A 110,223-nucleotide genomic window follows, 5' to 3' on the forward strand; every position below is an offset into this window, starting at 1 on the left:
CCACATCCGGATTGGCCACATAGGCGTCCTCCGGGGGCTTCTGGCCAGCTCAGGGGTGGAAGGGGCCTCGGCAGCGCCCATCCTCCAGAAACTGGACAAGAAGGAGTATGAGGAGGCATCGGCACGTATGGCCGAGGCCGATATATCCGCCGAGGAGGCGGAGAGGATAATCGAGATCACCAAGACCTCGGGTCCCAGGGATGTATTGGACAAGATCCAGGGGGAGGCCAGGGACCATCTCCTGGAGGTCTTCAAGATATTATCCTACTACGGGTTCAACAATGTGCAGGTGGACCTGGGGGTCGTCCGCGGCCTAGATTACTACACAGGGATGGTGTTCGAGATGGATGCCCCTGTCCTGGGCGCGGAGAAGCAGATATGCGGCGGAGGATCGTATTCCCTGACAGAGCTTTTCGGTGGGGAGAGGACCTTCTCCACGGGTTTCGGGATTGGCTTCGACCGCACGCTCCTGGCGCTGGAGAGGGAGGGCTACCAGGCCCCGTTCCATGTCATTGACGCTTTCGTGATACCGGTAACCCCCTCAATGAAGGAGGAGGCTTTCCAGATAGCGGCCCAGCTGCGGAGGGAAGGTGTACCGACGGAGATCGACCTAATGGGCCGAAGCCTCTCCAAGAACTTCAAGCACGCCGCCTCCCTGAACGCCCGCAAGGTCATAATTGTGGGGGAGAAGGAGCTGGCCCAGGGAGCCGTGGCCATAAGGGACATGTCATCTGGGGATCAGAGGTTGGTCAGGAAGGAAGACCTGAGGTCAGAGTTCCAGTAGATTGAAAAGTGCCCGGGACCGGCGCATGTGGGGATTCGGAGGAAAAACGACTGTTCAGGAGGAGAGTTGAGCAACCGACCCCGGGCACTAAAAATATCTAATATAGCTCTTCTATATAAGTTTTGTTCCTGAGCTGAATTCATCTATCGATATAATCGCTGTATGCCGTTATGCAGATACGACGTCTAGGGTCCGATCTTAGTCTTCTGTCTCTACATCGAAGTAAATTCGCATTAGTGCTCGGTATTCCACGATCCTGTCATCCTTCACCTTGCACTCGGTCTCCACCATCCTTGCCCATCGTATCCCGCGCACGGTCTTTGCGGCCACTTCGATCGCGTTCTGGGCGGCCTCATCAAAGCTCGAGGAGGATATGCCCACGACCTCGATGATTTTCTGAACCATATCCATCACTGAAGAGGTATAGTGACTTATAACACAATTAAGGATTGGGTCGTCCGTGGGGCTGCAGGGACCTCATAACGTCCTGCTCCCGGTTAAGCAGCTCGTCCGCCCGGGCCACCATGGGATGCTCCCTCCGTACGTTCCGGAAGGTGACCTGTCTGAACCTGGCCATACGCTCCCTCAGCTCATTGAGGAACGGCTGCAGGTTGGAGGCCTTGCACCGATATTTTCCGTTGACCTGGCGCACCATGACCTCAGAATCGCTGATGACCTCCACCTCGGTAGCCCCCAGGTCCTCGGCCTCCTTTAGCGCTGCTATCGCCCCGCTGTATTCCGCCTCGTTGTTGGTCATCCTTCCCAGGTAGCGGCCGTATTCCCTGATGACCCTGCCCGCTTCATCAGTGATCACTACCGCGAAGGCAGCGGGTCCGGGATTGCCCCGCGAGCCGCCATCAGTGTAGATGAATAGCTTCATCCTGGACCTCATGCTTTCCCAGGCCGGGGAGCCCTTAAGGTCTCCGTCCACCGGTTCTCATCGTCAACGAGGACGATGCGAGGCTCTATGGGCGCGTCCGCCAGCTCGAAGGCCATGATGATCAAGCGGTCGCCCACACGGACCAGTCTGGCAGCGGCCCCGTTCACGCATATTATGCCCGAGCCCGCCTCTCCGGAGACCACATAGGTCTCGAACCGTGCCCCGTTGTTGACGTCGGAGATGAGAACCTTCTCACCTGGCCATATGTCCGCCTCCTCCAGAAGAGAGCTGTCTATGATAATGCTCCCGATGTAGTCAGGGTCGGCCTGAGTGACCACGGCACGGTGGATCTTACCCCGAAGGAGAACGCGCATGATTGCATTGATGGTCCTTTAGTTGAAGAAACTTTTCCTTGAAGCATAACCAGGCTCGGAGGTTTACCGTGAGAGCATATTAGAGATGTATCTTCCACCATGAAGAAGTTATTTTAGCGATATGTCTATCTGCTCCTGCTCATCGGCCTCACAGGGCCGTTAGCTAGACAAGGGGATAAACATGAGCAAAAAAGCGATAGCAGCAATGTTGGTAGTGGCCGTGCTGGTAGTGGCCAGCGCAGCGGTCGCTATGATATATTTGAACAAGGACAACGCCAGCGATGGCACCACGGGGACCATATCCGTCCTGGACGACCGAGGAAAGGCCGTGAACCTGACGGGAGCACCAGAGAGGATCGTATCCCTGGGTTCCGCATTCACGGAGATTATCTTCGATCTTGATGCCAAGGATAAGGTCGTGGCCGCGGACAAGTCGTCCATGTGGCTAGTGGAGAACACCACAGGCACGGAGAACATCACCAACCTGCAGGGCGTAAGCACTCTGAGCGTGGAGTCGATACTGGCCCTTGACCCTGATCTGGTGGTCATATGGAACTTCGGCATGTATTCCACCTTCATCACCAATATGGAAAGCTCCGGGATCCCCGTGGCCGCTTTCTACCCCAAGAACGTGACCACCATCCTGGAGACCATAGACAAGCTTGGGGAGCTGATAGGTGAGAAGACGAAAGCCCAGGCGATGGTCTCCGATATGAATGCCCGCATCGATGCGGTCCTGGAGAAGACGGCCAATATCTCGGAGAGCGAAAGGCCGAAGGTCTACCTGGAGCTGGCCTCATACGGGGGAACGACGGTGGGGAACGGCACCATGTCCAACGATCTCATCGAGATGGCCGGGGGAGTGAACATCTTCAATAACGGGACCAAGAACTGGGTGGCCTCCACGGAGAGCATCGTGGAGAAGAATCCTGACATCATTGTAATCGAGGATGCCAGCACCAAGAGCAATGACGACCTCAAGGCTAACTTGGGATCGACAGTGGCCGCGGTGTCGGGCGATAAGATCTACCGGATCGACGGTACCACCCTGACCACCAGCCCCAGCGTCGTCGAGGCCCTGGAGAACATGGCCAAGTGGTTCCATCCAACGCTCTTCCAGTAGGGCCTCAAACCTTTTCCGTTTTTACTTTATCTCGATCAGAGGATGGTCTTTAATGCCTAAGGAACATCGGGGTGCGGATGGCTGCTGAGGACATAGCCGAGCTCCAGAGGGCCAAGTACAAGAGATGGTCCCTTATCATCGTATTCATGGTGCTGGCGCTTTTCGCCGCCATCATAATCTGTCTCAGCATCGGTGTGGTGAGCATACCCTTCGACCAGGTCATCTCCATCCTGATGGGCGGGGGAAGCGATAGGGACAGGCACATCATATTCAACCTGCGACTTCCCCGGGTGCTTCTGGGAGTCATCGTGGGCGCATCCCTGGCAGTTGCCGGTGCCACCATGCAGGGTCTGTTCCGGAACCCCATGGCCTCGCCTTCGGTCATCGGCATCTCCGCCGGCGCGGCTTTCGGCGCATCCCTGGCGCTGGTACTAGGAGTGTCCTGGGTCAGTGGGGCTTTCGCCATACCGGCCATGGCCTTCCTCTTCGCATTCATCACGCTGTTCCTCGTGTACGCCGTGTCCCGGGACCGCCGCGGGTATGTGCCCGTGGAGACGTTATTGTTGGCAGGGATCGCCATCGGGGCCCTGTTCAATGCCCTGGTCTCGGCCTTGCAATACTTCGCGGGAGACAAGCTGTCAGGCGTGGTGTTCTGGCTCATGGGCGGTTTGAACAACGCCACCTGGGACCAGATCCTTATTTCCATTCCCGCTGTGATACTGGGCTGCGCGGTCATCATGATGCTCTCCCGGGACCTCAACGCCATCATGGTGGGGGAGGAGCAGGCCGGAAACCTGGGGATAAACGTGAACCAGATACGCATGGTCCTGCTCCTGGCGGCATCCCTGGTCACCGCCATCGCTGTTTCCGTGGCCGGCACCATAGGCTTCGTTGGCCTCATAATCCCTCACGTGTTACGAATACTGGTGGGACCGGACCACCGCGTTCTGCTGCCCGCATCCATCATCGGGGGGGCATTGTTCATGGTCGCCACAGATACTCTGGCCAGGACCATCATCGCGCCGGCGGAGCTGCCGGTAGGGATAATCACCTCGTTACTGGGGGCGCCATTCTTCATCTACCTGCTGATGTCCCGCAAGAAGTCCATGGGGTGGTAGGATGAAGCTCTCAGTACATGGCCTGAGCTTCCGTTATGGGAGCAGCGACGCCATCTCCAACATTGAGCTGGAGGCCAGCGAGGGGGACGTCATCGGGATACTAGGACCCAATGGATCGGGCAAGACGACCCTGCTCAAGTGCCTGAACCGTTCTCTGACGCCCCGGGCGGGGACGGTCATGATCGATGATGTCGACAGCCAGACTCTGACAAGGAAGGAGCTCGCCACTAGGATGGGGACCGTACCCCAGAGCGTGAACATCACCTTCCCGTTCACCGCCTTGGACATCGTGATGATGGGCCGCCTTCCGGAGCTGAAAAGGTTCGAGTCGGAAAGCAGGAGGGACATGGACATCGTGAAGGAGGCCATGGCCATGACCAATACCGTCCAGTTCGCCGACCGGCCCATGGACCAGCTCAGCGGCGGTGAAAGGCAGAGAGTGATCATAGCCAGAGCCTTGGCCCAGAAGCCCAAGGTGCTCCTTCTCGATGAGCCGACCCTGCACCTGGACGTCAATCATCAGCTGGAGATACTGGACCTCATAACGGCCCTTGCCAGGAAGGAGAGGCTCATCGTCATCATCGTCACCCATGACCTGGCGTTGGCCGCGCGCTATTGCACCAAGGTCCTTCTCATGCAGAACGGATGCATCCAGGCGGCGGGAGAGGTCACGGATGTGATGACGACGGAGAACCTGCGGAAGGTCTTCCTCATCGAAGCCTCAGTGTACTTTGACGAGCGAATAGGTGCCTACAGTGTCTCTATATTGCGCTCCACTCGCTCGGATGAGCCCGAAGATCGGTAGTGACGTCCTTCAGGCAGTTATTTAGGCCTTCCTCATTGATATAGGGTCGTTCTCGGATGAGCGGCACCACCAGCTTCCTCTATCACCCCGACTTCCTGCTCTACCAGTTCGGCCCAGGACATCCGTTCCAGCCGGTGCGGGCAATTCACACCTTGGAGACCTTGATGGATGCAGGGATCATCGACGGCGTTGACGCCCATATCGTCGAGCCCGAGGGAGTGGACATGCAGGACCTCAACCGCGTCCATCCCCCGGCATTCGTGGCCCAGGTGGAGAACGCCTGTGCTGAGTACGATCTACTGGACCACGGGGACACGCCCGGAAGCCCCGAGCTCTTCCAAGGGGCACTCATGGCAGTGGGCGCGTCCGTTCGAGGGGCCAGGGGCATCATGGAGGGGGAGTTCGAACACGCCTTCAATCCCGCGGGGGGCCTCCATCATGCCAAACCCACGAGCGCTTCCGGTTTCTGTGTCTTCAACGACCTGGCCGTCACCGTGCAGTACCTTCGCGAGAGGCACGGCGTGGAGCGGGTGGCGGTGATCGACATCGATGGCCATCACGGGGATGGGACCCAGGGCATCTTCTACGGGGAGAAGGTGCTGACCATATCTCTGCACCGCCACGGACATGGATTCTACCCCGGCAGCGGCACAGTAGATGAAAGGGGGGAGGGACAAGGCCAGGGGTTCAACATAAACATCCCCCTGCCCGCAGGCACTGATGACGCTCACTATCTGGATGCCTACAGGACGGTGGTGGTGCCTGCCCTGCGGGCGTATGCCCCGGAGTTCATAATCCATCAGTTCGGGGCCGACGGTCATCGTCAGGACCCGTTGGTGGGCCTGGGGCTGACCACCCGAACCTACGTGAAGGTGGCGGCCATCACACACTCCCTGGCGCACGAGCTGTGCGATGGACGGTACTTAGTAACGGGAGGTGGCGGCTATGATCTCGATGCCACCCGCAGGACATGGTCCCTGATGTTCGCACAAGTATGCGGTGGCAGCGGGACGATGGGAAAGTTGGCCGTTCTTCATGATAGGGAGGTATCGAGAATGAATGACGAGGACGCGGCACTCACCGAGGCTATCACCAAGGAGCAGGAAATGGTGGCCGTGGACATGTTGGAGCGCTCGATGATGAGATAGTAGAAGAAGAGAGCGAATGGCGCCCTGGTCGGGATTTGAACCCGAGTCGAAGCCTCGACAGGGCTTCATGATAGGCCGCTACACTACCAGGGCGTGCTTTTGACCCAAATATGTTAGTCCTATATATGGCTTTTCAAACTCGAGGCCGCGAGGAGCACGGTCCGTCAACACACTGGCCATGTATTCTTAGAAACGGTTTTGCTTAACGACCCGCGCTTGTCGCGTGTGGCGTCTAGGGCCGCTCGCTCTTCTTGAAAAAGATGCGATAAGACGACACTACATTTATGTGACCGACCCTGGTTATCGCTCACGTCGATGACTATGGACGGAAAGTTGAGGGTCAGCGATTACATGGTCAGGGAGGTCGTTTATATCGATCCTGACTACACTGTCGAGCAGGCGAGGCAGAAGCTCATAGCCACGGAGTTCCACGGACTTCCGGTGGCGGAGGACGGGCACATCATTGGTTTCGTAACTGCCAAGGAACTGCTGAGGGCCATCGATCGTCCCCAGGTCAAGGTCCGGGACATAATCAAGGTTGGGACCATCACCGTCTCCCCGGACATGGACATTGATGATGCGTCCAGGGTCCTGTTCCGTTACGGTCTCCGCAACGTGCCCGTGGTGGACGAGAACGGCATCGCCGTGGGCGTCCTCTCCAACATCGACATAATCAGGTCCCACATCGAGAAGGCGACCCCCAACAAGATCAACATGCTCAAGACCTTTCTGGAAAAGAAGCATGGGGTCAACATCACCATCCGCAGAAGGATAATCTCCATAGAGTCCATCAGGCCCACTCAGCACGAGGTGTTCGCCGACGAGCTGAGGGGGAGGCAGTATGAGATAAAGAGGGGTCTGGTGGAGCCCCTCATCGTGGTTCAGAAGAAGGGTTACTACGTTTTGGTGGACGGCCACCACCGCGTCCTGGCGGCCAGGGATATGGGGGTCCGTCAGTTCCAGGCGTTCGTGCTGGAGCCGGACCGGGACATCGACCTGGGCCTGGAGAGGTCGGCCAAAGAGATGGGGATAACTTCGCTGGACGACGTGAAGATCATCCAGGGCTCACACCATCCCCTGGTCCAGGTCTACACCAGGCTGCTGAAGGATGAGGTGCCGATGAGCACCACCCGTCAGTAGTGCCCGTGCCCTTACTTCTGCCTGCGGATGGACTCCAGGACCATGCGCTGTTCGGCCGCTGCCACGTAGTTTATGGTGGTCAACACGGTGTCCGCGTTCAGTGAGATGGAGTCGATGCCCGCCCGTACCAGGAACTCGCAGAACTCCGGGTACACGGACGGTGCCTGACCGCATATGCCCACGGGCACGCCCTTGTTGTGAGCATGCTTGATGAGGTGGGCGATGGCGCGCTTGATGGCGGGGCTCCTCTCGTCGAAGTAGCCCATGCGGCCCAGAATGTCCGAGTCCCGGTCCGCGCCCATGGTCAGCTGCGTCAGGTCGTTGGAACCGATGGAGAAGCCGTCGCAGTGCTCCGCGAACTCCTCGGCCATGAACACGATGACGGGGACCTCGGCCATGAGGTACAGCTTGAAGTCGTTGCCGCGGTACAGGCCGACGTCGTTCATCATCCTCTCGATCTTGACGACCTCATCGACGGTGCGCACGAACGGCAGCATAATCCACACATTGGTCAGCCCCATCTCTTCCCGCGCCTTCTTGATCGCCTTCAGCTCAGCGAGGAAGGCGTCATGGTACGACTCGGAGACGTAGCGGGAGCAGCCGCGCCATCCGATCATGGGGTTCTGTTCCTTCGGTTCGTACCTGGCGCCGCCCTTCATGTCGCGGTACTCGTTGGTCTTGAAGTCGCTGGTGCGCAGGATGATGGGTCTTGGGAAGAACGCCTTAGCGACGGTGGCGATGCCCTGGCTGAGCTTATCGATGAGCTCCCTCTCCCTTCCCTGCTCGATGAGGGCGCAGGGATGCTCTTGGATGTACGAGGTGAACAGGAACTCGATGCGCATGAGACCGACACCCTGGACGGGCAGCTTGGCATACTCCTCGGCCTTCTGCGGCACGCCGACGTTGACCATGATCTTGGTGCCGGTGATCGGGGCCGAAGCGGCCATCGTAGCGACGGGGGCCGAAGCGGGCTTGTCCTCCTTGTCCAGCCCCTCGTAGACCACGCCGGTCTGACCGTGGACGGTAACTTCCATGCCGTTCTTGAGGACCTCGGTAGCATTCTTGGCGCCCACGATGCACGGGATGCCAAGCTCCCTGGCGACGATGGCCGCATGACAGGTCATGCCGCCCTCGTCGGTGATGATGGCCGAAGTTCGGGTCATCGCCGGGACCATGTCCGGGGTGGTCATCTGGGTGACCATGATATCTCCCTGCTTCACCACGTCCAGGCTCATGTCCTCCTGGTAGATACGGACCGGACCACTGGCCTTCCCTGGGCTGGCCCCCAGTCCCTTGACCAGGATCGTCCTCGAGGCCTCGATCTTGTCCTCGGCCTTCACGTTCTTGTCCTTGGACAGGGTGGTGACCGGGCGTGCCTGGACGATGTACATGCTCCCTCCCTCCATGGCCCACTCGATGTCCATGGGGCGGTCGTAGTGCATCTCTATCTGGTTCCCCACCTCCGCGAGGTCCAAGATCTGCTCGTCGGTCATCTTTTGCTTAGTTGCCAGGTCCTGAGGTATGTCCTGCCTCATGCACTCGCCGCTCTCCCCCCGGACCAGTTTCCAGGTCTGGTTGGAAATGCGGCGGTTGAGTATCTTGCGGTGGAATTTGTCCACCACATAGGTGTCGGGGGTGACCTTGCCTCCCACTAGAGCTTCCCCCAACCCATAGCCTGCCTCGATGATGATGTGCGGAAGCTCGGAGTTGGGATCGATGGTGAACATTATCCCGGAGATGTCGGAGTTGACCATGCGCTGGACAACCACGGCCAGCTTGACCTTGTCGTGCTCGAAGTTCTTGGACACACGGTATGCCAGTGCTCGTGGGGTGAACAAGGATGCCCAGCATCTCTTGACGCTCTTCAGAAGAGACTCCGGTCCAGACACGTTGAGATAGGTGTCCTGCTGCCCGGCGAAGGATGCCGTCGGAAGGTCCTCGGCCGTGGCGCTGGAACGGACCGCCACCAGAGGGTACTTACCCTTCCCCAGCTTCTTGTACTCCTCGACAACCGAGGCCTCCAGGTCCTTGGGCACATCCCCTTCCTCGAAGGCCTTGCGGATCTTTCCTGACGCCTCCTGCAGGGCAGCGTCAGAAGATACGTCCAATCCTGATAGGGCCTCGGAGATGATGTCCTTGAGATTGTTTTGCTTCAAGTAATAATCGTAAGACTCGGTGGTGAGCACGAATCCCGGCGGAACTTCGAAGCCCGCGGATGTGAGCTCTCCTAGGTTGGCCGCCTTACCACCTGCGATCGGAATATCGTTCACTCCAAGGTTCTTGATGCTCATTAACCGTTTCATTTTTAGATCCCCGGTCGGTCTCCTGACATAGCATGGAGCATTGGTCACATAATGTCGTTGGTAATAAATTTAATTGAACGGAGGACGGGGCCAGTGTAATATTGCCTCAGTTCTCACTTCTGGCCTCATGTTCAGAGGTAGATCTCGGGCGTTAGCTCGAACCGCTCCTGTACACCATGCTGGCGCAGGCTGGAGATGAGGTTGGAGGTGAGGAGGACGATGTCCACTACCTGGAAGATGGTATCGGGATAGTGCTTCTCGGCGATGAGCTTGAACCGCCGTAGCATCTCCGCGGAGACAAGCTCGTTCGCGAAATTCACACATATGGATATGTGCGCGGCCCCCTCCCTCCTCAGCGCTTCCACGACCATCAGCACAGGTCCCACATCTATACGGTCATCATCCGTCTTCAGCAACAGACCTCTATCGGACCCCACCATCAAGCAAACGTAGTCCGAGCCGGGAACCTCGATCCTTCGCACTTCGCCCCCCCTCGTGGTCAAGGTCCGCATAATATCGTTCCACTCCTCAGGCCAGTCCTTCTTGGCCGGCCGCTCCCGCCTCACCACATCCAGGACCTTCACGAACGTTGCCGGAGGGATCCCGTTCTCCTTTAAGAAGGATAGTTTCCTTAGGCCTGCGATCCCCTCATTGTCCGGTGGTCGATCTTCCCCTTCTGTCGCTGATGGCCGCTGTCGTGACAGCCACTCCTTGGTCGAGGCATTGAGGACCTTCCACTCATCATCGCAAAAGCCCAACAGCTCCTCACCCAGAGGGATGCCATCCACTATGGCCGACCGCAACACCTGGTTCTTTATTGCCCTCATCGTGTTCCAGGATCCCAGGACCAGCCTCTTGCCGTAGGTGGTCTGATAGTGCGTGGCCAGGAGATTTACTATCTCCACCTGCGCGAGCATGGTGCGGTCACCGTTCCCGGCCAGGGTCTTGGCCCACTTAACGCACTCCGCCCCTGAGGCCGCCGAATCGTTCGCAAGTTTCCTCATGTGCGCCTCATGCATCTCCTGAGGTCGCCCCGGGGACGGCTCCATGGTGGCCATGCTTCGCAGCTGCGCCATACGAAGGCGGCATACCAGGTAGTGGCAGGCCATCTGGATCTGAGGGTCTGGTGGCCCCGTGCCCTCCTGCACCCGCATGAGGCCCTCGACCTGATCGGTTATGGACTGGATCTGTTCCACCCTCAGTTCCTGAAGGTAGTGACTCTGGACGATAGGGAAATAATGCTCTTCCAGGAGGGGTCGCATGAACTCCACCATGACACGCCCGACCGCTTCTTTGGAGGCCGGATCGGTGGGTCCCCGGAACACAAGGTTCAACCTCGTGGAGAAGCTAAAGAAGCTCACGGTGGCGGCGTTGACATTGAAACCCTTTGCCCGGTTGAGATCGGCCATGGTGCCTTGGTACCTTTCCATCATCTGGGCGAACTCCCGGGGATCATAGGGTCTCATTCCCTGCCTCTCAACCAGCTTAGCTAGGGATTGGGTCAGGGCGGTGAAGGCCTCGTTAGGCTCCTCCTGGGCCTTCTCCCGGTACTTCAGCCACAGGTAGTTGTGCTCCATATGAAGGCTGGAGCTTCGGTCCTGCCCATCGACGAAATACGAGAGCGTGCGCAGGAACTGGTCATCAATGCTCTTCATCAGGGCTCTCGTCGTGGGACTGCCCGGCTCCTGATTCAGCGCATCGTTGGCCTCTTTGTATAGCAGTCCAAAGGTCCTCTCCTGTTCCGAGCCTGCTGACCCTCCGCTGCCTAGATAATTCCGGGAGAGGCGGCTTGATCCTACGGTCTCCTCTTTATCCCTACCTGCAGCGATGGCCGATCCGCCCGTCGGTCTCCCTTTGCCCCTTCTGCCCCCGTGAAGGCTCATTCCCCCACGTCTCCGGAGGAGGCGGTCGAACAACAAGATGACCACCACCATGATGACAAGGAGCACCAGCAAGTTGACGATGAACTCCTCCGGTCCGAACAGCGAGGCCATTATCCATACACCTGAACTAAGGTCCTCATATAGTAATACAGAGAACCTCTATAAAACGAAAGGTGATGTTATCTCACCTCGATACTGACCCAAAATCCTTGTTTGATCGGCCCTCGATAACGTCCGAATACCCCGTGTTTTTTTCGAAAATCCAACAAAAGAGGGCCTAGATTGGGCTGTTTTTAAGATAAGGTTATATATTTTCAAGAATACACGGAGCCCAGCGAGGGACTAAGTTGAGGACATTGGAGATCAGATGGCACGGCAGGGGTGGCCAAGGGGTCGTCACCGCCAACGAGATCCTGGCCGGCGCCGCTCTGGAAGAGGGCAAGTACATGAAAGCGTTCCCGGAGTTCGGTCCGGAGAGGATGGGTGCACCCATAAGGGCTTTCGCCCGTGTGTCCGATGAGCCGGTCAAGGTTCATAGTCAGGTCTACTTCCCTGACTATGTGGTCGTTCTGGACCCTACCCTCATCGGCAACGTGAACATGTTGGAAGGCATGAGGCCGGATGGCGCTCTCATCGCCAACTATCCTGATGGCAAGGACAACCTGCGCCGGGCCCTGGCCACGGACCTCGACGTTCATGCCGTGAACGCCACCAAGATCGCCATGGAGACCGTGGGTAAGCCGCTTGCCAACACTGCGATGCTGGGAGCGCTCGTGAAGATCTCTAACGTGGTCGACCTGGAGAGCGTCAAGAAGGAGCTCCGCACCAAGCTGGGCGCGAAGCTGCCGGCCAAGGTCGTGGACAAGAACGTCCTCAGCGTCGAACGGGCGTACGAGGAGGTGGACTGATGCCTGCGAAGATTTCCGTGATCATGAAGCCCGGCACTGCCAAGGAATATGAGACCGGCTCGTGGAGGTCCATGCGCCCTGTGATCGACAAGGACAAGTGCATCAACTGTATGCTATGCTGGATGTACTGTCCGGACAACTCCGTCCTGGTCGAGAAAGGGGAGATGAAGGGGTTCAGGTACTCGCACTGCAAGGGCTGCGGCATATGCGCCAACCAGTGTCCCAAGAAAGCTATTACCATGGTCGAGGAGGGAAAGGAATGAAAAGATTGGCAGTCAACGGTGACCAGGCGGTCGCCCTATCATGGAAGCAAATAAACCCGGATGTCTGCGCATCCTATCCCATCACTCCACAGACCATAATTGTGGAGGCGTTCTCCGAATATGTCGCCGACGGAGCGGTCGACACCGAGTACGTGTGCTCGGAATCGGAGCACAGCTCCATGAGCATCTGCATAGGTGCCAGCGCCGCGGGCGGGAGAACGGTCACAGCTACCGCATCAGCAGGCCTGGCATTCATGTGGGAGATGCTGTACATCGCTGCCTCCATGCGCCTTCCGGTGGTCATGACGGTGGCCAACCGGGCACTGTCCGGACCTATCAACATCCACTGCGATCACTCCGACGCCATGGGCGCAAGGGACAGCGGATGGGTGCAACTGTTCGCCGAGAACGTCCAGGAGGCCTATGACAACTCCATAATGTCCTTCCGGATCGCCGAGCACATGGATGTCCGCCTGCCGGTCATGAACTGCCTGGATGGGTTCATCGTCACCCACGCCATCGAGTCCCTGACTCCCATGTCCGATGAGCAGGTCAAGAATTTTGTCGGTGAGTTCAAGGCGGTCCATCCTCTCCTCAACACCAAGGATCCGCATGCCTTCGGTCCCTTCGACATGCCTGAGTACTACTACGAGCACAAGTACCAGCAGGCCATGGCAATGAACAATGTCCTCCCGGTGATCAAAGAGGTCTCTGAGGAGTTCGAAAAGATCACGGGCCGTCATTATGACTTCATCGAGACCTACCGGACCGAGGACGCCGATTACGTGGCCATTGCCATGGGCTCCACCGCCGGCACCATGAAGGCAGTGGTGGACGACCTGAGGAAGGAAGGCCACAAGGTCGGTTGCATCAAGCTACGGGTCTTTCGTCCGTTCCCTTACCAGGACGTGGCCAAGGCCACCGAGGGCAAGAAGGCCGTGGCGGTCATGGACCGGGCCATCAGCTTCGGTGCCAGCGGCCCCCTGTTCGCCGATGTGCGCGCTGCGGAGTTCGAGAACCGCATCCACCCCCGCACCGTGAACTATGTCTACGGCCTCGGCGGGCGCGATGTCGGTGTCGAGGACCTTAAGATCGTGTTCAAGCAACTGGAGTCTGGAAGTGCCAAGACCATCAACTACCTGGGGGTGAAGCAATGATATCGATAAAGGAGATGGCGGACATTCCGGTCAAGCTCACCGAAGGTCACCGCCTGTGCGCAGGCTGCGCCGAACCTATCATCGCTAAGCAGGTCCTTCTGGGGACCGATAAGCCAGTGGTCGTTTCCAATGCCACGGGATGTTTCGAAGTCTCCACCTCTGGCTATCCCTACAACGCATGGAACGTGCCATGGATCCACAGCGCTTTCGAGAACGCGGCGGCCACAATATCCGGCGTCGAGTCAGCGTACCGTGTCCTGAAGCGTAAAGGCAAGATAAAGGACGATATCCGCTTTGTGACCTTTGCCGGCGATGGGGCCACCTATGACATCGGGTTCCAGGCCCTTTCAGGAGCCATAGAGCGGGGCCACCAGTTCCTGTTCGTGTGCTTCAACAATGAGGCCTACATGAACACTGGTATCCAGAGAAGCAGTGCTACCAGCCTGGGTGCGGCCACCACCACCTGTCCTTCCGGTTCCTGTATCCCTGGAAAGAGGGAACTACCCAAGGACATCACCAAGATCATCGCCGCCCACGACATACCATTTGCGGCCCAGGCCTCCCCTCATAACTGGAAGGACCTGATAGAGAAGTCCGCCAAGGGCTTCGAGGCCAACGGTCCGGCCTTCCTGAACGTGATCTCGCCCTGCCCCCGCGGATGGAGGCATGAATCCGCAATGACCATTGAGATCGCCAAGCTAGCGGTGGAGACCTGCATGTGGCCCCTCTATGAGTTCGAGAACGGGAAGTGGAAGCTCACCGGGGAGACCAAGCGCATCGCCGAGGGGACCAAGGAGAAGCGTCCCATACAGGATTGGATCAAGTCCCAGGGACGGTTCAAGCATCTCCTCGATCCCCAGTGGAAAACTGTGGCCGACACGGTCCAGGAGAACGTCGACAAGAAGTGGGAAGAGCTGATGAAGCTGTCCAAACAGTGAGAGCTCCCCTCTCACCCTTTCCTTTATTTTAAATAATATAAATAATAAGATGATTTAAAAATGGGTTAGGAAGAAGGTTATTTCGCCTGCCCCTGCCGGCAGGAAGGTATGGCCTTTTCCTGCAGTTTCTCCAGCACCTCGACTATGTGTGGCAGCTGATCTGCCTTGAAACCCAGCATCATCTCCTCGGGGGCGATGTCCGTGGACCTGCGGCAGCCGTAGCATCCCATGGACAGATTGGGAACGCCCGTGGTGTAAGGAAGGACGGTGGAGTCCACGCAGCTCGCCTGGAACGATGCCGTTTGGATGGTGATCCGGCCGCCCTTATCGTACGTTGATGCCGCCGGCATCAGCCAGTATAGCTGCTCGGGGGTCCCCACGACCACGATGACGTCCGGCTCGTACTTGACCTTGCTGAGGGGGCACACAAGGGTGGCCTCCAAGCTCCCAGGTTCCAGGGATGGCCTAACTTCGATGGTGTGCTTGGCCGCTTCTTCGTTGGCGAACATGCCCAGGGCGAAGTGGAACTGCCCTGAAGCAACCTTTTCAGGCGTAGGCATGAGGCCCAGGGCGGAAGCGCCCACCGGGCAGGCGTGCTTGTTCTGAGGCATGAGCAAGCACTCCCCCTTCCGGGCCTTCATGATCGATTGGCAATGCCGCAGGTTCTTCTCCGGTTCGGGGACCCCTTCCGGCAGGGGCTCTCCCTTCTTAATCAGCTTGATCGCCACCGGTTCGTTCTTCAGGCCCAATATCTCCACCATCTTCTTAGAGCATGCTTCATAGTCGACCATGATTAACACTGTGAAATCCCCATCTCAACTAAATAAACCTTCATGTGTTCCGAGGCACTCTGCGATCCTTCGACTGAGGTTCCGACCTCTTGAAGTGGCCCGTACAGGCAAGCTCGTCGATGCCATTTATTCACAGATCCCCGCATCGCCGGACGGCTTATAATCAGGTGAAAGATTTGAATAGCGAGCTGGGGTTGCTTTTAGCATGACCTCAAATTCCACGAAGGAGGCCACCCAAGGCCTCCAGGAGCAGATGGGCCAGATAGCGCTCTCGGGCGGAGCGTTCAGGTTCGGTTGTGCGGACATACGATCCCTTCATGATCTGCAGGTCGGCGACCCTTCGACACTTGACTACCCTAGCGCGGTCTCCTTCGCCGTGGAGATCCCCCCCGCCGCCGCCATGGCCTCCTTGACGTCTCCCAGCGAGGAGATGAGGGAGGCGTACAAGCAATGCAACAAGAAGCTGAAGCAGATCGGCGCACAGATAGTGGAATCGCTGACGGCGGCAGGATTCCAGGCACGTTTCGTGGACCCGGCCGAAAGGATCGTCCCAGAGAAATTATTGGGCCCCATATCGCACAAGGCCGTGGCATATCTTTCCGGGATCGGCTGGATCGGGAAGAACGGTCTCCTCATAACAGAAGAGCACGGTCCCCGCTTCAGGATGGGCACGGTCCTGACCAACATTTCCATCGTGGAGAACCCTGCACCGCTGGAATGCCAATGCGGGGAGTGCACCCTGTGCATCGACGAATGCCCCACCAAGTCTCTGAGGGGACCTCCGGAGTACCAGTATCACCCTATGGACAGGGAGGAGGTCATCGACTGGGCAAAATGCGGCAGGTATGAGAAGGCACTGATAGGTGACGGTTCCCGCCCGGAGAAGGCGTGTGGCCGATGCATCTCGGTGTGCCCCAAGTCCAAACTGAGCTAGGAGCAATAAAAGAGGGGATCGGGAATCCCCTTCTACAGTTCTTCCTCTTGGTCAAGGAGTTCGTTCCACAGCTCCAGCGTCTCCTTGGCCTCTTCCTCATCCATTTTCTCGATGGCAAAACCAGCATGGACAACGACCCATTCCCCCACGAGCGCTTCCACCAGGGAGACGTTGACCTTTCTGACCACTCCGCCAAAGTCCACATCGGCCTGGTTGCCATCAATGGACGTTACCTTACCGGGTACAGCTAAGCACATGTGAACCTCACGATGACATTATGTTCAGGATCGCCTCGGCCGGTTGGCCGCCGCTCTCCTTAAGGGCCTTTGTTGCCTGCTCCCTGGAGCATCCGGTCTGCCCCATGACCAGCTCAATATCCTCTTCCGGTAGGGATGCCTCCGCGGGTTTGCTGGCGGGCGCGGCAGATCTCGGCGATACAGTGGCCTCCCCTATCACCTGAAAGGTCTTCTGCCCCTGCACTTCCATGACGGTGACGGCAGCTTCCCGGATGACATACTCCTTATCTTGAGTGCGGATTATGACCTCCTCCACTCCCTGGAGATCCTCAGTGGTGATGCCCATCCGCTTCATAGCCTGCTTCATCTGGCGGGGATTAACACCCCTCATCCCTGGCATCATGGTAACGGCTATCTGATTAATCCAAGGTAGTTAAATGTTTTCGGCTTGTGGCATCGGTCAGCGGATGTTTCTTTCTTCCGTGCACCTACACATTTTCGGATCGACGGCGCAGATGTCACTCGCCATTGGACCGATCGACAGTGATTGATAAAAATTGATGATAAGGAACGAGCTGATGCCAGACATGGCAACCCAGGCTGCCACGCTGGCTTGTTCCTTTTTTTGCCTGCAGCTCGACCTTTTTCCTTACAGGTCGTAGTATCTCATGTATTCCGCAGGATGGGGTACACGTTCGATCTCTTCCGCCTCCTTGCGCTTCTTCTTGATCCAGTGAAGCAGCAGCTCCTGAGGGAACACCCCGCCCTTGGTGAGATAGTCGTGATCCTTTTCCAGGGCGTCGAGGGCTTCAGTTAGCGTTCTCGGAAGGCCCTGAATCTTTTCCTTATCCTCCTTGCTCAGGTTGTAGAGGTTGAAATCGAACGGTCCCCAGTAATGGTCGGCCGGATCTATCTTGTTCAATATCCCGTCGAGACCGGCCATGAGAATGGCGGAGTAGGCGAAATACGGATTGCAGGTGGCATCGGGGTTCCTCAACTCGAAGCGCTTGGTCTCGGGTGATTTTGCGTATGCCGGGATCCTGATGACCGCGCTCCGGTTGGCAGTTGCGTACCCGATAGTCACCGGGGCTTCGAAGCCAGGTATCAACCGCTTGTAGGAATTGGTCGAAGGGTTCGTAAGGGCGCAGAGGGAGGCGATATGCTTCAGCAACCCTCCAATGAAGTAATGTGCGGTCTTGCTCAGGCCAGAGTAGCCGTCCGCGTCATAGAAGATGGGCTTGCCCTCCTTCATCAGCAGCATGTGGACATGCATGCCGTTGCCCGCCTCGTTGTAAATGGGCTTGGGCATGAAAGTCGCCGTCTTTCCCTCTGAAGCAGCGCAGTTCTTCACGACATACTTTATGATCATGGTGTTGTCGGCCATTGTGCTCATCTTGCCAAGCTCCACCTCAATTTCCAGCTGGCCCGATCCACCGACCTCGTGATGATGATACTTAACGGGTACGCCCCAATCCTCCAGGAGGATGCACATCTTGCTGCGTAGGTTGAAGGTGATGTCCTTGGGAACATCAATGTGGTAACCTCCCTTCTGGCTCACCTGATAACCATTGTTTTCCGATGTTGCTTTCCCGCTGTTCCATTCTGCCTGCATGGTGTCTGCGCGGCAGCTTATGCAGTGGGACTTTACCTCGTAGGAGACGTTGTCAAAAATGTTGAACTCGAACTCGGGTCCAATGATCATCACATCGGCGATACCCTGTTCTTTCATGTACCTCTCGGCTGCCTTGGCGATGTTGCGTGGGTACTGGTCGAAGGGCTTGTTCTCCTTCCCTATGACCATAACATCTCCGATCATGCTTACGGTGGGGTTCTCGGCGAACGGATCCACGGCCATCGAGGAGATGTCGGGGATGAATACCATGTCGCTCTTCTCCACCGGAGCATAGCCATAGTTTGAACCATCGAAACCGATCCCGAACTGAAAGATCGATTCCTTGAACTTGGAAGCAGGGATCGTAAGATGACGCCATCTGCCGTCCAGATCAATCATCTTGAAGTCGATCATCTTAATATTGTTGGCCTTTATGAATTCCTGCGCTTCTTCGAAGGTCTCGTACATGATAACCGCTTTCGGGCCTCATCATCTCACGTAATAAAAAACTTGTCTTTTTCTAAAAAAACTGACCTTCTATCGATTGTGCATAGCGAAAAAGGAAGGTTCGACCGTTCTCGGCGAGGCCTTTTTTGCTTTTTTTTAGACGGCCTTAGGTTACGATGAACCCGTTAGCACCTTGAACGGAGGGAAGGTGTTTGTGGGAAACCTCAGAGGACGTGGAGGTACCTCTGGAGTTCCCAGTCTGTGACATGGGTCCTATAGTTGTCCCATTCGTCCCCCTTGATCTTGAGGTAGTGGTTGAAGGCATGCTCGCCGAGAGTTCTCCGGACCAGATCGCTCTGGGACATCACTTCCAGAGCAGCCCCAAGGCTCTCGGGCAGCGAGTCGATACCATTGTTGGCCCTCTCGCTCTTGTCCATGCTGTAGATGTCCTTCTCCACGGGCTCGGGCGGCATGATATCGTTCTCTATACCGTCCAGGCCGGCCGCGATCATCACAGCGAACTGTAGGTAGGGATTGCCAGCCGGGTCAGGGTTACGCATCTCCATCCTAGTCTTGGGGCCCCTACCTGCAGGGACCCTGATGAGCGCAGACCGGTTCATGTTGGCCCAGGATATGTAGCACGGAGCCTCATAGCCAGGCACCAGGCGTTTGAAGGAGTTGACGTTGGAGTTGAGTATGGCGCAGATTTCTTTTGCGTGGTGGAGGAGACCACCAAGGTACTTGAGGGCGTTATCGCTTAGGCCGAACGCGCCATCGGGGTCGTCGAAGGCGTTCTTGCCGTTGGTCAGTGCCAGGCTCTGGTGGACGTGCATACCCGAGCCGTTCTGGCCATACAGGGGCTTGGGCATGAAGCTCGCGAACTGACCATGCTGGAGAGCTATGGTCTTGACCGCCAGCTTGAACGTCATCAGGCGGTCGGCGACCGTGAGAGCGTCGTTGTACCTCATATCCACTTCGTGCTGGCCGGGGGCGACCTCGTGATGGGAGGCCTCGGTGTCAAAGCCCATCTCATCAAGGTTAAGCATGGTCTCCTTCCTGACGATCTCCCCCTTGTCTAAGGCCATGAGATCGAAGTAACCGGCGGAATCTGAAGGTGCTGCCATGGGGTTGCCCTGAGCGTCCACGTTGAACAGGAAGAACTCGAACTCAGGGCCAAGGTTGCATATGTAACCCTTCTCTTTGGCCTTATCGACCATCTTTTCCAGCACCCAGCGGGGATCGCCCTTGAACCTGTTGCCAGAGTGATCGAAGATCTGGCAGAACAGGCGGGCGGTCTTCAGACGCCCGTTGCAGGTCCAGGGATATATCTGGAAGGATGAGAGGATGGGGGTGGCCCTCATGTCTGATTCCTCTATGGTGGCGTAGCCTAGGATTGAGGAACCATCTATGAAGACCCCTTCATCGAGGGCCTTCTCAAGGTTTGAGGAAGGAATGGCAACGGTCTTGATAGTGCCAAGTATGTCAGAGAATTGCATCTCTATGAACTTGATCTCTCTGTCTTTGACGATTCTGATAATATCCTCTTTTGAATAATCATGGTTGGCTGCCATAATTGGAGGATAAGTAACAACTTATTAAATGTTTTTCTAGTAATACCGATAATAAGTGTACATTTGTCGATTATTCTTGCCATTTTTTCTCTATAGTCTTAGTAATCTCTGCAAGAGAGCTAGACATACATCTCTCCGCGTGATCCCTTCCTTGTACCCCGCCTGTGGCGAATGTGCTCTTCCCTCCCCCCTTTCCGCCCACCACTTCCAATGTCCTCCTCAGTATGGAAGCGCAGTCCACTCTGATATCTGGATGGCAGGCGATCACCAACATGAAGTTGTCTCCTACAGAGCCAAGCGCGCATACCGAGGGTTCCTTGATCATTCTGTTGGCGGTGTCAATGAGGGCCTTCTTGTCCATGTTCTCGAACAACCCCGAGTACAGTTTGATCCCCCGTATGTAGGATGGTACCAGGTCGGCCAGTACCTTCGTCTCATAGTGCTTGATGGTGGCCTTTCGTCTCTCATTCTCTTGCAGGAGGTTCTCCAACGCGCTGAGGAGGTCCTGTGGACGAGATCCAAGGGCATCCGAGGCACGTAGGGCAGCTACCGAGAGGTCCATGGCCTTCCGTATGGCCTTATCTCCCACTTCGAACTCCACCTCCAGGTCCGCCACGGGATGGGCGGATTTTAGCGATGGCACTAGGATCATGCCCAGCTCCCTGGTGTTGTGGACATGGACCCCTGCGCATGCCGCCCGATCAACGTCCCCGATCTCGATAATCCGGACCCCATCCTCATGGATACGTTCAAGTTTCACTCTGGACTCAGATATCAGGGGATCGTCCCTACCGACGATCTTCTCTTTTATCTCCAAGGAGGATTCGATCGCCTCCTGCGCCTTCCGCTGGGCCTGGGAGACCATGTTCCAGTCCAATGGGCCGTTGACCATCAGGGCTTTCTTCTCCGGGGTGATGGAGATCTTTACCAGGTGCAGGTCCGGACACAGCTTCGAGAGCTGGGAGAACAGCAGGTGCTCGCCCGTATGGCCTTTCATCATTTCATAGCGTCGAACCCAATCGATCTTACCGGTCACAGCATCCCCGACGTTCCGCCCATGACCCGGGACCCGGTGCATTACCAGATTATTCTCTTTCTTGACCTCCGTGACAGGCAGGTCAGAGATCGTTCCAGTATCAGCGACCTGACCTCCTCCCCCCGGATAGAACGCGCTCCGATCCAGAATGAGCCACTCACCATTTATCTCGGTGACCGCAGCTTCGAACTCCTGGCAGTAGGGATCGGAAAGATATAAGCGGGCCGTCATTAGATCGTCAAAGAGGTAAAACAATTAGAACACTTTAACGCTATCCAGAAGATTCTCAATTGGACACCCATTGACTGAAAGCCAGGACGGCCGTTTCTTTGCAAAGCTAATAGATTCAAATACTCTGTTAGATATTAGACATTTGTCCATTTGGTCGATGTCCATGCTTGATGAGCTCGATAAGCGAATAATTGAAGAGCTTTGCATATCCAGTCAAGGCTCGTACCGGCAAATAGCGAAGAGGTTGGGCGTACACCCCACGACCCTTATCCAAAGGGTCAAGAGCCTGGAGGACAGGGGCATAGTAAAAGGTTACCGGGCCAATGTGGACTATCTCAAGCTGGGCTATGAGTTCATGGCTCTGGTCCACATATACACCGAGGGCGACATATTGGACGTGCAAGCCAAGATCAAGGCCATGGACAACGTCCTGGCCATCTTCGATGTGACCGGCGAGTGCGATTCTATCGCCTGGGTGGCCTGCAAGAACCGTGACCAGTTCTCCGATCTCATAAAAAGAATGCTTACCATCCACGGCATCAAGAAGACCAACACCTACGTTGTCCTAAACATGATCAAGGACCCTTACCAGTTCATACCCGACCTCAATATCGCCGAGGAGGCTGTAAATGAGTGATATGAGGTCGACCAAAACCGAACCCCTTGGTTCTATCTACGTTCCAAGTTTTCGCAATTGAAAGCCCCATACCGAATGGTTTATGTTGGGGCCGCATATTTGGAAAAAACCGCGACTTCTAGAGAGGTCTGGAAATGATGAGGACACACACCTGCGGAGAGCTTAGGGCCGATCACCTGGGCAACGATGTACAGCTGGCCGGCTGGATAAGGTTCTCCCGAGACCATGGCGGAGTTCTCTTCTTTGATCTGGCGGATGCATATGGGACCACGCAAGTGGTCTTCGATCCCGAGGCCATGTCGAAGAAGGACGACCGCGAGAGCCTGGAAAGGATGCTTAAGTCCTTCGGCCGAGAGTCTGTAATCTCGGTCGCCGGGAAGGTCAGGAATCGTGTCCCCGGCACCGAGGATGCCCGCAACCCCACTGGCCAGTTGGAGGTCCTGATAGAGGAAGCATCGCTCCTGAACTCGTCCCGACCCCTCCCCTTCGAGGTGGCGGACCAGAAGGGTTCGCTCCTTCCCTCAGAGGACCTTCGCCTCCGTTACCGCTTCCTGGACCTGAGGCGGACCCAGATGGCCAACAACCTCCGCTTCCGCCACCGTTTGGTGGCTGCGGCCAGGAGGGCTTTGGACGCTGAGGACTTCGTGGAGGTAGAGACCCCCATGCTGTGCCGCCAGACGCCCGAGGGCGCGAGGGACTTCATCGTCCCATCTAGGATATTCCCCAGCACCTTCTACGCCCTACCTCAGTCTCCCCAGTTATACAAGCAGATGTTGATGGTAGGAGGGCTCGACAAGTACTATCAGGTGGCACGCTGCTTCCGCGATGAGGACTCCCGCTCCGACCGGCAGCCGGAGTTCACGCAGCTCGATGTGGAGATGTCCTTCGTGGAGGACCATGACGTCCAGGCGTTGATCGAGAAAGTGCTTGCCAACGTTTGGAAATCGGTGTACGGCAAGGAACTGGTGACCCCGTTCCCACGCATCACCTTCTATGATGCCATGCACAGCTACGGGACCGATGCTCCTGATATACGCTACGGTCTCAAGCTCCAGGACGTCACTGATATCGTCAAGGCCGCGAGCTATGAGATATTCCAGCGGATCCTCTCGAAGGGCGGGAGGGTCGAGTGCATGAACGTCAAGGCCGAGCTCATGGCCACCACCTCCAACGACGAGACCGCGGTGGGACGGAACGAGGTCGACCGCCTCATAGAGTGGGCGAAGGCCCAAGGCATGGGCGGACTGACCTGGATGCGCATGACCAAGGATGGGCTGCAGAGCAACATAGTCAAGTACTTCCCCAAGGCGGTCACCGAAGAGCTCGAGACCAAGATGGGCGCGGAAGAGGGAGACCTCTTGCTGTTCCTGGCCGGTTCCGAGATTGCTGCGCTCAAGGCGGGAGGGGAGCTGAGGCGCAAGCTCGCCAAGGACCTCCACCTCCTCGATGGCAAGGACCATCAGTTCGTATGGCTGGTCGGCTGCCCCTTGTTCCAGAAGGACAGCGTGAGCGGTCAGCTGGAAGCGTTCCACCATGCCTTCGTAAAGCCGGTGAACGGTGACATCAAGGACGGGGAGGATGTCATGTGCATCTGCGGTATGAGCTATGATCTGGTCCTCGACGGGTCGGAGATAGGCTCGGGTTCCGTGAGATGCCACGACCCTGATGTCCAGAGGAAGGTGTTCAAGATGCTGGGCATGTCCGATGAGAAGATCACGACAGACTTCGGCTTCTTCCTGGAGGCGTTGGGGTACGGAGCTCCGCCCCATGGGGGCATCGCCATAGGCATCGATCGCCTGACGGCCATCCTTCTGGGCTGCGAAACCATCCGAGAGGTCATCGCCTTCCCCAAGAACAAAAAGTTCCAATGCCTGATGGACGGTTCCCCCGCCAAGGTGGAGGAGGCAAAGCTCTCTGAGCTATCCCTCCTGTGCCTGGCAGGGGACGAGGACGTCGAGGAGTGAACTAAACCCTTTTCCCCAATTCCTTCTTCATCTTTTCTGCGATGACCTTGGACGCGAACTGTCCCTTGGTCTCCTTCATCACCAGGCCGATCAGGAAGTTCGCCGCCTTCTCGTTCCCCTTATTGAAGTCCTTGACGACCTCTGGGTGCTGGTCAACGAGGCGTACGATGAGGCTGTCCAGGTCCGTGGAGGGGCCGTTGTTCGTCTCCTCTATCTCCTGACCTCCAGAAAGAGCCACGATGCGGAGACGGCCCTCGCTATCGGACATTCTCCCCTCGGAGACCGCCATAACGATGTCCGTGACCTTCTCCCAGGCTCCATCGGCGTTGGCCTTCAAGACCTTCCACCCGGAGCTGATCGGTCCCATGGTCCAGCTCATCGCGGTCTCTCCCCCCACCCGGCGGGACAACGATTCGAACAGATCTGCCAGTTCCCAGTCTGTGAGGACGATCTGCCGGGCCGCCTGAGCGCCTATTCCGTGCTCCTTCTGCATGCGGTTCGCCCGCACCAGTGGGGTCTCCGGGACCACCATGCTCACCGCTAGGGGGCCGATGAGATAGGTTCCCAGGTCCGGTTCGCCTATGTAGCCATAATCGGCCTCCTGCTCCTTCTCCCGGCCAGGGAGGGTCACACCCCGCGATTCGTCATAGTGACGGGTCTCGCGAACGATCCTCTTGCCCACGGCCAGGAGCTTGGTCTGGCGGGTGACCTCGGATTTCAGCCCCTTCTCCACGTTCTTGAGGCCGGTGATGTTCTTTATCTCCACCCTGTCCTCGCCCACGGAGATGTTGGCGTCCACACGCATGGTCTGGTCCTCGCCCGATACTCCTATCAGTCTCCTGAGCTCTATGATGAGGTCAGTAAGGAAGTCCCGGGCCTCTGCGGGGGAGGAGAGGTCCGGTGCGGTGACGATCTCCACGAGGGGAACGCCCGAGCGGTTGTAATCGATCAAGGATACCTCTTCGCCTGCGCGTCCGACCCTCTTGATCCTCCCCGGGTCCTCCTCGATGTGCACCCTCCAGATGCCGATGCGCTTCTCGCCCACCATGAAGTGACCGTCGAAGCCTAAAGCGCTCTCGTATTGTGTGATCTGGAAGTTCTTGGGCAGGTCGGGATAGAAGTAAGTTTTCCGGGAGAACCAGACCCGGTCGGTGATCTTGCAGTTGAGGAACTTGGTGATGAGGATCCCCATCTCCAGGGCCTTCCTGTTCAGAAATGGTCTCGAGCCAGGGAACCCCAGGCACACTGGACATACCATGCTGTTGGGGCCGTCCCCGCCTGTAGAGCAGCCGCAGAAGAGCTTGGAGCGGGTCGGCAGCTGTACGTGTATCTCTAGTCCGATCCTCATTCCGCCACCTCCGGGAACCGATAGTGGAAGATACCCTCCCAGGAACGGGCCAGCGAGAGCAAGGTCCCTTCTTTCCAGTGGGGGGCCACGGCCTGCATTCCGATGGGCATGCTGTGAGCGTAGCCGCAGGGCATGGACAAGTGGGGCATTCCTGTAAGATTAGGAGGGCAGGTCAGATAGTCCGCCTGATACATCTCCAGGGGTCTCATCATCTCGATCTCATCGAAACGGGGGGCCACGAAGGGCATGGTGGGTGTGAGCACCACGTCGCAATCCTCCATGACCTTCTGATATTCTCCGATTATCTGTTTCCTTACCTGCAGGGCCTTGACATAGTACTTGTTCCGGAAGCCCACCATCCGCGAGAAGGTGCCTAGCAATATCCTCCTCTTGGCCTCTGTCCCGAAGTCACGGGAGCGCGTATCGGAAAAGAAGTCGTTGAAGCCCTGATCGAACTCCTCGTTCATGGCCCCGAAGCGCATACCGCAGTAGCGGGCCAGATTGGTGGAGGCCTCCGAGGTCGCCAGGATATAGTAGGTGGAAATGGCGAAGCGCAGGGACGGCATGCGGACCTCGCGCACCTTAATGCCAGTCCTCTGGAGTTCCCTGAGGGCCTCCTCGAAGGCCCCGGCAACCTCTGGGCTGAGGCCAGTGCGGGCCTCTGCAGGAACCCCGATGGTCCTGACCTCGCCGCGGAGATCGAGAGCTGGCTGAACCAGGGAGGTAGGGTCCCGGGGGTCCGGGCCCGCCATGACCGGGAGGTATTGCTCTATGTCCCTGACCGTCCTGGAGATGAGCCCCACCTTGTCCAGGGAATTGCCGTAGTCGATGAGGCCCCAACGCGAGACCCTGCCATAGGTCGGGGTAAGGCCGACCACCCCGCAGAAGGAGGAGGGGCAGGATATGGAACCTCCGGTGCTCACTCCCAACGCCAAATGGTCAGGTATCAGACAGGCCGCGGCAGCGGCGCCTCCCGAGGAGCCCCCACAGCACCTCTCGATGTCGAATGGATTGCGAGGGATACCGTAGGCGGAGTTCGTGGAGAAGCTGCCGAATCCAAACTCGTCCATGTTGGTCTTTCCCAGCAACAACCCGCCGTTCTCTCGCAGCCTCTTGATGGGGGTAGCATCGAACGGTGGGCGATAGCCCTTGAGGACAAGGCTCCCAGCCCGTGCCTGGAAGTCCCGGGCACAGAGATTGTCCTTCGCCGAAAAATGGAACTGCCCACCTTCGAACGCCAAAGGGTCCTCCAGACGTTCGGTGAACAACAAATGCCTCTCATCCAGATCCTTCAGCCAGGCGGCGCTGGGGAAGAAGCTCATGAGAGGCGCGGCCCCCTGACCCAATCATCCTTGGTGCCCATGACCTCGCGCAGCTCTGAAGCATCGGCGTTCGTGGTAACCTCATCATCGCGGAGGACATCCTCCACCTTGATGGGCCCGAGGTCAAAGTCCTCAGCGCCGGGCGCCTCGTCCAGTACGGAGAAGGCCGTCAGGATGTCCTCGAGGTCGGCAGCAAAACGCTCCAGCTCTTCATCGGTGAGCTTCAACCTGGCCACCCTGGCCACCTTAAGAACGGTCTCCTTGTCCATAACAGCACTGACCTGGCCTTGGTACGATTTTGGGCATTAAACGGAGGCTATATAACATTTTGTTACAACCCATGTTCCTTGTGGGTCGCACCAGCCACGTCTCAAGCAATAAGGTTTATCTCATATTGGGGTTTACATCACGGCAGATAACGGAGGAAAAGAGATGGCTGAAGAGACGGCTGACAAGCTCATGAAACAGGCTTATCAATTGCTCAACGAGGGCGATTATCAGAAGGCTTATTCCAAGTTCGATAAGGCGACCAAGGTCGATGCCGGCAACGCCGAGGCCTGGTTCGGAAAGGCCGAGGCCGCGGCCCTGGTGCCCAAGGTCAAGACCGAGGACATACTGGCCGCGTACAAGAAGGCCGCCGAGCTGGACCCCAAGAACCCCCTGTACCATAGCTCCATGGGCTCGTTCTGCGTGGAGGCCGGACTGTTCAACGATGCCGAGGCCGCGTACAAGAAGGCCGCCGAGCTGGACCCCGAAAATGCGGCCTATTACTACTCGGAGTTCGGGGTGGAGTACTTCAAGCGCGCACCTGTGGTCATGGAGGCTTACATGGACGACAAGACCGAGGAGATGGTCATGAAGAAGTCCCTGAAGTATCTCCTGCTCTCCATCGGACTGACGGAGAGCGACGCGCTGGAGCTTCTGCAGAGGAAGTGATATTGGCCGCTACAACAGCCCCAATCTTCTTAGGCCATCAATGACCCCCGCGGCATGAGGAAAAGGGCTCACATACCGTGCCGCACTCTTTGCCGCCGGAGAGGCGTTGGCTACAGCAACGCTCTCTCCGCACTCCCTGAGCATCCCCGCGTCATTATCGGAGTCTCCGAAGGAAGCGATCTCCGACAGCTCTATACCCAGGATCTCAGCCACCTTACGCACCCCCGCCACCTTGCCGTGGCCTGGGTCCATTAGATGTATCGCAAATCCAGTGACCTCGATGGTTATGTTCCAACCTTCCAGCGCGGCCTTCACCTTCTCCACGTCCATGGTGCGGCGGAGGGCCACCTCGGTCCTCCTCCAGTTATCTGTGAACAGGCGTTCCACAGGCATCCTGGTGCGCAGGTGCTCGTAGGCCTGCTCGGGCAGGACCCCCTCGGAGAGCTGATAGATCCTCTCCTTATAACAGACCACTCCCCCGTTCTCCGCCACCATCGGTCCTCTGAGCCCCAGGTATGTTGAGAGCCCATAGGTGACGGGAAGCACGTTCCCGGAAGCGATGCTGACCGGGACGCCCCTACTCTGGACCTCCCGCAGAGCTTCGATCCCGGATGTGAACATCACCTTTTCCATATCCGTGAGCGTGCCATCGACGTCGACCACCACGGCCTTGATTGTCATAAGAACACCAAATCGGCGATCGAACGTCAGGCTTGCTATTAGCGTTTTCTCCATAGCATTTTTAAAAATTTTTAACCTGATGCGGGGCCGATGCTGCAGGTCAGGCAGCTGCCGTGATATTATTAATATATAGAAGAGGCCTATGATTGAGGCAACCATCTTTCCTAAAAGGCCCAGACGGTCCGACAGGCCAGCCAGTATGGTCCCACCGACTGTCATGAGCAAGCGCCAGATGATCATCGGTCGAGCAGTGGGTCAGGTCAAAGGGCGATCCGGATGACCCTTAACGTGCGCCGGGGGACCGCTAACGACGTCCCTAGCGTTGGCCTGCCCGAGGACGGCAGAGTGCATGACAGGTATGACTATAAACAGGGAAAGGAGGAAGGATCCTCCATCGAAGGCCATCAAGGTCCTTCTTGTGGAGGATAATCCCGGAGATGTAGGTCTGATGCAGGCCATGTTCGAAGGGACCCGTTCAGCCCAGTTCGAGACACAGGTAGTGGGTCGACTCCGGGATGCCATCGCTTCACTCGAGGAAGGCCGCCCTGACGTGATACTGCTGGACCTAGGACTGCCCGACTCTTTCGGTCTGAACACCCTCGAGCAGATGCTTGGCCACACATCGAACGTTCCGGTGATAGTCCTCACCGGGACCAGCGACGAGGAGCTGGGAGACCTGGCCGTTTCCCTGGGGGCCCAAGACTACCTGGTTAAGGGGGAGGTGGACATCTTCGCCCTGGAACGCTCCCTCCGTTATGCTATTCAGAGAATGAAGACCTTAGAGGAACTGAGGGAGAGCAACGAGCGGTATGTCAGTCTCTTCAAGAAGAACCATGCTGTAATGTTCCTGGTAGATCCCCAGACCCATAAGGTGGTCGATGTCAACCAGGCCGCCATCGACTACTATGGCTTCCCCTCGGGGTCATTCATAGGCATGGACCTGGGAGAGATAGCCCCTCTGGAGATGCAGGGGGATACGAGGGAGGAGGGCATGGCCCTTCCCCCCTCTACCGGGGGAACCTTTGCGAAGCATCGTCTGGCCGATGGCCAGGTGCGGGACATCGAGGAGATGGTCGCGCCCATTCACCTCAACGGTCAGATGTACCTCTGCTCCATCGTGCACGATGTCACCGACCGTACACGCGCCGAGGAGGAGAGAGAGCGCCTGTCCGATGAGGTAAGGGAGCAGAAGTGGTTGCTGCAGAACGTCATCGAGAACGCTCCCGTGGGGATACTGGTATTGTCCGGTCCGGAGATGAGGATCAAGTGGGTCAACCAGGCCTTCGTGGATATATTTGATCAGCAACTGGTCGACGACATCCAGGACAAGAGGCTGGATGAGATATCTTTTCCCCTGCCCGAGATGAATGCCGAGATCAGGGAGATCATCAAGGAGAATATCCCCATCGAAAGGGACCTGGAAATGTGCGCCCAAAACGGGACCGTTCGCCATATCCACTTTTCAGCGGTCCCTTTTCCGCTGAAGGGCGAAGGCGGGGCCCTGGCAATCATCACCGATATCTCTGAGCGGGTGAACGCCCGTAAGAGAATCGAGGACATGGCAGCACGCGCGGAGCTGGAAAAAAGGCGCGTCCAGACCATCCTCGACAGCCTTCCGGTGGGGGTCATGGTGGCGGACCAAAGCGGGAAGGTCATCGAGAGGAACGTGATGGTGGACTCCATCTTGGGAGATAAGCTGTTGAAGCTTCCGCTGGGCAACGGGCACGCGGAGTTCAAGGCCTGGTGGTCGGACAACGGCCTGGTGGTTCGGAACGAGGACTGGCCGCTCATCCAGTCTGTGAAGAAGGGGAAGACCACCGTGGGAGCGGCGCTCGACATCATCCGCCTTGACGGTTCCAGAGGCACGATACTAAATTCCGCATCCCCCCTCCGGGACGGCCAGGGTAAGATAATCGGCGGGGTCACCGTTCTTCAGGACATAACGCGGCAGAGAATATTGGAGCATGATGCCATAGAGGCCAAGGAGCAGGCCGAGCTGTACATCGACCTCCTGTCGCACGATATCAGCAATATGAATATGGCTATCTCCAGCTACCTGGAGACGGCGATGAACAAACTGGCCCTGGAGGGCAAGCACGCTCACCTGTTGACCGAACCTCAGGAGATCCTGAGGGACAGCAACCACCTTATTGAGAACGTTCGCAAGATTCAGCAGATCGACAGCCATGAGGTCAAGCACTCCCTGGTGGACCTCGGCTGGCTGCTGGAGGACGTCCGGGTGGAGTACGAGAAATTTGCCGAGGCGGGGGTCAAGATAACGTATCAGACCTCGATCAAGAAGTTCGTCCTGGCGAGCGGACTGCTCAAGGACGTCTTCTCCAACCTCATCATGAACGCCGTAAAGCATTCCGATGGTCAGGTGGAGATAGACATCACCCTCAGCAAGGTGTTCGAGGACGGCCGCGAATACTATAAGACGGCAGTCGAGGACAATGGACCGGGGATACCTGACGAGCAGAAGAGCAAGCTGTTCCAGAGGGCCCGCAAGGGCCGCAGCAAGACCAAGGGCGCAGGCCTAGGCCTTTACCTTGTGAAGAAGGTGGTCGAGGATATCAACGGCCGGGTATGGTTGGAGGACCGCGTGCCCGGGGACCATACCAAGGGGACGAGGTTCGTGGTCCTCCTGCCCGCCGTCACCAGCGACGCCAAACCTATGGCCTAACGAAGGTTGCGCAGGTCGCCGAGGGTGGCCACACGCTCCGCGAAGGCGTTGTGCTTGTGGATGGACTCCTCGCTCTCGCTGCGCACAGTAACCTGCACGGTGTCCGGAAGTTGGGGATACCGTTCGAGGACGAAGGACAGCATGGTCCGCACCACGTCCTCCACGAACTTGGGCCGCTGATGCGCCTGCAGGACCACCTTGGCCTCGTCGGAACGCTTGAGGACCTCGTAGGTCGCGGAGGAGAAGGACAGCTCGACAACATCGATCAGGTCGTTGGCCTCCACATCACAGTCCTCGGGTACCTCCACCATCAAGGTGGCCACGTTCCTCTGGTTATGACTGATCACTGGTAGGTCCCCTTCCATGATGACGTTGTTGCAGTACTGCTCCCTCACGGTCTCCATCGCGCAGGGACAGGCGGTCATGCCCACAACTTCCACGCCCACCATCTTCTTAAGGCCATCGTCGTTCCGGCTGATGGCATCGGCCATGATCTTGAACGCTTCCAGGTTCCGCTTCCCACTGGGGCCCGGCCTCTCCAAGAAGTAGTCGGCTACCAGATGGACCTCAGCAAAGGTGGAATACTCATGCTTCTCCCGCAATGCTCGGCAGATGTTAGCGGCTATGACCTCGATCCCGGATATGGGCTCCTTGATGCTCGCGCTCACGGCCTCATTGATAGCTTCCAGGTTTCGGGACAGGTGGGATCCCTTCTGGGTCGAGGGGAGGTCTACGAACACATCCAGGGTGCAGAAGAGCGTGGTCGTTCGGCCGCCTCGGGTGACCACCACAGGCTTCTTCACGCCAGTGACGCCCACTCTAGTGAGCATGAACCCGTTCTCCATCTTGCGGTTCTGTACGTCGCTTGGTATTTCATCACCTTCGATTGGAATTGCGCGACTATTGGTTCATAGTCAATATATTTTTTGTAGGTACAACTGCTGTGCGTAGGTGCATCATCTAACCTTGATCAGGTCGTAGCTCCTCTCGCCTAGCCCCAGCTCCTCGGCATACCGTAGCTGCGCGCTCCAATCCGCATCCACTATCTCCCGTAGCTTGTCGGAACCTGGTGAAAGATCACCCTTAAGCATGCTCCCCTGCATACCTGGAGCGGCCTTCACCAGGTCCGCCGCCGCCTGATCGATGGCCACGATATCCTTCGATGCCAGAATGCCAATGTCTGGCACTATGGGTACATCATTGAACTCATAGCAGTCGCACAGGGGGGACACGTCGATCACGAAGGTGATGAAACCATTCTTCCCTTCCTTTCCCTTGAGGATCCCGTAACAGTACTCGACGATCCTCTCCTGAAGGGCGATATAGTTGTTCCAGTCTCCCAGGTCGATGGCCCCGTAGCGGCAGGCCACGTTGCACTCGCCACAGCCTATGCACTTCTCAGGGTCCACCGTGGCCTTCCTCCCCTTTAGCCTTATGGCCCCGGGAGGGCAGCGGAGCAGGCACTGCCCGCATCCCTTGCAGCGCTCCTTCACGACCTGGGCCCGGACTAGCGCATGCATCTCCATCTTCCCCCGTCTCGACCCCAACCCCATGCCCACGTTCTTGAGGGCCCCTCCGAATCCGGTTAGCCCATGGCCCTTGAAATGGGATACCGTGATGATTGCATCGGCGTCCTGGACGACCGATCCCACTTTGACCGTGGTGCAGTGCTTCAGGTTCACGGGAACCTCCACATAGTCGGTTCCCTTCAGACCGTCGGCGATGATTACGGGGGCGTTGACTACAGGATAGGTGTAACCGTGCCGTGCCGCCAGCCGAAGATGGTCCACGGCGTTGGTTCGCATGCCCTTGTAGAGGGTGCTGCTGTCGGTCAGGAAAGGTTTTCCTCCGCCCTTGATGACCATATCCACCACCTTGGACACCAGCTCCGGGCGGAGGTAGGCGGTGTTCCCTTCCTCCCCGAAGTGGGTCTTTACAGCGACAAGGTCCCCGGGTCGGAAGGTCTCCCCCAGCTTGGCCTTCCGGTACAGCCTTTGAACCTTGGTGAGAACGCTCTGGCTGGCCTGACCGGCCCTCAGATCGGCGAAAAAGACCTCTGACATGCGACCACGACGGTCAATGGGCTGTGGACGATGAAAAGTTTACCCAGCCTTTTCTCCGCCCCAATATGTCGATATTTCTAAATAGGGATAGAAAATAGGTTCGCCGATGATCTGCGGCGTGGACGAGGCTGGCCGCGGTCCGGTCATGGGGCCGCTGGTGGTAGCAGCGGTCATGGTCAGGGACGATCAGTCCCTAAGAGAGCTGGGGGTCGCTGACTCCAAGCTCCTGACTCGTCGACGCCGGGAGGAGCTGGACGGCCACATCAGGGAACTGGCCAAGGTGGAGATGGTGGTGGTGAACGCCGCAGAGATAGATGAGTTCATGAGAAACAACAACCTGAACCTTCTGGAGGTGAAGCACTTCGCCGTGCTCATCGAGAGGCTTCGCCCCGGCAAAGTGTTCATCGACGCTGCGGACGTGGTCGAGGAGCGGTTCGGCAGGAGGGTCCAGGAACTCCTTACCTGCAGGCCCGATATGGTCTGTGAGCATAAGGCGGACCTCACTTACCCGGTGGTCTCGGCAGCCTCCATAATCGCCAAGGTCGCCCGCGATAACATCATGGACCAGATCCAGGAGAGCATCGGCCGGCCCATCGGATCCGGTTATGCCCATGATGAGGTGACCATAGAGTTCATACGCACGTGGCTCAAGGAGACGGGCTCCTTGCCGCCCCACGTGAGGTCCTCTTGGAAGACGGCCAAGGACCTGATATCGATAAGCAAGGTAAGCAAACTGACGGATTGGATGGATAGTGATGACGGTAGAGCCACTGCTGCAGGACCTCGTAAGCAAGTTCAACGATAAGGTGGACAATGATGAGAAGCTCCGCAAGGAGATCGAGGGTATGGACAAACGGGTGCTGGTCGACCTGGAGAGCGAGAAGTACAGCTTCCACATGCACCATCAGAAGATCAACGACTTCAGAGAAGGGGTCATTGAGAACCCTGACATCACCCTGATCTCCGACCCTGAGACCATTGCGGGCATAATCGAGGGAAAGATCAAACCCATGAAGGCCTTCGCCCTGCGCAAGGTACGCGTGAAGGGGAACATCGAGGACATCCTCCGCCTCCGCAAGCTGTTCTGAGACCTGAGACGCCCTCATTGAGAAGCTCCTCACAAAGGTTTATAAGGGGCATCGCAATAGTGGGGGCTACATAGCGGGGTGGGGTAGCCAGGACATCCCGTCGGGCTCATAACCCGGAGACCGGTCGTTCAAATCGACCCCCCGCTACTCAATTTTTAGATACCATTATCTCTCCCTCCTTCAGTTCCAGGTGAGTGGACGTTTCCGACGTTATAAGTGCCACCGCTACGGTCCTTTCCTACTTCGGAGTAATCATCATCGCCTATGGCGGTACCAAGGCCGTCTGGCAGCTGCTCTCGAGATTGTTTCCCCGGGGCAAGGGCATGACCTACGCCAGGGTCCGGGGGGAGTTCGCTCAACTGATCGTTCTGGGCCTGGACTTCTTCATAGCGTCCGACATCATCACCACCCTCTCCGTCCCCACCCTCGATGAGGTCCTGAGGCTTGGTGGAATAGTATTGATCCGTTCGGTACTGACCTTCCTGCTGTCCAAGGAGACAGCAGAGCTACGGAAAGAGGAGATGGCGCCCGTTGGTTAGCTGCCAGGGAGCGGTCCGGCTGAAAACGATATAAATCACGTACCCGCTCACAGTGAGGGATGAAGAGCTTGGATCGGCCAAGGCCTGAGGTTCTGGTGATAGGTGGGGGAGCTACCGGGACAGGGATCGCCAGGGACCTGGCCATGCGAGGCGCGGACGTTCTGCTGGCGGAGGCAGGGGACCTCTCCACGGGGGCCTCGGGAGGGAACCACGGGATGCTGCACTCCGGGGCCCGCTATGCTGCCACCGACCCCGAGGCGGCCAGGGAGTGCGCCACCGAGGGCGAGGTGCTCAAGCGCATCGCCAGCTTTTGCATCGAGGACACAGGAGGGATGTTCGTCTCCCTTCCCGGGGACGACAATGCCTATCCGGACCGTTTCCGGAACGCGTGCTGCCTTTCAGGTGTGAGAGCGGAGGAGACGGGCGTAAATGAGGCCTTACGCTCGGAGCCGAACCTATCACGGGAGATCTGCGCTGCGTTCAGGGTTCCCGATGCATCCGTGGACCCTTTCTTCCTGGTCTGGGGAATGGCGGAGAGCGCCCGCGACGCCGGGGCCACGGTGCTCACCCACGCTCCGGTGACATCCCTGCAGGTAGAGGACGGCCGCATCATCAGAGCTATACTGGGCAGGGGCGGGGGCAGGACGACGGTGCGGCCGGAGGTCGTCGTCAACGCCTCGGGGGCATGGTGCGGTACGATCGCGGCCATGGCGGGGCAGAGGATCGATATGCAGCTGGACAAGGGAAGCATGGTGGTCTTCAACGGACGCGTGGTCAATGGCCTGGTGAACCGCCTGCGGCCGCCCGCGGACGGCGATATACTCGTCCCCCACCGGTCCTCCACGATCCTGGGGACGACGTGTGGACCCGGAAACCTGGAGGACGTGCGGGCGACGGTCACGGAGGTGGAGGCCTTGCTGCGAACGGCATCCGAGGTCCTGCCGGGCCTGTCCACGGCGCGGACGATACGCGCATACGCAGGAGTGCGTCCCCTGCTCAGCGGGAACGGATGTGGTCGTCAGACCTCCCGGGGCTTCAGCGTGATCGATCACCTGGATGGAGGAGTGGAGAACCTCCTCAGCGTGGCCGGGGGTAAGCTCACCACCTGCCGCCTGATGGCCGAGAAGGCATCGGACGCAGTGATGGGCAGGCTGGGCCGGTCCGGTGCCTGCAGGACCATGGTGGAAGAGATAGCACCCCCAGCGTCCGGAGGGAGAGGTTTCCAGGAGGCGATCATGAGGCGGAAGTACAGCGCGCACGCGGACGGGATCATGGCCGAGTGCATAACGTCGCCCCTGGGCCAGGAGGAGGCATGCTCCTGCGAGTCGGTCTCAGTTGGCGAGCTGGATCACTTCGCTGCCTCTCCCGATGTAAGAACTCTGTCGGACCTCATGCGCCGCACGCGAGCGGGCATGGGATACTGCCAGGCCGGCCTGTGCGTCTTCCGCATGGCGTCCGCCCTAGACGTCGGTGAACCGAGGGCAGAGATCGAACGCTACCTTGCGGAGAGGTGGAAAGGCATATCTCCAGTGCTCCGTGGTGAGCAGCTGCGCCAGGAGGCATTCAAGGCTCACCTGTTCAAGGTCCACGGCATGGACCATACCAGGGAGGGATAGGGTGGAACTACCGGAGACTCGCTGCGACGTGTTGGTGGTGGGCAACGGGGCCGCGGGCTGTCTTGCCTCCATCCTCCTGGCGAGGCGCGGGTACGATGTGTGCATGATCTCCCGAGGCACCACCAGCACCTCCCTGTCCACCTCCCGGACCTCCCTGTCCGGGGTGTCCCGTCGTGATGACGTTGTCCAGCTCCTGAAGGGGCTGGGAGCGGCCCACGGCCTTTTTGGGTCTCCTCCCGGGATGGAGGAAGGAATCACATGCCTAGGTTCCACCATGCGGCAGGACCTGTCGTCCCCGCACGATTGGCTTCGCTCCGACCCCGAGAGGACAGCGGTCCTGGGCCTCAAGGGGAACGCGGACCTGGACCCCGACCTCCTGTGCCGCATGGTGGAAAGAACCGGCTCGCTGGGGGAATGCCGTCCGTACTGGGCTGACCTGGGCCTGCCCATCTCCATCGATGCAGGCGGAGGACATACCCTAACCAGGGAGTCGAGGGTTGCGGTGGAGGGACTGGCAGAGGCCATCTCGGAGCTGGACGAGGAGATGGTGATAATCCCACCATTGTTCCTGGGACCCCGCTACGACCTGGCCCTTTCCATCCTGGAGAGGTCCTCGGGACGTATCGTCAGGGAGGCGGCCACTCCTCTGTCCAACCCCGGTAGAAGGCTGCAGTCGTGCCTGGAGCAGGCGGCCCTGGACTCCGGCTGCCTTCCTTTGAGAGACCGGCAGATATGTGGATCGAAGGCCCAGGGAGATAACATGCTGGAGGTCAGGATGAGATCGGGTATGCGTGAAGGCACCATCAGGTTCGGAACCCTGGTCCTGGCCACGGGTAACATCGTCTCAGGCGGCCTTCAGGTGGGCTGCGATGGACCGTACGATCCCGTCTTCGATCTTGCCACAGACATGGCAGTGACCGGATCGCTGAGGTCTACCGCCCTGACCACAGCGCTGTCCGCGGGCATCCGCAACCACGAAGGAAGGGCCGTTCGTAGGGACGGCACCATTATGCAAAACGTCTGGGTCGCAGGCTCCGCCTGCCCCGGCCTGTCATATCCATTAGGTAGGGGGCTGGGGCATGTGGCCTCGTCCGCGCTGACGATATCCGAGCTGGTGGAGGGTCACCTATGACCTCCCGGGCCATGGACGGGTGCATAAAGTGCGGAGCCTGTGTTAGAGAATGCCCTGTGCTCCTGCAGGAGGGACGGGACAGGTTCCCTGGCCCTCGCCGCCTGGCCGTTGAGGGTCCCCATTTCAACAAGGAGCTGTCGGCCCTGCGATCGCCGCTCGAGCTGTGCACCACCTGCGCCCGTTGCACCACGGTCTGCCCCTCGTCTCTCCCTCTCCCCGAGGCATTGGTCGAGGTGAGGCGCCTGCTGTTCCGTGAGCACCCTCGCCCGGAGGGCCAGGAGCGCATGTTGGCAAACATCGATGGGACAATGAGGACGGTCCTGCCCTGTGGCCCTGTGACCGAGGTTTTGTCAACGGGGGACGTGCTGTTCTTCCCCGGATGTATAGGCCACGGACGCTATCCCGAGGGAATATCCAGCTCTCTGTCGCTGATAAGGGCGGCGGGGGGAAGGCCCTTCGCTCCCGCGGGGTGGGCCTGCTGCGGCTCACCGCTGGAGAAGATCGGAGATGAGGGCCGGCTGGCTAGGGTGGAGGCCCACAACAAGGCCATCTTCCGGGGCTTCGATGCCGTGGTGACCTCCTGTCCTGGCTGCACCGTCCAGCTCCGAAAGCGTTACGGGATGGACCCCCAGCATATCATCGAGCACATCCATGGCAGCGGTCGCCTGGGTCGTAGCAGCTTCGATCCCCGTTCCCCGCCGATAAGGGTAGCGCTTCACAGCCCCTGTCACCTCGTACGGGTGGTGGGCCCCCACACTATGGAGATGGCCCGGGACCTGTTGGACATGCTTCCGGGGGTCGAGGTGGTGAGCACCGGCCTCGAGGACGGGTGCTGCGGAGGTGGCGGCGGTGTGGCCTCGGCCCGGCCCGATGTCGCCGGGCGAATGGCCCGACAGAAGGTGCAGGCAGCGCTCCAAGAGGGGGCGGAGCTTCTCCTGGCACCCTGTCCGTTCTGCGTCCTGAACCTCGGCAGGAGCGGCCGGCTGAAGGTCCAGGACCTCACCGAGTTCTTAGCTAGCAGGCTACTCACGGCATAAGGAATATATAGCCCGATACCTTGAGTAGCCATAGTGTCAAACGACCACAGTGTTTGCTTTTCCTGCTTGTTCTCTGACAAGCGACCCGAGGCCGGTGTGAACGAAGGCATGGTCTACTGCCAGAAGAAAAAGCTGGTGGTCCGACCGAAGGTCCAGTGCGACCTCTACGTCCGCGCCACCGCCCAGAACATGGAGAGCTACAAAGCTTCCATATATGGTACCATGGCCGCTGAGGAATACGAGTAAAAAAGGTTTTTATTAAAGTGCACCGAGAGTGAGGTCCCACGCGCTTCATGGGAGCACCTCCCACCTCGATATTTTCTTCGAGGATTTAAGAAAAAGGGCAGAGGGTCTATCTCCATTCCAGCAACGACAGGCCTTCCCTGGACTGCTGGACCTGCCTTATCTCGTAAGGTATCCACTGAGATGATGTGATGCATCCCCTCATGTTCCTAATGCGCATGCGCCGGTTCAGCTCCTCGTCGAACCGAAGCTCCAGGACCCCGTCGGCAATGGCCATGAGGTGGTTCACCGTCTTCTCGTCATGAACACCCTCATGTATGGTGAAGAACGCCGTCCCCAGCCCGTTCCGTATGCGGGACGATGATATTTGGAAGAACTTCAGGACCACGTTCGCCTGGTTATACAGGAAGAGCGTGGACAGGGAATGGATAATGATCTTCACTGGTCGATCGGTGCTGTCGGCAATGGTGGAGATGTTGAACATTATCCCTTCCAGGTCCGAGACCTTCCTGATTTCGGTACCCTGGCATTTCGTGGAGTTGTCGAAGGACCCCAGCAGGGAGGAGTGATAGTCTATGATGAACAGGTTCTTGCCCAGGACCTCCTTGTCCACCCCGAACGAGTTCATTATGTCCAGGAGGTCCGAGGGCAGGAGGTCCACGGTCACGAACAGCACCATGTTGTTCGCCTCCATCCAGTCCTTGGCGATGCTCACCGCGAACTCCAGCATCCCGATGCCGGGGCTGCCGATCATCAGCATGGAGGAGTGGTCGGGGAAGGTGGCCTTTAGCATGCTCTCACCTCAGAGGATAGGAGTAAGGGATACACTGCCTCCCACCTCCTTCTGGTCGAAATTCAGAGCATAGCACTCAGTGAACGGTTCCTCCCCGTATAGCAGGACCGTCCCGCCTATGCGGTCTATCTTCAAGCGGGTGGTGGCCAGGTCCTCCAATCTGGAGGTGGAGGCGCTTGAGGTGGGCGCCAAGGCCACGAAGATGCCCTGGTTCCTGCGGACCAAGGCCAGGAAGTCCATGAGCTGGTCGCAGATGTCGTTTCCGTAGAGAGAGTGCATGGTGTCGAAGCCCATGACCGTAAGCAGAGGTTTCTTCGATGTGGCGAGAGAGAACTCGATGTTCTGCCACTTGAAATCGAAAGAGGCGCTGGCACCCTCTATGGGCAGCACGTAGGAGGCACCGACCGAGGTGATCTGGTCGGCCTTCTCGGGTATGCGCACGAGATGATCGAACTCCTCCGCCTGTATCGACTGAGCGATCCTGGCCCGCACGATGTCCGCAGAGGCCTTGCGCATGGGTACCCACAATACTCCCCGGCCCAAGGCGATGAAGTTCGTCACCAGTGAGGACTCCAGGGCGTTGCTCACCGTCGTCGGGACCCCCTGTCCCAGCTCTATGAGGGTGATGGACCCGCGCTCCAGCCCCCCGGTCAGTGTGGCGTCAAGATCCTTGATGCCACAGGAGACACGATCATTGATATCCGGTATGGACCTCCATGGCGTCTTGGGTATCTGTGATTCCAGGAGCCTCTGGTAGCCGAAGGTCTGTATGCGGCCCTTGTCAAGGGTGAATATGTATTTGGGTTGCTGTATCTCGCAACCTCTGAGCTTTAGGATCTCCAGTTCCCGGATGCGCCGGCGATTGAACTCGTTGCGGGAGAAGTTCACAACCCCGTCGCCGAGGTAGTCCAGGTCCATATTGCTGCTCTCCAGGACGAAGAGGACGTTGGATCCATAGCCTTCCACGATATCACATTGGATGGTGGACAGGAGCTTGGAGCAGGAGATATTGTACTTCTCGGCCAGGGCGTCTATGGAGTCGATGACCACCAGGCTCTTCTCTGGCAGGTGTCTCTCGATGCCCTGGTAAAGGCCTTCGAGCTCTCCCAGGTCCTTGCCGATGGAGATGGACAACCCCCCTCCCTTCGCTACCTCCAAGGGAACGCTCTTGATGCCCTTGAGGTTGCTGAGGCCGAGCCGCCTCGCCGCGGGCGGAGTGCTCTGTTGAACGTTGGAGAAGCTGTCGCTGCGCTCGATACCTTCCATCTTGTCCTTGAGCCAACCGAACTGGGTCAGCAGGCTCATGTCCGAGACCCGGGTGGAGTGATAGAAGCTCTTCTCTATCGCCGACAGCTCCTCTATGGTCTGCAGTGCAAATGTGGTCTTACCGGTACCGGCATTGCCCCTGACGATGAGGGAGTGACCACCTGGATTGGTGAAGAACTGGTAAACCTCTATCGGTATCTTGATCTTGGGTTCCTTCCCCATTCAACTGACCTCTGTCGAATACTATAAGAGATTAAAATAAAATAATTAAGATTTTGTTTAAATGTTTGCTGCCGATTACTATCGCTGATAATGTGCGACCTCGACGGGCATGATTCTCATCTGGACTATGCGACCAAAAAGTTATAAGAAGGGAGAGCCGAATCGACCAGGGGAGGCAGAGGCTTTGAAGGCGGTAGTGTTGGCTGCGGGAGAAGGGACACGGTTGCGACCTTTCACCACATCGAGGCCGAAAGGCATGATACCGGTGGGGAACCGTCCTATCCTGGAATACATCGTGGAGGCCTTGGTCCAGAACGGGGTCAAGGACATAATCATGGTCGTTGGCTACCGCGAGGACACCATCCTCTCGCATTTCGAGAACGGTCGCCGCTTCGGTGCCAGGATCGAGTATGTCGAGCAGGAGAAGCAACTGGGAACCTCCCACGCCCTGGCACTGGCGTCCAAGTTACTGAGCAACGAAGGTTTCCTCGTGGTCGCGGGGGACAACCTCATCGACTCCCGCCTGATCGGCGACCTCTTGGAGAAGAGGGAGGGGACTTCCATGGTGGTCACCCAGAGCGAGATCCCATCCAAGTATGGGGTGGTGATGCTCGACAAGGGAAAGGTCGCCAGTATCGTGGAGAAGCCGGAGTCCCGTGTGGGGAACATCATCAACACCGGCGTCTACTACTTCGAGAGCAAAGTCCTCCGATATTTCCAGGACAGGGAGCCTTCGGTGGAGCTGGGGATCACTCAGACACTATCTCCTATCGCCCAGGAGCTGGGGATCACTCCTATCAAGACCGCGGGCAAGTGGATCGATGCCGTATACCCCTGGGACCTTCTCAGGGTCAATTCCGTGGCCCTGGAGTTCCACGGCCAAGGGATAAACGGGACCATCGAGAACGGGGTGACCATAAAGGGACCGGTCTCCATAGGCACTGGGACCAGGATCCGTTCCGGTTGCTACATCGAGGGACCGGTGGCCATCGGGGAAGGATGCGATATCGGGCCCAACGTGGTCATCATGCCCTCTACCAGCATCGGCAACGGAACCATCATCGAGCCGATGAGCTACCTCAATAATTGCTTGATAATGAGCAGCGTCCGCGTGGGCTCTCATTCTCACCTCTCGCATGCGGTCCTGGACGATGGCGTCAGGGCCAAAGCAGGCCTTATGGCCCCGGTCGGGGTCTCCTACTCCCGGGTGGACCGGGAGCTGTTCAAGCTCACCGATGTGGGAGCCCTCGTGGGGCAGGACACATTGATAGGGTCCAGAGTGGTCATCTCCTCAGGATCGGTCATAGGCGCAGCATGCCGGATCGAGGACGGAGTGAAGGTAAGCGGTAATCTCGAAAACAGGAGCGTTGTGGTCTAAAATGTGCGGTATCATCGGATATGCCGGCCCCCGGAACGCCCAAGAGGTCATTCTTGACGGTTTGAAGAGATTGGAGTACCGAGGCTACGACTCCGCGGGCGTGGCCATCGTGGGCAGCTCCCTGGAGATATTCAAGGAGAAGGGGGAGATATCGAAGCTGGCCTCCACCATGCCTTCCATAGAAGGTCACCTGGGTGTAGGGCACACCCGCTGGGCCACCTGTGGAAAGCCGTCGAAGGAGAACGCCCACCCCTTCCTGGACTGCGAGGGTCGCATCGCGGTGGTGCACAACGGGATCATCGAGAACTACCAGGCTCTAAAGAAACAGCTCATAGATGAAGGCCACGTGTTCACCTCCGAGACCGACACCGAGGTGTTGGTGCACCTGCTGGAGAAGCACTATAAGGGGGACCTCCACGCAGCGCTCAGGGAGACCCTGAAGGAAGTGAAGGGTACCTACGCTACCGTAGCCCTGCATGTGGACAGCAACCAGCTGGTCGCCGGCCGCAAGGAGAACCCTCTGGTGGTGGGCCTGGGACACGGGGAGAACCTCTTCGCCTCCGACGTCACCGCCATCCTCAACTACACCAATAAAGCGCTTTACATCATGGACGGCGAGACCGTGGTCCTCGATCCTCAGAACGTGACCATCTATGATAATGAGGGCAGGATCGTGCAGCGGGAGCCGCATGTGGTCACGTGGACGGTGGAGGATGCCCAGAAGGGCGGTTACGAGCATTACATGCTCAAGGAGATATTCGAGCAGCCCACAGCCATCCACAATTCCCTCCTCGGCAGCCTGGAGGAGCTGGAGAACGGAAGCCTGATGGTGGACCAGGACGTCCCCTCGGTGAAGCTGGTGGCATGCGGCACGTCCTACCATGCCTCCATGGTGGGGAAGTACATCATCGAGGCCCTGGCCAAGATACCCACCACCGTGGAACTGGCCTCCGAATACCGCTACTCCCCGGGTACGGGGGAGAACCCCCTCACCGTGATGCTGACCCAGTCAGGAGAGACAGCGGACACCCTGGCCGCGGCCCGTGAGGCCCGCCGGAGGGGATGCCGCACCTTGGCCGTCACCAACGTCGTAGGCAGCACCATCGCTCGAGAGGTCGACAGCGTGTTCTATACCAACGCCGGTCCGGAGATCGGCGTGGCCGCTACCAAGACCTACACCGCCCAGCTCATGGCCATGTATCTTCTGGGGATCCGTCTGGCACAGATACGTCATACGATGGGCAGGGATGAGGTGCGGGAACTTATGTCAGACCTCCGGGGAATGCCCCGGTACGTCGGAAGTGTCCTCGACAGGTCACAGCAGGTGAACGAGGCCATCGATATGCTGGTGCCCGCCCAGGACGTGTTCTTCCTAGGGCGCAACATCAACTATCCCACGATGCTCGAGGGGGCATTGAAGCTCAAGGAGATCTCTTACATCCATGCGGAGGGATATGCCGCAGGTGAGCTGAAGCACGGCCCCCTGGCGCTGCTGACGAAGTCCACGCCTGTGGTGGCCGCCTGCGTCAAGGACCACACCTATGAGAAGATGATCTCCAACATCTCCGAGGTGGCCGCGCGCAACAGCCCCATCTTGGCGATCGGCGTGGAGGGCGATAGTGACCTTGCGGCGGTGTCGGACGCCATCGTCTACATACCCCCCATAAGTCCCATTCTGTCCCCGGTGCCTCTCACAGTTATGGTCCAGCTCATATCATACTACACTGCCAAGAAGCGTGGCTGCCCCATAGACAAGCCCCGGAACCTCGCCAAGAGTGTGACCGTCGACTAGTCCAAGCGCTCTGGGCACATCTCCCTGCGGGAGCAGGAACGGCACTTACCCGGTCGGTCGTGGTTACGGTGCGCCTCGCCCGAGGCCATGACCTCTCGCATCTCCGCCATCTTCGACATCAGGGTGGACCGCAGGCGATCGTCGAAGGCGATGATGTGCTCCATATCGCCGTACTTCAGTATCCCGTAGCTGACCTTTCCTTCCTTTTCCAGGAGAAGGCAGTAGGCCGCCAGCTGGATCACGTGGGAGAAGAGGGGACCGCGGGGCACCCTGCCGGTCTTGACCTCCACCGGGACCAGGTCCCCACCTATGTCCAGGATGTAATCGGGACGCCCTGATAGGCCGTGCTCCTCGGAATGAAGGAGCCGGGGGGAGCCGGACTCACCTATGTAAGCGATGCGTCCCCTGACATGGGTCCGGTCCCTCACCGCCCTCGCCCCTTCGGCCTGGTGCTGTGACATGTACAGGGCGACGGTGGCCCCCATAAGGAGCACCAGGGCCACAGCCTGTGCCAGGAGGCCCTGGTCAAAGCTGATCCCGAAGAAGGGGACGGCATTTATGGCGAGGACCATGGCAAGAATGGCAAGCGTACCCACGATGAGGTCGCTCTTCTCTCCCTCCAGGCGGAGGCGGGCCCGTGCCGAGCCGTACAAGATGAAGATGGCCAGTATGATCCACAGGACAGCAATGATGCTGAGGACCCGGTAGCGTAGGACATAGTCGGGGGATGCGAAGACGAACACCCCTACCAGCGCCAGGGCCGTGGCCACCATGGAGGTGACTATGACCACTTTGTCATAGGAGGAGGCGAGTCGCTCCTTCTTGACGATGTCCTCCAGCTCTCCGGCCATGCGGTCGTGCTGGTCCCTGCCGGCGACCAGAGCGGGGTCTTCGGTGACCTCATCCCTGAGACTCCAGCTCAAAGGACAGTAGCAAAACTTTTCCAGGTCCCCGGCCGATATGCCCTCCACGGCCACGCCCATGCTGTCGGAGTATCTATTGCTGTCTGCCTGAATCGCAAATCCAGGACCCGGAGAGGCTCTAGATCTGGCGGTTATCGACGATCTCTTCCGGGCAGAAGTCTTCTACGGTCTGGCTCTCGCAATTGAGGCCGCACAGCCCGGCATCGATGATCTCGATCCCCTGGGGGCAGTCCATATCCTCCACGTGGCCGAACCAGTAGACGACCAGCCCATGACCGAACATGTCGTAGTACTGGCTCAACTGCCCGCGGACGTTCTTGTTGAACTCGGTGCGGTCCCCAAAGGAGGCCTTGGACTCGATCCAGTTGATCGTCCAGCCGTTGATCTTGAGAGGCTCATCGAGGAGGCAGTCGGGGGTCTTGGCGAACTTGCCCCTGAGGTCCTTCTCGGTGCGGTAGCTGATGTTGTGGGAGTCTAGCCACTCATGCAGCTTCTCCTCCCCCCAGGCTCCGCGCTTGTACTGTATCTCGTTGCCCCATGGGGAGTATATGCTGTCCGCCTCGGTGATCTCGATGATCTCCTTCTTCGTTCGGGGGTTGGCGATGCACTCCGGTTCCCGGACGTACTTCCAGAACTCCTTCTTGGAGAAACCGTCCTCCTGGAACAGAATCAGCGCGGTGAGGATGGGAGGGAACCGCCACTTCCTGGCGATCTCCAGCAAGCTGGTCCCGGCCTTCCATTCCCTGAGCATGCGGGGAGCGTTGCGCTTCACGACGTGATATTTCTTGGTGGCCTCACGCACCGTTCGCTGGGTGTATATGACGTTGAGCAGCTCCTCGTCCAGGCCTGTTTCTTTGGACAAGGCTTTCACATCATCATAAGTATCGAGGCGGTCATAAATAGCCTTGAAATCGTTAAACTTCATGTGAACTTCAACCTATAGTTGCACTCTAAGATTTCGTAATCCATGAAAGCTCTTAAACATATCGCCATTAAATACGTAAGCCAATGACTCCATCTGACCTTTGGATGACGGTACACGGCGAAACATGAATAGGTTATATATCACGGACAAGCATTTATCATCCAATATACTAAGCCAGCCATTTGAGGAGGGAAAACATGACAGAAATGCCGAAGAACATACCATTCCTAGCAAACAGCACGGGCCCCGCATGGCTCCCCGCGGCGGCAAAAGATGCTCGTCAGTTCGCATACTGGGGACAGCTGATCATGCTGCTCATGCTCCTGATCGCCTTCATCGGTGCCATAGCGAGCATAGCCACGGGAAGCTGGGGGACCGCAATCTACCTATTGATCTCCATGGTGGTCATCGCGTTCCTTTATTACATGATGGTCCCAAGTGTGTTCACTCCTCTGGACCAGGGGAAGTTCAAGGAGGCCAGTGACCGCCTCATAATCTGGGGTATCATCGGCCTGATCTTCGGCGGCGTCATACCCGGTATCCTGCTGCTCATCGCCTTCATCAGACTGCAGGAGGTGTTCCAGCCGCAGTACCAGCAGTATCCGACGCAGTACTACCAGCAGCCTCAGCAGTATCCTCAGCAGGCTCCTCCAGTACCGCCTCAGCAGACTCAGCAGTACCAGGCGCCGCCCGCCCAGTACCAGGCGCCGCCGGTGCCTGTACCCCCGCCGGCACAACCCGCACCCGCCCCGGAACAGCACAACTCATCGAGGGCTGAGATGATCAAGTGCAAGAACTGCGGCGTCCAGTACCCGGCGTTCATGAGGAACTGTCCCAACTGCGGCACCCCTCGGCAGTAAACACCTTAACGCTCATTTTTTATTGGGCCGGGGGACGGTCCACGTACACCAGGATCCCCCGGTGCTCTATGGCGCGGATCCGATGGTATGGTATCTTGCTATCGGCGGTTACAAAGAACGAACGCTCCAGCTCCACAATGTCCTCCCCCTTGACGGCCGACAGGTCGCCGGGGGCTCCCCGGTGAAGGTAAGTGATCACCACATCCTTCAGCCCTTCCCTTTCCTTCCATTTTATCCTGTTCAGGACCTCTCGTGGATAGACCGTTCGTCTCGCCCCCTAGCGAATCTCGAAAGTAGCATCTATTCTGTGGTCAATGTGAATACCATGAATGCTCTAGCTATTAGTGATTACGTTACCTCCGGCCCGGTCCTGCAGCTTCGCGGCAGAATGGTGGATGTGCAGGGAGGTTCTGTCCACCCGGTCCGTCTGAGGATAAGGGGGAGTAGGATATTGAGCATCGAGAGGGACCCCTCAGCGCCCTCCCGGTTCATTCTGCCCGGCCTTATAGACGCCCATATTCACATAGAATCATCCCTTCTGACACCAGCACGCTTCGCGGAGAAGGCGGTGGTGCACGGCACCACTGCAGTGGTTGCCGATCCTCACGAGATCGCCAATGTAGCGGGGATGGAGGGGATCAAGTATATGCTGGATAACGCGGCCTCGGTTCCCCTGAGGTTCCACTTCACGGTCCCGTCGTGCGTGCCCGTGTCCCCGCTGGAAACGACCGGAGGGGTGATAACCGCCCGTGACGCGAGCATGCTCTTCCAGGACCCTCGATTTGTGGCCTTGGGAGAGGTGATGGACCACAACAAGGTCCTGAACGACGATCCCGACACCATGGCCAAGATCGATGCCGCGGTCAGGGCGGGGAGGCCGGTGGACGGCCACTGCCCCGGTCTGCGTGGAGAGGACCTGGACCGCTACATAATGGTGGGAATCACCACCGAACACGAGGCCGCCTCGTTGGAGGAGGCGGAGGAGAAGGCAAGGAAGGGCATGACCATTATGGTGCGGGAAGGGTCCGCAGCGCAGAATTTCAAGGCCCTGCTGCCGTTCGCCCGCAACAACCCTCATTTCCTGGTGACCGACGACCTGGAAGCGGAGGACCTTGTCCAAGGACATATGGATGCCATCCTGCGTAAGGCCGTGGCCGAGGGTATGGACGCGGTCCAGGCCATTAGAGCGGTGACCATGTGGCCTGCCCAACACTATGGGGTCCCCGGAGGATGGATCCGTCCCGACGGTCCTGCGGACCTGGTGGTGGTGAGCGACCTCCAGGAGTTCAAGGTGGAGGAGACGTGGATCAGGGGGATACCCGTCGCCAGGAACGGCCAGCCCCTGTTCACCGGGGGTCCTATGGCCTTCCCCCGGACGATAGGTGCGAGTGAGGTCCAAGGTGGTGACATGACCATTCCGGCCAAAGGTTCCAGGCTCCGGGTGCGGGTCATCGTGGCCAAGGAGGGCGAGATCGACAGCGGTTCGGCGATGGCGGAGCTGGACGTCATCGACGGGAGGATCGCCTCCGACCATGACTGCGACTGTCTCCACCTGGCGGTGGTGAACCGCTATCGCCCCGCGCCCCCAGCGCTGGCCTTCATCCGCGGGTTCTGCCTTAAGGAAGGGGCGCTGGCATCCTCGGTGGCGCACGATGCCCACAACATCATCGCCGTGGGAGTGGACGGGGAGAGCATGGCCCACGCCGTCAACGAGATAATCCGCATGGGGGGAGGCATGTACGCTGGCAGCGGGCAGCGGAAGGCAGTGCTGCCTCTGCCGGTGGCCGGCCTGATGAGCGATCTCCCGGTGGACGAGGTGGTGCGAAAGGAGAGAGAGCTCCACGAGCTCGCCCGGGAAATGGGATGCCCCCTCCGCCGACCGTTCATGACCCTGTCCTTCCAGTCTCTGCTCGTCGTTCCCTCCCTGAAGTTGGGGGACCGAGGGCTGATGGACACCCTCCGCTCGGAGGCGGTGGAAGCGATAATAGCCACCTAGGCCGGAAAGTAAGAAAATACCCCCCATGCATTCCGGGAACATGCTGGATAAGCTGAAGCAGAGCCTCCGGGAGTCGCCCGTGGTCCGCATGGGCGACTACTCCTATTTCGTTCATCCCATCACCGACGGCATCCCCCGCATGGACCCCGCCCTCCTGCAGGAGGTGGTGGACCGCATGATGGAGATCACCGATCTCCGCTGCGACCTCCTGGTGGCCGCAGAGGCCATGGGCATCCATCTGGTCGTCCCCATCTCCCTGCGCACGGGTATCCCGTACGTGATCGTCCGCAAGAGACGCTATGGGCTTCCAGGAGAGGTGAGCGTGACGCAGGTCACCGGCTACTCGCGGAAGGAGCTGTACATCAACGGGCTGGCCAGAGGGGACCGGGTAGTGATCATGGACGATGTCATCAGCACCGGGGGGACCCTGCGCGCCATCATCCACGCGTTCCAGGAGATGGGTGTGGAGATCGCCGATATCGTCGTGGTGGTGGAGAAAGGAGAAGGTAGAGAGCTGCTGGAGCGCGAGCTAGGCATCAGGATCAAGACCCTGGTCAAGGTGGATGTCCGCGAAGGCAGGACCACAGTCCTGGATTGAAGGCGAAAGCTTTTTTGTCGATAGCGCGCTGACGCGTTAGCACCGAGGGATGGGCACAGCTCCTCTATGGACGGTGAACGCTCCCTCGACGGGAGCGATGTAGGATGGCCGACCCTGAGAGCTTCAGATGCAAGCTGGTAACCTGGAACGAGATAGCGGAGTGGACGACAGACCTGGCCAATGAGCTGCAGGAGAACGGCGTTCAGCCGACCGTGGTCGTAGGTCTGACGCGAGGGGGCTGGGTCCCGGCCAGGCTCCTCTGTGACCATCTGATGGTGAAGAAGCTGTACGCGGTGAAGACCGAGCACTGGGGAGTAACAGCCAACCAGAACGGAAAGGCCCTGCTGACCCAGGAGCTCAGTGTGAACATCGCGGGAGAGAGCGTGCTGGTGGTCGATGACATCACCGACACTGGGGAGAGCCTCACTCTGGCGATGGCCCACCTCAGCTCATTGGGGGCCAAGAACACCCGCAGCGCGACGCTCCTGCACTTCAACCATTCCAAGTTCGTGCCCGATCACTGCTCCCGCAAGCTTCCCGATGACCCATGGATATGGTTCATCTTCCCCTGGAACCTGCATGAGGACCTGAGGACGCTGCTTCCCAAGACCCTCACCGAGCCCCGCACCGAGGAGGGCATCCGCCAGGCCTTCCGCGACCAGTTCTTCATCGATGTGCCGGAGGAACTGTTGCCCATCACCCTGAGGGACCTGGAGAAAAGCGGAAAGATCGTCATGGACGGCAATATCGTCAGAATGAGGTAACGGACCAATTGACCTGCGGTCCTTCCCTCATTTCACCAACCTTTTTTTCATGATGATTATGGCGAGGAGGAAGGTCACCACGGTAAGGACCACGATGTAGAGCGTCGCCCACAGGTCCATCCATCCCACCGTTCCGAAGCTCAGATTCCTCATCAGCAGGCTGGTGTGAGTGAGGGGTAGAGCATACGCCACCGGCTCTATCACGCCGAGGGATGAGGTGGGGAAGAACGTGCCCCCGAACAGGAACATGGGCGTGACCAGGAGGTAGAACGGGTAGTTGAACGAATCTATGTTGGGCACCAGGCCGGTGAAGATCATGGCTATGGATGAGAACATGATGCCCCCGAGGAAGGATATCGCCGGTATCAGCAGCATGGTGGGGGCGGTGAACAGCACCTCAGGTATGAACGTGGCGCCCAGGACGATGATCACCAGCAGTACGATGGCGGAGTTCACGAAGCTCTTGGTGGCGCCCCACAGGATCTCCCCGGCGATGACATCCTCGATGCTCACGGGCGTGGCCACGATGGCATCGAACGTCTTTTGGTAATGCATGCGCACGAACGAGCCGTAGGTGCACTCGAAGAAGCCGCCGTACATGATGGAGATGGCCACCAGGCCAGGGGCCAGGAATCGTATGTACTCGATCTCCTGTCCGGCGTATTGCAGGTTCATTACCAGGCTGCCCAGCCCCGCCCCCATCGCCACCAGGTACAGCAGGGGCTCCAGTATGGAAGGGAGGAAGTTCGTCTTCCAAGTCTTGAAGAACACATCGGCGTTCCTCCTCCACACATAGATGGCCCCCCGGTCGATGTTGCTGATGAGGCTCAATCCTTCAGCCTCCTGCCGGTGAGCTTGAGGTATACGTCCTCGAGGGTCGACGGCCTTACTGTGGAGTACACGTCAGGGTACCTACGCTTGAACTCCGACTGTATCGTCTGACACTGCCGGGAGTACAAGTAGATGCGGTCCGCCGAGCGCTCTACCTGCCCTCCTGTAGCAGCCAGGTAGTCCTCGATGCCCTGCCCGTGGGGGTCTATGACCTCCATGACGCAGGAGCCCACCTGGTCCTCGATGAGCTCCTTGGGAACACCCTCCAGGAGGAACTTCCCTTTCTCCATTATGACCAGGCGGTCGCACAGCTGCTCGGCCTCATCCATGTAGTGGGTGGTGAGGATGATCGTCGTCCCTCTCTTCCGGAGGTCCCTGATCTTCTCCCAGATGAGGTGCCGGGCCTGGGGATCAAGACCGGTCGTGGGCTCGTCCAGGATGAGGAGCTGGGGGTCGTTGATGAGGGCCCGGGCCATTATGAGGCGCCGCTTCATGCCACCGGACAGATGTTCGATCTCGGTGTCCTTCTTCTCCGTGAGCTGCATCATGTCTAGCAGCTCCAGCGCACGCTTCTTGGCCTGGGCCGGGGGGATGCCAAAGTAGCGGGCGTAGGAGGTGAGATTACGGAGGACGGTGAAGTCAGGGTCCAGATTGTTCTCCTGGGGCGCCACGCCGATAAGGGCCTTGACCTCCTTGGCACGGGCAGTGATGTCCATTCCCAGAACCTCCAGGCGTCCCGCGGTCAGAGGGGAGGTGCCCTGTATCATGTGCATGGCGGTGCTCTTCCCCGCACCGTTGGGCCCCAGGAACCCGAACACCTCTCCTTTGTCGATCTGAAGGTCGATATGGTCCACCGCCACCAGATCGCCGTACCTCTTCACCAAACCCCGTGCGGAGACCACTGCCGGCATCTGAGCACACTTATGGGTCTTATGGCATTAGACCCTGACGCAAGCTAACGGTAGCCGCGCCCCTTTTTCCCCCTGCCGAGCAAGGCCTATTGTGGACCCTTCCCTGATCCTCGCCGTCATCTACCTCTCCCTTCTGGGCACGGCCCTGGGGTCGCTGACCGGCCTGGCCCCGGGCATCCACGTCAACACCCTGGCATTGCTCCTGGTCTCCGCGTCTGCCATCATCCTCCCCGGTCTGGCAACGATAGCGACGGCGGCGGGCGGGGAAGAAGGGGACGCCCCCCTGCTGCTGGTTGTGATCATCGTCTCCGCGGCGGTGGCCCACTCCTTCCTCGACGTCCTTCCCTCCATCTTCCTGGGGGCAGCGGAGGAGGACACGGCGCTCAGCACACTTCCCGGGCACCGCCTCCTCCTTGACGGTAAGGGTAACGAGGCCGCCGGCTGCTCCGCATACGGTGCCCTGGTGGGCGGGACCGCGGCCATCTGCCTGTGCCTCCCCCTCACCATGGTCCTGGGCCCTCCCCTGGACCTCATGCTCCTAGTGGAGCAGGCCGCCCCCTTGTTGGTGGCCGCCGCCCTGATCGCCCTTCCGCTCTCGGAGAAAGGGGTCCGAACACGCGCATCGCTGCGTGTCAGGGATGCCTCCAGAGAGGAAGGGTGCTTAAGCCTGGTCCGGCCGGTGCCGGTGGACGGGCAGGAGGCTATCATGGTGGGGAGGGTTCAGCGGGACTGTTGCAGCGGGCCGTGGCTGGTCACCCCTTATGGGAGGTGGCGGCTTAGGGGGAGGGTGCCCTTGGGAACGGTGCGCGTGCACGGCGTGTGGCGGGTGCGGAGGACGGCGCTCCGCGAGAGGACCGCGGCCCTGGTGCTCCTGCTGCTCTCGGGCATGCTGGGCCTTACCTGCATGGAGTCCCGTCTTCCGCTCTCCGAGGTGTGGGAGGGCATGGGGCAGAGCGTGCTGTTCCCCCTGCTCACGGGTCTTTTCGGCATGCCCGCGGTCCTCGCCTCCGCGCGCGGCTCCCCTATTCCGCCCCAGGAGGACACTGGGGAGGTACCACGTGACCTGCGCTCAGGGCTGCTGGGAGCGCTCTCGGGAGCGGTGGTGGGGTGGTTCCCGGGCATCTCCTCGACCACCGGGGTCATCATGGCCTCGCCCCTAGTGCGGGACAAGGACGGGAGCTCCCGCCGCTACCTTACAATGGTCTCGGCCGTGGGAACATCCTCCACCATCCTCGGCCTCCTGGCCCTCGCATTGGCCTTTAAGGGCAGGTCGGGCGCGATGATCGCCGCCAAAGAGGTGCTGGGGCCAGACGGCGCCGTCCTCCTGGCACCTCCCTCGGCATGGTTCCCCGTACTTCTTCTCGCCTCCCTGGTGTCCATGGGGGCCAGTTACTACCTCACCCTGCACTTGGGCCGCTGGCTCTCGCGATTGGCGGGAGGCACGGACCTCCGCCCCCTCAACCGTGCGGTCATGGTCCTGATGGTCGTCCTGGTGACATTGTTCTGCGGCCTCCCTGGCCTGATAGTGCTGGCCACGTCCACCCTGCTGGGCCTGGTGCCCCCGCGCCTGGGCGTGGCCCGCGTGCACCTCACCGGATGCATGCTCCTGCCCACCGCCCTATATCTGTCTGGCCTGGACGCAGCTCTCCTGGCGGTGCTTTGATCGCATCCCCTTGTCCCGCTCCCGCAGGCGCTCGATGTTCCATCCGAAGGGGGAGAGGAGCTCGGCGGCGCCGCGGAGGCTGAGGTCCACATAGCGCTCGGCGTCGTACCTCTCATCGCCGTCCAGGAAGGGGGCGACCCTGACCCTCTGCCACGAGCTCCTGCTGGCGGAGTCCATGATGAGGTACTCCACCGCCTGCCCGGGCTGTAGCTCGAAGCCCTGGTCGTGCAGCTGCTGCAGCGCGGCCACCGAGTCGTTGTACTGCACATACTCCTCCAGGCGCCGGGAGATGCTCTTCCTCATTATCAGGCGCGCCCTCTCCACGGTCCCGGAGCGCACCTCCTCGACGTAGCGATCCAGTACCTCCAAGGAGGAAGGTACCAGCTCCAGGAACGCGCTCCGGTCGGCGGCAACGGAGAGGTGGCGGAGCATGTCCTGCTGGAGGTCCTCCACCAGCAGGGGCGTGTCCTTGCGCCGCACCGCGATCCCCCGGAGCTTCAGTTCCCCGTCCTCGAACTTCCCGTAGTAGCGGTTCAACGCACCCACCCCCGTGGATATGTTGGGCAGGAAGACGATCCAGGCGTACCGCCCTTCCAGGTTGAGAGGTATGCCCATCTCCCGGGTGATCTCCTCGCAGTAGGACGCCACGTCGCCGTCCCCCCGCAGCCACAGCGAGTCCACGATCCCATGCAGCACATCGAAGCCGCGCCTCTCCGCAAGGTCTGCAGACCGCACCAGGATGTCCCTCCCGAAGGCGGTGATGGACTCATGGCACTCGATCCTTCCGAAACGTGCGTTCCTGTATCCAGTGTAGCCGAAGCAGGTGACCAGCACCCACTTGAGGGCCTTGGCCCGCTGCTCGTACATCTCCCCCTTACGCCCGCCCTGACCCTTGATCTGCTTATACACCCGCCGGCGGTTGAGGATGGGGACCAGCACCTTGGGGACCAGTCCCTGCCGCTTCTCGCAGATGTGGTACCCCAGCTCCGGCACCGTCCTCGAGGAGCGGGAGCAGCAGGGACACATCACCGTCTCCGGGGAGATGTTATGCCGCACCATGATGCTGGGGTACAGGGAGAAGAAGTCCACCTCCCACACCTGGTCATGCACTCCCACCTTGGGCTCGTAGATGAACCCCCCGCGGTCCGAGACTATCAACGCCCCGGCGGTCTTGAAGTCCTCGGGGAGGTTCTTCTTCCACAGCACCACGTGCCCGCTGCGCACGGCCTCATTCACCTGCATGGCGCTTATGGCGCTGCCCGGGGAGAGGCGGGAAAGGTCCTGCAGAGGTATCATGGAAAGGCGCGACATCTCGATCAGCCCGTGCAGGCCGCTCTCCCGGAAGGTGAAGGAGGACTCGCGGTCGATGTGCACCCGGCCGCGTAACTTGTGGCCAGGGGGCTTGTACACGATGCGGCCGTAGGTGAAGAAGCTCTTCCCCCGGGAGGTCCTCTCCCCCCTCTCGCGCCCCAGCTCCAGGGTGACGTCGTTAACCTGCGCCCGGTGGTGAAGATAGGGGAGGTAGAAGCTGTCCCCCTTGGAGGTGTAGATGATGTCCGGGTCCTGCTCCCTCATCAAGGATTGCAGGTCTATGATGATCCCGTCCTCAGGTCCGTCGAGGACCACGTCACCGACCTCCACCGAGGCGATGGGATCATCTAAGGTAGGGATCCCCGCTCCCTCGGTCCGGACCTTCAGCTCCGCCGAGGTCAGCGCAGGGATGGGGTAGTCGAGGCGCAGGTTCGAGTCCAGGCTGTGCAGGGAGGGGAGCTCCACCAGACCCATGGCGAAGATCCCCTTGGCCAAGAAGTAGCGCTGGTCCATCCTCAGGTCCACGTTGTACAAGAGGTGGTCGCGGTAGCCTCCCCAGGAGTCGATGGTCACGGCCAGGGGCTGTATGGCCGCGTAGTCCCGCACCGCCACCGAGAGCACCTCCCGTTCCTCTCCGCCCAGCTCCGTCCGGCGGCGCACCAACGATACATCCTTCACCCCCAGGAGGGCAAGGTCCCGTGTCAGCTTCTCCAGCCTGTCCCTGGAGGCGAGCACGTAGATGCGGGGTATGAAATCCTCGACCACACGTTCCACCCCTCGGTTGGTCCACACCCAGGTGACCATGCGGTTCTCGGCCATGTCCGCATAGCAGTCCAGGACCCATCCTCTCACCCCTTCCCCCCCAGCCTCCGGATCTCCTTCTCCTGCTCCAGGAGTATGGACAGGAGAGCGCCCTCCACGGGGTCGGAGAAGGCCGCATAGGTGGAGGCCGAGGCATGCGCCCGCGCCCGGTTGACCATGTGATCGAACACTTCCCGGTCCTCCTTGGGTAGCGCCCTGCGGAAATCGCTCCAGCTGTTGATGATCGATTCCAGGGTCATCCGGTAGGTGGGCACCGTCCTTCCCATGTCACCGCCTCAAGAACTCTTCCAAGGTGGTCTGGTTATGCGGCACGGCATGGTAGTACATGGTCTCCTGGCGGTTGGGCAGGGTTATGCGCAGGCAGCGGGAGGCGTTCTCGATGCGCACGATGTCGTCCGCCATGCCGTACAGGAGGTTCTTCAGGCTTTTCCTCTGAAGTATCTTCATCAGGCCGTAGTTGGTGATCAGCGTGGCCACCCCGCGGTCGTGCGAGAGGTCCCGCAGGCGCTCCACGCACCGCCTTATCAGCTGGTACGATTCGGACCACCGCATCTCCTTGTCCTGGAACATGTCCGGAAGGCAGGACACGATCACCATGCCGGCCCCGGTGCGCCTCACCTCTTCCTCCAAACGCTCGTCGATAAGGGATACCAGTTGGTAGGCGGTGAACGCCCGGGCCACGCTGATGCTGTCCAGCACCTCGGTGCGGTCCAGGCCGAAGCGCCTGCATATCCTCCCCAGCTCGTAGGGGTTCACGGAGTTGCCCCCGTCCACCCACACCACATCCTGGCCCAGGGTGCTGACCCCGTTAACGCACAGGATATGGGTCAGGTCGAAGAGCATGCGATCAGAGGAGTCCAGAAGGGTCATGCTACCAGGCCTCAGGCCCCCGAAGAAGGCGTCCAGGGTGGGAATGGAGGTGCGGACGGTCCGCTCCCCGTGCATCGTCAGCTCCCGCTGCGGCGCAATGGCCAGCGAGTCCGCTTCCCTGGTCGATAGGCTCATACTCTCCTATCCGGCATTCGACCCGCGGATTATATGAACCTGAGAGGGAGAGTTGCCCGAAAGTAGCCCTTCGTTTCCAGTGGGCTGGGCGTTAAAAATCGCGCCGCAAGCCGCGCCGGACGTCCATGCGACGGTCTCTAAGACCGCTCACGTCGCGCCTGGGCGGGTCACCTTCTCCCCATGGAATACCTGGCATCGGTGCAGGCCTTCGAACCCCGGGCCACGCCGGCCTTGGTGCATTCCCTTTTCAGTTCGCAGAAGATGCATCTTTCCCATGCTCGCGGCGTCCCTCTCCAAACATTGGTCGGCCGTTCGCTCTCAACCTGTACCTCTGCTTCCTTGATCTCGGTCTGAGGTTCCATGAATACCATCCCCGGCGGTCATCATGTCACAGTCTATTGTTCCCTTCTGTCTGAGTTGCATGTCCCAGGAATGAGCGGAGGACACGGAAGGGGGCGGAAAGGATGTGGCTAGCAGTAGAGAGCACGCCTGCCGGGAACAGTTTTAATAACGGCCAGCTGACATAGGTCGTAATGAGGTATCCATTATGCCCAGCTGCCACGAGATGAAGATGGACCAGGTCTACGTATGCAAGGACTGTGGCCTAGAGCTGCAGGTCGTTAAGGAGTGCAAGGAGTGCGGTGCGGAATCGTGTGGTTGCGTGCAAAGCTGCTCTTTTGAATGCTGTGGTAGTCCCATGGCGCTGCGTGAATGAGCATCATAGGGTAATCAAGCTGAAACATCAGCATAGGTGCGCGGTCAAACCACTTCAATATTTTTCACCTTCCTACCTGGAGGTCACGAGCCTATCAGATATCTTCTGCCTGTCGACGGACATGCTAGATGGCACGGGGGCGCGACATTAAGGAGGAACAACGTGGGCCAGGCTGGAAAGTCCGATACCTTTAACTATGATATCCAGCATCGAAACCGAGATGTCGGGGAGAGAGCTAGCGGTTCGGCTGGGCAATGGGGTGGAGGTCCTCGGGAGCAGGGAGTACTACTTCGACGCCGAGACCATAGGGCCCAAGGGCACCTTCTGCATTTCTCACGCTCACTCCGACCACATGCCCAAGCGGATAGTGGGGCAGAGCGTGACCTGCTCCGACATAACCCTCCGCTGCCTCAACAATCGGAGCAAGAAGAAGCAGGTGGTGCGGTCCCCTCCCGATGGCGTCCGCATGCTCGACGCCGGCCATATGGCCGGATCGCGGATGTTCCAGGTGGAGGTTGATGGCCGTGAGGTCCTGTACACCGGCGATCTGTGCACGCGGGACCGCTGTGGCAACAAGGGCGCGAGACCGGTGAGGACGGACGTCCTGATCATCGAGTCCACCTACGGAAAGCCGAAGTACGTTTTCCCGCCCAGCGATATAATCGCCGGCCTCATACGCGATGAGGTGGAGGACAACTTCTCTCAGGGACGTTCGGTGTCCCTGTATTCCTACCCCCTCGGCAAGTCCCAGGACATGCTGCGTGTCCTCCAGGAGTTCTGCCCCTACACCGATGAGGCGGTGTTCAACGCCACCTCCCTGGTCCGCAGCGACGATGACCCCCTGGAATGCCAGCTGTGGAAGGAGGACGAGCCTGGGGATCCGTTCCTCGTCATATGCTCCCCATGGCTGAAGCGCACTGCCCAGGAAGAGGTGCTCCGCCGCAAGTGCGTGAAGCGCCTGGCGGTATCGGGATGGGCCTTGGACAGCGGATACCGGGCGAGGATGGGGGTGCACGAGGCCTTCCCCTTCTCGGACCATGCGGACTTCAACGACCTCATTGCCTTTGTCAAGGCCTGCGAGCCGGAGGTGGTGCTCACCCACCACGGGTTCGCCGAGTCGCTGGCAGTGGAGATAAAGGCCCGGCTGGGGATCGATGCCCGCCCCCTGATCCGTGGGCAGCGGTCGCTGCTGGAGTTCTAGTGGGGGGCACGATCGGGAATGCTCTATATACTAAGTCCAGAGAGCAGTATGATCGCTCAGATGCCGTTCAGGCGGTGGTCGTACTTCCCGCTAGCCATCCGCTCCATCACAGTATCGCCTATCCTATCGAGCTGCTCCTCGGAGAACAGTCCGGAGGAGATGCTCTTGGAGCCGGTGGACGACAGCAAATGAACGGTCCCGCGAGATACGCCGAACCTCCTGGCGATGGGACCTTTGGTGACCCGTACCATCTGCACCTTATCGTAGCTCATCACGACGGTCTCACGGTCAAGGATGCCGTTGACGAACGTGAACAGTTCCTCCCCCAGATCGATCTCCCGGACGCGATAGGAAACGCGCGCCGCGTAGACGGCGGCCAGTATGGCCAGCGCTGTGAGGAGGGGCAGCAAGTAAGCAGCCAGGTTCAAGAGCCCCTCCTGGGAGGCGTTCTCGCGGAAGAGGACGGCCGATGGGTACGCCATCGCCAGGACGAGGAGGACGGAGGCGATGAGCGTCCTTATGCGCAGCACGCTCCAAGCACCTACAGGCTGTTTCCCTGGAGTGCGCTCGTAAACGAACTCCGGAACCAGCTCGCCGAGGACCTTCTTGATGGTCTCATCATCCTTGAGCAGGCATATCACCGGGCGCGAGCTGCCTTCGCTGTCCCCGGAGGCGATGCCCACCACCTCCGCCTCGATGCAGGAACGATGCAGGAGCCTCGAGGCGAGGGTGCTCTTGACCCGCACCGCGTTTATCTTGGAGATGCGGAACGAGGTCTTGTACGTCCTTATCAGGCCGTGCTGCAGGTGGATGAACTCGCCCTGGCGGTGAACCTTGAAGTTGTAGTATCGGAAGAGCTGTGTTATCGACGGGACCATCTGGATCAGGAAGAACATGAACAGCGAGGGAAGGGCCGTGCCGCCGGCACCCATCTCCGTGGTCACGGAGTTATACATCTCCACGATGGAGTTGGCCAGGAACACTCCTCCCAGCAGGGTCTGGGACGTGGGAACGCTGAACAGGCTGTGAACGACCACGTCCTTGGTGGAAAAGGATACTATCGACCTCATTTCCTCCTCTGCCGGAAGGCTCTGATCATAAAGATGCCGTGACATCTCGCCCCTCAGCCGCTCTGCCAATTCCCGCTTGAACGTGAGCGATGCCTCTGGAAGTATGGCGTTGTGCCCGGAGTTGATGTTGATCATGAGCTTGGACGTCCCGAAGATCCTGTTCAGAAGGCCCTGGCTAATGTTCACGGCGGCGATCTTGGAGTACGGAAGGACCTTCTTGAACTTGAACAAGGTGTCCCTCTCGATAACCACCTCCTTTTCGCTGAAGCGGATGAGGGTCCTCTTCCATCGGCGGTAGCTGAAGAGGAGGGTCAGGGCCAGGGCGCCCACGCCCAAGGCCGCCACCAGGCTCATGTCCAGACGCCCGAAAATGAATAGGAACAACGCCATGACCACGATGATGTGCAGCGTGTCCTCCACGATGATCGTGGGATGGCAACGGAGAGGCTCCCCGGTCACGTTGATTCCCTGTCCCGAAGCATGGTGCCGATCAGCCTGTTAAGCCTTTCCGCCATCTTCTCCGCCTCCGCTATCTCCAGGTAGCTCACGGTGGCTATGCCCCCGGCGGTGGTTACATTGACATGTCCCAGGCCCAACATGTTATCTATCGGGCCTCTGGAGACCTCCACTTGATGGATCCTCTCGATGGGCACCATCACATGCTTTAAGAACAGGATGCCGGAGCGGACGTCCACTCGGTCCTCGGTGATCTTGTAGCGGTATCGAGAATAGAACACCGGAGGGGCCGCCAGCATGTAGGCGAGGACGATCACCAGGAATGCGAGGCCGATGAGCTGCACCATGCTGCGGGCATCGCCGAGGCTCTCTCCAAATAGGCTCATGAGCAGGATGAACCCCACCAGGAGCACGGCGTAGGTTATGGCGTAGCCCAGGTACATGGACCACATGCACTTCTTGTTCAATCTTAGATAGCTGGCCGTGCCGTCCTTCTCCTCCCCATCTGTCATCTAGACACCTGAGAACGGGGAGGAGGATGAGCCTTCAGGGCTTTAATCTATCCAGTGTGGGCGGCCGCCCTCGATCGGCTCCTCGACGCCTCACCTTCCCAGGGCGATATGGTAGTCCTTGGAGTTGAGACGGAAGAGCACCCAGTCCAGCTTGATCGCTCCCCTGCCCTCGTAAAAGTCGTGGGCCGGAGTATTCCAGTCCAGGGCGGTCCACTCCATCCTTCCGCATCCACGACGCTCGGCCTCCTGGACGCAGAAGCGGAACATCTCCTTCCCCAGCCCCTTCTTGCGGTGCTCCTCCAGCACGAAGATGTCCTCCAGGAACAAAGAGGGCCGGGCCAGGAAGGTGGAGTAGGTGAAGTAGAAGGCTAGGTATCCCACGGGGACGCCGTCGAGCATGGCCAGGTACGCTTGGAACAATGGCGGGTCGGAGGTTACGTCCCGGACCAGTCGGGCCTTGCCGTCCTCGTCGGGAGGGTCCAGGGACTCGAAGTCGGCCAATGCCTTGATCAAAGACACGTAGTGCTCCACGTTGGTCCGGTCCACCTTCACGATCCGCAAGTCCTCCGCCGCCTGGGCCATGGTCCCTGGGAACGGCGATGAGGGTAAAATGCGTTACGGCCCTTTGGCGTCCGATGTCCCCGTCTCGTCGTCGAAGAAGAAGAGGTCATCTATCTTCATGCCCAGGGCCTCGGCGACATCATGGGCAAGGCGAAGGGAGGGGTTGTACTTCCCCTTCTCCAGGAACACGATGGTCTCCCTTCTCACCCCGACCTTCTGGGCCAGGTCCTCCTGCGTCAGGTCGAGACGGGCGCGGTGCTCCTTAATGGTGGTCCTCATTCCACGTCTCCCTTGCGTCCCAGGTACCAGTTGAATCCGAAGATGGACACCACTATCACGATGAGAGTGGTACCCACCGCCTGGGCCATGGTCACCTTATACCCCCCGCCGAAGCCGAATATCATAGCGATGGTCGCCACCCACAGCAGGACAGTGTACCACGAATATGTCATGGCCAGGGTCCCTATGCGGGCGGCCCTCTCGTCCTTGAGCGGCTGCTTCAGCCCTATGAATTCACCCATCCCGCCCATGAACAGCCCCATACCTAGCATGACCTGCAGCCAAAGGATGCCGTCCAGGGTGTCACCGATGATCATCAGGATCCCGCAGCCGATGAGAAGCAGACCCCCCAGGGCCACGCTTATGGTCCTTGCCTTGACCATGTCCATGCTCAAGCGGTCACCCCCCGTTCCACATCGATCTCATCGTACCAAATCTTATAGCTCAGCATAATCACGGCCATCGCGCAGATCACACCAAGGCTAAGCTCCATTCCTTTCTCTAATGCCAGAAGCAGGTCGATGATGAAGACGATCCCTGTGCCGATGATAGCCACCCGGGTCATTTTAAAGTTGCTTTTCTTGTTCATGTAATCACCAATGTTATTATATTCTAACTTTATGTGTGATATACATAACATAGATAATAAACTTTGTTATGTTTTTCTAACATTCCCCATCGTCAAATATCGTGTATAAAGATCCATTCCCTGCGGTAACAGATCATTCAGCGGAGAGCGTCCGCTCCTTTGACAGGAAGACCATGGCAGTGGCAAGCACCATGCAGACCAGCATGAACAGCCAGATCCCCTGATAGGATGCCACAGAGCGGTCTATCAGCATAAGACCGGTCACCTGCTGTAGGATGGCGCCGCCTGCGAAGGGGAATATGTTCAAGGCCGCGGTGGTAGTGCCCACGATGGCGATGGGAAACAGCTCCTTGACCTGAGCATAGCTAACAATGAAGAATCCTCCAAAGAAGCCGAACAAGAAGTTGACGACCATATACGCCTCGACACTGTCGGTGTGCCCCGCCATGAGCCATATGGCAGCCCAGACGATGGTATAGGTCACTGCGCCGATGATCAGGACCTTCCTCCGTGACCGAAGGATCTTGTCCGAGATATAGCCAGATATGGGGCAGCTTACGATCATCCCAATCCCGATGAACGTAAGGACCGTACCGATGGTAGCATTGTCCCAGCCCATGACGTCTTTGAAGAACGGTCCTGCCCACAGACCCTGATACACCATCATGCTCCCGTAGGTGAAGAAGAACCAGATGGCCAAAGGCCAGAACCTTCTCCCGGAGCCGAAGGTCATCCTCAGCGCCTGCTTCATGGATAAAGTCTCTGAGGTCGAGGGGTTCGAATCCATACGGCCACTTTCCTCGTCCTCGATCTCCTGTATGGTAGGAAGACTCAGTTCAGAAGGACGGTCCCTGGTGATGATCCAGGCTGCTGCCGCTATGATCGTTGTAATGATTCCCAGTATTATGAACACCTGCTGCCATCCGAAGGCCTCGGACATCAGCACCAATGGTCCCGCCGCGCTCAGACCGCCCAGATTGCCCACGGCCAGGAGGATGCCGGAGAGAGAGGCGAACTCGTTCTTACGGTACCAGGTGGCCAGTATCTTCATTATGGGGATGTACACTGCCGCCACCCCTATCCCGATTAACAGCCGGCCCAGCATGACCAGCTCAAAGTTGGTGGCCACACCGGTGAGAAACGCCCCGGTCGCCGCCAAAAGCGTGAACGCGCTGACGGTCCTGCGAGGTCCCCATTTGTCAGCCAGCAGTCCTGAGGGTAGCTGCATCACAGTGTAAGCGTAGAAGTATATGGAGCTGAGCACGGCGATCGAGGCCGCTCCCACACCCAAGCTGATCTGCAAAAAGTTTGAGACCACGGCGGGGGACACCCGATGGAAGTAAACGAAGAAGTACGCGAAGGCCAGTATTCCGAACACCGCCCATCGGTATCTAAGAGTTCTTCTTACAGCGTCCTTGTTCAAAGCCATGTCTTCAATCGATCGGGACCGGTCGACCTATATGGCCCAGGAGTGGATGAGCTTTGTCCATAACACGTCCATCGTGCCTAACAAAACATCTGGCAGGAGTTGAGCTGCTCCATCGGAAAACGCGGGTCTTCCATAATGGGCGGACTACCACATCTTGGGATACGTGCCTGAGGGCATGTACACGCGGTCGGTGGTGCAGCCGATCCCTTCCTTGGCCTTTACCATCTCCTCGGCCGTCATCTTGGCAGTCCCCACGGCCACGACCTCGCCCTTGAGCGTGAAGAACGCCACCATCGTCTCCTTCACGACCGTCTCGTCGACCTGGGCCACACCAACCACGGCTAGGTCGGCCCCGTGGCAGATGGCGTCCACGGCACTGTCCTTTACGATCACCCGGGGCAGGGGATCGAACAGCACCTCGAAGGGCATTAGCATGGAACGCAGCCATTTCTCATCCCCGGCCTTCCAATCCACGTAGGCGTCCTTTATGTCCTGGAGCGTGACCGAGCGGTCCTCGCTCATGTTTCCGGAGCGCACCCGGCGCAGGTCTTCCATACTGGCGCCCACGCCCAAGGCGTCCCCTATATCCACGCATAGCGTGCGGATGTAGGTTCCGGCATCGCACTCCACGCGGAACAGCACGTCCCGTCCCTTTATCTCTAAAATGTCCAAACGGTGAACGGTCCGGATACGCATCTGCCGCTTCACCGCAGAGCGCACAGGCGGAGTCTGATAGATGCGGCCTATGAACGTTCCTATAATCCGGCGTACGTCCTCCTCCTTGCGGTCGCGGTGGAGGCGCATGAGGCAGACGTACTCCTTGTCGGAACGCAGCACCAGGTTCAATGCCCTTACGGCTCGGCCGGTGGCTATGGGGAGAACGCCAGAGACCTTGGGGTCGAGGGTTCCGCCGTGACCGATCTTCTCAGTCTGCAGGATCTCCCGAACCCACGCCGTGGCCTGGTGCGAGGTCGGGCCCATGGGCTTGTCCATGTTGATAACCCCTGCCTCCAGCAGCTCCTCCACGGTGCGGTCCTGAGGTCTCTTCCCCGCACCAACGCTCAAGGGGCTCTTGTCACGGACCAACATATTAGCCATATTGCTCAACCGCCGCTTCGCATATCCTGTCCGCCACCTCGCTCGGTGTCAAGAAGGTGGTGTCGACGATAAGGTCGTATATGCTGCGGTCACGGATGTCGATGTCATAGTATTTGAGGTATCGCCTGACCTCGCACTCCTCCCGCTGCATGATCTCCTCCCTTCTCTGCTCCACCGTTCCCCCCTCCCGCTCCGCGACCCTTGCGGAGCGAACGTCAAGGTCGGCATCCATGTACACCCGGAATGCGGAGATGTCGTTGCGGGTGAGCATGTAGGCGGTGAGGCGCCCCTCTAGAATGATATCGTCCTGGCAGCGGGCGATCTGCACCATGCGGTCATCGAGCATCCGATCGGCCTCGGGGTCGGTCTCGCACATGCGGCCGAAGTCGGCCAGGGACATGCGCGATTCCCTTGCCATTTGGCGGAAGATGTTCCCGGAGATTATGACCTCCAGGTCAAGCCTCTCCGCCACTAGCTTGCAGACCGTCGTCTTCCCCGAACCTGGGGGCCCGCTGATAGTGATCCTCATACGGCTGGAGCCTCGATGGTCCTCAGCCGCTTACGGAACTGGACGTACCTGAGGGCCCGGCCCAGTATCTGGCCGAAGGGGATGGAGATCAGCGAGTACAGAAGCACCCAGTTGGGGAACACGTTGAGGGCGTTGAGGTCCACGTTCGATGCCCAGGGGACGTTGACCACAGCAGCCGGTCCCAGCCCAGCCATCCATACTGAAAGCCATGCGAATATGGGGATGACCACGAGCATGGTCAGGGGCATGAGCTTCATTTGGGTGGTGGACATGTCCATCGACTTCTTCATGATCTTGGGCTGCTCTTCGGTGAGCTTCTTGATCTTGTACTTGTTGTTCTCCAGCCTTGCCTTCTGCAGCTCCTTGTTGAAGGCGTTCACGATCTTCTGGCTCTCTGCCTGTCCAACATAGTCGGTGAAGAAGTGCCGGACCAGTATGGTGGCGGCGGTCATGAGGATGCCCGTCAGGAACAGGGTCACCACTGGCATGCTGTTACCTAAGCCCACTGTAGGCTCGAACGCGTATCCGACCATCGTTCCCAACCAGTGACGAAGGTCCTGGTCGAAAAGGATGAACATTGCGAGCACGAAGGTGAACATGGTGATGAACGTGCTTATCTGCTTCTTAGGGTCAGGCGCGGGCCTGGCACTGGGTACGTTAGCGTCCATTTATCACTCACCTCCGAAGAACCCTCTTAGCATGGGGTGCATTTCCATCATCTGCTCTCTGCCTAATGCCTCATAGAACTGTATAAGGATACCTACTGCTAGGAGCACACCGGTACCGGAGGCGTTACCCACCGTACCTATGAGATCGGCTCCCGCTGCCAGTCCACCCACCAGCGCACCGGAGATGACCGTGACCACTGGAATGTATCGTTCCAATACTCTCTTGAGGACACGGGGATCACGCCTGAAACCGGGTATCTGCAGGCCGGAGTTCTCTATCTGCCGAGCCACCGCCTCCGGTCCCATGTTGGTGGTCATGATCCAGAACTTTGCGAACATGATCGAGCCACCGATCATCACTCCTGTATAGGCCAACACCCTGATCAGGATCTGCAGTGAGCTGTGGCCGAATACCATATCAGAGTATTGTTCCGGGTTCAGCATTGGCAACAGCCAACCGGCGAGACCGTTCGGTGTGGACAGATACCACGCCAAACCTCCTGCGGGGGACGAACCGGACTCTGCCGTGAAATATCCCAGCCAGGGGTTGTGGCCCAGTATCGGCACTTGCTGCAACGTGGGATTGGTATAGAAAAGGAGTGCGAACATGCTGATGTTGGCCAGGACCGCCGCCATCAGGATGACCGGGATGTTAGAGGCATACAGCAGCTTGATGGGGTATCGTCCTCTCGCACCACGTGCAGTACCGTGGGCCAGGGGGAGCTCGATCCTCGATGACTCAACGTACGCCACGAACAGGAAGATGATGATCGTTCCCACCAGCGCTATAATGGGATTGGGTGGCTGCAGCAATAAGGATTCATAGCCACCTGACGCCATCGTGCTCGATGGCACGTTCAATAGGTAGAATATGGTCCTTGGAATGGTTCCTGCCGGCGGATTGCTGGTGCTCACCGGAAGGCTACCATCTACGGGGTTCCAGTTCACTGTTCCTGTGAATATGGCTTGCGCTACGCCAGCTGCTATGAACAGCGAAATGCCGCTCCCTATGCCCCATTTGGAGACGACCTCGTCCATCAGGAACACTAGGTACGAGCCTAAGAACAGCTGTATGATGATTATCGAACGGGCGATGTTCTCGCCGCTGAAGGCTCCGGTAGCGCCCATGACACTGTCCAGGCCGGTCACTAGGGCGTCCGAGGGTACCAGGTATCCGAAAACCTGGGGGATCGACTCGACCAGGATCATCACGATGACCAGGAACTTCTGGGTTCCCTGGTATACCGCCTTGTCCTCATCATTGGTGAGGTCCAGCTTGATGATCTTGGCGCCGACGAACAACTGCATTATGATCGAGGCGGTGACTATCGGACCAATGCCCAGGTGCATCAGGGAGCCTTGGGCCCCCGCGAGGATCGCCCTGTAAGGGCCGAACAGATCTATGACGTTCTCTTGATCCAGCCCATACAGGTATACATTGGTCATGACGAAGTAGAAGACCAACATCAGGATGACCCACAGGAGCTTGGTCCGGAAGTGCACGTGCCCTTCCGGACGCTTCACTGCTGGGAGCCTGTCCGTCAGCGGTTTCAACTTGTACAGTCTACTTGTGCTATGCTCGTCGGCCATATTTATCACTCGTAGCGAACCACGACTACGGTTGGGCTACCGAGCCCCCAGCAGCCTCGAGCTTTTCCTTCGCTCGGGCCGAGGACTCGGCAACCACTACTTCGAACGAGTTTGAGACCTTCCCGAATCCCAGGAGCTTGTCCACGCCCATATTGGCAAGGTTGATTTTTACTTTACCGTCCTGGTTCACAGCGAAGCCCTGTTTCAGGAGCTCTTCGAGACGCTCCTCAAGGTCACCGACGTTGAGGGTGATCTTGGCGGAAACGACCTTCTGCGGGCGCTTGAAGCCGTGGCGGCCGAAGTGCAGCGGGTCGTATTTGAGCACGGATATTGTCTTGTGTTTGTGTAGGCCGGCGTTCCCGTGACCTCCGATCTTGCCCGCTCCTCTGCCGCTCTTCTTCCCACGCCCATGGGTCCTGCTCCCTCTGAACTTGTTAGTTCTGCTTGGCATTTTTACACCTCACAGCATTCTCTCGATTAGGGCGTTGATCTTATCGCCCCTATACCCCAGGGACCCATGGGTCTTGAGGTCCTTCTTCACAGCCTCGTATCCCTTGGCGGGAGGATGCAGCCTGAACAGGGGCTTGACGTCCTTCAGCTCGGAGTACTTGGTCTCGTCCTTGACCACGCTCTTGGCGAAATCGTCCACCGTGGCGAAACGGGAGCTAGCTCCCATGTAATCGTCGTCGATGGGCTTGTCACCCATGAGCCGGCCGCGGGTCCTGATCATCTTGACGAGGGTTTCCTCGGAAACCTCCCCCCAGGTGATGAAGTCCTTGGCCTTCTGCAGCATTCCCTTCATAGCATCGTTCTCGGGGATGATGACGCAGTGGTTGACGCGGGTGAGGCGGAGCATGCACATCGTGTCCTCGATGTCCTTGTTTATCTTCCTGTGTCCGCGTACTCTGATTACCGCGAATGCCATATCAATCACGCTTCCTTGAGCGCGGCGGGGTCCCCCTCGATGGGGGAACCGGCCACATGGACCTGGGTAGGTCCGCTGATGATCTTGAGGCGCTTCTCCTGCTCCTCGGTAACTCTGACCTCAGAGGTCCTCTTCAGAGCATCGAACGTCGCCAGCGCATAGTTGACGGTGGTCTTGGTGTGCCCTCGGGCGAAGCCCCAGGAGTCCTTTACCCCGGCCAGGCCGAGGATGCTCTTGGCGACGTCACCGACGGCCAGTCCGATACCGCGAGGCGCCGGCTTCAAGGTGACCTCGACCGAGCCGGTGGTTCCGGTTACGGTCATAGGCAGGGAGTGGGCCGTTCCGCAGCCGCATTCCCAGGACCCGCAGCCCCTCTTGATCTCTATCATGTTGAGCTTGGCATTGTCGATGGCCTTCCGGATGGTAGGCCCGACCTCCTTACCCTTCGCACGGCCCAGGCCGACGAAGCCGTCGCCGTTGCCGACGCAGCTGGTGACCGCGAACCGGACCCTACGCCCGGAGTCGGTCATTCTCTGGACCATGTTGAGGTCGATGACCTCGTCCTTAAGTTCCGGCAGGAGGATGTCGACGATCTCCGGCTCCCTCAGCGGAAGCTTGGTGGCCAGGGCCTGGCTCATGGTGGTGATCTCACCGCTCAGGACCATCTTGCCCAGTTTTGTCTTCGGATTCCATTCTGCCATCTCAGTTCGCCTCCATCCGGCTCTTGACCTCTTCTATAGTCTTGCTCAAGTTCTCATCGATGTGGGCACCGTTGATCCTATCCTGGGTGGGGAGAACCTCCTCGCCATGGGGGATGTTGATGCCCGCGTCGAGCATGCCCTTCAGGGCGGCGAAGACCGCTGAGCCTCTCGCCGGTCCCTTCAGGCCTATGTCCAGGACCGCATTCTCGACCCCGTTCTGGGAAGCCCTCTTGCCGGCCAGGTAGCCGGTGAGGTAGGCTGCGGGAAGGTTTCCGGTGGCACCGGTCCACCCGAGCTTTACCAGCTCCTTAGCGGTGGCGGTGGCCAGGACCTTGTCCCCGACCTCGTCGTAGGTGATGAACTGGACGTTGGCGTTCCTGTGGGAGATGCGTACTACTGCTCTGGGGACACGGCCCCTGAGAAGCCTCTGCCTCTGCCTGTAATCTGTCCTTCCCTCCCTGCGCCTGCGGAAGGGCACTCTGTATCTCGGTCCGTCTGCCATTTACTTGGCCTCCTGCAGATGACCCTCGCTCTTAAGGTGGGTCAGCAGGTGCGCGCGGCTCTTGAACACGCCACCCTTGGCCTTCATGTAGAACTCGCGGTAGATATGCTTGGATATCTTGCCGCTGTCCCTAAGCTCTCTCAGCTCAGCCCTCAAGGGTCTGATGGTCTGTATCCAGTCCCTCTTGGTGGGGCTACGGGCGCCTGCCCTGCCCTTCCTGCTGCCAGGTCCGCGTTGGCGTCCCTTCTTGCGCTGGGCCTTGTTGTACCTGGTCCTGCCCTGGGAGATCCCTGCCTTGGGCAGGGCCTTGATAGTGCCTGACTCGATCGCCGTGCGGATATCCGCCCTGGTGATGGCGTCGGACAGGTCCTCTGCCCTGTTGGGATCGATCCAGACACGGTTCTCCCCGCAATCCAGGATCTCTGCGGCCATGCGCCTTTGGTTCTTAAGGTCCATTTTCATCCCGTCCTGTTCAGGACACGAATGCCCAGTTCATCGGCCTTCTTCTCGATGGCCTGACGCTTCTTGAATCCCACACTGCCGCCGACCCTTACCGCCTGGACCTTGGGGTCCACCTTGTCGAGCTGGTCGGGGTTCCACACCATTACCTCCTGGAATCCGGAGGGGTGCAGACAGCGGACCTTGGCCGGTCCGCGATAGCCGATGCTGACCACGTTGGGTCGATACTGGATGTGCCGGCGCATCTTGCTGTGCATGCCCCGAGGCCTTCTCCACTTCTCGCCGAGTCGGGGGAAGCGGAACCACTCCTGCCGAAGGAAGGCGATACGGTCATGGCTCATCTCATAGCGGAGGGCCAGGAGCTTCTTGGTCTCCTCATCGAGCTCCGGCTTCTTCTTGACCACGTAACCGTCCTTTTCGACGATCTGGGTCTCGGCCTGCTCGACTATCTCCACGTCCTCCTTGGCCTTCTTGGTAACCTTCTTCGCAGAAGCATGTGCCAGGGCCTTCTCATCAACATCGGGAACTGCGTCCAGAAGTTCCTTCCAGTTCGCCATGATCTTGGGACCGACCCCAACGAGGTCGTCCACGATCTTCTTTGAAGTCTCCTTGTTCTGGAGAGCCTTCTTCAGGTCAGGAAGGGTCTTGATGCCCATGTCCTCGAGCTGCTCGGTGTACTCCGCCTTGTAGTGAGGCAGGTCCGCCAGCTCGTTCAACACTACCTTCTTCTCCTTGCTCATGAGCTCACCTTCTTGGCCTTCTCAGTGATGTATATGCCATCCTGGAACACCCGGGGATCGTAGCCCCAGATCTTGGTGGCATATTCGATGTTGGCTGCCGTCTGACCGACCGCCTCGACATTGATCCCTGTGAGCACAACATCGTTTCCCTTTACCACGATCTTGGTGTCACCAAGGATCTTGGCCATACGGGGAGAGCGCTCTCCGAGAAAGTTCTCGATGACGAACTTGTCGCCCTTGACGGCCGTCTTCATGGGGAAGTGGGAGTACACGATCTTCATATGGTACTCGAATCCCACGGTAACACCCTCTATCATGTTTGTCAGGTGGGATGAAAAGGTGCCTATCATGGCCTTGTCCTTCACGCGTGGTAGCTCGCACCTGATGACGAAGTGGTCTCCGTCCACTGTGACCTTGGTCTTAGGGTTGCTGAAGTCCCGGGCGAGCTTGCCCTTGGGACCCTTGATCTCCACGATGGCTCCGTTGACGGTTACGGTGACCCCCTTGGGGATGGCCACCCTTTCCTCTAGATGTCCGCTTAGTGTCATCGCAGTCCCTCAGTACACATAGGCCAGAAGCTTTCCGCCTACCCCTAGCTCCTTGGCCCGGGTATGGCTCACGACGCCCGCGGTGGTCGTCATGATGAGCACCCCAAAGTCCTGAGCGGGGAGGTATCTGGCCTCAAACCTTTCCAGGTCGTTCTTCTGCACCGAGTATCTCGGCTTGATCACGCCGCAGTTGTTGATCTTGCCCTGTATCATTACCTTGAACACGCCAGCCTTGCCATCCTCGATGAACTCGAACTGGTTGATGTAGCCGTGCTCCTGCATGACCTTCAGAACCCTTCCGATCAGCTTCGAGGAGGGGCGTATCATGCACTCGCTCTTACCTACTGAGGCCGCGTTCTTTATGGTCGACATGGCGTCGTTAAGTGGGTCGCTCTGCATGTCATCACCTCAGCTATACTTCTTGAACCCGATCTCCGGGGCGATCTCGCGGAAGCACTGCCGGCAGACGTGCATACCGTACCGGCGCACGATGCCACGCTTTCTTCCGCAGCGCAGGCATCCCTTCTTCCTTCCAAACTCTTTCTTAGTCTTCACTCGACCACCTCGACTTTGTATTGCTCCCTCATGAAGCTGATGGCCTCATCTCTGGTCATGCGGTGCTCATGGGGTATCTTCCTGGACATGATGCGCCGCTTGGCCACCCGGTACCCTGGCCTCATGAAGACCACGTTGACATCCATACCGAAAATCCCGATCTCTGGGTCGTATTTCATTCCCTCGAAGTCGGTGTAGTCGGGCAATCCGAAGGAGAGGTTCCCCTCCTTGTCAAAGGAATAGCTGGCCACCCGGTTATCGCGGATGGACAGCGCCTTCTGCAGGAATTCCTGGGCCTTCGCTCCCCTCATGGTGACCTTGCATCCGATGGGCATGCCGTGCCTGACGCCCAGGTCACGGTTGGTGACCTTGGCGGTGGTGACCACCGGCTTCTGCTTGGTGACCATGTTCAGGACCTTGAGGGCCTTGTTCAGGCGTTCCCCGGCCTCGCCAACGCCGATGTTGACGACGACCTTCTCGATCCTCGGCTGCCTCATGTCGCTCATATCGCGGCCTCCTCTGGCAGCTCTATCTCGGGCGCCTTGGCGCCGATCACGAAGACATTGGATTTGACGGTGGAGGTGCCGTTCTTGAACTTCACCAAGTTCTCTGAGGTGAGCCTTGTGATCATGTACTCCTCCACGATGGCGATCTCCCCTACGTGGGCACCCGATGTGATCAGGGCCACGCTTCCCTTGTTCAGGTCGTAGTGTTCCAGTATCTTCTGGCTGGGGACCTCGATCTTGAGAACATCGCCGGTCTTGTACTCTCCCCCGTCGATGAGGATGTTCCTCCCATCGTGCAGGTTGAGCTGGGTCTTACCACCGGGAACGGTCGTCTTGTTCTCGATGCGGCACAGCTTCCAGGCCGCCTTGGCCTCGGGTATCCTGACGAGCTCCAGCTTGCCGCGGCGGTTTATCACCATGCGGTAGGTCGCGCCCATCTTGGGCAGGGAGACGATGTCCATAAGGCCAACGCCCTGCTTGAGGCTGGTGACTATTTTGCCGTCCACTAGGAGCCCCTTCTCGAACAGAACCGCCCTGACCTCGCTGGCGGTGTTGCAGACCTTTAGCAGGTCACGCAGAACAACGTTCACCGGAATGCTGTCCTCCAGGGCGTGAGCGCCGGGGGATGGCTTGGTGATCCAGGCGTTGCTCTTCCTCTTCACGGGCCAGCTGCGGGGTGCGGTCAACCTCTTGATCTCATTGCTCATTGTGAAACCTCCTTGGCCTTGGCGAGCTTCTCCTTCCTCTTAGGGTCGGAGAGGTCCAACTTGATGATCTCTACCTTGGACGCATGTACGGGTCGGGCGGTCTGGGTGCCGTCGGCCTTGGCTATGGTGACCCCATCCACGGATACCCTACCGGTCCTGGTGAAGACGGCAGCAACCCTGCCTTCCATGCCGAGGATGTCCTCATCTCCCCGCATGATCCGGATAGTGTCTCCCTTCCGTACCTGGAGCGAGCGGAGCCCATACTCCTTGCTGAGCTCCTTGCTTAGGTGGGAGGAGACGTTCTTCCTCCGGATGTGTAAGGGAGCGTTATAGAAGGCCTTCCTCTGCTTCCTTGCTTTCTTGCTCTGTACCATTTTCTCACCTTCATATGATGGTAGAGGCGGTTGCCGCTATTCGGGGCCACCTCTCCGCCGCTTCCCTCGCTACGGGTCCCTTGATGTCCGTTCCCTTGGTCTCCCCCTCCTCTGTGGTAATGACCGCGGCGTTGTCCTCGAACGAGATCATGACCCCGTCAGCGCGGCGGAAAGGCCTGCGCTGCCGGACTATGACGGCGTAGACGACCTGCCTCCTCATCTCGGGGGAACCCTTCTTGACTGAAGCGATGACGATGTCACCGACACCGGCCTTGGGGTACCTGCGGGCGGTCCCGTGGTAACCGGGGACGGTGATGATGGATATCGTCTTTGCTCCCGTGTTATCGATAACGTTGAGCACGGTGCCGGTCTGGACACCGCGTGACTGCTTGCCAGCGATTCCCTTCATCGTGGTCACCTCTTCTCAACGATAACGAAGGAGACGGTCTTGCTCAGTGGGCGACACTCCATTATCTTGACCTGGTCGCCAGCCTTGATCCCCAAGCAGGGGGGGTTGTGCACTGAGTAGTGGCTCGTCCTCTTCTCATAACGTTCGTACTTCTCCTGGTATTTCAGATAGTTGCGCTCCACCACCGCGGTCTTATCCATCTTCGTGGAAATGACAACCCCTTCGATGGTCATCCCCTTAACCGACAGTTCCCCATGGAAGGGGCAATGCCTGTCGGTGCAGGCGGACTCCGGCGCTTTAACATCGATTCCAATATCCTTGACTTCGTTAGCCATTGGGATCACCTAATCTTCTTGATACGATCCTCAGGTCGGTGCTGGATCTCCGAACCGTGAATCAGGACCTTTTCTCCCTGGTATGTGAACAAGAAATCATGAGCGGCCTTGGGCACGGTGACCTCGCGGTCAGTCCGGCGCAGAACAAAGGTGTTCTTGGTCTCGTCCACTATGGTGCCGCTGATATTACCGCAGCCCGCATTGGGCAAGACCTCCACCTCCAATCCTATCAGTTCCGATCTCATGAAATCCCTCTTGTTCAAGCTCATCTGACATCCGTCTTGAAGCCCATCTGTTCGAGGACCTCTTTGACCTTCTTCTTGTGGTCACCCTGCAGCTCAATGCGGCCCTCTTTGGCCGTACCGCCGGCGGCGCATTTGCTCTTCAATTTCTTTGCCAGATCGTCCATGTCTATGTCGTTCTCGTCGATGCCTTCGACCACGGTCACGATCTTTCCGTATCGCCTGCTGTCGGTGCTGATCCTAACTGTCTGCTGCTCACGTGCGATCTCCTCGCACATGCACAGTTCCTTGGGTAGTCCACATACCGGGCAGATTTCAGCCATTAGTGCTTCTCCTCCTCCTTCTGGATGGTCTCGATCCTAGCTATGTTGGTCCTGAGGGCCCGTATCTTGCCGGGGTTGGCGGGCGCTCCGCCCATTGCGGCGGTGCCTCTCTCATGCATGAGATCGTCGCGGAGCTCGCGTAGTTTCTTGACGCGCTCCTCGCCGCTCATGGTCTTGATCTCTGACGTGCGTAGAAGGGCCATTACTGCTCTCCCTCCTTCACGCCTTCGCCCTCATCGATAGGGGCGGGTTCCTCAGCTGTGCTGCTGTCCTCCAAGGGGACAATAGGGGAAGGCTCCTCCTTCTTCACCATCAACGGTGCGATCTCGGGGAACTTCTCCATTGCCTCCGCCGGGGCAGTGATGTCGATCTCGTCCGGAAGCTTCGCATCCGGATGCATGATCTCCACTGTGACGCCGATGACGCCGGGCTTGAGCTTCGCGACCGCGTAGCCCTTGTCCACGTTCTTCAGCTTGGTCTCGCCGCAGAACTTGATGTAGCCATCCTTGAACTTCTCGGTCCTGTGCCTCTGCCCAGTGAGCTTGCCTGCGATGACGATGTGGCAGCCCCGGGCGCCGGACTCCATGACCCTGCGGATGGTGCTGTGACCCGCGCGGCGGAAGTGCCACCCCCTCTCCAGGGCAAAGGCCAGCTTCTCGGCCATGATCTGGGCGTTGAGGTTGGGATTAGCTACCTCCTGGACCTCCACCTGAGGGTTGTCGAACTTGAAGTCCTCCTCGATCGCTCGGGTGAGGTTCTTGATGGCCGCACCGCGGCGACCGATCACGATCCCGGGGCGCTCGGTGATGAGCGTAACCCTTGTCCCCATGGGGGTCCTCTGCACGTCTAGCCCGCCGAACCCTGCCCTGGTGACCTCCTTCATCAAGTATTCCTTGAGGAGGACCCTGCGGACGTTCTCGGCTATGAACTTCCTTTCGTTTGCCATATTTACTGTGCCTCCTCCAGGATGACCTCGATGTTGACGGTCTGCTGGTTCCAGGGCGTGCTCCTGCCATAGGCACGGGGCATGTGTCCCGGAATGGTCCGTCCGAGGTTCGCGGTGATGACCTTGACCTTCATGTTCTCAGAGTCAAGGCCCTTGTACTCTGCATTGTGCTTAGCGCTCTGGATGACCTCCAGGATAGCCTCGGCGGACTTCTTGGGGAACCTTCCGGGGCCCACGCCAATCTTGTGGGCGACCCCGGTGTTGTAACGTCCGAAAGGTACCGGCCTCTTGAGGTCGATGACCTCCTCTAGCATCCTGATAGCCACGGTGACGCTCTTGCCTCTGACCATGCGGCAGATCTCGCGTGAGTCCTTGGGGGAGACAGGTTTCTCCTTGCCAATGGCCTTCGCGGTCTTGTCCGGATCGGTGTATTGAGTGTATCCAGCCATGTAACCACCTTACTTAAGCGGCAGGAACTTGGAACCCCTGGTGGCACCGACGCCTGGTCCAGAGTGCTTCACTTCATGCCTGGTCATGGCGAACTCGCCAGTGAAATGTCCTATCATCTCCGGCTTGATCTCGAACTCAAAGAACTCCTTGCCGTTGTGAACGGCCACCCTCTTCCCTACGAACTGGGGGATGATGGGGACGTCACGGCGGTGGGTCCTGGTGATCTCGCGGTTACCGGACTTGAGAACCTCGAAGGCGGTCCTCTGCTCATCATTCATTCCCCGGGCCAGGGTCCTCCGGGCACGGGACGGGAGCAAAGTGACCATCTCGTCAAAGGGCATCTCCAGCAGCTCCTCCATCGTGAAGCCACGGTAGGTGAACTCCTTCTTGCGCCGGGCGGTGATGCCGCCCTTCTTCTTGCGCTGCTTCCTGCGCGCGGCTTTCTGGCCGCCAATCTTCTCCTTTGCCATCTAGATCACTTCCTCCGCTTGGGGGATAGGCGACCGACCTTTCTTCCAGGCGGCGCGTTCCTTCCTACAGTGCTGGGCTTACCCACATGGGGGTGGCCACCGCCACCGTGAGGGTGGTTGACCGGGTTCATGGCCACTCCCTTCACCTTCAGGTAGGCCTTGCTCTTGCTGCGGTAAGCGTGGAACTTATTGCCCGACTTACCGAACGGCTTCTCTCTCTGACCTCCGCCAGCGACCACGCCCAAGGAGGCGCGGCAGCGGGGGTTGAAGGTCTTGAACGAACCAGAGGGCATGAGGAGCACTACCTTGTCTCCTCTGCTGACCACGGTCGCGGACGTGCCGGCAGTGCGGACGAACTTACCGCCGTCGCCGGGTTGTCCCTCTACATTGTAAACATAGCTTCCCTCAGGAACGGAACTGAGAGGGACCACGTTCCCGGGGCTGAGGTCCGCGGCGGACATGTCGTAGGTGACGTTCTTGCCCACCACCATGCCCTCTGCGGCGATCATCAATACGTTCTCACCGGAGAAATCGATCTTGGCCAAAGGTCCGCTGCGACCGGGGGCGTGTATGAGATCGACTATCTTGCCAGTGCCGGCATCGACATTGGGATACCGAATGTTACCGATCTGCCTGTGGCCAGGGTTGCGGTAGACCGCGCCGCCCTTTCCACGTCTCTGCTGTCTGAGCTGTTTTCCCATATTATCGCCTCAGAACACTCCTATTCTCATCCCGATGTCCTCAGCCGAGTATCCCTCGGCGAGCTGGATGGTCGCTCGCTTTCCCTCCTTGGTTCTCTTGGTCCATACCTTTACGACCTTCACCTGGAAGTACTCCTCGAAGGCCTCCTTGATCTCCTTCTTGGTCGCTTCCTTGAGGACCACGAACTCGATCCGGTTGCCGTCCTTGTAATCCTGGGTGGGAGTTCCCGACATGTGATTCATAGTTTTTTCAGTTACATAGGGGTGCAGCAGTATGTCCGTGTTGACCATGCCTACCACTCTCCTACCTTCTTGAGGGCGGACTCAGAGAAGACCGCAAGCCTTCCAGCTACTCCGCCTGGGGCCAGCACTCCTGCGTTCAGCCCCTCGGTCGCTACGATCTCTACTCCGGGCAGGTTGTTGGCGCCCATGAAGACCGGTGCTTCCTGTGCAGAAACGACCAGCAGGACGCTCCTGGGGGTCTTGTACTTCCTGCTCCTCATCTTGCCCCGGCCGGCCCGTATCTTCTTCCCGTCCTTTGCTCGATCGAGGTCAGGGGAAACGCCCAGTTTCTCCAGGGCGGACACGACATCGCTGGTGGTGGAGAGCTTCTCGAAGTCGTCCTCCACGATCACCGGCATGGTGATACCTTCCTCGAACTGATGGCCCCGAAGCTTTACCATCTCCGGGTCAGCGAGGGCGGCCAGAGCGGACAGCTTGGCCTTGTTCTTCTCCTTTCTGTTGATCTTCTTGGAGTAGTCCTTCTCTGGCTTGGGCGGGAAGGCCCTGCGTCCGCCGACGTTGTTGGGCGATTCCGCAGCCTTGTTGCCCTGGGTGAGCCTCTGGACACGCGATGTTCCTCGGCCTTTGCCCCACTGGGACACTGCATGCCTCATGCCTGCCTTGGGGGAAGGCCCGTAGGGCTGACGTCTGTTCGCCTGTTCCGCGATCGCGGCCCTGTGGATGATGTCAGGGCGGTAATCAGCGGAGAAGGCGCTCGGGAGCTCCACGCTCTTCACTATGTCGCCTTTTACAGAATAGATGTTAACGCTGTTCTTGGCCATTTTCTTCAGGCCCCCTGCTTGGACTCTGTGGAGACATACACCATGTTAGGCGCCTCCTTGAGCATAGTGCCAGCCGGTCTTACTGGGTCCCTCAGGCGGATCAGCCTCTTGGTAGGGCCCGGTACGGAGCCGTGGATGAGCACGTAGTTATTTCTTACATTCCCATAGTGGACGAACCCGCCCTTGGGGTTGACCTCTTCCCCCTTCTCGCCGATCTTGATGATCCGCTTGTTGAACTCGGTCCTCTGATGGTAGCCCATCTGACCGGCCTGGGGGACCTGGGGTCTGACGAACCCGGGCCTCTTGGGCCCTAGGGTCCCGATCATCCTGCGGTGCTTGGAGTTCTTGTGGGAGAGCAGCTTGACACCCCATCTCTTGACGGCTCCCTGGAACCCCTTGCCCTTGGTGACCGCGGACACATCGATGATGGCCCCGTCCTTGGCGAACTCGGTGATAGTGATCTCCTTTCCCAACAATCCCTTCGCATATTCCAGGCGCTGCTCCATGGAGCCACCGCCGACGCGGGTCTCCATCAGGTCGGGGACCTTCTTGGGCACTCCGGTTATGAACTTGGGCTGGGTGTAGGTAAGAACCCGGACATCCTCGATGTCATTCTTGTTCAGCTGGCCCCAGGCCTTCTCAGCATCCTGGTTCTTGGGGATCGGTAGCTTACGAGCGAGGGCGTTGTCGACACCGCTGGCCCAGATCTCACCAACGGTCCGCAGGCCATATCGGGAGCTCTCGTAGAACCTCACGGCCGCTACCTTCATGGGGGGGACCTCGAGAACGGTAACGGGCACCTGCACTTCCTGCCCCGTGGTCAGGCTGGTCTTTCGGTAGTCCACGATGAACGCGTGGGTCATCCCGGCCTTGTATCCTGCGAAGCCTTGTAGCTTAGGGCCTTCACTGATCTCGGGCCAGGAATCCAACCTGGGCGTTTGGCTGACTGCTCGCTTCCTAGGCGAATATGCTTTTGAACCCTGTCTTGGACGTCTCTTGTTTGGCATGATTCTCCCTCTCTTCTCCTGAGAGAATCCACTCTCTGTGCTTGCGCCTCTTCAGACTCGATCGCTCGAGGTCAGCACCTTCGACCGTGACGCGTTATCCACCCTCCGAGAATGGAGTTAGAGGGGAAGTTGGGATGTCAAAGCATTGCCCATGGCGTCTGGTCGAACGTCCTCAGCGCTTATAGCGTACGGGTGGCATTATAGTTGTTGTATTTAAACTTACCGTGAGGGGAAATCACCCATCTGGATGCCCCATATTCCCTCCTCATAGAATGCGTTCCCAGAATACTTGCACAGCCTCGCCGAGTGCTAATCAACAGGCAAATTATATGATGTTATATGTTCTCATCATCAATAACGGTGAGATGGTCATGGATAAGGTGAAGGGAAAGGAACGAACACAGAGGACCCTGTTGAACTTTGATGTGACCGATCCTTTCGAGGCTCCCACCATCGAGGCCTTCAAGGACCAGTACCGGCGGCTTCATGGTCACAACCCTTCAGCGGTGGACCTCAGCTCCTATTATCGCCAGCACCCCCAAGAACTGGTCCGACGCCAAGGATCCCTCAAGAAAGGCTGAGGCCGGCCTCTGGCGTCAGAGCTTGCCTTCCTTGGCCTTCTTCTGCAGGCGCTTGGAACGTTCTTTGGTGGTGAAACCCGTTGCCCTCTCCATGAATTCGTTGTACTTCTGATTGGACTGCTTCATGGCGTCCAAGCTTGCTCCCTTGTCCGAGGTGCTGGCGACCGATAGGATGCTCTTGCTGATGAGCTTGACCTCGAACCTGCTAGTAGCACCGAAGGAGGTCACATAGGCTCCGTTCTCCTCGGTGACCTTGCCGAAGATATCCTTCATCAGGTTCTTCAGTCCGTCCCCTTCCAATGCGGCACCCTTGCCCTTCTTGATATCGAATTCCATGTGATTATCCTCCTAATCGAACTCCAGCTCATCGCTGAGGTATCTGTCAACGTCCACGCTCGTGCCCAACGCATCCTGAAGGTCCATCAGCGCCAACCAGTGCTGGCGGCAACCGCATTCCGGCACTTCAAGGTGGTCTAGGTCCTGGCTGAAGGAAAAGTGTTGGACCGCATCAAGTATCTTTCTGTCACAACGGTCGCAATTGTGAACACCCCTGACGGTCCCTCCCCCGGACGGGGAGGAAATGAGGCGGGTATCGGTCATCCTACGACCCATCCTCAGTACCTCTACGAGGGACCACGCCCATGGGGGACGGTAACTGCCTTTCCTCCATAGGGCGTCCACCACCGTGTCCCTCTGAACATTGACCGGGTTGATGCTCACGCTCTCCGACAGCGGGGCAGCGTAGGCGATCGAGGCGATGGTGTCCTCCACTGCCGCCCTTTCGGTGAGGTACGGAGGTTTCAGCAGCAGGTAGGTCCTCAGGGGAAGCCTTGCCTCACGGAGGACGTTGGCGGCGGCGGTGTAATCCTTCACCGTGAAGCCCTTGCGGACGCACTTCCTAAGGACCTCCTCGTTCGCTGACTCCAGCCCAATGGCCACGGCCGCCCGGGGGTCCACGCCCTGCAAGTTCTCCTCCGTGATGAACTCTGGACGGCTCTCTACCAGCACCCTATCCGCGCCCTGAAAGGTGGAGAAGATCTCACCCCTTATGTCCAAGGGCACCTCCCGAGGATCAAGGAACGACCCAGATGTGTAGATCTTCACCATCTTCTCTCCCTTGTACCGTTGTGAGGCCTGGGCCAGTTGTGAGCGGAGATGCTGGGATGTGACCTGCCGGGAGCTGGCGGAGTTGTACCCGCACATCAGGCAACCCTTCTGCCACGACCACCAGCAACCTGTCGTTCTCAAGATCGCCACGAAGGCGTCCACTCTTTCACCATCGATGACATCCTGTTCCTTCCAGATGCTCACCGGACTTTGCAGGTCTTCCAAGCTCAAACGTGCCATCTCACAACGTCCTTGATGGACATCGCCTCCTTGATAATTACCTTTGCCTGAGGTCCCATCTTGGAAAGGAACTGAGGGATCCAGCCATGGTGAACGGTGCATCGGTGAAGCATAAGGCTGGATGCTGAGTTACATGCCGACACCACATCGCCCCTTCTCTGGATGCGGAAAGGATACGCCGCCTACATACCCTCACATCAGGCCGAGCCGTCTCACCATACCTTTGACGTTGTAGAACAGACGCTCCTAAACGATCTCGCCGTCCCGCCATGTGGCGACCGTGCGAACTCGAGGTGCGCGGTCTTCCCGGGCTGGACCACATTTCCATCAACACCCTTCATCGGCCTCTTCAATGAGGCCATCCAATCGGCCACGGTGCACGCGTGGTCCCCGTAACCGAAAGCGATCTTGTAGGGGGTCGTTAAGAAGACTGTGTTGAAGTTCTTGAAGAACTCCACCGCCTGGAGATAGTGATCATAGCGTCCCTTCGTCGGTTCAGGTTGATTAGGCCAGTAGACCTTGACGTCCTCCTTATGCCTCTTCCTGAAGGTCTCCCACCGGGGGCTATAGGGACCGGCGTTCCAAGCATCATCCAAGGTCTTCATCAATCGCAAGTTCCCCTCAGCGCTCGTCAGAATCACCATCTATCGTTTCATCAGAACACTATGTAACAATTGTCTAGCGCCCGGCCAGTGCGGCCGCGGGTAATGAACATGCCACCCTTGGGACCTTCGACCGAGTGCCGTCTCCTAATCCTTTAATATGGAGGGATTAATCCGTGACGCGAAGGATTGGGCATGGCCAAGAAAATAATAGTCATTGGTTCAGGTGCAGCAGGAATGACCGCGGCGTCCGCAGCGAGGGAGACGGACAGCGAGGCGGAGATAACAGTGTTCACCGAGGAGGAGCACATCTCGTACTCGCCCTGCGCGATCCCCTTCGTCCTGGAGGGGCGGATCAAGGACTTCTCATCGATCATCATGCACGATCCCGAGTTCTACCGCCGGGATAGGAACATCAGTGTTCGAACGCGTACTAAGGTCGTGGCCGCCGATGCGGACAAGCATACGGTCACTCTGGCCGATGGAGAGACCCTGCCCTACGACTCCCTGGTTCTGGCGACAGGGGGCACGGTGTTCGTTCCGCCCATAGCGGGCATCGACCTCCCAGGAGTTTTCCGGGTGCGCTTCATCAAGGATGGGATGGACATACAGGCCGCGCTGCCCTCGGTGCGTTCGGTCGTGGTCGCGGGGGCGGGGGTCATCGGCCTGGAGGTCGCAGTGGCACTGCGGCACGCGGGCAAGGAGGTCACGGTGGTGGAGATGTTCCCGCAGATCATCCCCCGTATCTGCGATCAGGATGTGGCCAAGGAGGTCCAGTCATACTGTGAGGGCCTGGGCATAAAGTTCCGCATGGGCACGCCCCTGGGCTCCGTATGTGGTGAGAACAAGGTGGAGAAGGTGGTCGTGGGGAAGGAGGAGATATTCTGTGACATGGTCATCATGGCCACAGGCGTGAGGGCCAACCTCGAGCTCCCGAACCTCCTAGGCCTGGAGATCGGGGCTTTGGGTGCCGTCAGGACCTCTCCCACCCTTCAGCCGTACAAGAAGGGCAGATTAGTAAAGGACATCTATCTCGCGGGCGACGTCGTCATGTGCCAAAGTGCGGCCGTTCCTGGACCAACCATGAGCCAGTTGGGGGCCACGGCAGTGAGGCAGGGGCGGGTCGCGGGGATGAATGCCGCCGGTGGTCGCGCCCTGTTCCCTGAGGTCTTGAGCGCCTGGATCTCTCAGATTGGCGACCTTCAGGTGGGCGGCACAGGCCTGTCGCGGGGATTGGCCGACTACTACGGCCTGGACGTGGTGGAGGCCAAGGCGGAGGGTCTCACGCGTGCCCGTTACTACCCCGGAGGAATGCCTCTCACTGTTAAGCTCATCGCGGAGCGCGAGAGCCATCGCATCGTAGGAGGGCAGATAGTTGCGGGGGAGGAGGTCACCGGACGAGTGAACTGGCTGACCGCGGCCATCTTCAAGGGGACCACTGTGGAGGAGTTCGTCACCTCTTTCGAGAACGCCTACTGTCCGCCGACGTCCATGGTCAAGGATGTGGTCAATGTCGCGGCAGAGAGGCTCCTTGAGAGGCTTTGAGATGACCAAGGTCCTCTTCCGCACCTACGGTCATCCAACGCACATCGTGGGCGGAGGACAGACGGACATCGAGTTCCCGGGAGTCACCGTGAAGGACCTCCTCGATCAGTTGGTGAGGACCTTTGGCGATCCCATGAGAAACATCCTCTACCCCAAGGATGACAAGTTTTCGGACATGCTCTATGTCCTGATCAATGGAAAGAACATGACCTATCTCGATGGCCTGTCCTCCAGGCTCCAGGACGGCGATGTGGTCGCCGTGCTCCCGATGACGGCCGGGGGTTAAGTTCCGTGGCAGCTACCCAGCATGACAATAATATACTACCATGAATGATAATAATATAATATCATTCAAATAGTAGTCTCTCCAATAATAATATGCACGAGTTCTGTCAACTGGGATGGGGGGAGTTGACATGAGAGATACCGAGATAGCTCAGGCCAAAACGGCCGCTCGCCTGCTCAGTGGGTACCTGGACGATATAGAGCCCAGGCCTTCGCATAAGGATTCGGAGCCTACCTTCTCCAGCGGCATGGCCGTCAGTGGAACCCGCAGGGTCCCTGAACATGCTTGAAACATGTCCAGTGGGCCCCATAATAGGATCTATTTAGTCATAGCCAGATTATTAATTTAATAATCAATTCTCGATTTATAATAAGTGTGATATAACCTCTATATCCGCCTACATCGTTACTATTTCTTGGTCAAGTGAATTTGAACGGGCCGCATAGCTTTGCTAGGTGGTGATGGGATGGGAAGGTTCAAATTTTTCAAGGCTAGGAACTACAAGGATTATTGGATCATTAACGAGCTTGTCGAGCAGTGCAACGAAGAGGGCAAGGACGGCAGGTTCCGCTGGTGCTACGCTCCCCGGGAGCACGTCAACCTGCCATATATCGAGCCGGGGACACAGGCCAAGCTGATCATTACCAAGGATAAGGTACCGAGGATAGTGGGCTTTTACTCCTACGACTCCGACGATCGAAGGTTGGACGTCCTCTATGTCGTGCCCAAGATGAGAGGACATCACATTGCACTGGATATTGTGGACGACTTCCTGCGGATCCCCCCGCGGGACAAGCAGGCGAAGGTTCTCAACCCCTGCCGGGCGGTGCGCAAGATGCTCAACAAGCACTATCCCGGTCGCTTCGAGGCTGTCGTGACCAGAGGGAGAGAGTTCATCACGATCCACTACGAGGAGGAGGACCTTGTAGGATATATGGGATAAAAAAGGGGAAAAAGGAGAAAGGAAGGTTTAGGTGTCGAAGTACAGATAGAACTCCGAGGGGTGCGGGCGTAGCCGTATGTAGTCGTTCTCCTTGAGGCGCTTGTAAGCGATCCACTCCTCCACGAAATCCTTGGTGAAGACGTTACCCCGCAGCAGGAAATCATGGTCCGATTCCAGGTTATCCAGGGACTTCTCCAGGGAGCCAGGGACCTGCTTAATGAGGGCCTGCTCCTCCTTGGGCAGCTCGAACATGTCCGTGTCGTGGGGGGAACCGGGATCTATCTTGTTCTTTATGCCGTCAAGACCTGCCATGAGCATTGCGGAGAAGGCCAGGTAGGGGTTGGACGTGCAGTCTGGGGGCCTGTACTCGATCCTCTTGGACTTGGGGCTCTTGGAGTACATGGGTATCCTGACCGCTGCGGACCGGTTCCTCTGCGAGTACACGAGGTTGACGGGCGCTTCGTACCCAGGGACCAGCCGGCGATATGAGTTGGTGGAGGGGTTGGTCAGGGCCAGCAGCGAGGGGGAGTGCTCGAGTATGCCCCCGATGTAGTAGAGGGCCTCCTGGGACAGGAGGGCGTAGCCCTTCTCATCGAAGAACACGTTATTACCACCCTTTGACAGGCTCTGGTGGGTGTGCATGCCGGTACCATTGTCACCGAACAGGGGTTTGGGCATGAAGGTGACGGTCTTGCCGAGCTGGGCCGCGGTGTTCTTCAGGACATACTTGTAGAGCATGACCTGGTCGGCCATCTTCGTCAGGGTCTGGAACCGCATGCCGATCTCGCCCTGGCCAGCGGTGGCGACCTCGTGGTGATGTAGCTCGCACTCGATCCCCACGTCCATGAGGTTCATGACAGCCTGGGACCGGAAGTCCTGCAGCGAGTCGGTGGGCGGGACGGGGAAGTAACCCTCCTTGTTCTTGGGGCGATGGCCGAGGTTGATCCCGTTGACGTTGTTGCCAGAGTTCCATATACCCTCGTTCGAATCTATGTAGTAGAAACCGCAGTGCTGGTTCTGTTCGAAGCGGATGGAGTCGAAGACGAAGAACTCCAGCTCCGGGCCGAAATACGCGGTGTCGGCGATCCCACTGTCACTTAGGTACTCCTCGGCCTTCTGGGCTATGTACCGAGGATCCTTCCCATACCTGTTCCCGTTGATGGGCTCACGAACGTTGCAGAAGACCGAGAGCGTCGGTATCCTGCATGCGGGGTCCAGGAAAGCGGTGTTCATATCAGGGACAAGGAGCATGTCGCTCTCATCTATGTGGGCGAACCCCCGGATGGAGGAAGCATCGAAACCCACACCGTCCTGGAGCAGGTCCTCGGACATCCTTCCCGCGGGATAGGTGATGTGCTGCAGCGTACCAGGCACATCGGTGAACTTGAAGTCCACCATTCCGACCTTGCCAGAGGTACACATGTCCATGGCCTCGGCTTTGCTCATTCTCTCCTTGACACGGTTGTTGTCTGCCACCATCGTTGTTCACGTCCTTCCTGTTTCTTTCGGTGAGTTCGGAAATCGGACGAGGCCGGCACGAGCTCACCTCTATTGTGAGGTCGCATCTTTCATCTTCAATGAGATGTTTGTCGACCTACACTAGAGGCTCAATAGACAAATTACTAATTATAACTTTTGTTATAAGACAATTACATACTATTGCTCTTTAATACACTTCATATGTATAATCGGAATATTTGATTCCGTTAGTATCGCGATCTTGATCGCGCATGTCATGTCGGCAGGTGGAAGGTGCTCCTATGAACATCTCCATCCTCGCTCTCTTTTTTCAAAATATTACGATCAATCGGCGCACCTGGCCACCGATCGGTCGGAACATTTGACATCGAGTACCTGGTTTTTCCTCCCGCCCCGAAACACTAAATAATCCTCAGGGAATCGGTACCCGAGTCATATGGACACCGAAAAAAGGTTCAACCTGTTGGCGAGGAACACTGAGGAGATCGTCACCGTCGAAGAGCTTAAGAAGATCCTCGAGACCAACCCTTCGCCGAGGAGCTATATCGGGTTCGAACCCTCTGGCCTGGTACACTTGGGTTGGGTCATTTGCGCCAACAAGGTGAAGGACCTTGTGGACGCAGGATTCGATATGACCATCTTCTTTGCGGACTGGCATGCGTACATCAACGACAAGCTGGGAGGGGACATCGAGCGCATCCGCATCTGTGCAAAATACATGGAGGACTGCTTCGAGGCTTTGGGCGTTCCTCGGGACAAGGTGAATTTCGTCCTCGCCTCCGAGATCATGGACATCACCTACTGGGAAAAGGTGATGAAGGTCGGAAAGGTCACCTCCCTCTCACGGATTAAGAGGGCCATGACCATCATGGGGAGGAAGGAGGACGACGCCGAGCTCGATTCCTCCAAGTTCCTCTACCCTCTGATGCAGGCCACAGATATCTTCCAGATGGACATCGATCTAGCTTATTCGGGTATCGATCAGCGTAGGGCTCACATGTTGGCTCGGGAGGCGGGAGAGAAGCTCCAGTGGAAGGTGCCCGTTGCCCTCCATACACCACTTCTCCCCGGCCTCAAGGGCATGAGCCGCATGGACCCCGTCGCGAACAAGATGTCCAAGTCCGATCCCGACAGCGGAATAATCATCCATGATTCGCCAGAGGACATCGAGAGGAAGATCAAGAAGGCCTTCTGTCCCCCTGAAGTGGAGGGCAACCCTATCCTGGCTATCGCCAAGATGATCCTGTTCCAGAAGAGCCCGGTCTTCATCATCGACCGGCCCGAGAAGTTCGGCGGACGCCTGGAGTTCACCTCCTACGAGGAGCTGGAATCGACTTACGTAGAGGGAAAGCTCCATCCCATGGACCTGAAGATCGGTGTGGCCAAGGCCCTTAGCGAGCAACTACAGGGAGCAAGGGAGTATTTCCAGAGGAATCCCCAGAACCTTGATGCCATGCGTCGTTCCCTGGGCATCATCTGAAGGAACGGTCCGGGGCGTCCCGTTTGGTGCGCCCCTTCGTAGTTCTTTCTTCAGCTCAAGATGTTATCAGAGCGAGGAACTCACGCAGGGCGCTTAATGTAATCCATCCCCTCTCCCTGGGGTTCGATAATAGCGATCCGTGAGGAGTTGGACCCGATGCAACAGGAAGCTAGCGCCAGGATACCTCAGGAAGTGTTGACATTCTTTTCCAAACCGGGGGGTCATTCCCTCATCATCAGGGGCGAGGCGGGTACAGGCAAGACCACCCTCTCCCTGCAGCTGATAGAGGAGCTTGCTCAATACAATAACAGCCACTACCTCTCCACGCGGGTCTCGGACATCTTGCTGCTGGTGCAGTTCCCGTGGCTGGGGGAGAAGATATATGGCAAGGAATACACCAGCTTCGTGAAGAACCAGGTGCCCTGGATAACAGGCGAGGGCGACCCTGATACCGCCCACGTGATCCCCCGTGATGACGGAGCCCACGATGTCGGTCTTAAGAAGCTCATGGACATATATCACGACGAGCGCCGGTCGGGGGCCGATGTCTTCCCTGCCATGGAGGACGTCAACCGCGTCTATGATGCTGTGAAGGGTGCTCTGCCTCAGCGTTCGCTGGTGGTCATAGATTCCCTAGATGCCTTGGCGGAGAGGCACGGGCTAGAGAACGCTCCATTCATTACCGCCATCCAGAAGGACCTGGTGGAGGGCTATGGCGCGAACATAATCTTCGTGTTCGAGAACAACGAGAAAGAGAACGATTACCTTGCCGACGCCTCCGTGGTGCTGTCCGCACAGGAGCATCAGGGGCGGACCATACGCCACCTTAAGGTGCAGAAGCTCCGAGGCTGTGAGATCAAACAGCTGCGTTACCTGTTCACCCTCAAGGGGGGCAGGGTCCAGAGCTTCGGGAACATCAAGTCCCTGGACGTGACCCTTGACAGGGAGTGGTCTTCCCTCTCTGACAACCGAGGCAAGATATCGTCAGGCCTGGTAGACCTGGACCGCCTCTTGGGAGGCGGGTTCAACCCTGGGGCCGCAGTGCTGTATGAGATAGGCAAGAACGTGCCCATGGAGATCATCAGTCTGATGGAGCAGTCTCTGGTTGCCAACTTCGCCTCTCAGCGCCGGGGAGCCCTGTGGCTGCCTATGAAGCGGGTTAGCGCCGACACCGTGAAGAAACAGCTCTCCGCGGCCATACATCCCAACCTATTCGATAAGTGCGTCCGCATACCCGAGCTGGCTGTCCAGAGCGAGGCTGGCCGCTCCAATCACGTTCTGAGGGTGGAGGGCGCGGATGTGGCCGCGGACCTCAAGTGGGACCTGCTCACGTACTCCTTAAAATCAGCGGACATGCCATACCTCACTCTGTTCGGGTTCGACACACTGGAATCGATATACGGGGAGAACGTCATGAGCGGGCTCACCGAGCATGTCGCCACCCTGAAGCGGAACGGGGGCGTGTTCGCAGCCCTTTCATCGGAGTCAACCCAGTCGAACAAGAAATTGATAGATCTGTCAACTGTGCATCTTAAGATTGAGCGGATCGACGGGGTGCTCACGCTCTACGGTGAGGAGCCCTTCACAGAGTGCAACGCCGTCACCCTGGAGTGGAGGGAGCGGGGCGGTTGTCTGTCGCTCACGCCGGTGGTCTGAGCGCGCCGCGTCAATTATTTGTATGGCCATGCCCTAGGATGGTCGATGATGCCACGGACCTTGCTGGTGGACCTAGGCGGGACATTGATAGACCTGTTCGGGCACACTAGCCCCGGTCAGGTCCTGCCCAGATCTCTCGAGGGGGCGTCCCGGGTGTTGATGGAGGCAGGTTCTCGCCCACCTCCGATCAGCGTTCTAGAGTCCCGATGGGAAACACGGAGGCAGGACCCCAACGACACCTCAGTGAGGACTCTGGAGGACCGTTTGTCGTTCACCTTCGATATCGATCCCAACGAGGGGGCGCTGCTGCTCTCGGCCTGCCGCGCGTTCATGTGGCCGCTCTTCTCTCAGACAAGGGTGTTCGAGGATACCCTCCCCTTTCTGTCCCACGCCCGGACCCGTGGCATAAGGGTGGTCATAGTCTCTAACACCACCTGGGGGAGCCCGGCCCACCTGTGGAGGGAGCTATTAGATGTGATAGGTCTAAGCGCCTGCGTCGACGCTTCGGTGTTCTGCCGGGACGTGGGTCGAAGGAAGCCTGACCCCATGGTCTACCGATATGCCATGGAGGTAGCGGGGACACCCCCGGAGAGCTGCCTCTTCGTGGGCGATAATCCAGTATGGGACGTGGAAGGTCCTGAGAGAGCGGGTATAAGATCAGTGCTCTTAGACAGAAGGGCCGAATGGATCGGCCAGGGCTATGACCGCACCACGTCTTTGCTTGAGGTCAAGGACCTATACCTGAAGTAGGGCGCCGACCCTGGATCTCGCGGAAGAATTCCATGGTGCGCTTCATGCACATGTTCAGGACCGCCTCCACGTCCCCCACACCTGTGAGGCCGGCAGCTCCCGCATGTCCCCCACCACTGTTGTTGGTCTCCCCGCCGATCTCGTCGAGGAGCACTCCCAAGTGGAGGCCCTTCCTGACCATATCCTGCCTAGCGCGGGAGCTGATCCGGAACCTTTCGTCTCTCTGGGACCCTACGAAGGAGATGTCCGCCCCGATGTTCAAAAGCGCCTTGCACACCGAACTCTCGTGAGCGCTGCCTAAGGAGATGGCCACGATATTGTCGCCGATCCTTTCGAAGCGCATGCGCTGTGCCCCTTTGAGCTGGGAGATCCGCTCGGAGACATCCGTATCCAGATCCGTCAGGTCCATGACCTCGTCCATCTCTATGCCTGAGGTCTCCATCACCTCAGCGAACGAACGCATCATGGTTGCGTTGGCGAAGCGGAAATGCCCGCTGTCGGTGAGCATGCCCACAGCCAGGGCGAGCCCTATGTTCCTGTCGATGGTTGCTCCGGAGACCCTCAGGAGATCGAACACGATCTCCGCACAGCTCCGTCGTCCCTCATCGATGCAGCACAATCCCTGATCCCAATCCCCGCTGGGAGAGTGGTGGTCGATGGCCACGATGTCCCTACCGGAAACGTCGATCCCTATCTGGTCCATTGAAGATGAGTCCACGGCGACCAGGTAATCAAAGTCATCAAGGTTCACTTGGTTCTCTACCGCCAGATCGAGCTTCATGGCCATGACCTTGGCCACCCTATCTATGCCACCGACCGCCACCACGGTGACCTCGGGGAAGCTGCGGTAGATGGCATAAGCTGAGCCAAGGGCATCGGGGTCAGCATTGCCATGAAGGAAGACAGCCTTCTTGCCTGCCTTCAGCTTATCTGATATTGCTAGAAGCTGACCACTGAACGGATGTTCACAGTAACGGTCCATATAACTCAACCTGGTGGGATGGCACCGTGGTCATTGAGGACACGTCCCCACTTCTTTTGATCTCCGCCTCATGTGAACCACTATGCTCCTCCATCCGCAATTTATGTTAAAATCGTATGGGAAAGAATTAATCCCGACCCTGGAGGGACATGTGCCCTCAGGGCAAGGCGCAGTTTATCCAACGGCCTTACATCGAGCCCAGAGACGGACCAGAGGGTGTGGACAACGCCTTGTTGAGCTGGTCCTGCAGGGCCTGATATCTGTCCCGTAGTGACTTCTCTTGGCGCTCCAGGCTCTTTAGGCGGACCTCCATGGTCTCCTTGCTCTCCTCGATGTCCTTCAGAATGGTCTCCTTGCCGTCAGCCTTGATCAGCAGGGCACCAATGGACTTGTAGATGACCACGTCCTCGGGGGACTTGGTCAGCTCCTCCGTGGTGCGGGTCATTTCCTTGACCTGGGCATCTATCTGGAACTTCTGATTCAGAACCGCCTGCAGTTGCTGCTGGAGCTGCTGGAACTGAGCGATCTGGTTCTGGACCTTGGGACTCAAATCATCCATTTTCTTCACCTACCATGTTGCCAATCTCTTCCGAGATACTTATCCACCTTAAATATGAATTTAGGGCGGCCCGGAGGGCCCCCAGGTCGGAGGCCTCCACGTTGAGAACGATCTCCTCGCCCTCGGAGGTGAGGTGGACCCTTGTGCGAGGGATCTCCCTCCCCACCTCCGGCGAGAGAGCGCTCATCACTGCCCTATGATGCGGGGTGATAACACGAAGGGTTGCCCGGGGCATCCTTCACCGGGCTTTGATGACCTTCTTTACGTTAGGTCTTTCCTTGTAGAATATCTTGGAACCGCACTTCTCACACTGGATGCCGACGGTGTTGACGTTGGAACGTATGGGTTCGTTGCAGGCCCCGCATTTATACATCTTCACTCACCCTTGTTGTTCACGATGACCTCGCTCTCGACCTTGGCGGCCTGAGCGGCACGGAACTCCTCTGAGGTCTCCTTCTTGGAGATGGGGGAGTAGGCTCCGGCGGCGAACTTGGTGTCGCACTTGGAGCAGTGCCAAATACCGCTGCTTACCCGAGATACGCTGTTCCTGTGGCAAGTCGGGCACTCGTGCTCCGAGATCTTCACCTTCTCGATGTCGCGGACGCGGTTCCTGACCACCACGCCATATCTCGTACCGAACCTTCCCGAGCTTCCTGCCTTCTCTGTTGACTTGGACATACTATCACACCATGAGGTTTCTAAGGTCCTTGCTCACGCGCAGGGACGCGTCGATCACCTGCTTGACCTCGTCCAGCGTAAAAGCGCCAGTGAGCCCCTTCTGCATCGCCCTCAGGTCTCCGTTCTCATCAGTGGTCACTGTAAGGCGAGCTTCCGCGACCTTTTCTTCGTCGAGAGTCGGGTCAAACAATATAGAGTTTTCTATCTTTACGACCGTGGTCTGAATGGGGAGGTGGCGCAGGGGCATGGGGTAGTCCTCACCCTTGTCGTTCTCCTTGGCCGGGACCATCGTGGTCCTCAGAGCGGCAATGGCCCCGAGGAAACAGGCATCGAATAGGTTCCCGTCGTAGTCCAGAACGTAGATGTCCAGGAAGTTGATCCATACCTCCTCGCCGTGCTTTATGCACAGTTTCTGCAGGTCGATCATCTCGCTCTCCCTGATGCCCCTGTCGATGACCCTGGCCAGCTCTATGGCACCAGCGTCTGGAGGCCCAGCCTCGAAGGTAGGGGAGGCCAGGGGTATAAGCTCGGTGTTGGTGGTGAGTACGCCGCGGTCGGGGGTGTCTTCGAACGGCTTGCCCACCTCCATCTTCACTCCCACGAGCACATCGGTGTTACCGAGGCGCACTCGGGCGGAACCCTGGGCGCTTTCAATGTAGTTGGTCTCGATTTTGATCTCACGGTATTCGTCGAGGGCCCTTCCGTCAACCCTCTTACCGGTGGACAGCAGCTTGTGGATGTGTCCCTTCTTGATCTCGGACATTATTGGTTCAGCCATATTCAGGCCTCCGAGTTGTTGTTCTGGCTCTGCTCATCGTCCGCATCACCGTTGCCGGCCTGCACCGAGTACCTCCGGCGCAGGGCGTCCTTTTGAACATCATAAACCATCTGGCAGGCCTTCTTTCCATACTCCAGGGCCTGGTCGAACTCCTCCATGGTCATGTGTCCGTCCATCTGCATGAGGAGGACCTCTCCCGTCCGGGGGATCATGGCTATGGGCAGGTCAGCGTTCCCGTAGTTGTCCTCTTCCTTGTTGAGGTCCAGAACGATCTGTCCGTCGGCCTTGCCGATGGCCACCGCGGGGACCAGGTCCTTCATGGGTATTCCGGCGTCGGCCAGGGCCACCGAGGCGGCGGTCAGGCCTGCACAGCGGGTACCGGCATTGGCCTGCAGCACCTCGATGTACACATCGATGGACGCTCGCGGGTAGTTCTCTGTGAACACCACGTACTCAAGAGCTTCAGAGATGATCTTGGAGATCTCGATGGAGCGCCTGTCCGGTCCCGGCCGCTTGCGGTCAGATACCGAGAACGATAGCATGTTGTACTTGCATTGGACGATGGCCTTGGCAGGGTTCTGCATATGGCGAGGGTGGCATTCCCGGGGACCGTATACAGCAGCCAACACCTTGTTCTTTCCCCACTCCACGTAAGCGGAACCGTCCGCGCGCTTCAGGACCCCGGCCTCGATCTTCAATGGCCGAAGCTCGTCCGCCTTCCTTCCGTCTATCCTGATCCCATTGTCATCGATCAGGTCAATATCGGTAGTCATTCCAGACATGAATTTCACCTCACTCTGTTCTTGGCGCCGTTTGTCCGGACACCTGTTCCAGGTACGCCTTCACCTTCTCCGTCAGACCATGGGAGTGGGCGTCCTGCTCTATCATCTGGATGGCCTTTATCCCATGCATGATGTTGTCGACCTCGCCATCCAACCAGATCCTTCCGTTCTGGCCCACGAAGATGCGGCAGTTCGTGTATCCTTTTATCATCTGGATCATGGAACCGCTCTTTCCGATCACCCGGGGGACCTTGCTGGGCGATACTTCAATGATCTGTCCGCCCTGGAGCTTCCTCAGCCCCTGGTCCTTCATAGTTACCTGCACCCTCATGGTCTCGTCGACCATCAGCACCTTCGCCAGGATCACATCGCCCACGTTCATGTAACGGGCGGTGTCGCCGAACTCGACCCTCCAGGGTACCTCGTTAACATGTAACGGCGCAGGATACGGGGAGTTAATATCGATAAGCCAGTTGGACGGTCCGATGTCTTCGACCTTCCCTATCACGCTGTCCCCCACCGCAGGTATGTACCTACCGCTCAGAGGGATGATGTTAACGTAGTTCGATTTCACGGATTTGATGCCGAGGAGGGCGGCGAATATCTTGCCATCGGAAACATAGGTTCCCGCTCCCGGTTTTAACTTCTCTCCCTCGAGGAGATCTCCGGGCATAACGATCTCCCTCGGTTGTCTCGACCCTTCACTATTCATACATTATCTCCTTAGATATTTTACCACACGCGAATGTAAGCTGATTGTATCTCGTCTTAAATTCCTTTGCCCCGGCGTAATATATCATATATCTTAAGAATTCGCTCAGATCGGGCCTTTGAGGATCTTCGTCTCCACATCCCCTTTGGTCCTTTCCGCCAACTTTCCTAGAAAATCATCACGCATGCCCGCGGGCAGCTCTACGATGCCTATCCAGTTCCCGTTGGATTGCCACTCGTCCCGGGTTATCTTCCCGGACTGGGCGATGTAATCATAACAGCGACCGTACTGATCTCCAGTGAGCTTCACCGCGATCCTTACCTTGTCAAATCGTATCGGTAGGAGCGGCCGGAGGGCCTTGAGGACGTTCTCTATCTGCGATTCCGCGGACTTGAATGGATCGACATGCACCCGCGCCTCCTCCATCGCCGCCTCTATCCTAGCGGGGGGATGGGGAGCGGAGGTCTGAGGATTGATGGCGTTCCGGGCGATCTCCGCCACGATACGCTTCCTCTTGCTCTCCTGCATCTCCTTGCGCTGTTGGGTGGTGAGCTGCACCTCACCTTTCAGGATTATCTGCCTGGCGACCAGGAGAGGGTCGGTGCTTCCGAATACCTCTTGCAGCTTCTTCTCTTCAGGCCGGGTCCCTTTATGGGCGTTGCGGAAGACCTCGTCGATGACCATGTGTTCAGCGAGATCGACCTCCTTGCCCTCTCTTATATGGTTGACTACCTTGGGGTCGATGAGGATCTCGAAGGTCTCCCCATGGGATTCCAAACGGGCCACGATGGCATCCTCGATATCGACCATGGTAATCCTTTATCATTCTGCGTTGGCCTTGTTGACCACAGACTCCACTTCGCCGTCGTCCAACCGGCGGAAGTTCGCGCCTACCCTAACAATGCCGATCTCCACGGACTTGGGGTTCAGCTTCTCTTCCTCCGTGGCCTTCTTCAGCGCCTTCAGGCCCAGGACGATGGCGTCCTCCATCTCCATACCTTCCTGGTACTGCTCCTCGAAGACCTCCATGACCACGTTGCGACCAGCGCCTATGCTCCCCGCCTTGTAGGAGACGAGAGCGCCGGAGGGGTCGGTCTCGAACAGGTGTACGCCCTGGTCGTCGACACCAGCGATAAGGAGGGCCGTTCCGAACGGCCTGACGCCCCCGTACTGAGTATAGTTCTGCTTGTAATCGCAGATCTTCTTGACTAGCATTTCCACACTGATCCTCTCATCGTAAGTGATCTTGCTGATCTGAGATGTGACCCGGGCGTGGTCCACCAGGACCCTAGCATCGGCGACCAGTCCCGAGGTGGCACAACCGATGTGCTCGTCTATCTGGAAGATCTTCTCGATGGATTTGGGCTCCATGAGACGGCTGGCGATGCGCTTATCAACAATTAGGACCGCACCGTCCTTGAACTTTAGACCAACAGTGGTAGTACCTCTCTTGACAGCTTCTCGCGCGTATTCGACTTGGAACAGCCTTCCATCGGGCGAGAACACGGTGATGGCCCTATCATACGCCATTTGTCCTGGTTGCATTATAACACTCCTTGACTAACGCGAAACTCACTAAAGCACTTCTTCGATATATAAGTTGATATGTTACCCAGGTATGTCAAGGACCATGCTCGCCGCCCGTCCTCGGCCCCCGGACGGTTGCATCGGTTCCCATCATCTCCTCCCTCAATGTACGGAGTGTTCCAGACGTCTTTTTTGTGACCACGGCACTTCCGTCGGCGTTGAGGGCCTCTATGGCCCGTTTTTGGTCTTTCCATCCCACTCTAATTATGCCTTCGAACCCATCGAACTGAATGACCTTGTAGCGGATCCCCACCCGGTACAGGGAGGTGTTTAAGGATGCGTATAGGGCGTCCTCGGTCATCCTCACCTCTCCGCGTATGCGGACCCTGATGTACCGCCTTCTGCCCCTCTTTTCCTTGACGACCATGCGAGAGCGGCGTGGCCAATATCGTTCGACATTAAGTAAGTGCCGGGGTGGTCACTCCGGTAATGACCACGAGCACCCGGACCTTCCCCTTCAGCTCTGGCTCCACGGAACATCCCCAGATGATCCTCGTCCGGGGGTTGAGATGTGAGGACACCATCTCCGCGGCCTTCTCGGCCTCACCGACGGTCAGGTCCGAACCTCCCTGGACCCGTATCAGGGCACCCTTGGCAGTGGTCATATTGAATTCGCCCAGCAGGGGGGATGTCAACGCCTCGTCCACAGCGTCTTTCATCCTGTCATGTTCGTCAGAGCTTTCACCCATTCCGATCATGGCCGTCCCTCCGTCCTTCATGATGGTGTGAACATCATTGAAGTCCACGTTCACCAGCCCAGGCTTGGTTATGATCTCAGTGATGCCCTTGATGCCGTACATCAGCACCTCATCGGCGACCTTGAATGCGGCGTTTAGGGGGAGCTTGGGAACAAGTTTCAGCAACTGCTCGTTGAGGATCACTATAGTGGTATCACAGTTCCTCTGCATCTCCTCAAGTCCCTTTCTGGCGTTCTCCATTCGCATCCGTCCCTCGGATTTGAACGGTAAGGTCACAATGCCGATGGTCAGCGCCCCGTTGCGGTGGGCCATCTCGGCGACATAGGGCGCAGAACCGGTGCCGGTGCCTCCGCCCATGCCCGCGGTTATGAAGACCACGCCACTGCCGTCGATGTACTTGGATATGTCGTTCTTGGCCTCTTCCGCCGCCTTCCTTCCGACCTCAGGGATGGCCCCGGCCCCGAGGCCCTTGGTCAGGACTCTTCCCAGAAGGATCTTGTTCTCTGTACGAACGTTCAAGAGATGACGAGCATCGCTGTTGGCAGCCACCAGTGTTGCGCCCTTCACTCCATCGGTCGCAAGACGATGGACGGTGTTCGATCCACCGCCCCCGCAACCTATGATCGAGATGTTGATCCTGATCGACTCTACCAATCTTCTGAGCTCCTCATCATCCTCGCTGGTGACGGAGCATCCCATTCCCGAGGCCAACGGTTCATAAGCGGCAGCGACGCTATCGGCCAGGCTTGCTAATGAGTTCATGTGCATCCCTAAGTTAGACCAAGCCGTCCATGCAATAGTAAATATTAATATCTATATTTCTGATTTTTAAAAATAAATTTTTACCAATATATAATTAGAATAGTTCGAATATATATAATATAATTATCTAAATTAATAATCAGAGCTCCCAACTGAGGTCTCTGGTCTTGCTCTGAGGGAGATGTTGGTAAAATGGCATCTACGGGTTTACTTGGTAACATCAAACGAACTCGAAGGCGGCCCCGCAGGTCCCGCACTCCGTCGCGCCATCGGGCAGCTTGGCCCCGCACTCGGGACAGCGGTCGTTGAGTATAGCACCACATGTACAGGTCTCGTCGTTAGGGCCCATCACCCGATCGCACACTGGACAGATGCGAAGCTTGTACTGATGGAACGGTTCCCCGCAACGGCTGCAAGAGTTCTCGGCCTCTCGAACCAAGAACCCGCATGAAGGGCATGGAAAGGTACCCCCGTCCGCCACGAATATCGCCCCGCAGGTTCTGCAGTTGGTTGCATCCTTCTCGAGACCTCCACCACAAACGGGGCATTTCGTTTCAGTAGAGGACGTCGAAGGTACTCCGATCGTGTCCATCGGCACCATAGGTGACACATAATTCCGTGAGGTGGTGCTCTCACGGCCCTTTATCGCAAAGGTCCTGCAACAGTAGGGGCAGTTCCCTACTCTTGCTAGGCATACAGAATGGAACACCTTGCCGGTACCGCAGCGCACATATTCCGAACCCTCCTTGATCCTGCCCATGCAGATCTGACAGATCTCAGGCTGCACCTTTGGACCGGTTATCTGGATGCGAGGTCGTCCTTGAACCTCCGTACCCTCGGCATGCTGGCCCGATCTCCTCACAAGCACCATCTTCTTGATCAGATCACCGAAACCCGAACCTGCCAGGAGGATACCTAGAGGCAGCAAGGGGCCCAACATGGCCTGTTTGAAGGCAGGCGTCATTTAAGGAGATTGCTACCCGATTGATTGGTCTGATAATCGATACTTCTTGCCGGTTGCGGGGACACACCTTCATCATTTTACGAACGTTCGTTCGAAAATCGGTCCCCGAACGAAACGTATATAAGCTCCCCTGGTGAAGTGGGTGCCAAAAAACGATATGGAGCAATGTACGATATGTTAATATACGAACATTCCATTTCCCGCAAAAAGCACCCGTGCCATGGGCCGTTTTCATACGTATGCCGTTGCGGTCCGAGGCGGAGTAAAACGGCTTATCCAGGCAGTAGCGTCCGAACGGGGGGGTTCCGTTGGACAATAATGCCTCATGGAGTGACGTATTGATGGTCAACAACGGGACGATATTAAGCCCTGTTATGGGGATAGATCTTACCGATGCAATCGCATCCGTATGCGTTTATTGCATGACATCAACAAGCGAATCGTCTTTGGAGCAGAACTTTTGGAGGAGCATAAATGTCTGAAACGAGAGGAGCGGTAGTTGTCGTCGGAGGAGGTATCTCCGGCGTACAGACGTCCTTGGACCTTGCTGAATCGGGGTTCCAGGTCTACTTGATAGAAAAGACGCCCAGCATTGGAGGGGTGATGTCCCAGTTGGACAAGACCTTCCCCACCAACGACTGTTCGATGTGTATTCTTTCACCCAAGCTGGTGGAGGCTGCCCGTCATCCCCTGATCAACCTCATGACCATGTCCGAGGTCGTTGATGTCAGCGGAGAGGCACCCAACTTCAAGGTGACGGTACGCCACAATCCCCGCTATGTCGACATGGACAAGTGCGTGGGATGCGGCATCTGCGCAGAGAAGTGCCCCGTAAAGATGCCTAATGAGTACGATGCCAACCTGGTCAACAGAAAGGCGATATACATCCCCTTCGCCCAGGCGGTACCACTGAAATATGCCATAGACGGCTCGAAGTGCCTTAAGATCACAAAGGGACGCTGCGGCCTTTGCGAGAAGAACTGCCCTGCCGGTGCCATCAACTACGAGGACAAGGCTGTCGATGAGACCATCGATGTCGGCGCCATCATCCTCGCTCCCGGTTTCTCGGTCTTCGATGCCCGGCTCAAGAAGGAATACGGCTATGGGGAATACCCCAACGTCATCACCTCTCTGGAGTTCGAGAGGTTCCTGAGCGCCACCGGCCCCTATGGCGGTCATGTGCTCAGGCCCTCAGATCAGAAGGCCCCCAAGAAGGTCGCCTTCCTGCAGTGTGTCGGTTCCAGGGATGAGAAGGTCGGAAATACGTACTGTTCCTCGGTCTGCTGCATGTATGCCATGAAGCAGGCGATCATCGCCGGGGAGCACACCGCCGGACTGGTGCCCACCATATTCTTTATGGATATACGGGCTGTGGGCAAGGAGTTCGAGGACTACCGCGCACGAGCTGAGAAGGAGTACGGGATCAAGATGCACCGCGCCACCAGGGTAGCGAGCGTCTCCGAGGACCCCGCGACCAAGAACCTCACCCTCCGCTACGAGAGCGGTGGTGACATCGTGGAAGAGGAGTTCGACCTGGTCGTCCTCTCTGTGGGTCTGGAGCCCACCAAGGGAGCGGACAAGATCAGCAAGATATTTGGTGTCAACCTCAACAAGTACGGCTTCGCCGGAACCAATTTGTACAGCCCCCTCACCTCAAGCCGCCCTGGTGTGTTCGTGACCGGCGCCTTCGCCGCTCCCAAGGACATCCCTACCTCCGTGGCCGAGGCCTCGGGAGCTGCCGCCAAGGCAGGCGCTTATATTTCCAACAAGAGGTCATTCCCCGAGGAGGAGAAGCGCGAGGAGATCGCTGTCGAAGGAGAGGAGCCCAGGATCGGTGTCTTCGTCTGCGACTGCGGTATCAACATCAAGGCGACCGTCGACGTCCCCAGCGTCGTGGAGTACGCAAGGACCCTGCCCAACGTGGTCTTCGCGGAGGAGAACAAGTACTCCTGTTCCGCCGATACCCAGCAGAGGATCAAGGACCTCATCCATAAGGAGAAGCTCAACAGGGTCGTGGTCGCTTCCTGCACCCCCCGTACGCACGAGCCTCTGTTCCAGAGCACTCTGAAGGAGGCAGGCCTCAACCCCTACCTCTTCGAGATGGCCAACATCCGTGACCAATGCTCCTGGATCCATATGGGAGAGCCTGAGAAGGCCACCAAGAAGTCCAAGGACCTTGTGAGGATGGCCGTCGCCAAGTCCCGCCTGCTCGAGCCCCTGTACGAGTCCACGCTCCCCGTTACACACTCTACCGTGGTCGTCGGCGGAGGCGTGTCTGGAATGATCGCTGCCCTGGACATCGCCGGCCAGGGTTATCACGTCGACCTCCTGGAAAAGACCGAGGAGCTCGGCGGCAACGCCATGAAGATCTACCACGAGGAGGACGGCCGCAAGCTTCGCGAGTTCGCCAAGGAGCTGGTCACCAGGGTGCGCAACAACAAGAACATCACCGTGCACCTAAAAACCGAGGTCAAGGACGTCGGCGGCTTCGTCGGAAACTTCAAGGTCCAAACCACCGAGGGTGAGATCGAGACCGGTAGTATCGTCGTGGCCGTAGGTGCTGAGGAGTACAAGGCCAAGGAGCACCTCTACGGTGAGGACCCGCGTGTCGTCACACAGCTGGAACTGGAGGACAAGATGCAGAAGGGCGCTCTCCCCGCCAAGACCATCGCCATGATACAGTGCGTTGGTTCCCGTAACGCCGAGGCCCCCTACTGCAGCAGGGTCTGCTGTGCCAACGCCATCAAGAACGCCATCGCCATCAGGAAGGCCGACCCCAACGCCGCGGTGTACGTGTTCCACAAGGACATAAGGACCTACGGCTTCCGTGAGGACCTTTACAAGGAGGCCGGTATGGCTGGCGTAAGGTTCGTCAGGGTGCCCGATGACAAGCCTCCGATGGTCACCAAGGAAGGGGACGACCTGAAACTGGTTGCCACCGACATAGTCCTGGGCGACGACATCGAGCTGAAGCCGGACATGGTAGTGCTCAGCACCGGTATACGTCCCCACCATGACAACGAGGACCTGGCCAAGATGCTGAAAGTACCTCTCAGCAAGGACAAGTACTTCCTGGAGGCCCACATGAAGCTCAGGCCCGTGGACTTCGCCACAAACGGCGTATACCTCTGTGGCCTGGCCCACTGGCCCAAGTTCACAGACGAGGCCATCGCCCAGGCGTCCGGAGCGGCCGCCCGTGCCATGACCATAATCTCCAAGCCCGAGCTGAAGAGTGAAGGTATCATCGCCGCGGTTAACGAGGATATCTGCGATGGCTGCAAGATCTGCGAGCCGGTCTGCGAGTACAAGGCCATCACTATAGTGGAAGACCCCAAGAACCCGGAGAAGAAGAAGGCCGTCGTCAACGAGGGTCTGTGTAAGGGCTGCGGTTGCTGTGTGGCAGCGTGCCCGTCAGGCGCTATGGAGCAGAGGGGCTTCAAGAACCAGCAGATCCTCGCTACCATTGATGCTGCGCTCGAGGAGAGTGATTGAACATGTCGACACAACAAGGAACAAGCCCCGCCGCGGTAACTGCGACGACCGAAGGCCAGTTTGAACCGAAGATAATCGCCTTCTGTTGCAACTGGTGTTCTTATGCCGGAGCAGACCTGGCAGGAGTCTCCAGGTTGCAGATGCCGACCAATTTCCTGGTCCTCAGAGCCATGTGCTCTGCCAGAGTGGACCCGGAGTTCGTTCTCCGTGCCTTTGCCAAGGGCGCCGATGGCGTGCTGGTCCTGGGATGCCATCCCGCGGACTGCCACTACATCGGCGGCAACTACAGAACGAGGAGAAGGATTGCCCTGCTCAAGATGTTGTTAGAGCAGTATGGTCTCGACCCTGACCGCTTGCACCTGGAGTGGGTCTCAGCTTCCGAGGGAGTGAAGTTCCAGTCCACCATCAAAGATTTCACGGAAAAGATCAGAGAGATGGGCCCCAACCCGCTAAAGGAGGCCGAGGAAGAGAGCGCCCGGGTGCAGGGAGAACCGCATCATTAGGAAGAGGTGGAAACCATGGCAAAAGTAAAGATAGCACAATACTGGGGAGCGGGATGTGGCGGATGCGACGTGGCCCTTCTGGATATCGATGAGAAGATCCTTGGGGTTGCCGCGATAGCGGACATCGCGTTCTGGCCCATCGCGGTCGATACGAAATTGAAGGACGTGGAGGCGATGCCCGATAAGAGCATCACTCTCACACTATACAACGGAGCCATCAGGAACAGCGAGAACGAGCACGTGGCCAAGCTGCTGCGGCAGAAGTCGGCCCTCGTGGTCGCCTTCGGCTCATGCGCCTGTTTCGGCGGCATACCGGGTCTAGCGAACGTTACGAACAAGAAGGACCTGCAGGACTACGTCTACAACAAAACGTTCACCAGTGTGAACCCCCAGGGTACAATACCCCAGCCCAAGTGGGACGGGCCTGAGGGTGAACTAACCCTGCCGGTCATGTACGACACCGTCCTCACTCTCGAGGACGTCATCGATGTCGACTATTTCATGCCCGGATGCCCTCCCACCACAGACCAGATCAATGGCTTCCTTGATGTCGTGACCAAGCACCTCACCGAAGGCGCTGCACTGCCTCCAAAGGGCGCTGTGATCGCCTCTCAGAAGACCCTGTGCGACGAGTGCGGCAGGACCAAGGAGGTCACCACCATCGACAAGATCGTAATGCCCTACGAGATCAAGATCGATCCCAAGAAGTGCATGCTGGAGCAGGGGATCATCTGTCTTGGACCGGCCACCAGAGCGGGCTGCGGCGCCAAGTGCCTGGAGGGCAACCAGCCGTGTCGTGGATGCTTCGGCCCCACCGCTGAGGTACTGGACCAGGGCGGCTCGATGCTGAGCGCGCTGGCCTCAATATTCAAGACCGCTGACAACGAGACCCAGCTCAGTGAGGATGAGATCCTAGAGCTGATGACGCAGATCAAGGACCCGCTGGGGACGTTCTACGCGTTCACCATGCCCAAGTCCATCATCAAGAGGAAAGTAAAGGAGAAGAAGGCGGTGACGCAATGACCGGCCCGATTATCAGCGAACCTACAACAAGAGCAGAGTCCAAGAGGATCACCATCGATCCCATCACCAGGCTTGAGGGTCACGGGAAGATCGAGATCTTCCTCAATGACGAGGGGAACGTAGCACAGGCGTACTGGCAAGTGCCCGAGCTTAGGGGTTTCGAAAAGTTCTGCATCGGCCGTTCGGTTGATGAGCTCAATAAGATCACCGCTCGTCTGTGTGGTGTGTGTCCCGGAGCCCACCATCTGTGCTCCACAAAAGCACTGGACAAGGTGTTCAAGGCAGAACCCCCACCCGCGGGGAGGAAGCTCCGTGAGCTGTTCTATGCCGCTCACTACGTCCACAGCCACATCGCCCACTTCTACGCCCTGGCAGCGGCCGACTTCGTGCTCGGCCCCATGGCCCCGGCCGAGAAGAGGAACATCCTGGGCGTCGTGGACGCGGTCGGCATCAACATCGGTGCCGAGGTGATCAAGCACCGCTCGTGGGCTCAGAAGGTCCAGGAGATGATGGGTGGAAAGGCCACCCATCCTGTCTGCGGCATTCCCGGCGGTATGGCCAAGCCCCTACCTGAGGATGACCGGAAGAAGGTCGAGGAGTGGGCGAAGTCCACGGTGGAGTTCTCCAAGTTCACCGCCCAGCTGCTCACGGATGTCGTGCTGAAGAACGAGGACTACCTCGCCCTCATCACGAACCCAGGCATCTATTACAACGAGACCTACTACCAAGGTATCGTGGATAAGGACAACAAGATCAACTTCTACGATGGTGATATCCGCGTGGTCGACCAATCGGGCAAGGAGATGTGGAAGTTCCACCCCGACAAGTACCTGGAGTACATCGGGGAGCATGTCGAGCCCTGGTCCTACGAGAAGTTCTGCTTCCAGAAGAAGATCGGCTGGAAAGGCTTCACCGATGGGCCCGAGAGCGGCATCTACCGCTGCGCTCCGCTGGCCAGGATCAACGCGTCCACCGGGTTCACCACCCCACTGGCGCAGGATTACTACCTGGCAATGAAGGACTTCTTCAAGGGACTGGGCATCAACGGACCGATCCACCACACCATGGTGATGCACTGGGCCAGGGTCATCGAGCTGGTCCACGCTGCCGAGCTCATGCTGCAGCTGTCGCAGGATCCGGAGATCACCAGCACGGACATACAGACGCCGCCCGGAGAGCCCGGAGAAGGTGTCGGATGCCTAGAGGCGCCCAGGGGAACTCTGATCCACCACTACGTTGCGGACAAGAACGGCATCACTACCGATGTGAACCTGGTGGTCGGCACCACCAACAACAACGCGCCGATCAACCTGTCCGTACGCCAGGCCGCCAAGGGCCTGATCAAGGACTGGCAGGTCTCCCCCGGTATCCTCAACGAGATCGAGATGGCCTACAGGGCGTACGACCCCTGCAACTCCTGCGCCACGCACACCCTGCCTGGCCAGATGCCCATCCGGGCGACCATCAGGAACCCCGACGGATCAGTATTCAAGGACATCAAGAACTACTGATCTCCTTGAAAACACCAACAAACACCTTCCCTTCACATTTTTCTAACTTTTCTAACAACCACATGTCCAAGAGCGCTCTGTCGATGAAATAACGATATTCTTCGATGTGGACTCGTACCAAGTGGCTCGAGAAGCTTGATCGACAACGATCTGAAAAAGAGATTATGCCCAGATCACTTGAAGTCCGAAATGTTGGTGTACACTAGATTAAAGGTCAGAACATCTCCGTTGCCATAGGTCATGGCGAGGAGGTAAGGACATCTCGTCCCTGCATCCAGCCAGTATTGGAAAAGGACGCTCTTGCCCATCTTGGAGGTGGTGGAGATGGCGTGGGCGTTGAGCTCCTTGGTCCCGAACACCGTGCTATAGGAGGTGGTATTTCCGGCCGTCGCCTCAGAACCGCTTCCGGATATTCTGCCCACCACATCATCGACGTTCGATGACCAACCGCCACTCGCTCCCTCGAACACCAGGTCGGTCTTGTTGACGTTGTTATCGATAGTTATGGAATAGGTCGCTGTGAACGAGTTCGTTCCTACATCGGTGACCTCAATGGTCATGGCGCCGGAAACGGCCTTTCCTGATTCGTAGCCGGTGATGCTGTAACGCAACAGGTCGCCTTCCGAGACCTGCAGTTTTACGGTGGAGGAATTGCCCATCATGGCCACGAAGATGACAGCCCCACAGATGATTGCCAAACCGATAATCAGTATTGCGCGACGGCCTTTGTTCCACTCAGGCCTCGACCTTCCTTCATCATGACTGTCCCGTCTATCTTTTTTCACATCTCGGGATTCGAGTGGGGACATCTGGCATTCCTCATTTCGTCAACCTAAGGGGACATATGACATTATCTTTGCGCCGACCATCATCAGATAACGTTAACCATTCTGAGCAAGACATGTGATCGAACTCGAGCTACATATCCTAAAGTAAAGCTGACGTCCACTTTCTTCAAAGCTGCTGAAAACAACGATGGAACCCCCCACGGGGACAAAAATCGGGTAAAGTAGGCTTTAGATGATGCCGCCCCGGGCGCCTGAGCATAGCGCGCCGATCGGGCGAGTGGTCCATCGCCGACCGACAAGAACGCCCAGGGCGGACGATGATATTAATATTTTTATACATAAATAATTTATCGCATGATTATCATGGTTGAGCGGTTATTTTTTTCCCTGAGCCGATACGTGAATGAGCATTCTCTACACCTTTTCGCTTGACCATGGAACGCCGCAAAATATCATACTTTCCATATGGCCATCGCCTCTTCGAAGGATATGATTGAGTGATCGGTGTAGATTGCTAGCCCCGCAGTCAGACGTTCATCCATTATCTCCTACTAATTGTGGTATTCTTCATGAATGTAAGCTCATTTGTCGACAATGCCATTGTTCCACTATACGAACGTGTAATGCTATCAAAAAAGATATATGACATTTTTTCATCGGACATTTCGATCAAGGCACCACATGAACTTGAGCAACACAGCATAGTTGGTGAGATAGAATGCTTGAGCCATCCGATATGTTCGGCATACATGACAGACTGCACTTCTGTAAATTTTTCGTAAACAAGGGAGATGACTACTTCGACTACGTCTCGAGCTTCGATAAGCTTTATCGGGACGATATCTACAGGAACCGAGATAACAGCTCATATGAGGATAAGCACTGCCGGAAGAACAACGATCTGATGAAGTTCTACGAGTCCGCGACCATATTCATCGATGTGCTCCTGGCCGATAAGATCATCTACACACTCAGTCCCAAGCACTCCGCCGCAGAGTCCTTCTATTTCTGCAGGAGAGAGGACCGGGAAGGTTTTGAAAGGATGTTCCCTGATGCCAGGAGCCAGTATGGCAACTACACCGAGGACCAACTCTCGTATGCTCTGGACATAATCGACCAGGGACAGGACCCTGAGAACATGGACCTGGCCAGGGAGGCCCGCTCTTTCGTTCTGCATTCTGTACTGGAGACGGGCAAGTACTCCTTCATGGACCAGTTGCGCATCCTGCTCGACGACGAGTACTGCGATTACCTGACGGAAGAGGGCATAAGTAGCTTCTTCTGATCCCCTCGCGCATCTAGATAAAGATCTCAGTAGACATAGTCCCGAGGCTTGGGAAGGGTCCTGACGCGGGCCCCCCTCCTGACGATCAGTGACCCCACCTGTCCGAGGTAGATGCCGTCCGGCAGGTACACCCTGGCCTTTCGGATGTCCACCATGCCCTCGCTGAACAGGGGGCCCAGCATCTTACCCTTCTCAATGTTGATCGGTGATCCCCCGAGAGACCTGTTGAACGCTGGCACCATGATGACCTCCTCAGGCAACTCCATGTATCTGCCGTTCCCCTCCTTGATCCTGAACCGGACCCAGCACGGCTCCTTGCTGATGTTCCCCAGGGAATCCTCGAGGGCGATGGTGGGATGGTTGTGCCCGACGATCAGCGTGCGGGCGGCCATGACCTGGGGGGACGGCCACGTGTGGCCGTGGACGAACCCGACATCATCGATGCGTAACCCCGTGGAGGGATGGACCGTTACTCCTTCTGGTAGGAACTCCTCGATGTTGGTGTCGTGGTTCCCCCTTACCACATCCACCTCCGAATAGTGGCGCATCATTGTGCGGAAGAACCGGGGGAGCTCGGCGTACTCCTGCTGTGTGGACCCGGGCACCTTATTCTTTATGTCACCCAGCAGCACCAGCCGGTCCCTCCCCTGGCTGAGGGACACCAGCTCCTTCTCCATGCGAGCGGTCTGGGACGGTACGAACACCCCGTGGGACCTGAGCTCGGACTCCAGCCCCACATGCAGGTCTCCTACACAGATGATGTTCTGTGACCCTTTGATCTCCAGGGCCAGGTGGTCCGGTATGGGGCTGACCTCGCTCATTCTGCACCATACATGTGAGCATGCTGAAAAAAGTTGTTGGTCAGTGTCCTACGTACAGGCGATTGGCCAGGCTGGATGACAGACCGGCCTTTATGGTCTTCTCGGCCACGGCCCTGATGTCATAGGGAACCCGCAGGAGGAAGGCCTTGCGGGTCTCGGTATCATATATGGCGTAGCTTGAATCCGGGTCCCCGTCCCGGGGCTGGCCTATGGAGCCGGGGTTCACGATCATGCCGCTCCTGTACCTCTTGATGAACGGGATATGGGTGTGACCCAGCACCAACAAGCTGCAGCCTGTGGATTGCAGGACCTCCTCAGTGGCCTCCTCTTCGAATAGATAGTAATCATCATCGAAGGGGGCCCCATGGTACATGGCTATGCTGGTCCCTCCGATGCTCATTGAGCGGTGGCGGGGCATCGCACGAATATACTCCACGGAGCTCTCTGAGAGCTGCGCAAGCGTCCACGACACCGCGCTGTTGGCCCAGGGGTTCATATGAGGGTCACCCGCGCTGAGCACCGCCCTGTCGTGGTTTCCCTGTATCGATATGATCGCCCGGTCCCTGAAGAGAGCAATCGTCTCGTTGGGGAAGGGGTAATAACCTACGACATCCCCTGCGGAGATTATCTCTCCAACGTCCCGACCTTCCATGTCCTCCAGGACCGCCTTGAGGGCAATGAGGTTGGCATGGACATCGGAAATTAACGCTATTTTCACTGACGTTAATTAACCAGCATCAGTATTTGAGGGTGGCGCTCAGTTCACTCTCTTGAGCCCCCGCCGGAGAACGTCAGGAATGCATTCGATGACATCAGTGGCCATCAGGCTGTAACCGATCTTGTCGAACGCAAGATCGCCAGCGGCTCCATTGGTGAATGCAGCAATGCGGGCGGAATTGAACGGCGAGACGCTCTTGCTCAGGAGCGCTCCCACCTCTCCGGCAAGGACGTCCCCGGTCCCACCAACGCTCATGCCCGCGTTCCCGGTCCTATTGAGCTTGGTCCAAGATCCATTAGACACTACATCTATCATCCCCTTGACCAGAAGAACCACGCCCAGCTCCCTGGCGGCCTCGGTCACGTCCAGCTGGCGGGCGTCAATATCCTTGGGGAGCGTGCGCCCCATGAGCATGGCGTACTCACGGGCGTGAGGCGTGATGACACATCTCTTGCCCTCCAGCACCGTGACGTTCCGGGCCACGGCGGTGATGGCGTCAGCATCGATCGCCAGGGGGATATTGCAGTCCTCCACGATCTTCCGCACCGCCTCCTGGGTCGAGGGATCACATCCCAGACCGGGGCCGATGAGCAGCGCGTCCGAGGTCTTCATCATCTCCATGATGCACGGCACGTCGGCCAGGTTGAGGACGTCATCGCTCAAACGGTGGACCACGAGATTCGGGGAGAACGACGCGATGGGGGCGTAGGACATCCATGGAGTGGCTATATTGACCAGGTCCACACCCATTCGGTACGCGGCCAGCCCTGCCAATGCCGGGGCCCCGGTGAACGGACCACCGCCGACGATGAGGAGCCTCCCGCTCTCGCCTTTGTGCACATCTGGATTGCGCACCGGATAGTAGATCAGCTCCCCTGGACCTATGAACCGCTTGGCATCTGCAGGAATCCCGATGTCCTGCAGCACGATCTTGCCAGAGTTCCCCTCGTTCATGCCTTCCTTTATGCCCGTGAACGTGACCGTGAGATCGGCATCCACCTGGATGTCAGTTCCTAGCCCCGAGGGGACGTCCACTGAGACCACATAGGTGCTCGAGTCGTTGATGCGGTTGATGAGCGTGCGGTAAGGCTCCCGGACCTCCTTGAGGGTCCCCGTACCCAACAATGCATCGACCACGATGTCGAAGTTGGAGAAGTTCACTCCCACCGAGGACGAGGAGATATGCTTCACCTTTTCGAAGGCCCTCTTGGCAGCATCA

Annotated in this window: 127 protein-coding genes, 2 tRNA genes and 1 pseudogene (2 of these 130 running past the window's edge); 45 read left to right on the forward strand and 85 right to left on the reverse strand. The window is 58.2% G+C overall.

Going from position 1 to position 110,223, the window contains the following annotated elements; genetic code table 11:
* Window positions 1-784: the 3' portion of a histidine--tRNA ligase gene (locus GXX95_04730; protein ID NLT37444.1), read on the forward strand. 461 nt of this gene lie to the left of the window's left edge; the window shows 784 of its 1,245 coding nt (coding positions 462-1,245); its start codon lies off the left edge, out of view; the stop codon is at window positions 782-784.
* 198 nt (window positions 785-982) lie between these two features.
* Here GXX95_04730 and GXX95_04735 read toward each other — a convergent pair whose 3' ends face one another.
* Genes GXX95_04735 through GXX95_04745 form a run of 3 tightly spaced genes read right to left on the reverse strand, consistent with a single transcriptional unit; the run spans window position 983 to window position 2,038 of the window.
* On the reverse strand, window positions 983-1,189 hold the full coding sequence (locus GXX95_04735; protein NLT37445.1) for a dodecin domain-containing protein: 207 nt from the start codon (window positions 1,187-1,189) through the stop codon (window positions 983-985).
* Window positions 1,190-1,226: 37 nt separating this feature from the next.
* A complete protein-coding gene (locus GXX95_04740) occupies window positions 1,227-1,664 on the reverse strand; it encodes a ribonuclease HI family protein (GenBank protein NLT37446.1) in 438 nt (145 codons plus the stop codon).
* An 8-nt stretch (window positions 1,665-1,672) separates the two neighbouring features.
* Entirely contained in the window at window positions 1,673-2,038 is a 366-nt protein-coding gene (locus GXX95_04745) for an aspartate 1-decarboxylase (protein NLT37447.1), read from the reverse strand.
* Between the two features lie 181 nt (window positions 2,039-2,219).
* Here GXX95_04745 and GXX95_04750 point away from each other — a divergent pair, with 181 nt between their 5' ends.
* From GXX95_04750 to GXX95_04765, 4 genes are all read left to right on the forward strand, one after another.
* Window positions 2,220-3,161 (forward strand): ABC transporter substrate-binding protein, encoded by a 942-nt coding sequence (locus GXX95_04750; protein NLT37448.1) that lies wholly within the window; start codon window positions 2,220-2,222, stop codon window positions 3,159-3,161.
* Window positions 3,162-3,238: 77 nt separating this feature from the next.
* A complete protein-coding gene (locus tag GXX95_04755) occupies window positions 3,239-4,279 on the forward strand; it encodes an iron chelate uptake ABC transporter family permease subunit (GenBank protein ID NLT37449.1) in 1,041 nt (346 codons plus the stop codon).
* Between the two features lies 1 nt (window position 4,280).
* Complete coding sequence (locus tag GXX95_04760; protein NLT37450.1) at window positions 4,281-5,084, forward strand: ABC transporter ATP-binding protein; 804 nt, start codon at window positions 4,281-4,283, stop codon at window positions 5,082-5,084.
* Window positions 5,085-5,140: 56 nt separating this feature from the next.
* Window positions 5,141-6,232, forward strand: coding sequence for an acetoin utilization protein AcuC (locus GXX95_04765; protein ID NLT37451.1), 1,092 nt, complete (start codon window positions 5,141-5,143; stop codon window positions 6,230-6,232).
* 17 nt (window positions 6,233-6,249) lie between these two features.
* On the opposite strand, the gene GXX95_04770 is transcribed toward GXX95_04765, so the two are convergent.
* Window positions 6,250-6,325, reverse strand: a tRNA-Asp gene (locus GXX95_04770).
* Between the two features lie 228 nt (window positions 6,326-6,553).
* Here GXX95_04770 and GXX95_04775 point away from each other — a divergent pair.
* Window positions 6,554-7,372, forward strand: a complete 819-nt coding sequence (locus tag GXX95_04775) for a CBS domain-containing protein (GenBank protein NLT37452.1) — start codon at window positions 6,554-6,556, stop codon at window positions 7,370-7,372.
* 11 nt (window positions 7,373-7,383) lie between these two features.
* Here GXX95_04775 and ppsA read toward each other — a convergent pair whose 3' ends face one another.
* Window positions 7,384-9,663, reverse strand: a complete 2,280-nt coding sequence (ppsA, locus tag GXX95_04780) for a phosphoenolpyruvate synthase (GenBank protein NLT37453.1) — start codon at window positions 9,661-9,663, stop codon at window positions 7,384-7,386.
* 143 nt (window positions 9,664-9,806) lie between these two features.
* Window positions 9,807-11,669, reverse strand: a complete 1,863-nt coding sequence (locus tag GXX95_04785; GenBank protein NLT37454.1) for a hypothetical protein — start codon at window positions 11,667-11,669, stop codon at window positions 9,807-9,809.
* Window positions 11,670-11,914: 245 nt separating this feature from the next.
* Between GXX95_04785 and GXX95_04790 the strand changes: the two genes are divergently transcribed.
* The 4 genes from GXX95_04790 to GXX95_04805 are packed head-to-tail and all read left to right on the forward strand — an operon-like array spanning window position 11,915 to window position 14,824.
* Window positions 11,915-12,466, forward strand: coding sequence for a pyruvate synthase (locus GXX95_04790; GenBank protein NLT37455.1), 552 nt, complete (start codon window positions 11,915-11,917; stop codon window positions 12,464-12,466).
* Window positions 12,466-12,729 (forward strand): 4Fe-4S binding protein, encoded by a 264-nt coding sequence (locus GXX95_04795; protein ID NLT37456.1) that lies wholly within the window; start codon window positions 12,466-12,468, stop codon window positions 12,727-12,729. Before GXX95_04790 ends, GXX95_04795 begins: the two co-directional genes overlap by 1 nt.
* Window positions 12,726-13,886 (forward strand): pyruvate ferredoxin oxidoreductase, encoded by a 1,161-nt coding sequence (gene porA, locus GXX95_04800; GenBank protein ID NLT37457.1) that lies wholly within the window; start codon window positions 12,726-12,728, stop codon window positions 13,884-13,886. The genes GXX95_04795 and porA overlap by 4 nt, the downstream gene beginning before the upstream one ends.
* Window positions 13,883-14,824 (forward strand): pyruvate ferredoxin oxidoreductase, encoded by a 942-nt coding sequence (locus tag GXX95_04805; protein ID NLT37458.1) that lies wholly within the window; start codon window positions 13,883-13,885, stop codon window positions 14,822-14,824. The genes porA and GXX95_04805 overlap by 4 nt, the downstream gene beginning before the upstream one ends.
* A 77-nt stretch (window positions 14,825-14,901) precedes the next feature.
* Here the strand turns inward: GXX95_04805 and GXX95_04810 are convergent, their stop codons facing one another.
* Window positions 14,902-15,615 (reverse strand): DUF169 domain-containing protein, encoded by a 714-nt coding sequence (locus tag GXX95_04810; protein NLT37459.1) that lies wholly within the window; start codon window positions 15,613-15,615, stop codon window positions 14,902-14,904.
* A 205-nt stretch (window positions 15,616-15,820) separates the two neighbouring features.
* On the opposite strand from GXX95_04810, the gene GXX95_04815 reads away from it, so the two are divergent.
* Entirely contained in the window at window positions 15,821-16,549 is a 729-nt protein-coding gene (locus tag GXX95_04815; protein NLT37460.1) for an epoxyqueuosine reductase, read from the forward strand.
* 32 nt (window positions 16,550-16,581) lie between these two features.
* Here the strand turns inward: GXX95_04815 and GXX95_04820 are convergent, their stop codons facing one another.
* The 5 genes from GXX95_04820 to GXX95_04840 form a co-directional block, all read right to left on the reverse strand.
* On the reverse strand, window positions 16,582-16,806 hold the full coding sequence (locus tag GXX95_04820; GenBank protein ID NLT37461.1) for a HypC/HybG/HupF family hydrogenase formation chaperone: 225 nt from the start codon (window positions 16,804-16,806) through the stop codon (window positions 16,582-16,584).
* Between the two features lie 7 nt (window positions 16,807-16,813).
* Window positions 16,814-17,188 carry a nascent polypeptide-associated complex protein gene (locus tag GXX95_04825; GenBank protein ID NLT37462.1) on the reverse strand — a complete coding sequence of 125 codons (375 nt, stop codon included), beginning with the start codon at window positions 17,186-17,188 and terminating at the stop codon, window positions 16,814-16,816.
* Between the two features lie 246 nt (window positions 17,189-17,434).
* A complete protein-coding gene (gene glnA / locus GXX95_04830; protein NLT37463.1) occupies window positions 17,435-18,865 on the reverse strand; it encodes a type I glutamate--ammonia ligase in 1,431 nt (476 codons plus the stop codon).
* 203 nt (window positions 18,866-19,068) lie between these two features.
* Complete coding sequence (locus GXX95_04835; GenBank protein NLT37464.1) at window positions 19,069-20,415, reverse strand: glutamine synthetase; 1,347 nt, start codon at window positions 20,413-20,415, stop codon at window positions 19,069-19,071.
* A gap of 70 nt (window positions 20,416-20,485) precedes the next feature.
* Window positions 20,486-21,682 (reverse strand): hypothetical protein, encoded by a 1,197-nt coding sequence (locus GXX95_04840; GenBank protein NLT37465.1) that lies wholly within the window; start codon window positions 21,680-21,682, stop codon window positions 20,486-20,488.
* A 163-nt stretch (window positions 21,683-21,845) separates the two neighbouring features.
* Here GXX95_04840 and GXX95_04845 point away from each other — a divergent pair, with 163 nt between their 5' ends.
* Both GXX95_04845 and aspS read left to right on the forward strand, forming a co-directional pair.
* On the forward strand, window positions 21,846-22,319 hold the full coding sequence (locus GXX95_04845) for an Lrp/AsnC family transcriptional regulator (GenBank protein NLT37466.1): 474 nt from the start codon (window positions 21,846-21,848) through the stop codon (window positions 22,317-22,319).
* A 134-nt stretch (window positions 22,320-22,453) separates the two neighbouring features.
* Window positions 22,454-24,283: an aspartate--tRNA ligase gene (gene aspS, locus GXX95_04850; GenBank protein ID NLT37467.1), complete on the forward strand. Its 1,830-nt coding sequence runs from the start codon at window positions 22,454-22,456 to the stop codon at window positions 24,281-24,283.
* Between the two features lies 1 nt (window position 24,284).
* On the opposite strand, the gene gatB is transcribed toward aspS, so the two are convergent.
* Genes gatB through GXX95_04865 form a run of 3 tightly spaced genes read right to left on the reverse strand, consistent with a single transcriptional unit; the run spans window position 24,285 to window position 27,222 of the window.
* Window positions 24,285-25,631, reverse strand: a complete 1,347-nt coding sequence (gene gatB, locus GXX95_04855; protein ID NLT37468.1) for an Asp-tRNA(Asn)/Glu-tRNA(Gln) amidotransferase subunit GatB — start codon at window positions 25,629-25,631, stop codon at window positions 24,285-24,287.
* A complete protein-coding gene (gene gatA, locus GXX95_04860; GenBank protein NLT37469.1) occupies window positions 25,628-26,953 on the reverse strand; it encodes an Asp-tRNA(Asn)/Glu-tRNA(Gln) amidotransferase subunit GatA in 1,326 nt (441 codons plus the stop codon). The genes gatB and gatA overlap by 4 nt, the downstream gene beginning before the upstream one ends.
* Window positions 26,950-27,222 carry an Asp-tRNA(Asn)/Glu-tRNA(Gln) amidotransferase GatCAB subunit C gene (locus tag GXX95_04865; protein ID NLT37470.1) on the reverse strand — a complete coding sequence of 91 codons (273 nt, stop codon included), beginning with the start codon at window positions 27,220-27,222 and terminating at the stop codon, window positions 26,950-26,952. The genes gatA and GXX95_04865 overlap by 4 nt, the downstream gene beginning before the upstream one ends.
* Before the next feature lie 163 nt (window positions 27,223-27,385).
* Here GXX95_04865 and GXX95_04870 point away from each other — a divergent pair, with 163 nt between their 5' ends.
* A complete protein-coding gene (locus tag GXX95_04870; protein ID NLT37471.1) occupies window positions 27,386-27,889 on the forward strand; it encodes a tetratricopeptide repeat protein in 504 nt (167 codons plus the stop codon).
* Between the two features lie 9 nt (window positions 27,890-27,898).
* On the opposite strand, the gene GXX95_04875 is transcribed toward GXX95_04870, so the two are convergent.
* A complete protein-coding gene (locus GXX95_04875; protein ID NLT37472.1) occupies window positions 27,899-28,570 on the reverse strand; it encodes a phosphoglycolate phosphatase in 672 nt (223 codons plus the stop codon).
* A 349-nt stretch (window positions 28,571-28,919) separates the two neighbouring features.
* On the opposite strand from GXX95_04875, the gene GXX95_04880 reads away from it, so the two are divergent.
* Window positions 28,920-31,253: a PAS domain S-box protein gene (locus GXX95_04880; protein ID NLT37473.1), complete on the forward strand. Its 2,334-nt coding sequence runs from the start codon at window positions 28,920-28,922 to the stop codon at window positions 31,251-31,253.
* Here GXX95_04880 and GXX95_04885 read toward each other — a convergent pair.
* Both GXX95_04885 and GXX95_04890 read right to left on the reverse strand, forming a co-directional pair.
* Window positions 31,250-32,125 carry a GTP cyclohydrolase I FolE2 gene (locus GXX95_04885; GenBank protein NLT37474.1) on the reverse strand — a complete coding sequence of 292 codons (876 nt, stop codon included), beginning with the start codon at window positions 32,123-32,125 and terminating at the stop codon, window positions 31,250-31,252. The two genes, GXX95_04880 and GXX95_04885, sit on opposite strands and share 4 nt — an antisense overlap.
* 84 nt (window positions 32,126-32,209) lie before the next feature.
* Entirely contained in the window at window positions 32,210-33,316 is a 1,107-nt protein-coding gene (locus GXX95_04890) for a DUF362 domain-containing protein (protein NLT37475.1), read from the reverse strand.
* Between the two features lie 106 nt (window positions 33,317-33,422).
* On the opposite strand from GXX95_04890, the gene GXX95_04895 reads away from it, so the two are divergent.
* From GXX95_04895 to GXX95_04930, 8 genes are all read left to right on the forward strand, one after another.
* Complete coding sequence (locus GXX95_04895) at window positions 33,423-34,121, forward strand: ribonuclease HII (GenBank protein ID NLT37476.1); 699 nt, start codon at window positions 33,423-33,425, stop codon at window positions 34,119-34,121.
* Entirely contained in the window at window positions 34,072-34,404 is a 333-nt protein-coding gene (locus tag GXX95_04900; GenBank protein NLT37477.1) for an SCP2 sterol-binding domain-containing protein, read from the forward strand. Before GXX95_04895 ends, GXX95_04900 begins: the two co-directional genes overlap by 50 nt.
* Before the next feature lie 72 nt (window positions 34,405-34,476).
* A tRNA-Met gene (locus GXX95_04905) sits at window positions 34,477-34,551 on the forward strand.
* A 47-nt stretch (window positions 34,552-34,598) separates the two neighbouring features.
* Window positions 34,599-34,943 (forward strand): DUF1622 domain-containing protein, encoded by a 345-nt coding sequence (locus GXX95_04910; protein ID NLT37478.1) that lies wholly within the window; start codon window positions 34,599-34,601, stop codon window positions 34,941-34,943.
* Window positions 34,944-35,011: 68 nt separating this feature from the next.
* Window positions 35,012-36,559, forward strand: a complete 1,548-nt coding sequence (locus tag GXX95_04915; GenBank protein NLT37479.1) for an FAD-dependent oxidoreductase — start codon at window positions 35,012-35,014, stop codon at window positions 36,557-36,559.
* A gap of 1 nt (window position 36,560) precedes the next feature.
* Window positions 36,561-37,691: an FAD-binding protein gene (locus GXX95_04920; protein NLT37480.1), complete on the forward strand. Its 1,131-nt coding sequence runs from the start codon at window positions 36,561-36,563 to the stop codon at window positions 37,689-37,691.
* A complete protein-coding gene (locus GXX95_04925; GenBank protein ID NLT37481.1) occupies window positions 37,688-38,728 on the forward strand; it encodes a (Fe-S)-binding protein in 1,041 nt (346 codons plus the stop codon). Before GXX95_04920 ends, GXX95_04925 begins: the two co-directional genes overlap by 4 nt.
* 66 nt (window positions 38,729-38,794) lie before the next feature.
* Window positions 38,795-38,974 carry a hypothetical protein gene (locus tag GXX95_04930; protein ID NLT37482.1) on the forward strand — a complete coding sequence of 60 codons (180 nt, stop codon included), beginning with the start codon at window positions 38,795-38,797 and terminating at the stop codon, window positions 38,972-38,974.
* Between the two features lie 106 nt (window positions 38,975-39,080).
* Here the strand turns inward: GXX95_04930 and GXX95_04935 are convergent, their stop codons facing one another.
* Window positions 39,081-39,764, reverse strand: a complete 684-nt coding sequence (locus GXX95_04935; GenBank protein NLT37483.1) for a hypothetical protein — start codon at window positions 39,762-39,764, stop codon at window positions 39,081-39,083.
* Window positions 39,765-39,773: 9 nt separating this feature from the next.
* The gene (locus GXX95_04940) at window positions 39,774-41,252 is read right to left on the reverse strand and encodes a hypothetical protein (GenBank protein NLT37484.1); all 1,479 of its coding nucleotides are present in this window, start codon (window positions 41,250-41,252) and stop codon (window positions 39,774-39,776) included.
* Window positions 41,253-41,436: 184 nt separating this feature from the next.
* Here GXX95_04940 and GXX95_04945 point away from each other — a divergent pair, with 184 nt between their 5' ends.
* Window positions 41,437-42,630, forward strand: a complete 1,194-nt coding sequence (locus GXX95_04945) for an NTP transferase domain-containing protein (GenBank protein ID NLT37485.1) — start codon at window positions 41,437-41,439, stop codon at window positions 42,628-42,630.
* 1 nt (window position 42,631) lies between these two features.
* Window positions 42,632-44,422 carry a glutamine--fructose-6-phosphate transaminase (isomerizing) gene (gene glmS, locus GXX95_04950; GenBank protein ID NLT37486.1) on the forward strand — a complete coding sequence of 597 codons (1,791 nt, stop codon included), beginning with the start codon at window positions 42,632-42,634 and terminating at the stop codon, window positions 44,420-44,422.
* Here the strand turns inward: glmS and cas4 are convergent.
* Together cas4 and GXX95_04960 are read right to left on the reverse strand one after the other, a co-directional pair.
* Window positions 44,419-45,405 (reverse strand): CRISPR-associated protein Cas4, encoded by a 987-nt coding sequence (cas4, locus tag GXX95_04955; protein ID NLT37487.1) that lies wholly within the window; start codon window positions 45,403-45,405, stop codon window positions 44,419-44,421. The two genes, glmS and cas4, sit on opposite strands and share 4 nt — an antisense overlap.
* Window positions 45,406-45,463: 58 nt before the next feature.
* A complete protein-coding gene (locus GXX95_04960; protein NLT37488.1) occupies window positions 45,464-46,207 on the reverse strand; it encodes a TPD domain-containing protein in 744 nt (247 codons plus the stop codon).
* Between the two features lie 260 nt (window positions 46,208-46,467).
* On the opposite strand from GXX95_04960, the gene GXX95_04965 reads away from it, so the two are divergent.
* Entirely contained in the window at window positions 46,468-47,130 is a 663-nt protein-coding gene (locus GXX95_04965; protein NLT37489.1) for a hypothetical protein, read from the forward strand.
* Window positions 47,131-47,149: 19 nt separating this feature from the next.
* Here GXX95_04965 and GXX95_04970 read toward each other — a convergent pair whose 3' ends face one another.
* Entirely contained in the window at window positions 47,150-47,374 is a 225-nt protein-coding gene (locus tag GXX95_04970) for a DUF504 domain-containing protein (protein ID NLT37490.1), read from the reverse strand.
* Between the two features lie 81 nt (window positions 47,375-47,455).
* On the opposite strand from GXX95_04970, the gene ade reads away from it, so the two are divergent.
* The 3 genes from ade (at window position 47,456) to GXX95_04985 (ending at window position 50,488) form a co-directional block, all read left to right on the forward strand.
* Window positions 47,456-49,126, forward strand: a complete 1,671-nt coding sequence (gene ade / locus GXX95_04975; GenBank protein NLT37491.1) for an adenine deaminase — start codon at window positions 47,456-47,458, stop codon at window positions 49,124-49,126.
* Window positions 49,127-49,166: 40 nt separating this feature from the next.
* Window positions 49,167-49,724 carry a purine phosphoribosyltransferase family protein gene (locus GXX95_04980; GenBank protein ID NLT37492.1) on the forward strand — a complete coding sequence of 186 codons (558 nt, stop codon included), beginning with the start codon at window positions 49,167-49,169 and terminating at the stop codon, window positions 49,722-49,724.
* 104 nt (window positions 49,725-49,828) lie between these two features.
* Entirely contained in the window at window positions 49,829-50,488 is a 660-nt protein-coding gene (locus GXX95_04985; GenBank protein NLT37493.1) for a phosphoribosyltransferase, read from the forward strand.
* Between the two features lie 27 nt (window positions 50,489-50,515).
* On the opposite strand, the gene GXX95_04990 is transcribed toward GXX95_04985, so the two are convergent.
* Entirely contained in the window at window positions 50,516-51,319 is an 804-nt protein-coding gene (locus tag GXX95_04990; protein NLT37494.1) for an ABC transporter permease, read from the reverse strand.
* Complete coding sequence (locus GXX95_04995) at window positions 51,316-52,230, reverse strand: ATP-binding cassette domain-containing protein (GenBank protein ID NLT37495.1); 915 nt, start codon at window positions 52,228-52,230, stop codon at window positions 51,316-51,318. The genes GXX95_04990 and GXX95_04995 overlap by 4 nt, the downstream gene beginning before the upstream one ends.
* Window positions 52,231-52,321: 91 nt before the next feature.
* On the opposite strand from GXX95_04995, the gene GXX95_05000 reads away from it, so the two are divergent.
* Window positions 52,322-53,893: a hypothetical protein gene (locus tag GXX95_05000; protein NLT37496.1), complete on the forward strand. Its 1,572-nt coding sequence runs from the start codon at window positions 52,322-52,324 to the stop codon at window positions 53,891-53,893.
* Here GXX95_05000 and GXX95_05005 read toward each other — a convergent pair.
* From GXX95_05005 to GXX95_05020, 4 genes are all read right to left on the reverse strand, one after another.
* Entirely contained in the window at window positions 53,849-56,056 is a 2,208-nt protein-coding gene (locus GXX95_05005) for a hypothetical protein (GenBank protein ID NLT37497.1), read from the reverse strand. The genes GXX95_05000 and GXX95_05005 overlap by 45 nt on opposite strands.
* Window positions 56,053-56,292, reverse strand: coding sequence for a hypothetical protein (locus GXX95_05010; protein ID NLT37498.1), 240 nt, complete (start codon window positions 56,290-56,292; stop codon window positions 56,053-56,055). The genes GXX95_05005 and GXX95_05010 overlap by 4 nt, the downstream gene beginning before the upstream one ends.
* A gap of 1 nt (window position 56,293) precedes the next feature.
* Entirely contained in the window at window positions 56,294-57,031 is a 738-nt protein-coding gene (locus tag GXX95_05015) for a hypothetical protein (GenBank protein ID NLT37499.1), read from the reverse strand.
* A 167-nt stretch (window positions 57,032-57,198) separates the two neighbouring features.
* Window positions 57,199-57,393, reverse strand: coding sequence for a hypothetical protein (locus tag GXX95_05020; GenBank protein ID NLT37500.1), 195 nt, complete (start codon window positions 57,391-57,393; stop codon window positions 57,199-57,201).
* Window positions 57,394-57,578: 185 nt separating this feature from the next.
* Between GXX95_05020 and GXX95_05025 the strand changes: the two genes are divergently transcribed.
* Together GXX95_05025 and GXX95_05030 are read left to right on the forward strand one after the other, a co-directional pair.
* Window positions 57,579-57,746, forward strand: a complete 168-nt coding sequence (locus tag GXX95_05025; protein NLT37501.1) for a hypothetical protein — start codon at window positions 57,579-57,581, stop codon at window positions 57,744-57,746.
* A 196-nt stretch (window positions 57,747-57,942) separates the two neighbouring features.
* Window positions 57,943-58,947 (forward strand): hypothetical protein, encoded by a 1,005-nt coding sequence (locus GXX95_05030; protein NLT37502.1) that lies wholly within the window; start codon window positions 57,943-57,945, stop codon window positions 58,945-58,947.
* A 56-nt stretch (window positions 58,948-59,003) separates the two neighbouring features.
* Here GXX95_05030 and GXX95_05035 read toward each other — a convergent pair whose 3' ends face one another.
* From GXX95_05035 to GXX95_05205, 35 genes are all read right to left on the reverse strand, one after another.
* Entirely contained in the window at window positions 59,004-60,476 is a 1,473-nt protein-coding gene (locus GXX95_05035) for a PH domain-containing protein (protein NLT37503.1), read from the reverse strand.
* Entirely contained in the window at window positions 60,473-60,985 is a 513-nt protein-coding gene (locus GXX95_05040; GenBank protein NLT37504.1) for a PH domain-containing protein, read from the reverse strand. The genes GXX95_05035 and GXX95_05040 overlap by 4 nt, the downstream gene beginning before the upstream one ends.
* A 90-nt stretch (window positions 60,986-61,075) precedes the next feature.
* Entirely contained in the window at window positions 61,076-61,567 is a 492-nt protein-coding gene (locus GXX95_05045; GenBank protein NLT37505.1) for a GNAT family N-acetyltransferase, read from the reverse strand.
* Between the two features lie 33 nt (window positions 61,568-61,600).
* Window positions 61,601-61,825, reverse strand: coding sequence for a helix-turn-helix transcriptional regulator (locus GXX95_05050; protein ID NLT37506.1), 225 nt, complete (start codon window positions 61,823-61,825; stop codon window positions 61,601-61,603).
* Window positions 61,822-62,220, reverse strand: coding sequence for a hypothetical protein (locus tag GXX95_05055; protein NLT37507.1), 399 nt, complete (start codon window positions 62,218-62,220; stop codon window positions 61,822-61,824). Before GXX95_05055 ends, GXX95_05050 begins: the two co-directional genes overlap by 4 nt.
* The gene (locus GXX95_05060) at window positions 62,217-62,414 is read right to left on the reverse strand and encodes a hypothetical protein (GenBank protein NLT37508.1); all 198 of its coding nucleotides are present in this window, start codon (window positions 62,412-62,414) and stop codon (window positions 62,217-62,219) included. The genes GXX95_05055 and GXX95_05060 overlap by 4 nt, the downstream gene beginning before the upstream one ends.
* Before the next feature lie 133 nt (window positions 62,415-62,547).
* Window positions 62,548-63,843 carry an MFS transporter gene (locus GXX95_05065; GenBank protein ID NLT37509.1) on the reverse strand — a complete coding sequence of 432 codons (1,296 nt, stop codon included), beginning with the start codon at window positions 63,841-63,843 and terminating at the stop codon, window positions 62,548-62,550.
* A 144-nt stretch (window positions 63,844-63,987) separates the two neighbouring features.
* A complete protein-coding gene (locus tag GXX95_05070) occupies window positions 63,988-64,941 on the reverse strand; it encodes an RNA-guided pseudouridylation complex pseudouridine synthase subunit Cbf5 (GenBank protein ID NLT37510.1) in 954 nt (317 codons plus the stop codon).
* Window positions 64,934-65,470, reverse strand: a complete 537-nt coding sequence (locus GXX95_05075; GenBank protein NLT37511.1) for an AAA family ATPase — start codon at window positions 65,468-65,470, stop codon at window positions 64,934-64,936. Before GXX95_05075 ends, GXX95_05070 begins: the two co-directional genes overlap by 8 nt.
* Window positions 65,467-66,138, reverse strand: a complete 672-nt coding sequence (locus GXX95_05080; protein ID NLT37512.1) for a DUF106 domain-containing protein — start codon at window positions 66,136-66,138, stop codon at window positions 65,467-65,469. The genes GXX95_05075 and GXX95_05080 overlap by 4 nt, the downstream gene beginning before the upstream one ends.
* 3 nt (window positions 66,139-66,141) lie before the next feature.
* On the reverse strand, window positions 66,142-67,728 hold the full coding sequence (secY, locus tag GXX95_05085) for a preprotein translocase subunit SecY (GenBank protein ID NLT37513.1): 1,587 nt from the start codon (window positions 67,726-67,728) through the stop codon (window positions 66,142-66,144).
* A gap of 25 nt (window positions 67,729-67,753) precedes the next feature.
* Entirely contained in the window at window positions 67,754-68,179 is a 426-nt protein-coding gene (locus GXX95_05090) for a 50S ribosomal protein L15 (GenBank protein NLT37514.1), read from the reverse strand.
* Window positions 68,180-68,188: 9 nt separating this feature from the next.
* Window positions 68,189-68,653 (reverse strand): 50S ribosomal protein L30, encoded by a 465-nt coding sequence (locus GXX95_05095; GenBank protein NLT37515.1) that lies wholly within the window; start codon window positions 68,651-68,653, stop codon window positions 68,189-68,191.
* Window positions 68,654-68,658: 5 nt separating this feature from the next.
* Window positions 68,659-69,354 carry a 30S ribosomal protein S5 gene (locus GXX95_05100; GenBank protein ID NLT37516.1) on the reverse strand — a complete coding sequence of 232 codons (696 nt, stop codon included), beginning with the start codon at window positions 69,352-69,354 and terminating at the stop codon, window positions 68,659-68,661.
* A 1-nt stretch (window position 69,355) separates the two neighbouring features.
* Entirely contained in the window at window positions 69,356-69,856 is a 501-nt protein-coding gene (locus GXX95_05105; protein ID NLT37517.1) for a 50S ribosomal protein L18, read from the reverse strand.
* Window positions 69,857-70,312 carry a 50S ribosomal protein L19e gene (locus tag GXX95_05110; GenBank protein NLT37518.1) on the reverse strand — a complete coding sequence of 152 codons (456 nt, stop codon included), beginning with the start codon at window positions 70,310-70,312 and terminating at the stop codon, window positions 69,857-69,859.
* Window positions 70,313-70,314: 2 nt separating this feature from the next.
* Window positions 70,315-70,719, reverse strand: coding sequence for a 50S ribosomal protein L32e (locus GXX95_05115; GenBank protein NLT37519.1), 405 nt, complete (start codon window positions 70,717-70,719; stop codon window positions 70,315-70,317).
* A gap of 332 nt (window positions 70,720-71,051) precedes the next feature.
* A complete protein-coding gene (locus tag GXX95_05120) occupies window positions 71,052-71,603 on the reverse strand; it encodes a 50S ribosomal protein L6 (GenBank protein NLT37520.1) in 552 nt (183 codons plus the stop codon).
* A gap of 9 nt (window positions 71,604-71,612) precedes the next feature.
* On the reverse strand, window positions 71,613-72,002 hold the full coding sequence (locus tag GXX95_05125; GenBank protein ID NLT37521.1) for a 30S ribosomal protein S8: 390 nt from the start codon (window positions 72,000-72,002) through the stop codon (window positions 71,613-71,615).
* A gap of 9 nt (window positions 72,003-72,011) precedes the next feature.
* Window positions 72,012-72,179, reverse strand: coding sequence for a 30S ribosomal protein S14 (locus tag GXX95_05130; protein ID NLT37522.1), 168 nt, complete (start codon window positions 72,177-72,179; stop codon window positions 72,012-72,014).
* Entirely contained in the window at window positions 72,155-72,664 is a 510-nt protein-coding gene (locus tag GXX95_05135) for a 50S ribosomal protein L5 (protein ID NLT37523.1), read from the reverse strand. Before GXX95_05135 ends, GXX95_05130 begins: the two co-directional genes overlap by 25 nt.
* Window positions 72,661-73,371 carry a 30S ribosomal protein S4e gene (locus GXX95_05140; protein NLT37524.1) on the reverse strand — a complete coding sequence of 237 codons (711 nt, stop codon included), beginning with the start codon at window positions 73,369-73,371 and terminating at the stop codon, window positions 72,661-72,663. The genes GXX95_05135 and GXX95_05140 overlap by 4 nt, the downstream gene beginning before the upstream one ends.
* On the reverse strand, window positions 73,368-73,745 hold the full coding sequence (locus GXX95_05145; GenBank protein ID NLT37525.1) for a 50S ribosomal protein L24: 378 nt from the start codon (window positions 73,743-73,745) through the stop codon (window positions 73,368-73,370). The genes GXX95_05140 and GXX95_05145 overlap by 4 nt, the downstream gene beginning before the upstream one ends.
* Window positions 73,746-73,755: 10 nt before the next feature.
* Entirely contained in the window at window positions 73,756-74,154 is a 399-nt protein-coding gene (locus GXX95_05150) for a 50S ribosomal protein L14 (protein ID NLT37526.1), read from the reverse strand.
* 5 nt (window positions 74,155-74,159) lie between these two features.
* A complete protein-coding gene (locus tag GXX95_05155) occupies window positions 74,160-74,489 on the reverse strand; it encodes a 30S ribosomal protein S17 (protein ID NLT37527.1) in 330 nt (109 codons plus the stop codon).
* Between the two features lie 5 nt (window positions 74,490-74,494).
* Window positions 74,495-74,758 carry a ribonuclease P protein subunit gene (locus tag GXX95_05160; GenBank protein NLT37528.1) on the reverse strand — a complete coding sequence of 88 codons (264 nt, stop codon included), beginning with the start codon at window positions 74,756-74,758 and terminating at the stop codon, window positions 74,495-74,497.
* Window positions 74,755-75,054, reverse strand: a complete 300-nt coding sequence (yciH, locus tag GXX95_05165; protein ID NLT37529.1) for a stress response translation initiation inhibitor YciH — start codon at window positions 75,052-75,054, stop codon at window positions 74,755-74,757. Before yciH ends, GXX95_05160 begins: the two co-directional genes overlap by 4 nt.
* Entirely contained in the window at window positions 75,054-75,257 is a 204-nt protein-coding gene (gene rpmC, locus GXX95_05170; protein NLT37530.1) for a 50S ribosomal protein L29, read from the reverse strand. Before rpmC ends, yciH begins: the two co-directional genes overlap by 1 nt.
* Complete coding sequence (locus GXX95_05175; protein NLT37531.1) at window positions 75,257-76,000, reverse strand: 30S ribosomal protein S3; 744 nt, start codon at window positions 75,998-76,000, stop codon at window positions 75,257-75,259. The genes rpmC and GXX95_05175 overlap by 1 nt, the downstream gene beginning before the upstream one ends.
* A 2-nt stretch (window positions 76,001-76,002) precedes the next feature.
* Window positions 76,003-76,449: a 50S ribosomal protein L22 gene (locus tag GXX95_05180; protein NLT37532.1), complete on the reverse strand. Its 447-nt coding sequence runs from the start codon at window positions 76,447-76,449 to the stop codon at window positions 76,003-76,005.
* A 9-nt stretch (window positions 76,450-76,458) separates the two neighbouring features.
* Complete coding sequence (locus GXX95_05185; GenBank protein NLT37533.1) at window positions 76,459-76,920, reverse strand: 30S ribosomal protein S19; 462 nt, start codon at window positions 76,918-76,920, stop codon at window positions 76,459-76,461.
* 5 nt (window positions 76,921-76,925) lie between these two features.
* A complete protein-coding gene (locus tag GXX95_05190) occupies window positions 76,926-77,621 on the reverse strand; it encodes a 50S ribosomal protein L2 (protein NLT37534.1) in 696 nt (231 codons plus the stop codon).
* 9 nt (window positions 77,622-77,630) lie between these two features.
* Complete coding sequence (gene rplW / locus GXX95_05195; protein NLT37535.1) at window positions 77,631-77,912, reverse strand: 50S ribosomal protein L23; 282 nt, start codon at window positions 77,910-77,912, stop codon at window positions 77,631-77,633.
* 2 nt (window positions 77,913-77,914) lie between these two features.
* Complete coding sequence (locus tag GXX95_05200; protein ID NLT37536.1) at window positions 77,915-78,685, reverse strand: 50S ribosomal protein L4; 771 nt, start codon at window positions 78,683-78,685, stop codon at window positions 77,915-77,917.
* A gap of 5 nt (window positions 78,686-78,690) precedes the next feature.
* Window positions 78,691-79,692: a 50S ribosomal protein L3 gene (locus GXX95_05205; GenBank protein ID NLT37537.1), complete on the reverse strand. Its 1,002-nt coding sequence runs from the start codon at window positions 79,690-79,692 to the stop codon at window positions 78,691-78,693.
* 371 nt (window positions 79,693-80,063) lie between these two features.
* On the opposite strand from GXX95_05205, the gene GXX95_05210 reads away from it, so the two are divergent.
* Window positions 80,064-80,273, forward strand: a complete 210-nt coding sequence (locus GXX95_05210; GenBank protein NLT37538.1) for a hypothetical protein — start codon at window positions 80,064-80,066, stop codon at window positions 80,271-80,273.
* 15 nt (window positions 80,274-80,288) lie between these two features.
* Here the strand turns inward: GXX95_05210 and GXX95_05215 are convergent, their stop codons facing one another.
* The 3 genes and pseudogenes from GXX95_05215 to GXX95_05225 form a co-directional block, all read right to left on the reverse strand.
* Complete coding sequence (locus GXX95_05215) at window positions 80,289-80,609, reverse strand: DUF5611 family protein (protein ID NLT37539.1); 321 nt, start codon at window positions 80,607-80,609, stop codon at window positions 80,289-80,291.
* A gap of 12 nt (window positions 80,610-80,621) precedes the next feature.
* Entirely contained in the window at window positions 80,622-81,611 is a 990-nt protein-coding gene (locus GXX95_05220) for an archaeosine biosynthesis radical SAM protein RaSEA (GenBank protein NLT37540.1), read from the reverse strand.
* 255 nt (window positions 81,612-81,866) lie between these two features.
* A pseudogene (locus GXX95_05225) lies at window positions 81,867-82,255 on the reverse strand (ester cyclase).
* 162 nt (window positions 82,256-82,417) lie between these two features.
* Between GXX95_05225 and GXX95_05230 the strand changes: the two are divergent.
* The 4 genes from GXX95_05230 (at window position 82,418) to GXX95_05245 (ending at window position 84,996) form a co-directional block, all read left to right on the forward strand.
* A complete protein-coding gene (locus tag GXX95_05230; GenBank protein NLT37541.1) occupies window positions 82,418-83,767 on the forward strand; it encodes an FAD-dependent oxidoreductase in 1,350 nt (449 codons plus the stop codon).
* Window position 83,768: 1 nt separating this feature from the next.
* Window positions 83,769-84,053, forward strand: coding sequence for a MoaD/ThiS family protein (locus tag GXX95_05235; GenBank protein ID NLT37542.1), 285 nt, complete (start codon window positions 83,769-83,771; stop codon window positions 84,051-84,053).
* 130 nt (window positions 84,054-84,183) lie between these two features.
* Window positions 84,184-84,342 (forward strand): hypothetical protein, encoded by a 159-nt coding sequence (locus tag GXX95_05240; GenBank protein NLT37543.1) that lies wholly within the window; start codon window positions 84,184-84,186, stop codon window positions 84,340-84,342.
* A 177-nt stretch (window positions 84,343-84,519) separates the two neighbouring features.
* Window positions 84,520-84,996 (forward strand): hypothetical protein, encoded by a 477-nt coding sequence (locus GXX95_05245; protein ID NLT37544.1) that lies wholly within the window; start codon window positions 84,520-84,522, stop codon window positions 84,994-84,996.
* A gap of 27 nt (window positions 84,997-85,023) precedes the next feature.
* Here the strand turns inward: GXX95_05245 and glnA (GXX95_05250) are convergent, their stop codons facing one another.
* Window positions 85,024-86,442: a type I glutamate--ammonia ligase gene (gene glnA, locus GXX95_05250; protein NLT37545.1), complete on the reverse strand. Its 1,419-nt coding sequence runs from the start codon at window positions 86,440-86,442 to the stop codon at window positions 85,024-85,026.
* Between the two features lie 469 nt (window positions 86,443-86,911).
* On the opposite strand from glnA (GXX95_05250), the gene GXX95_05255 reads away from it, so the two are divergent.
* The 3 genes from GXX95_05255 (at window position 86,912) to GXX95_05265 (ending at window position 90,361) form a co-directional block, all read left to right on the forward strand.
* The gene (locus GXX95_05255) at window positions 86,912-87,955 is read left to right on the forward strand and encodes a tyrosine--tRNA ligase (protein NLT37546.1); all 1,044 of its coding nucleotides are present in this window, start codon (window positions 86,912-86,914) and stop codon (window positions 87,953-87,955) included.
* A gap of 156 nt (window positions 87,956-88,111) precedes the next feature.
* Entirely contained in the window at window positions 88,112-89,611 is a 1,500-nt protein-coding gene (locus GXX95_05260) for a DEAD/DEAH box helicase family protein (GenBank protein NLT37547.1), read from the forward strand.
* Between the two features lie 48 nt (window positions 89,612-89,659).
* Window positions 89,660-90,361 (forward strand): HAD family hydrolase, encoded by a 702-nt coding sequence (locus GXX95_05265; GenBank protein ID NLT37548.1) that lies wholly within the window; start codon window positions 89,660-89,662, stop codon window positions 90,359-90,361.
* On the opposite strand, the gene GXX95_05270 is transcribed toward GXX95_05265, so the two are convergent.
* The 13 genes from GXX95_05270 to GXX95_05330 all read right to left on the reverse strand — a co-directional run bounded on the left by GXX95_05270 (window position 90,339) and on the right by GXX95_05330 (window position 98,863).
* Window positions 90,339-91,343 carry an exopolyphosphatase gene (locus tag GXX95_05270; GenBank protein ID NLT37549.1) on the reverse strand — a complete coding sequence of 335 codons (1,005 nt, stop codon included), beginning with the start codon at window positions 91,341-91,343 and terminating at the stop codon, window positions 90,339-90,341. The genes GXX95_05265 and GXX95_05270 overlap by 23 nt on opposite strands.
* A 187-nt stretch (window positions 91,344-91,530) precedes the next feature.
* Window positions 91,531-91,902 carry a prefoldin subunit beta gene (locus tag GXX95_05275; GenBank protein NLT37550.1) on the reverse strand — a complete coding sequence of 124 codons (372 nt, stop codon included), beginning with the start codon at window positions 91,900-91,902 and terminating at the stop codon, window positions 91,531-91,533.
* A complete protein-coding gene (locus GXX95_05280; GenBank protein NLT37551.1) occupies window positions 91,895-92,137 on the reverse strand; it encodes a hypothetical protein in 243 nt (80 codons plus the stop codon). The genes GXX95_05275 and GXX95_05280 overlap by 8 nt, the downstream gene beginning before the upstream one ends.
* A gap of 3 nt (window positions 92,138-92,140) precedes the next feature.
* Window positions 92,141-92,275, reverse strand: a complete 135-nt coding sequence (locus GXX95_05285; GenBank protein NLT37552.1) for a DNA-directed RNA polymerase subunit P — start codon at window positions 92,273-92,275, stop codon at window positions 92,141-92,143.
* Window positions 92,276-92,277: 2 nt separating this feature from the next.
* On the reverse strand, window positions 92,278-92,580 hold the full coding sequence (locus GXX95_05290; protein ID NLT37553.1) for a 50S ribosomal protein L37ae: 303 nt from the start codon (window positions 92,578-92,580) through the stop codon (window positions 92,278-92,280).
* Window positions 92,581-92,584: 4 nt separating this feature from the next.
* Window positions 92,585-93,358 (reverse strand): exosome complex protein Rrp42, encoded by a 774-nt coding sequence (locus GXX95_05295; GenBank protein NLT37554.1) that lies wholly within the window; start codon window positions 93,356-93,358, stop codon window positions 92,585-92,587.
* A gap of 2 nt (window positions 93,359-93,360) precedes the next feature.
* Complete coding sequence (locus GXX95_05300) at window positions 93,361-94,140, reverse strand: exosome complex exonuclease Rrp41 (protein NLT37555.1); 780 nt, start codon at window positions 94,138-94,140, stop codon at window positions 93,361-93,363.
* A gap of 10 nt (window positions 94,141-94,150) precedes the next feature.
* Window positions 94,151-94,852, reverse strand: coding sequence for a KH domain-containing protein (locus tag GXX95_05305; GenBank protein ID NLT37556.1), 702 nt, complete (start codon window positions 94,850-94,852; stop codon window positions 94,151-94,153).
* 105 nt (window positions 94,853-94,957) lie between these two features.
* Window positions 94,958-95,662, reverse strand: coding sequence for a ribosome assembly factor SBDS (locus tag GXX95_05310; GenBank protein ID NLT37557.1), 705 nt, complete (start codon window positions 95,660-95,662; stop codon window positions 94,958-94,960).
* 12 nt (window positions 95,663-95,674) lie between these two features.
* Window positions 95,675-96,397: an archaeal proteasome endopeptidase complex subunit alpha gene (gene psmA, locus GXX95_05315; GenBank protein NLT37558.1), complete on the reverse strand. Its 723-nt coding sequence runs from the start codon at window positions 96,395-96,397 to the stop codon at window positions 95,675-95,677.
* Window positions 96,398-96,473: 76 nt separating this feature from the next.
* Window positions 96,474-96,806: a hypothetical protein gene (locus GXX95_05320; GenBank protein ID NLT37559.1), complete on the reverse strand. Its 333-nt coding sequence runs from the start codon at window positions 96,804-96,806 to the stop codon at window positions 96,474-96,476.
* Between the two features lie 31 nt (window positions 96,807-96,837).
* Window positions 96,838-97,836 (reverse strand): cell division protein FtsZ, encoded by a 999-nt coding sequence (ftsZ, locus tag GXX95_05325; protein ID NLT37560.1) that lies wholly within the window; start codon window positions 97,834-97,836, stop codon window positions 96,838-96,840.
* A 283-nt stretch (window positions 97,837-98,119) separates the two neighbouring features.
* Window positions 98,120-98,863: a zinc-ribbon domain-containing protein gene (locus GXX95_05330; GenBank protein NLT37561.1), complete on the reverse strand. Its 744-nt coding sequence runs from the start codon at window positions 98,861-98,863 to the stop codon at window positions 98,120-98,122.
* 474 nt (window positions 98,864-99,337) lie between these two features.
* On the opposite strand from GXX95_05330, the gene GXX95_05335 reads away from it, so the two are divergent.
* The 4 genes from GXX95_05335 (at window position 99,338) to GXX95_05350 (ending at window position 105,392) form a co-directional block, all read left to right on the forward strand.
* Window positions 99,338-102,355 (forward strand): CoB--CoM heterodisulfide reductase iron-sulfur subunit A family protein, encoded by a 3,018-nt coding sequence (locus tag GXX95_05335; GenBank protein NLT37562.1) that lies wholly within the window; start codon window positions 99,338-99,340, stop codon window positions 102,353-102,355.
* A 2-nt stretch (window positions 102,356-102,357) separates the two neighbouring features.
* Window positions 102,358-102,858 carry a hydrogenase iron-sulfur subunit gene (locus GXX95_05340; GenBank protein NLT37563.1) on the forward strand — a complete coding sequence of 167 codons (501 nt, stop codon included), beginning with the start codon at window positions 102,358-102,360 and terminating at the stop codon, window positions 102,856-102,858.
* A 69-nt stretch (window positions 102,859-102,927) separates the two neighbouring features.
* Window positions 102,928-103,881 carry an oxidoreductase gene (locus GXX95_05345; protein ID NLT37564.1) on the forward strand — a complete coding sequence of 318 codons (954 nt, stop codon included), beginning with the start codon at window positions 102,928-102,930 and terminating at the stop codon, window positions 103,879-103,881.
* Window positions 103,878-105,392 carry a Ni/Fe hydrogenase subunit alpha gene (locus GXX95_05350; GenBank protein NLT37565.1) on the forward strand — a complete coding sequence of 505 codons (1,515 nt, stop codon included), beginning with the start codon at window positions 103,878-103,880 and terminating at the stop codon, window positions 105,390-105,392. Before GXX95_05345 ends, GXX95_05350 begins: the two co-directional genes overlap by 4 nt.
* Window positions 105,393-105,565: 173 nt before the next feature.
* Here GXX95_05350 and GXX95_05355 read toward each other — a convergent pair whose 3' ends face one another.
* Window positions 105,566-106,090, reverse strand: coding sequence for a hypothetical protein (locus GXX95_05355; protein NLT37566.1), 525 nt, complete (start codon window positions 106,088-106,090; stop codon window positions 105,566-105,568).
* Window positions 106,091-106,898: 808 nt separating this feature from the next.
* Between GXX95_05355 and GXX95_05360 the strand changes: the two genes are divergently transcribed.
* Window positions 106,899-107,465: a hypothetical protein gene (locus GXX95_05360; GenBank protein NLT37567.1), complete on the forward strand. Its 567-nt coding sequence runs from the start codon at window positions 106,899-106,901 to the stop codon at window positions 107,463-107,465.
* A 26-nt stretch (window positions 107,466-107,491) separates the two neighbouring features.
* Here the strand turns inward: GXX95_05360 and GXX95_05365 are convergent, their stop codons facing one another.
* The 3 genes in view from GXX95_05365 to GXX95_05375 are tightly spaced (at most 40 nt apart) and all read right to left on the reverse strand, a layout consistent with a single transcriptional unit that may run on beyond the window.
* Entirely contained in the window at window positions 107,492-108,286 is a 795-nt protein-coding gene (locus tag GXX95_05365; protein NLT37568.1) for a metallophosphoesterase, read from the reverse strand.
* Window positions 108,287-108,326: 40 nt separating this feature from the next.
* A complete protein-coding gene (locus GXX95_05370) occupies window positions 108,327-109,004 on the reverse strand; it encodes a metallophosphoesterase family protein (protein ID NLT37569.1) in 678 nt (225 codons plus the stop codon).
* A 39-nt stretch (window positions 109,005-109,043) separates the two neighbouring features.
* Window positions 109,044-110,223, reverse strand: the 3' portion of a protein-coding gene (locus GXX95_05375) for an NAD(P)H-hydrate dehydratase (protein ID NLT37570.1). It continues 230 nt past the right edge of the window; only the last 1,180 of its 1,410 coding nucleotides appear in the window; the start codon falls outside the window, past its right edge; the stop codon is at window positions 109,044-109,046.

The organism is Methanomassiliicoccus sp., from assembly GCA_012719175.1.
In the GTDB taxonomy this organism is placed as follows: Archaea; Thermoplasmatota; Thermoplasmata; order Methanomassiliicoccales; family Methanomassiliicoccaceae; genus UBA6.

What these genes read in the sequence shown, in the direction of transcription:
- GXX95_04755 (NLT37449.1), top strand. Translation starts at nt 3,239, where the DNA reads ATGGCTGCTGAGGACATAGCCGAGCTCCAGAGGGCCAAGTACAAGAGA.
- glnA (NLT37463.1), bottom strand. Translation starts at nt 18,865, where the DNA reads ATGTACGAGACCTTCGAAGAAGCGCAGGAATTCATAAAGGCCAACAAT.
- GXX95_05155 (NLT37527.1), bottom strand. Translation starts at nt 74,489, where the DNA reads ATGGCTAACGAAGTCAAGGATATTGGAATCGATGTTAAAGCGCCGGAG.
- GXX95_05295 (NLT37554.1), bottom strand. Translation starts at nt 93,358, where the DNA reads ATGGCTGAACCAATAATGTCCGAGATCAAGAAGGGACACATCCACAAG.
- rpmC (NLT37530.1), bottom strand. Translation starts at nt 75,257, where the DNA reads ATGGCCCTTCTACGCACGTCAGAGATCAAGACCATGAGCGGCGAGGAG.
- GXX95_05090 (NLT37514.1), bottom strand. Translation starts at nt 68,179, where the DNA reads ATGCCAAGCAGAACTAACAAGTTCAGAGGGAGCAGGACCCATGGGCGT.
- GXX95_05095 (NLT37515.1), bottom strand. Translation starts at nt 68,653, where the DNA reads ATGGCATTCGCGGTAATCAGAGTACGCGGACACAGGAAGATAAACAAG.
- GXX95_05140 (NLT37524.1), bottom strand. Translation starts at nt 73,371, where the DNA reads ATGAGCAATGAGATCAAGAGGTTGACCGCACCCCGCAGCTGGCCCGTG.
- GXX95_05365 (NLT37568.1), bottom strand. Translation starts at nt 108,286, where the DNA reads ATGAGCGAGGTCAGCCCCATACCGGACCACCTGGCCCTGGAGATCAAA.
- GXX95_04865 (NLT37470.1), bottom strand. Translation starts at nt 27,222, where the DNA reads ATGGACAAGGAGACCGTTCTTAAGGTGGCCAGGGTGGCCAGGTTGAAG.
- GXX95_05305 (NLT37556.1), bottom strand. Translation starts at nt 94,852, where the DNA reads ATGAATAGTGAAGGGTCGAGACAACCGAGGGAGATCGTTATGCCCGGA.
- GXX95_04760 (NLT37450.1), top strand. Translation starts at nt 4,281, where the DNA reads ATGAAGCTCTCAGTACATGGCCTGAGCTTCCGTTATGGGAGCAGCGAC.
- GXX95_05285 (NLT37552.1), bottom strand. Translation starts at nt 92,275, where the DNA reads ATGTATAAATGCGGGGCCTGCAACGAACCCATACGTTCCAACGTCAAC.
- secY (NLT37513.1), bottom strand. Translation starts at nt 67,728, where the DNA reads ATGGCCGACGAGCATAGCACAAGTAGACTGTACAAGTTGAAACCGCTG.
- GXX95_04870 (NLT37471.1), top strand. Translation starts at nt 27,386, where the DNA reads ATGGCTGAAGAGACGGCTGACAAGCTCATGAAACAGGCTTATCAATTG.
- GXX95_05340 (NLT37563.1), top strand. Translation starts at nt 102,358, where the DNA reads ATGTCGACACAACAAGGAACAAGCCCCGCCGCGGTAACTGCGACGACC.
- GXX95_05150 (NLT37526.1), bottom strand. Translation starts at nt 74,154, where the DNA reads ATGAAGGGAATCGCTGGCAAGCAGTCACGCGGTGTCCAGACCGGCACC.
- GXX95_04775 (NLT37452.1), top strand. Translation starts at nt 6,554, where the DNA reads ATGGACGGAAAGTTGAGGGTCAGCGATTACATGGTCAGGGAGGTCGTT.
- GXX95_05045 (NLT37505.1), bottom strand. Translation starts at nt 61,567, where the DNA reads ATGGCCCAGGCGGCGGAGGACTTGCGGATCGTGAAGGTGGACCGGACC.
- GXX95_04965 (NLT37489.1), top strand. Translation starts at nt 46,468, where the DNA reads ATGACAGAAATGCCGAAGAACATACCATTCCTAGCAAACAGCACGGGC.
- ppsA (NLT37453.1), bottom strand. Translation starts at nt 9,663, where the DNA reads ATGAGCATCAAGAACCTTGGAGTGAACGATATTCCGATCGCAGGTGGT.
- GXX95_04935 (NLT37483.1), bottom strand. Translation starts at nt 39,764, where the DNA reads ATGCTAAAGGCCACCTTCCCCGACCACTCCTCCATGCTGATGATCGGC.
- GXX95_04750 (NLT37448.1), top strand. Translation starts at nt 2,220, where the DNA reads ATGAGCAAAAAAGCGATAGCAGCAATGTTGGTAGTGGCCGTGCTGGTA.
- GXX95_05175 (NLT37531.1), bottom strand. Translation starts at nt 76,000, where the DNA reads ATGGCAAACGAAAGGAAGTTCATAGCCGAGAACGTCCGCAGGGTCCTC.
- GXX95_04735 (NLT37445.1), bottom strand. Translation starts at nt 1,189, where the DNA reads ATGGTTCAGAAAATCATCGAGGTCGTGGGCATATCCTCCTCGAGCTTT.
- GXX95_05330 (NLT37561.1), bottom strand. Translation starts at nt 98,863, where the DNA reads ATGACGCCTGCCTTCAAACAGGCCATGTTGGGCCCCTTGCTGCCTCTA.
- GXX95_04840 (NLT37465.1), bottom strand. Translation starts at nt 21,682, where the DNA reads ATGACGGCCCGCTTATATCTTTCCGATCCCTACTGCCAGGAGTTCGAA.
- GXX95_05075 (NLT37511.1), bottom strand. Translation starts at nt 65,470, where the DNA reads ATGAGGATCACTATCAGCGGGCCCCCAGGTTCGGGGAAGACGACGGTC.
- GXX95_05350 (NLT37565.1), top strand. Translation starts at nt 103,878, where the DNA reads ATGACCGGCCCGATTATCAGCGAACCTACAACAAGAGCAGAGTCCAAG.
- GXX95_05145 (NLT37525.1), bottom strand. Translation starts at nt 73,745, where the DNA reads ATGGTACAGAGCAAGAAAGCAAGGAAGCAGAGGAAGGCCTTCTATAAC.
- GXX95_04795 (NLT37456.1), top strand. Translation starts at nt 12,466, where the DNA reads ATGCCTGCGAAGATTTCCGTGATCATGAAGCCCGGCACTGCCAAGGAA.
- GXX95_05335 (NLT37562.1), top strand. Translation starts at nt 99,338, where the DNA reads ATGTCTGAAACGAGAGGAGCGGTAGTTGTCGTCGGAGGAGGTATCTCC.
- GXX95_05360 (NLT37567.1), top strand. Translation starts at nt 106,899, where the DNA reads ATGCTTGAGCCATCCGATATGTTCGGCATACATGACAGACTGCACTTC.
- GXX95_05025 (NLT37501.1), top strand. Translation starts at nt 57,579, where the DNA reads ATGCCCAGCTGCCACGAGATGAAGATGGACCAGGTCTACGTATGCAAG.
- GXX95_05050 (NLT37506.1), bottom strand. Translation starts at nt 61,825, where the DNA reads ATGAGGACCACCATTAAGGAGCACCGCGCCCGTCTCGACCTGACGCAG.
- gatB (NLT37468.1), bottom strand. Translation starts at nt 25,631, where the DNA reads ATGAGGATCGGACTAGAGATACACGTACAGCTGCCGACCCGCTCCAAG.
- GXX95_04845 (NLT37466.1), top strand. Translation starts at nt 21,846, where the DNA reads ATGCTTGATGAGCTCGATAAGCGAATAATTGAAGAGCTTTGCATATCC.
- GXX95_04925 (NLT37481.1), top strand. Translation starts at nt 37,688, where the DNA reads ATGACCTCCCGGGCCATGGACGGGTGCATAAAGTGCGGAGCCTGTGTT.
- gatA (NLT37469.1), bottom strand. Translation starts at nt 26,953, where the DNA reads ATGAGCTTCTTCCCCAGCGCCGCCTGGCTGAAGGATCTGGATGAGAGG.
- GXX95_05245 (NLT37544.1), top strand. Translation starts at nt 84,520, where the DNA reads ATGGGAAGGTTCAAATTTTTCAAGGCTAGGAACTACAAGGATTATTGG.
- GXX95_05180 (NLT37532.1), bottom strand. Translation starts at nt 76,449, where the DNA reads ATGGCTGGATACACTCAATACACCGATCCGGACAAGACCGCGAAGGCC.
- GXX95_05190 (NLT37534.1), bottom strand. Translation starts at nt 77,621, where the DNA reads ATGGGAAAACAGCTCAGACAGCAGAGACGTGGAAAGGGCGGCGCGGTC.
- GXX95_05160 (NLT37528.1), bottom strand. Translation starts at nt 74,758, where the DNA reads ATGAGCTTGAACAAGAGGGATTTCATGAGATCGGAACTGATAGGATTG.
- GXX95_04880 (NLT37473.1), top strand. Translation starts at nt 28,920, where the DNA reads ATGACAGGTATGACTATAAACAGGGAAAGGAGGAAGGATCCTCCATCG.
- glmS (NLT37486.1), top strand. Translation starts at nt 42,632, where the DNA reads ATGTGCGGTATCATCGGATATGCCGGCCCCCGGAACGCCCAAGAGGTC.
- GXX95_05215 (NLT37539.1), bottom strand. Translation starts at nt 80,609, where the DNA reads ATGGAATTCGATATCAAGAAGGGCAAGGGTGCCGCATTGGAAGGGGAC.
- GXX95_04785 (NLT37454.1), bottom strand. Translation starts at nt 11,669, where the DNA reads ATGGCCTCGCTGTTCGGACCGGAGGAGTTCATCGTCAACTTGCTGGTG.
- porA (NLT37457.1), top strand. Translation starts at nt 12,726, where the DNA reads ATGAAAAGATTGGCAGTCAACGGTGACCAGGCGGTCGCCCTATCATGG.
- GXX95_04900 (NLT37477.1), top strand. Translation starts at nt 34,072, where the DNA reads ATGACGGTAGAGCCACTGCTGCAGGACCTCGTAAGCAAGTTCAACGAT.
- GXX95_04825 (NLT37462.1), bottom strand. Translation starts at nt 17,188, where the DNA reads ATGATGCCAGGGATGAGGGGTGTTAATCCCCGCCAGATGAAGCAGGCT.
- GXX95_05015 (NLT37499.1), bottom strand. Translation starts at nt 57,031, where the DNA reads ATGAGCCTATCGACCAGGGAAGCGGACTCGCTGGCCATTGCGCCGCAG.
- GXX95_04740 (NLT37446.1), bottom strand. Translation starts at nt 1,664, where the DNA reads ATGAAGCTATTCATCTACACTGATGGCGGCTCGCGGGGCAATCCCGGA.
- GXX95_05280 (NLT37551.1), bottom strand. Translation starts at nt 92,137, where the DNA reads ATGCCCCGGGCAACCCTTCGTGTTATCACCCCGCATCATAGGGCAGTG.
- GXX95_04765 (NLT37451.1), top strand. Translation starts at nt 5,141, where the DNA reads ATGAGCGGCACCACCAGCTTCCTCTATCACCCCGACTTCCTGCTCTAC.
- GXX95_05235 (NLT37542.1), top strand. Translation starts at nt 83,769, where the DNA reads ATGACCAAGGTCCTCTTCCGCACCTACGGTCATCCAACGCACATCGTG.
- GXX95_05300 (NLT37555.1), bottom strand. Translation starts at nt 94,140, where the DNA reads ATGTCTGGAATGACTACCGATATTGACCTGATCGATGACAATGGGATC.
- GXX95_04745 (NLT37447.1), bottom strand. Translation starts at nt 2,038, where the DNA reads ATGCGCGTTCTCCTTCGGGGTAAGATCCACCGTGCCGTGGTCACTCAG.
- GXX95_05110 (NLT37518.1), bottom strand. Translation starts at nt 70,312, where the DNA reads ATGGACCTTAAGAACCAAAGGCGCATGGCCGCAGAGATCCTGGATTGC.
- GXX95_04820 (NLT37461.1), bottom strand. Translation starts at nt 16,806, where the DNA reads ATGTGCTTAGCTGTACCCGGTAAGGTAACGTCCATTGATGGCAACCAG.
- GXX95_05100 (NLT37516.1), bottom strand. Translation starts at nt 69,354, where the DNA reads ATGGCAGAATGGAATCCGAAGACAAAACTGGGCAAGATGGTCCTGAGC.
- GXX95_04995 (NLT37495.1), bottom strand. Translation starts at nt 52,230, where the DNA reads ATGCCGGCAGTGGTCTCCGCACGGGGTTTGGTGAAGAGGTACGGCGAT.
- GXX95_05080 (NLT37512.1), bottom strand. Translation starts at nt 66,138, where the DNA reads ATGGACGCTAACGTACCCAGTGCCAGGCCCGCGCCTGACCCTAAGAAG.
- GXX95_05200 (NLT37536.1), bottom strand. Translation starts at nt 78,685, where the DNA reads ATGGCCAAGAACAGCGTTAACATCTATTCTGTAAAAGGCGACATAGTG.
- GXX95_05265 (NLT37548.1), top strand. Translation starts at nt 89,660, where the DNA reads ATGCCACGGACCTTGCTGGTGGACCTAGGCGGGACATTGATAGACCTG.
- GXX95_05070 (NLT37510.1), bottom strand. Translation starts at nt 64,941, where the DNA reads ATGGCTAATATGTTGGTCCGTGACAAGAGCCCCTTGAGCGTTGGTGCG.
- GXX95_05320 (NLT37559.1), bottom strand. Translation starts at nt 96,806, where the DNA reads ATGGTCGTCAAGGAAAAGAGGGGCAGAAGGCGGTACATCAGGGTCCGC.
- GXX95_04805 (NLT37458.1), top strand. Translation starts at nt 13,883, where the DNA reads ATGATATCGATAAAGGAGATGGCGGACATTCCGGTCAAGCTCACCGAA.
- GXX95_04940 (NLT37484.1), bottom strand. Translation starts at nt 41,252, where the DNA reads ATGGGGAAGGAACCCAAGATCAAGATACCGATAGAGGTTTACCAGTTC.
- GXX95_04835 (NLT37464.1), bottom strand. Translation starts at nt 20,415, where the DNA reads ATGGCAGCCAACCATGATTATTCAAAAGAGGATATTATCAGAATCGTC.
- GXX95_05060 (NLT37508.1), bottom strand. Translation starts at nt 62,414, where the DNA reads ATGAACAAGAAAAGCAACTTTAAAATGACCCGGGTGGCTATCATCGGC.
- GXX95_05310 (NLT37557.1), bottom strand. Translation starts at nt 95,662, where the DNA reads ATGGTCGATATCGAGGATGCCATCGTGGCCCGTTTGGAATCCCATGGG.
- ftsZ (NLT37560.1), bottom strand. Translation starts at nt 97,836, where the DNA reads ATGGGATGCTCCGTCACCAGCGAGGATGATGAGGAGCTCAGAAGATTG.
- GXX95_05205 (NLT37537.1), bottom strand. Translation starts at nt 79,692, where the DNA reads ATGCCAAACAAGAGACGTCCAAGACAGGGTTCAAAAGCATATTCGCCT.
- yciH (NLT37529.1), bottom strand. Translation starts at nt 75,054, where the DNA reads ATGGCTGAAATCTGCCCGGTATGTGGACTACCCAAGGAACTGTGCATG.
- GXX95_05065 (NLT37509.1), bottom strand. Translation starts at nt 63,843, where the DNA reads ATGGCTTTGAACAAGGACGCTGTAAGAAGAACTCTTAGATACCGATGG.
- cas4 (NLT37487.1), bottom strand. Translation starts at nt 45,405, where the DNA reads ATGGGCGTGGCCGTGGAGGGCATATCGGCCGGGGACCTGGAAAAGTTT.
- GXX95_05260 (NLT37547.1), top strand. Translation starts at nt 88,112, where the DNA reads ATGCAACAGGAAGCTAGCGCCAGGATACCTCAGGAAGTGTTGACATTC.
- GXX95_05010 (NLT37498.1), bottom strand. Translation starts at nt 56,292, where the DNA reads ATGGGAAGGACGGTGCCCACCTACCGGATGACCCTGGAATCGATCATC.
- GXX95_05040 (NLT37504.1), bottom strand. Translation starts at nt 60,985, where the DNA reads ATGACAGATGGGGAGGAGAAGGACGGCACGGCCAGCTATCTAAGATTG.
- GXX95_05135 (NLT37523.1), bottom strand. Translation starts at nt 72,664, where the DNA reads ATGAGCGACATGAGGCAGCCGAGGATCGAGAAGGTCGTCGTCAACATC.
- GXX95_05185 (NLT37533.1), bottom strand. Translation starts at nt 76,920, where the DNA reads ATGGCAAAGGAGAAGATTGGCGGCCAGAAAGCCGCGCGCAGGAAGCAG.
- GXX95_05105 (NLT37517.1), bottom strand. Translation starts at nt 69,856, where the DNA reads ATGGCAGACGGACCGAGATACAGAGTGCCCTTCCGCAGGCGCAGGGAG.
- GXX95_05030 (NLT37502.1), top strand. Translation starts at nt 57,943, where the DNA reads ATGATATCCAGCATCGAAACCGAGATGTCGGGGAGAGAGCTAGCGGTT.
- GXX95_05240 (NLT37543.1), top strand. Translation starts at nt 84,184, where the DNA reads ATGAGAGATACCGAGATAGCTCAGGCCAAAACGGCCGCTCGCCTGCTC.
- GXX95_05210 (NLT37538.1), top strand. Translation starts at nt 80,064, where the DNA reads ATGGATAAGGTGAAGGGAAAGGAACGAACACAGAGGACCCTGTTGAAC.
- GXX95_05255 (NLT37546.1), top strand. Translation starts at nt 86,912, where the DNA reads ATGGACACCGAAAAAAGGTTCAACCTGTTGGCGAGGAACACTGAGGAG.
- GXX95_04890 (NLT37475.1), bottom strand. Translation starts at nt 33,316, where the DNA reads ATGTCAGAGGTCTTTTTCGCCGATCTGAGGGCCGGTCAGGCCAGCCAG.
- GXX95_04810 (NLT37459.1), bottom strand. Translation starts at nt 15,615, where the DNA reads ATGGTCGACTATGAAGCATGCTCTAAGAAGATGGTGGAGATATTGGGC.
- GXX95_04980 (NLT37492.1), top strand. Translation starts at nt 49,167, where the DNA reads ATGCTGGATAAGCTGAAGCAGAGCCTCCGGGAGTCGCCCGTGGTCCGC.
- GXX95_04895 (NLT37476.1), top strand. Translation starts at nt 33,423, where the DNA reads ATGATCTGCGGCGTGGACGAGGCTGGCCGCGGTCCGGTCATGGGGCCG.
- glnA (NLT37545.1), bottom strand. Translation starts at nt 86,442, where the DNA reads ATGAGCAAAGCCGAGGCCATGGACATGTGTACCTCTGGCAAGGTCGGA.
- GXX95_05275 (NLT37550.1), bottom strand. Translation starts at nt 91,902, where the DNA reads ATGGATGATTTGAGTCCCAAGGTCCAGAACCAGATCGCTCAGTTCCAG.
- GXX95_05230 (NLT37541.1), top strand. Translation starts at nt 82,418, where the DNA reads ATGGCCAAGAAAATAATAGTCATTGGTTCAGGTGCAGCAGGAATGACC.
- GXX95_04985 (NLT37493.1), top strand. Translation starts at nt 49,829, where the DNA reads ATGGCCGACCCTGAGAGCTTCAGATGCAAGCTGGTAACCTGGAACGAG.
- aspS (NLT37467.1), top strand. Translation starts at nt 22,454, where the DNA reads ATGATGAGGACACACACCTGCGGAGAGCTTAGGGCCGATCACCTGGGC.
- rplW (NLT37535.1), bottom strand. Translation starts at nt 77,912, where the DNA reads ATGGTCAACACGGACATACTGCTGCACCCCTATGTAACTGAAAAAACT.
- GXX95_05120 (NLT37520.1), bottom strand. Translation starts at nt 71,603, where the DNA reads ATGACACTAAGCGGACATCTAGAGGAAAGGGTGGCCATCCCCAAGGGG.
- GXX95_04815 (NLT37460.1), top strand. Translation starts at nt 15,821, where the DNA reads ATGACCTCAAATTCCACGAAGGAGGCCACCCAAGGCCTCCAGGAGCAG.
- GXX95_05125 (NLT37521.1), bottom strand. Translation starts at nt 72,002, where the DNA reads ATGCAGAGCGACCCACTTAACGACGCCATGTCGACCATAAAGAACGCG.
- ade (NLT37491.1), top strand. Translation starts at nt 47,456, where the DNA reads ATGAATGCTCTAGCTATTAGTGATTACGTTACCTCCGGCCCGGTCCTG.
- GXX95_04875 (NLT37472.1), bottom strand. Translation starts at nt 28,570, where the DNA reads ATGACAATCAAGGCCGTGGTGGTCGACGTCGATGGCACGCTCACGGAT.
- GXX95_05020 (NLT37500.1), bottom strand. Translation starts at nt 57,393, where the DNA reads ATGGAACCTCAGACCGAGATCAAGGAAGCAGAGGTACAGGTTGAGAGC.
- psmA (NLT37558.1), bottom strand. Translation starts at nt 96,397, where the DNA reads ATGCAACCAGGACAAATGGCGTATGATAGGGCCATCACCGTGTTCTCG.
- GXX95_05290 (NLT37553.1), bottom strand. Translation starts at nt 92,580, where the DNA reads ATGTCCAAGTCAACAGAGAAGGCAGGAAGCTCGGGAAGGTTCGGTACG.
- GXX95_05270 (NLT37549.1), bottom strand. Translation starts at nt 91,343, where the DNA reads ATGGACCGTTACTGTGAACATCCGTTCAGTGGTCAGCTTCTAGCAATA.